100 protein-coding genes and 1 pseudogene (1 of these 101 running past the window's edge) are annotated in these 115,343 nt (G+C 38.6%); 61 read left to right on the forward strand and 40 right to left on the reverse strand.

Annotated elements, in window-relative coordinates; all coding sequences use genetic code 11:
• Window positions 1-183 precede the first annotated feature (183 nt).
• The gene (locus FNN09_RS01800; protein WP_143299763.1) at window positions 184-750 is read left to right on the forward strand and encodes an isochorismatase family protein; all 567 of its coding nucleotides are present in this window, start codon (window positions 184-186) and stop codon (window positions 748-750) included.
• 63 nt (window positions 751-813) lie between these two features.
• A complete protein-coding gene (locus tag FNN09_RS01805; protein ID WP_370511662.1) occupies window positions 814-1,038 on the forward strand; it encodes a VF530 family DNA-binding protein in 225 nt (74 codons plus the stop codon).
• Between the two features lie 36 nt (window positions 1,039-1,074).
• Here the strand turns inward: FNN09_RS01805 and FNN09_RS21545 are convergent, their stop codons facing one another.
• The 3 genes from FNN09_RS21545 to FNN09_RS01815 all read right to left on the reverse strand — a co-directional run bounded on the left by FNN09_RS21545 (window position 1,075) and on the right by FNN09_RS01815 (window position 2,658).
• Window positions 1,075-1,188, reverse strand: coding sequence for a hypothetical protein (locus tag FNN09_RS21545; RefSeq protein ID WP_366520148.1), 114 nt, complete (start codon window positions 1,186-1,188; stop codon window positions 1,075-1,077).
• 427 nt (window positions 1,189-1,615) lie between these two features.
• Window positions 1,616-1,798: an Arc family DNA-binding protein gene (locus FNN09_RS01810; RefSeq protein WP_143299765.1), complete on the reverse strand. Its 183-nt coding sequence runs from the start codon at window positions 1,796-1,798 to the stop codon at window positions 1,616-1,618.
• 5 nt (window positions 1,799-1,803) lie between these two features.
• Entirely contained in the window at window positions 1,804-2,658 is an 855-nt protein-coding gene (locus tag FNN09_RS01815) for an SPFH domain-containing protein (protein WP_143299766.1), read from the reverse strand.
• Between the two features lie 126 nt (window positions 2,659-2,784).
• On the opposite strand from FNN09_RS01815, the gene FNN09_RS01820 reads away from it, so the two are divergent.
• Window positions 2,785-3,438 (forward strand): hypothetical protein, encoded by a 654-nt coding sequence (locus tag FNN09_RS01820; RefSeq protein WP_143299767.1) that lies wholly within the window; start codon window positions 2,785-2,787, stop codon window positions 3,436-3,438.
• On the opposite strand, the gene FNN09_RS01825 is transcribed toward FNN09_RS01820, so the two are convergent.
• The 4 genes from FNN09_RS01825 to FNN09_RS01840 all read right to left on the reverse strand — a co-directional run bounded on the left by FNN09_RS01825 (window position 3,431) and on the right by FNN09_RS01840 (window position 6,823).
• Window positions 3,431-4,240 (reverse strand): metal ABC transporter permease, encoded by an 810-nt coding sequence (locus tag FNN09_RS01825; protein ID WP_143299768.1) that lies wholly within the window; start codon window positions 4,238-4,240, stop codon window positions 3,431-3,433. The genes FNN09_RS01820 and FNN09_RS01825 overlap by 8 nt on opposite strands.
• A complete protein-coding gene (locus FNN09_RS01830; protein WP_143299769.1) occupies window positions 4,233-4,970 on the reverse strand; it encodes a metal ABC transporter ATP-binding protein in 738 nt (245 codons plus the stop codon). Before FNN09_RS01830 ends, FNN09_RS01825 begins: the two co-directional genes overlap by 8 nt.
• Before the next feature lie 11 nt (window positions 4,971-4,981).
• Window positions 4,982-5,857, reverse strand: a complete 876-nt coding sequence (locus FNN09_RS01835; protein WP_143299770.1) for a metal ABC transporter solute-binding protein, Zn/Mn family — start codon at window positions 5,855-5,857, stop codon at window positions 4,982-4,984.
• A gap of 111 nt (window positions 5,858-5,968) precedes the next feature.
• Entirely contained in the window at window positions 5,969-6,823 is an 855-nt protein-coding gene (locus FNN09_RS01840) for a LytTR family DNA-binding domain-containing protein (protein WP_143299771.1), read from the reverse strand.
• Window positions 6,824-7,063: 240 nt separating this feature from the next.
• Between FNN09_RS01840 and FNN09_RS01845 the strand changes: the two genes are divergently transcribed.
• Window positions 7,064-8,197, forward strand: coding sequence for a DUF6051 family protein (locus FNN09_RS01845; RefSeq protein WP_143299772.1), 1,134 nt, complete (start codon window positions 7,064-7,066; stop codon window positions 8,195-8,197).
• An 87-nt stretch (window positions 8,198-8,284) separates the two neighbouring features.
• On the opposite strand, the gene FNN09_RS01850 is transcribed toward FNN09_RS01845, so the two are convergent.
• Window positions 8,285-10,306 (reverse strand): transketolase, encoded by a 2,022-nt coding sequence (locus FNN09_RS01850; protein WP_143299773.1) that lies wholly within the window; start codon window positions 10,304-10,306, stop codon window positions 8,285-8,287.
• A gap of 321 nt (window positions 10,307-10,627) precedes the next feature.
• Here FNN09_RS01850 and FNN09_RS01855 point away from each other — a divergent pair, with 321 nt between their 5' ends.
• Window positions 10,628-11,776, forward strand: coding sequence for a 4-phosphoerythronate dehydrogenase (locus tag FNN09_RS01855; protein ID WP_143299774.1), 1,149 nt, complete (start codon window positions 10,628-10,630; stop codon window positions 11,774-11,776).
• Window positions 11,777-11,801: 25 nt separating this feature from the next.
• Here the strand turns inward: FNN09_RS01855 and FNN09_RS01860 are convergent, their stop codons facing one another.
• The gene (locus tag FNN09_RS01860; RefSeq protein WP_143299775.1) at window positions 11,802-13,148 is read right to left on the reverse strand and encodes a cyclic 2,3-diphosphoglycerate synthase; all 1,347 of its coding nucleotides are present in this window, start codon (window positions 13,146-13,148) and stop codon (window positions 11,802-11,804) included.
• A 164-nt stretch (window positions 13,149-13,312) separates the two neighbouring features.
• Here FNN09_RS01860 and FNN09_RS01865 point away from each other — a divergent pair, with 164 nt between their 5' ends.
• Complete coding sequence (locus FNN09_RS01865; RefSeq protein ID WP_143299776.1) at window positions 13,313-13,900, forward strand: ACP phosphodiesterase; 588 nt, start codon at window positions 13,313-13,315, stop codon at window positions 13,898-13,900.
• Here FNN09_RS01865 and prmC read toward each other — a convergent pair.
• Window positions 13,889-14,743: a peptide chain release factor N(5)-glutamine methyltransferase gene (gene prmC / locus FNN09_RS01870; protein ID WP_143299777.1), complete on the reverse strand. Its 855-nt coding sequence runs from the start codon at window positions 14,741-14,743 to the stop codon at window positions 13,889-13,891. The two genes, FNN09_RS01865 and prmC, sit on opposite strands and share 12 nt — an antisense overlap.
• 36 nt (window positions 14,744-14,779) lie before the next feature.
• Between prmC and ribD the strand changes: the two genes are divergently transcribed.
• Window positions 14,780-15,832, forward strand: a complete 1,053-nt coding sequence (gene ribD / locus FNN09_RS01875; protein WP_143299778.1) for a bifunctional diaminohydroxyphosphoribosylaminopyrimidine deaminase/5-amino-6-(5-phosphoribosylamino)uracil reductase RibD — start codon at window positions 14,780-14,782, stop codon at window positions 15,830-15,832.
• A 30-nt stretch (window positions 15,833-15,862) separates the two neighbouring features.
• Complete coding sequence (cls, locus tag FNN09_RS01880; RefSeq protein ID WP_143299779.1) at window positions 15,863-17,326, forward strand: cardiolipin synthase; 1,464 nt, start codon at window positions 15,863-15,865, stop codon at window positions 17,324-17,326.
• A 112-nt stretch (window positions 17,327-17,438) separates the two neighbouring features.
• Here the strand turns inward: cls and FNN09_RS01885 are convergent, their stop codons facing one another.
• On the reverse strand, window positions 17,439-18,212 hold the full coding sequence (locus FNN09_RS01885; RefSeq protein WP_143299780.1) for an SDR family oxidoreductase: 774 nt from the start codon (window positions 18,210-18,212) through the stop codon (window positions 17,439-17,441).
• A 410-nt stretch (window positions 18,213-18,622) separates the two neighbouring features.
• On the opposite strand from FNN09_RS01885, the gene FNN09_RS01890 reads away from it, so the two are divergent.
• The gene (locus FNN09_RS01890) at window positions 18,623-19,546 is read left to right on the forward strand and encodes an alkaline phosphatase family protein (RefSeq protein WP_143299781.1); all 924 of its coding nucleotides are present in this window, start codon (window positions 18,623-18,625) and stop codon (window positions 19,544-19,546) included.
• Window positions 19,547-19,605: 59 nt separating this feature from the next.
• On the opposite strand, the gene FNN09_RS01895 is transcribed toward FNN09_RS01890, so the two are convergent.
• The 3 genes from FNN09_RS01895 to FNN09_RS01905 are packed head-to-tail and all read right to left on the reverse strand — an operon-like array spanning window position 19,606 to window position 23,021.
• Window positions 19,606-19,947 (reverse strand): TfoX/Sxy family protein, encoded by a 342-nt coding sequence (locus FNN09_RS01895; RefSeq protein WP_143299782.1) that lies wholly within the window; start codon window positions 19,945-19,947, stop codon window positions 19,606-19,608.
• Between the two features lie 52 nt (window positions 19,948-19,999).
• Window positions 20,000-22,273, reverse strand: coding sequence for a patatin-like phospholipase family protein (locus tag FNN09_RS01900; RefSeq protein ID WP_143299783.1), 2,274 nt, complete (start codon window positions 22,271-22,273; stop codon window positions 20,000-20,002).
• 7 nt (window positions 22,274-22,280) lie between these two features.
• Window positions 22,281-23,021: a TylF/MycF/NovP-related O-methyltransferase gene (locus tag FNN09_RS01905; protein ID WP_143299784.1), complete on the reverse strand. Its 741-nt coding sequence runs from the start codon at window positions 23,019-23,021 to the stop codon at window positions 22,281-22,283.
• Window positions 23,022-23,294: 273 nt separating this feature from the next.
• Between FNN09_RS01905 and FNN09_RS01910 the strand changes: the two genes are divergently transcribed.
• Complete coding sequence (locus FNN09_RS01910) at window positions 23,295-24,278, forward strand: isoaspartyl peptidase/L-asparaginase family protein (RefSeq protein ID WP_143299785.1); 984 nt, start codon at window positions 23,295-23,297, stop codon at window positions 24,276-24,278.
• Window positions 24,279-24,347: 69 nt separating this feature from the next.
• Here the strand turns inward: FNN09_RS01910 and lysA are convergent, their stop codons facing one another.
• Window positions 24,348-25,502: a diaminopimelate decarboxylase gene (gene lysA / locus FNN09_RS01915; RefSeq protein WP_143299786.1), complete on the reverse strand. Its 1,155-nt coding sequence runs from the start codon at window positions 25,500-25,502 to the stop codon at window positions 24,348-24,350.
• 8 nt (window positions 25,503-25,510) lie between these two features.
• Window positions 25,511-26,824, reverse strand: a complete 1,314-nt coding sequence (locus tag FNN09_RS01920) for an aspartate kinase (protein WP_143299787.1) — start codon at window positions 26,822-26,824, stop codon at window positions 25,511-25,513.
• A 278-nt stretch (window positions 26,825-27,102) separates the two neighbouring features.
• Between FNN09_RS01920 and yihA the strand changes: the two genes are divergently transcribed.
• The 6 genes from yihA (at window position 27,103) to FNN09_RS01950 (ending at window position 31,149) form a co-directional block, all read left to right on the forward strand.
• Window positions 27,103-27,699: a ribosome biogenesis GTP-binding protein YihA/YsxC gene (gene yihA / locus FNN09_RS01925; protein ID WP_143299788.1), complete on the forward strand. Its 597-nt coding sequence runs from the start codon at window positions 27,103-27,105 to the stop codon at window positions 27,697-27,699.
• A gap of 140 nt (window positions 27,700-27,839) precedes the next feature.
• Entirely contained in the window at window positions 27,840-28,778 is a 939-nt protein-coding gene (locus FNN09_RS01930; protein ID WP_143299789.1) for a ribose-phosphate pyrophosphokinase, read from the forward strand.
• Window positions 28,779-28,871: 93 nt separating this feature from the next.
• Window positions 28,872-29,459, forward strand: a complete 588-nt coding sequence (locus FNN09_RS01935; RefSeq protein WP_143299790.1) for a 50S ribosomal protein L25/general stress protein Ctc — start codon at window positions 28,872-28,874, stop codon at window positions 29,457-29,459.
• A 151-nt stretch (window positions 29,460-29,610) separates the two neighbouring features.
• On the forward strand, window positions 29,611-30,174 hold the full coding sequence (gene pth, locus FNN09_RS01940; RefSeq protein WP_143299791.1) for an aminoacyl-tRNA hydrolase: 564 nt from the start codon (window positions 29,611-29,613) through the stop codon (window positions 30,172-30,174).
• Between the two features lie 32 nt (window positions 30,175-30,206).
• Window positions 30,207-30,596, forward strand: coding sequence for an RNA-binding S4 domain-containing protein (locus tag FNN09_RS01945; protein ID WP_143299792.1), 390 nt, complete (start codon window positions 30,207-30,209; stop codon window positions 30,594-30,596).
• Between the two features lie 10 nt (window positions 30,597-30,606).
• Window positions 30,607-31,149, forward strand: coding sequence for a DUF4924 family protein (locus tag FNN09_RS01950; RefSeq protein WP_143299793.1), 543 nt, complete (start codon window positions 30,607-30,609; stop codon window positions 31,147-31,149).
• On the opposite strand, the gene FNN09_RS21550 is transcribed toward FNN09_RS01950, so the two are convergent.
• The 7 genes from FNN09_RS21550 to FNN09_RS01980 form a co-directional block, all read right to left on the reverse strand.
• Window positions 31,146-31,502, reverse strand: coding sequence for a thiol-disulfide oxidoreductase DCC family protein (locus FNN09_RS21550; RefSeq protein WP_143299794.1), 357 nt, complete (start codon window positions 31,500-31,502; stop codon window positions 31,146-31,148). The genes FNN09_RS01950 and FNN09_RS21550 overlap by 4 nt on opposite strands.
• A gap of 8 nt (window positions 31,503-31,510) precedes the next feature.
• A complete protein-coding gene (locus FNN09_RS21060) occupies window positions 31,511-31,663 on the reverse strand; it encodes a hypothetical protein (RefSeq protein ID WP_185968816.1) in 153 nt (50 codons plus the stop codon).
• Between the two features lie 181 nt (window positions 31,664-31,844).
• Entirely contained in the window at window positions 31,845-33,167 is a 1,323-nt protein-coding gene (locus tag FNN09_RS01960) for an OmpA family protein (RefSeq protein ID WP_143299795.1), read from the reverse strand.
• A gap of 51 nt (window positions 33,168-33,218) precedes the next feature.
• Complete coding sequence (locus tag FNN09_RS01965; RefSeq protein WP_143299796.1) at window positions 33,219-34,538, reverse strand: OmpA family protein; 1,320 nt, start codon at window positions 34,536-34,538, stop codon at window positions 33,219-33,221.
• 180 nt (window positions 34,539-34,718) lie between these two features.
• Complete coding sequence (locus FNN09_RS01970; protein ID WP_143299797.1) at window positions 34,719-36,665, reverse strand: cytochrome c biogenesis protein CcdA; 1,947 nt, start codon at window positions 36,663-36,665, stop codon at window positions 34,719-34,721.
• A gap of 449 nt (window positions 36,666-37,114) precedes the next feature.
• Window positions 37,115-38,665 carry an Rne/Rng family ribonuclease gene (locus FNN09_RS01975; RefSeq protein ID WP_143299798.1) on the reverse strand — a complete coding sequence of 517 codons (1,551 nt, stop codon included), beginning with the start codon at window positions 38,663-38,665 and terminating at the stop codon, window positions 37,115-37,117.
• 222 nt (window positions 38,666-38,887) lie between these two features.
• Entirely contained in the window at window positions 38,888-39,172 is a 285-nt protein-coding gene (locus FNN09_RS01980; RefSeq protein WP_143299799.1) for an HU family DNA-binding protein, read from the reverse strand.
• A 122-nt stretch (window positions 39,173-39,294) separates the two neighbouring features.
• Between FNN09_RS01980 and mutY the strand changes: the two genes are divergently transcribed.
• Genes mutY through FNN09_RS02010 form a run of 6 tightly spaced genes read left to right on the forward strand, consistent with a single transcriptional unit; the run spans window position 39,295 to window position 44,164 of the window.
• A complete protein-coding gene (mutY, locus tag FNN09_RS01985; protein ID WP_143299800.1) occupies window positions 39,295-40,326 on the forward strand; it encodes an A/G-specific adenine glycosylase in 1,032 nt (343 codons plus the stop codon).
• Between the two features lie 58 nt (window positions 40,327-40,384).
• Window positions 40,385-40,861 carry a single-stranded DNA-binding protein gene (locus FNN09_RS01990; protein WP_143299801.1) on the forward strand — a complete coding sequence of 159 codons (477 nt, stop codon included), beginning with the start codon at window positions 40,385-40,387 and terminating at the stop codon, window positions 40,859-40,861.
• Window positions 40,862-40,884: 23 nt separating this feature from the next.
• Complete coding sequence (gldE, locus tag FNN09_RS01995) at window positions 40,885-42,204, forward strand: gliding motility-associated protein GldE (RefSeq protein WP_255433958.1); 1,320 nt, start codon at window positions 40,885-40,887, stop codon at window positions 42,202-42,204.
• A gap of 5 nt (window positions 42,205-42,209) precedes the next feature.
• Window positions 42,210-42,785 (forward strand): gliding motility lipoprotein GldD, encoded by a 576-nt coding sequence (gene gldD / locus FNN09_RS02000; protein ID WP_143299802.1) that lies wholly within the window; start codon window positions 42,210-42,212, stop codon window positions 42,783-42,785.
• Window positions 42,786-42,791: 6 nt separating this feature from the next.
• A complete protein-coding gene (locus FNN09_RS02005; protein WP_143299803.1) occupies window positions 42,792-43,415 on the forward strand; it encodes a 4'-phosphopantetheinyl transferase superfamily protein in 624 nt (207 codons plus the stop codon).
• Window positions 43,416-43,426: 11 nt separating this feature from the next.
• A complete protein-coding gene (locus tag FNN09_RS02010) occupies window positions 43,427-44,164 on the forward strand; it encodes a geranylgeranylglyceryl/heptaprenylglyceryl phosphate synthase (RefSeq protein WP_143299804.1) in 738 nt (245 codons plus the stop codon).
• Here FNN09_RS02010 and FNN09_RS02015 read toward each other — a convergent pair.
• Entirely contained in the window at window positions 44,154-45,761 is a 1,608-nt protein-coding gene (locus FNN09_RS02015; RefSeq protein ID WP_143299805.1) for an alkaline phosphatase family protein, read from the reverse strand. The genes FNN09_RS02010 and FNN09_RS02015 overlap by 11 nt on opposite strands.
• Before the next feature lie 60 nt (window positions 45,762-45,821).
• On the reverse strand, window positions 45,822-46,172 hold the full coding sequence (locus tag FNN09_RS02020) for a DUF190 domain-containing protein (protein WP_143299806.1): 351 nt from the start codon (window positions 46,170-46,172) through the stop codon (window positions 45,822-45,824).
• A 259-nt stretch (window positions 46,173-46,431) separates the two neighbouring features.
• Between FNN09_RS02020 and FNN09_RS02025 the strand changes: the two genes are divergently transcribed.
• Entirely contained in the window at window positions 46,432-48,588 is a 2,157-nt protein-coding gene (locus FNN09_RS02025; RefSeq protein WP_143299807.1) for a translation factor GTPase family protein, read from the forward strand.
• A gap of 57 nt (window positions 48,589-48,645) precedes the next feature.
• On the opposite strand, the gene FNN09_RS02030 is transcribed toward FNN09_RS02025, so the two are convergent.
• Window positions 48,646-49,839: a gliding motility-associated C-terminal domain-containing protein gene (locus FNN09_RS02030; RefSeq protein ID WP_143299808.1), complete on the reverse strand. Its 1,194-nt coding sequence runs from the start codon at window positions 49,837-49,839 to the stop codon at window positions 48,646-48,648.
• Window positions 49,840-50,017: 178 nt separating this feature from the next.
• Here FNN09_RS02030 and FNN09_RS02035 point away from each other — a divergent pair, with 178 nt between their 5' ends.
• From FNN09_RS02035 to FNN09_RS02075, 9 genes are all read left to right on the forward strand, one after another.
• A complete protein-coding gene (locus FNN09_RS02035) occupies window positions 50,018-52,297 on the forward strand; it encodes an ATP-dependent helicase (RefSeq protein ID WP_143299809.1) in 2,280 nt (759 codons plus the stop codon).
• Between the two features lie 129 nt (window positions 52,298-52,426).
• Complete coding sequence (locus tag FNN09_RS02040) at window positions 52,427-53,059, forward strand: DUF4290 domain-containing protein (RefSeq protein ID WP_143299810.1); 633 nt, start codon at window positions 52,427-52,429, stop codon at window positions 53,057-53,059.
• A gap of 27 nt (window positions 53,060-53,086) precedes the next feature.
• Entirely contained in the window at window positions 53,087-54,391 is a 1,305-nt protein-coding gene (gene murA / locus FNN09_RS02045) for a UDP-N-acetylglucosamine 1-carboxyvinyltransferase (protein WP_143299811.1), read from the forward strand.
• A gap of 315 nt (window positions 54,392-54,706) precedes the next feature.
• Window positions 54,707-55,237, forward strand: a complete 531-nt coding sequence (locus FNN09_RS02050) for a TlpA disulfide reductase family protein (protein ID WP_143299812.1) — start codon at window positions 54,707-54,709, stop codon at window positions 55,235-55,237.
• 21 nt (window positions 55,238-55,258) lie between these two features.
• Window positions 55,259-55,786: a peroxiredoxin gene (locus tag FNN09_RS02055; protein ID WP_143299813.1), complete on the forward strand. Its 528-nt coding sequence runs from the start codon at window positions 55,259-55,261 to the stop codon at window positions 55,784-55,786.
• A gap of 207 nt (window positions 55,787-55,993) precedes the next feature.
• Complete coding sequence (locus tag FNN09_RS02060; RefSeq protein WP_221932399.1) at window positions 55,994-56,593, forward strand: nucleotide exchange factor GrpE; 600 nt, start codon at window positions 55,994-55,996, stop codon at window positions 56,591-56,593.
• Between the two features lie 12 nt (window positions 56,594-56,605).
• Window positions 56,606-57,757, forward strand: a complete 1,152-nt coding sequence (gene dnaJ, locus FNN09_RS02065; protein WP_143299814.1) for a molecular chaperone DnaJ — start codon at window positions 56,606-56,608, stop codon at window positions 57,755-57,757.
• Between the two features lie 359 nt (window positions 57,758-58,116).
• Window positions 58,117-59,637, forward strand: a complete 1,521-nt coding sequence (locus FNN09_RS02070) for a hypothetical protein (RefSeq protein ID WP_143299815.1) — start codon at window positions 58,117-58,119, stop codon at window positions 59,635-59,637.
• Between the two features lie 15 nt (window positions 59,638-59,652).
• Window positions 59,653-61,068 (forward strand): DUF5723 family protein, encoded by a 1,416-nt coding sequence (locus tag FNN09_RS02075; protein ID WP_143299816.1) that lies wholly within the window; start codon window positions 59,653-59,655, stop codon window positions 61,066-61,068.
• 55 nt (window positions 61,069-61,123) lie between these two features.
• Here FNN09_RS02075 and FNN09_RS02080 read toward each other — a convergent pair whose 3' ends face one another.
• Window positions 61,124-62,140, reverse strand: coding sequence for an FAD-binding oxidoreductase (locus tag FNN09_RS02080; protein ID WP_143299817.1), 1,017 nt, complete (start codon window positions 62,138-62,140; stop codon window positions 61,124-61,126).
• 419 nt (window positions 62,141-62,559) lie between these two features.
• On the opposite strand from FNN09_RS02080, the gene FNN09_RS02085 reads away from it, so the two are divergent.
• From FNN09_RS02085 to FNN09_RS02105, 6 genes are all read left to right on the forward strand, one after another.
• On the forward strand, window positions 62,560-64,818 hold the full coding sequence (locus FNN09_RS02085; protein ID WP_143299818.1) for a beta-N-acetylhexosaminidase: 2,259 nt from the start codon (window positions 62,560-62,562) through the stop codon (window positions 64,816-64,818).
• Between the two features lie 1,038 nt (window positions 64,819-65,856).
• Entirely contained in the window at window positions 65,857-66,594 is a 738-nt protein-coding gene (locus FNN09_RS02090; RefSeq protein ID WP_143299819.1) for a fibrobacter succinogenes major paralogous domain-containing protein, read from the forward strand.
• A 16-nt stretch (window positions 66,595-66,610) separates the two neighbouring features.
• Window positions 66,611-66,742 carry a hypothetical protein gene (locus FNN09_RS21435; protein WP_255433966.1) on the forward strand — a complete coding sequence of 44 codons (132 nt, stop codon included), beginning with the start codon at window positions 66,611-66,613 and terminating at the stop codon, window positions 66,740-66,742.
• A 35-nt stretch (window positions 66,743-66,777) separates the two neighbouring features.
• Window positions 66,778-67,353: a DUF6252 family protein gene (locus tag FNN09_RS02095; protein ID WP_143299820.1), complete on the forward strand. Its 576-nt coding sequence runs from the start codon at window positions 66,778-66,780 to the stop codon at window positions 67,351-67,353.
• Between the two features lie 236 nt (window positions 67,354-67,589).
• Entirely contained in the window at window positions 67,590-67,745 is a 156-nt protein-coding gene (locus FNN09_RS02100; protein WP_221932400.1) for a hypothetical protein, read from the forward strand.
• Window positions 67,746-67,892: 147 nt separating this feature from the next.
• Entirely contained in the window at window positions 67,893-68,333 is a 441-nt protein-coding gene (locus FNN09_RS02105; RefSeq protein WP_143299821.1) for a hypothetical protein, read from the forward strand.
• A gap of 150 nt (window positions 68,334-68,483) precedes the next feature.
• Here FNN09_RS02105 and ung read toward each other — a convergent pair whose 3' ends face one another.
• From ung to FNN09_RS02155, 10 genes are all read right to left on the reverse strand, one after another.
• On the reverse strand, window positions 68,484-69,176 hold the full coding sequence (gene ung / locus FNN09_RS02110; protein WP_143299822.1) for a uracil-DNA glycosylase: 693 nt from the start codon (window positions 69,174-69,176) through the stop codon (window positions 68,484-68,486).
• Window positions 69,177-69,703: 527 nt separating this feature from the next.
• Window positions 69,704-70,912, reverse strand: coding sequence for a carbohydrate porin (locus tag FNN09_RS02115; protein WP_143299823.1), 1,209 nt, complete (start codon window positions 70,910-70,912; stop codon window positions 69,704-69,706).
• A gap of 76 nt (window positions 70,913-70,988) precedes the next feature.
• Window positions 70,989-72,845, reverse strand: coding sequence for a methyl-accepting chemotaxis protein (locus FNN09_RS02120; RefSeq protein ID WP_143299824.1), 1,857 nt, complete (start codon window positions 72,843-72,845; stop codon window positions 70,989-70,991).
• A gap of 69 nt (window positions 72,846-72,914) precedes the next feature.
• Window positions 72,915-73,448: a chemotaxis protein CheW gene (locus tag FNN09_RS02125; protein WP_185968817.1), complete on the reverse strand. Its 534-nt coding sequence runs from the start codon at window positions 73,446-73,448 to the stop codon at window positions 72,915-72,917.
• 505 nt (window positions 73,449-73,953) lie between these two features.
• Window positions 73,954-75,975 (reverse strand): glycoside hydrolase family 97 protein, encoded by a 2,022-nt coding sequence (locus FNN09_RS02130; protein WP_185968818.1) that lies wholly within the window; start codon window positions 75,973-75,975, stop codon window positions 73,954-73,956.
• 39 nt (window positions 75,976-76,014) lie between these two features.
• Complete coding sequence (locus FNN09_RS02135) at window positions 76,015-76,395, reverse strand: VOC family protein (protein WP_143299827.1); 381 nt, start codon at window positions 76,393-76,395, stop codon at window positions 76,015-76,017.
• 12 nt (window positions 76,396-76,407) lie between these two features.
• Window positions 76,408-79,086, reverse strand: a complete 2,679-nt coding sequence (locus FNN09_RS02140) for a hypothetical protein (protein ID WP_221932401.1) — start codon at window positions 79,084-79,086, stop codon at window positions 76,408-76,410.
• 397 nt (window positions 79,087-79,483) lie between these two features.
• Entirely contained in the window at window positions 79,484-80,674 is a 1,191-nt protein-coding gene (locus FNN09_RS02145; RefSeq protein WP_143299828.1) for a hypothetical protein, read from the reverse strand.
• Window positions 80,675-80,834: 160 nt separating this feature from the next.
• Entirely contained in the window at window positions 80,835-83,621 is a 2,787-nt protein-coding gene (locus FNN09_RS02150; protein WP_143299829.1) for a TonB-dependent receptor domain-containing protein, read from the reverse strand.
• Between the two features lie 521 nt (window positions 83,622-84,142).
• Entirely contained in the window at window positions 84,143-86,425 is a 2,283-nt protein-coding gene (locus FNN09_RS02155) for an inorganic phosphate transporter (protein WP_143299830.1), read from the reverse strand.
• A 270-nt stretch (window positions 86,426-86,695) separates the two neighbouring features.
• Between FNN09_RS02155 and FNN09_RS02160 the strand changes: the two genes are divergently transcribed.
• The 14 genes and pseudogenes from FNN09_RS02160 (at window position 86,696) to FNN09_RS02230 (ending at window position 104,636) form a co-directional block, all read left to right on the forward strand.
• Complete coding sequence (locus tag FNN09_RS02160) at window positions 86,696-87,736, forward strand: cell wall metabolism sensor histidine kinase WalK (protein ID WP_255433969.1); 1,041 nt, start codon at window positions 86,696-86,698, stop codon at window positions 87,734-87,736.
• Between the two features lie 79 nt (window positions 87,737-87,815).
• Window positions 87,816-88,514: a response regulator transcription factor gene (locus FNN09_RS02165; protein WP_143299831.1), complete on the forward strand. Its 699-nt coding sequence runs from the start codon at window positions 87,816-87,818 to the stop codon at window positions 88,512-88,514.
• Window positions 88,515-88,642: 128 nt separating this feature from the next.
• Window positions 88,643-89,068: an SPOR domain-containing protein gene (locus FNN09_RS02170; protein ID WP_185968819.1), complete on the forward strand. Its 426-nt coding sequence runs from the start codon at window positions 88,643-88,645 to the stop codon at window positions 89,066-89,068.
• A gap of 240 nt (window positions 89,069-89,308) precedes the next feature.
• Window positions 89,309-90,651, forward strand: a pseudogene (locus tag FNN09_RS02180) (DUF1800 family protein).
• Between the two features lie 15 nt (window positions 90,652-90,666).
• Complete coding sequence (locus tag FNN09_RS02185) at window positions 90,667-91,842, forward strand: DUF1501 domain-containing protein (RefSeq protein WP_143299835.1); 1,176 nt, start codon at window positions 90,667-90,669, stop codon at window positions 91,840-91,842.
• A gap of 66 nt (window positions 91,843-91,908) precedes the next feature.
• Window positions 91,909-92,907, forward strand: coding sequence for a bifunctional heptose 7-phosphate kinase/heptose 1-phosphate adenyltransferase (locus FNN09_RS02190; protein ID WP_143299836.1), 999 nt, complete (start codon window positions 91,909-91,911; stop codon window positions 92,905-92,907).
• A 135-nt stretch (window positions 92,908-93,042) separates the two neighbouring features.
• Complete coding sequence (locus FNN09_RS02195; RefSeq protein ID WP_143299837.1) at window positions 93,043-93,822, forward strand: ParA family protein; 780 nt, start codon at window positions 93,043-93,045, stop codon at window positions 93,820-93,822.
• Between the two features lie 46 nt (window positions 93,823-93,868).
• Window positions 93,869-94,753: a ParB/RepB/Spo0J family partition protein gene (locus FNN09_RS02200; protein WP_143299838.1), complete on the forward strand. Its 885-nt coding sequence runs from the start codon at window positions 93,869-93,871 to the stop codon at window positions 94,751-94,753.
• A 32-nt stretch (window positions 94,754-94,785) separates the two neighbouring features.
• On the forward strand, window positions 94,786-95,439 hold the full coding sequence (locus tag FNN09_RS02205; protein ID WP_143299839.1) for a DUF5683 domain-containing protein: 654 nt from the start codon (window positions 94,786-94,788) through the stop codon (window positions 95,437-95,439).
• 5 nt (window positions 95,440-95,444) lie between these two features.
• A complete protein-coding gene (locus FNN09_RS02210; protein WP_143299840.1) occupies window positions 95,445-96,983 on the forward strand; it encodes a lytic transglycosylase domain-containing protein in 1,539 nt (512 codons plus the stop codon).
• 108 nt (window positions 96,984-97,091) lie between these two features.
• On the forward strand, window positions 97,092-98,501 hold the full coding sequence (locus tag FNN09_RS02215) for a hypothetical protein (RefSeq protein ID WP_143299841.1): 1,410 nt from the start codon (window positions 97,092-97,094) through the stop codon (window positions 98,499-98,501).
• Window positions 98,486-99,988 (forward strand): MBOAT family protein, encoded by a 1,503-nt coding sequence (locus tag FNN09_RS02220; protein ID WP_143299842.1) that lies wholly within the window; start codon window positions 98,486-98,488, stop codon window positions 99,986-99,988. Before FNN09_RS02215 ends, FNN09_RS02220 begins: the two co-directional genes overlap by 16 nt.
• Before the next feature lie 110 nt (window positions 99,989-100,098).
• Window positions 100,099-103,884 carry a two-component regulator propeller domain-containing protein gene (locus FNN09_RS02225; RefSeq protein ID WP_143299843.1) on the forward strand — a complete coding sequence of 1,262 codons (3,786 nt, stop codon included), beginning with the start codon at window positions 100,099-100,101 and terminating at the stop codon, window positions 103,882-103,884.
• A 47-nt stretch (window positions 103,885-103,931) separates the two neighbouring features.
• On the forward strand, window positions 103,932-104,636 hold the full coding sequence (locus tag FNN09_RS02230) for a zinc metallopeptidase (protein WP_143299844.1): 705 nt from the start codon (window positions 103,932-103,934) through the stop codon (window positions 104,634-104,636).
• 59 nt (window positions 104,637-104,695) lie between these two features.
• On the opposite strand, the gene FNN09_RS02235 is transcribed toward FNN09_RS02230, so the two are convergent.
• Window positions 104,696-105,424: an RDD family protein gene (locus tag FNN09_RS02235; protein ID WP_143299845.1), complete on the reverse strand. Its 729-nt coding sequence runs from the start codon at window positions 105,422-105,424 to the stop codon at window positions 104,696-104,698.
• A 110-nt stretch (window positions 105,425-105,534) separates the two neighbouring features.
• On the opposite strand from FNN09_RS02235, the gene FNN09_RS02240 reads away from it, so the two are divergent.
• From FNN09_RS02240 to FNN09_RS02280, 9 genes are all read left to right on the forward strand, one after another.
• Entirely contained in the window at window positions 105,535-106,500 is a 966-nt protein-coding gene (locus FNN09_RS02240; protein WP_143299846.1) for a stage II sporulation protein M, read from the forward strand.
• Window positions 106,497-107,378, forward strand: a complete 882-nt coding sequence (locus FNN09_RS02245) for a hypothetical protein (RefSeq protein ID WP_143299847.1) — start codon at window positions 106,497-106,499, stop codon at window positions 107,376-107,378. The genes FNN09_RS02240 and FNN09_RS02245 overlap by 4 nt, the downstream gene beginning before the upstream one ends.
• 7 nt (window positions 107,379-107,385) lie before the next feature.
• Entirely contained in the window at window positions 107,386-108,123 is a 738-nt protein-coding gene (locus tag FNN09_RS02250; protein ID WP_143299848.1) for a hypothetical protein, read from the forward strand.
• Complete coding sequence (locus tag FNN09_RS02255) at window positions 108,123-109,337, forward strand: DUF4350 domain-containing protein (RefSeq protein ID WP_143299849.1); 1,215 nt, start codon at window positions 108,123-108,125, stop codon at window positions 109,335-109,337. Before FNN09_RS02250 ends, FNN09_RS02255 begins: the two co-directional genes overlap by 1 nt.
• 10 nt (window positions 109,338-109,347) lie before the next feature.
• On the forward strand, window positions 109,348-110,334 hold the full coding sequence (locus tag FNN09_RS02260; protein WP_143299850.1) for a MoxR family ATPase: 987 nt from the start codon (window positions 109,348-109,350) through the stop codon (window positions 110,332-110,334).
• 10 nt (window positions 110,335-110,344) lie between these two features.
• Window positions 110,345-111,685, forward strand: a complete 1,341-nt coding sequence (locus FNN09_RS02265; RefSeq protein ID WP_221932402.1) for a DUF58 domain-containing protein — start codon at window positions 110,345-110,347, stop codon at window positions 111,683-111,685.
• A gap of 323 nt (window positions 111,686-112,008) precedes the next feature.
• Window positions 112,009-112,692 carry a hypothetical protein gene (locus FNN09_RS02270; RefSeq protein WP_185968820.1) on the forward strand — a complete coding sequence of 228 codons (684 nt, stop codon included), beginning with the start codon at window positions 112,009-112,011 and terminating at the stop codon, window positions 112,690-112,692.
• A gap of 178 nt (window positions 112,693-112,870) precedes the next feature.
• Window positions 112,871-113,740 carry a UDP-2,3-diacylglucosamine diphosphatase gene (locus FNN09_RS02275; protein ID WP_143299852.1) on the forward strand — a complete coding sequence of 290 codons (870 nt, stop codon included), beginning with the start codon at window positions 112,871-112,873 and terminating at the stop codon, window positions 113,738-113,740.
• 3 nt (window positions 113,741-113,743) lie between these two features.
• Window positions 113,744-114,763: a glycosyltransferase family protein gene (locus FNN09_RS02280; RefSeq protein WP_143299853.1), complete on the forward strand. Its 1,020-nt coding sequence runs from the start codon at window positions 113,744-113,746 to the stop codon at window positions 114,761-114,763.
• Here the strand turns inward: FNN09_RS02280 and FNN09_RS02285 are convergent.
• Window positions 114,753-115,244 (reverse strand): dihydrofolate reductase, encoded by a 492-nt coding sequence (locus FNN09_RS02285; RefSeq protein ID WP_143299854.1) that lies wholly within the window; start codon window positions 115,242-115,244, stop codon window positions 114,753-114,755. The two genes, FNN09_RS02280 and FNN09_RS02285, sit on opposite strands and share 11 nt — an antisense overlap.
• Window positions 115,245-115,272: 28 nt before the next feature.
• Window positions 115,273-115,343, reverse strand: partial view of a thymidylate synthase gene (locus tag FNN09_RS02290; RefSeq protein ID WP_143299855.1) — the final stretch only. 724 nt of this gene lie beyond the right edge of the window; 71 of the gene's 795 nt are visible here — the last part of the coding sequence; the start codon falls outside the window, past its right edge; its stop codon occupies window positions 115,273-115,275.

The following is a 115,343-nucleotide window of genomic DNA, read 5'->3' on the forward strand; positions in this document are numbered from 1 at the left end:
GGGGTATTGTCTTGTTTTCCAACCATATCTGCAAGCTTTGTTACTAAAATACACAATTGCTTGCAGAACAAGAAACTTAATGAGATGTATTATCTACTGAATATCAACTCCCTAAGTCACTTTTAAGGTTTGACTATTTAGCTTTATCCTACTCAACATATTTTAAGGATTAATCACACCATTATGGTATATACAAAAGCACTCTTAGTAATTGACATGCAAAAGGGCTCCTTTACACCTGCCACGCCACGCTTTGATACTGTAGGTGTGGTGAGAAGGATCAACGAACTGGCTTCTATCTGTAGGGCACACAATTATCCTGTTATATATATTCAACACGACGGTACTGGAACTGGAGAATTTGAAAAGAATTCAACGGATTGGGAAAACCTGGATGAGCTAATTGTTGAAGCAAAAGATATATTGATTGATAAGTATGCGAATGATGGCTTTTACAACTCAAAACTGCAGGCGAAATTAAATGAATTGGGCGTCAACGAATTGATTATTACTGGTTGTGCCACTGATTTCTGTGTGGAGTCTACTATTCAATCTGCTTTAGTTAAAGCTTATCAGCTTACCGTTGTTGAGAATGGCCATACAACTGGAGAACGTCCGCATTTGACAGCCGCAAAAGTGATTGAACATTACAATTGGGTGTGGAGGAATATGCTACCCACCAATGGCAAAGTTGATGTGAAAAGCTTTGAAGAAATAAAAAATGCTATCAACGCTGGTAGAAGTTTATAACTTTGTGGCAGATAAAAGTAGTAAGCAAGTACTTTCCACTAAAGCAGTATAATGGATAAGCCTATAAATGAACAGCCCAACAACCCCTTGCATGGTGTAAAATTGAAAGATATTGTAGAGGCCTTAGTTGACTATTACGGTTGGGAGCAATTAGGCTATAATATTAATATCAATTGCTTTAACAAGGATCCGTCAGTTAAGTCGAGTCTTAAGTTCTTGAGAAGAACTCCATGGGCCCGAGAGGAAGTTGAGCAGCTATACCTTCGCTTAGGTCTTGGAGAAAAATAATAAGCGAAACGATGCTGTTATTCTTGTGTATTTCTTTTAGGCAAGAATTATCCGAAGCCACGAATCACGTATTAATAAACAAGTTGTAGGCGTCTCATCCACCATTCTATCCATAAACTTAAAATTGGGTTTCAGGTCCAAACCAAAAATATTACGATCTGATTAAGGGGGATTTTTATCAGAGTAGATTTCAGATCGTATTCTTATATCTAGATGGAAAACAGCATGTAGGTTTAATTGATTGCCAGGCAAGAAGTGAAAATAAGCTCGATTTTCACTTCAATGCGTCATTAATAGCCATGAATCTTGCTAAGCTGCGCATTGGTCAAGCATCCCCAAATAACAACTAAAATCATTTGCACTGGCATATGTTAAAACAGTAAACCATAACACATTACTGCTTGATTATTTTTTTAATGAGTTCGGGATTAATGCATACACACGAATAAATAAAAGGCGACTCTCAAAATTAATGAGGTACGGTACAATTGCAGCTTAAAATTTTAACAAAATATTGATTAATCATAGTACATAATAATACAAAAAGAGCAACTCCATCTGGAATTGCTCTTGTTTCTTATTCATCTTTATCTGTGGATGTTTTTTTATTACTCTTTAAGCGTTTGGCATCTTTTAGGCTTTTATGAATCATGTATTCGAGTTGTCCATTGACGCTCCTAAATTCGTCATCAGCCCATTTTTCAATTTGTTTAAATGTTTCTGGGTCAATTCGTAATACAAATGATTTTTTTTTACTCATGCCTACTAAGAATGTAATGAACCTGTGTTGATAACTGGTGTAGCTTCTTTATCGCCGCACAAAACTACCATTAAATTGCTAACCATCGAAGCTTTTTTATCGTCATCAAAGTCAATAATGTTATCCTCCGATAGTTGAGTTAGAGCATCCTCAACCATACCAACAGCGCCTTCAACAATTTTTTTACGAGCTGCCACAATGGCCACAGCTTGCTGTCGTTTTAGCATCGAACTAGCAATTTCAGGAGCATAGGCCAGATAGCCAATGCGTGCTTCGGTTACTTCAATACCTGCTATGGCAAGTCGTTCTGTAATTTCATTCTCTAATGCTTCATTCACTTCGTGCATGCCCGATCGTAATGTCATCTCCGCCTGAGCATCGTCGAAATTGTCGTACGGGTAAGAGCCTGCTAATTTTCGTACTGCAGCATCGGTTTGTACACGCACAAACTCTTCGTAATGATCAACTTCAAATGCTGCTTTGTAAGTGTTATTCACTTTCCAAACCAATATAACATTGATTAAGATAGGGTTACCAATTTTATCGTTCACTTTAACACGATCACTGTCAAAGTTACGGGCACGTAAAGAAATAGCTTGTTTACTGTAAAATGGGTTGGCCCAAAAGAAGCCATTTTCTTTTACCGTGCCTTTATACGCACCAAATAATACAAGCACTTTTGAACTGTTCGGATTGACGATAAAGAAACCTGGTAGAATTGCTAAAATAAAAGGTAGAGCGGCCAATAAAATAAATAAGCCGAAGATCACAATATTTGCAATAGTAGCTGCAAATAACACGAGGAATACGATCAACATGACGTATCCACTTTTGGGGTTGGTAGTTTGTTCTTGTCTCATAATGATATTAAAATAGTATCACAATGATAAATGAATTTGAGATTAAAGGCAAGTATTTTCTTATTTAAATACTTGCTTTCTAATGAATAGTATCTGCAAGTGTTATATTTGTGCTTAATTATTATGATGAAACGCGCTTTAATTTTACTATTTCTCATGTTTACCTTTACTTCTGTATGGAGTAAATGGGTTGAGGGCTATATTCAGACCAAGGATAGTGTGAGAATTGTTGGTGAAATTAAGTTGCCTAAAACCGACTTTTATACAGGAGGATGGTTCATAAAAGGCTTCGATCTGTCTTATTTATACTATGCAGTTAAATTCCGAGGGCCCGACAATAAAAGTCATATTTATTATCCTGATGAACTAAAATCTTTTAGTTTTAAATTTAAGGGTGAGGATCATTTTTTCATTAGTGAAACCCTTCATTATAAAAGTATTATTAAAATAGACCGGCAAAAAGATCGCTTTCTAAATGTTATTTATAGCGGAGCTTTAATGCTTTGTAGAAACGAATTGCAATTAGATGAAGAGCGGATAGAAGCCAAGATTATTGTTTATGAAGATTACTATTTGTACAATTCTCAATTGGGTTTAACCAAGTTAGAAGTCAGTAATAATTATCAAAGTTTGAATGAGATTCTCAAGCAATATGGGATGTCTGAAGTGTATTTAGAAACTATAAGTCATAAAATCTCTCTTCGAAATATAACGGAGGTTCTATTCGACTATGATCAATGGTTAATAAATAACAAGGATAATTTTCAGGTCGTTATTTGATCCATTTAATTATACGAAGAATCAGATAAATGGCTGTTAAGGTAAAAATAATGGTCGCCCCTGATGGTAAGTCAAAGAAATAAGCCATTAACAAGCCGCTAATACTTCCAAGCACACTAATTATAACTGATCCAAACATTACCTTTTTTAGGTCTTTGACAAACAAATTAGCTGCCGAAGCCGGAATTGTAAACAAGGATAAGACGAGAATAATACCCATTACTTTTATCGATAGCACAATGGATATGGCAACGAAAACGGCGATGACGTATTTAATTGCCTGCACCGGTAAACCTGATACTTTTGCAAATTGACTGTCGAAAGCAACTGATAGAATGACTGGGTAAAATATTAAAACCAGCACAATGCTGAGTGTTGCAATGCTGAATAGCCAAATTAAATCTAATACTTGCACCGTTAATACATCGCCAAACAAAAAGCCCATTAGGTTGGGCGTATAACCAGGTGTGATAAAAACAAATAGTATACCAATCGCCATTCCGAGTGACCAAAGAATAGCAATTGAACTATCTTCTCTAATACCTGCTTTTGTACTGCTCCATTCAATGCCAAGTGCTGATAAAAGAGCAAATATGGCTGCACCAAAAAAAGGAGGCCAGCCCATATAATAAGCGATTCCCATTCCGCCAAATGAAGCATGTGTGATGCCTCCACTAATAAAAACACTTCGCTTAGCAACAATATAACTGCCAACAATTCCTGCTATAATTGAGGTGAACAATGAGGCCAGCAAGGCATTTCTAAAAAATGAATAAGTGAATAATTCAAACAATTCATTCATGGTCGTGGTCCTTTAAAACGCGATGAGGTACTTTACCATGACTTACCAATTCAATTGGGCAGTTATAGGATTTAAGCACTTCGTTGGTAATTTTATTACTGTTATGGTAATGCAAGCCGCCGTTAACGCAGGCAATGGTTTTAACCATTGATGATATGGTGCCCACATCGTGCGATACCAATAGAATAGCCATTTGCTTATTCAAATCTTCTAGTAGATGATATAGATTGGCCTCAAAGGTTTTGTCAACGTAAGTATTGGGTTCATCCAAAATTAATAAGTTTGGTTCGCTAATAAGTGCTCTACAAAGAAATACACGTTGCATTTGTCCACCCGAAAGTTCTCCAATGGGTAGGTTATGACGCGTTTCAAAACCAATAAATTCCAATAACTCATCAACACGTTTTAGCTGTGCCTTTGTTGCTTTATGCCACCATTTTGTACTCGATCTTCCCGACAAAATAACATCCTTAATTGTTATCGGAAATTGTTTGTCAATGGTATTGACTTGTGGCAAATAACCAATTCTGAGATCTTGCGATTTTTCTATTTGGCCCGATAAAGGAGTATGCAAGTCCAAAATAAGCTTTAGTAGGGTAGTTTTTCCACCCCCATTTGGTCCTATAATTCCTATAAAGTCATTAGCATTCACTGTTAGGTCAACATTTTTGAGAACAGTTGTATCGTCATAAGCTGCAGAAATGTTTTTTAGTCGGATTAGTGGTTTCATAGCCTTTAGTCTTACTGTGTCTCAAGATAATTGATGAAACGTTCCATTTCATTTTTCCACTGCTCGTCTAAGGGGTTTACCTGAACGGTGGTGGCACCTATTTCTTTGGCAATTACCAGCGCATTTGATTGATCAAATTCTTGTTGAATATAAATGGTTTTAATTTGCTTCTCTCTGGCATTTTCTATGGTTGTTTTTAATCGGCCAGGAGTTGGCGTTTTACCTTCAAATTCAATGGTTATTTGCTCAAAACCATAGGCTTGTGCCAAGTAGGTATATGCCGGATGAAAGATCATAAAGGCCAGATTTGGATTTCGTGAGGCAACGGTTTTTAAACGCTCATCCATTTCGTCTAATTCCGACATTAACAGTTCGTAGTTTGATGCGATTACACCCTTATGCTGAGGAAATAGTTCAACTAAATACTGACGTGTATTTTTTATTATTTGTTGCACTTCTTTAGGCGATGTCCAAATATGAGGATCCACGCCTGCACTGCAGATGTGATCATGATCATGGTGATGATGACTGTGGTCTCCATGAATAGTCGAAATACCATTGGACATGTCAAACCATTTCAAATTTGGGTTGGCCGACTGTATTTTCTCTACCCATACAGATTCAAAACCTAAGTGCCCCATTTTTAGATAGGCTACCGATTTTGATAATTTTTTAATCTGTGTTGCCGATGGAGCATAGGTAGCATGATCAGATCCCTGAGGAATCATAATGTTCACATCAATGGTATCTCCTATTAAGCGTTCAATAAAGTATTTCTGCGGAGCTATGCTGACAGTCAATATCTCTTTGCTTTGATCTGCTTGTTGTAAATTACATCCAACTAAAAGTATGGAAATTAAGAATGTAAATAATAGTTTGTTAATCATGTATAATCGCGCTAGTGTGTTTTGAATAATTTGGACGGTTAACCATACAAAAGTACTTGAACTGGCGAAGAAATGCAACAATGTTGCAATAATAAAAAGATGCGAATATCTTTAATAGCTTTGTCCGAATAATTGGAAGATGGATTCGGTATAAGTTTTTGATACGGGTATTTCTACAAGAGGTTGTGTGTTAAGCTTTATTCTCAAGCCATCTTTTGTTCGTTCAATCATCTTAACTTTTCTAAAATTAACCATGTATGAACGATGACATCGAATAATGTTGAGTGGCTTAAGCGTATCTTCAAGTTTTTTAAGCGTGTTTCGAAGTAGAAATTTCTCCTGTTTCTGCTGGTGTGAATAATAAATAGTTACGTAATTATCGGCGCCTTGCAGGTATAGTAAATCATCCTGTTTAATAGATAAACGCATAGTGCCCTTGTCATCATTAAACATCACCATACCGTTCACTTCTGGCTTAATAGTATCTATGTCACCTTCTTCCAAAGCTTCTAATTTCTCCTTGTTATCCATCCATGCAAAAAACAACCACGATACTGTATAAGGTATTAATAGAACCAGAGCTGTGTTAAGAATTGATACTTTAAAAGCCTCTTCGAAAGTTCTAGGATCATGTAATATTATTAGTTCGTAAAGCGTGTAGAACAACGACATGCAAATAATTTCAATGGCTATTGAAAGAAGATAGCGACCTATTGAAATGTGTTTGCCTCTTTTTGCCCGGTGGTACATTATAATTCGGCTAATTACCACAACCAATACGCCTGTTAGGATAACAAGGCTTGAGTATAAAAAGAGTTCAAGTTTGGAGATTTCAAACCAATTGCTAACATCAAATGGTTGATAAATATTAATGAATACCAAAGCAAAGGTCGCCGTGAAAAGAATTAAGCGAACTATGTTTTTCTTTTTTACCTGATAGGATGGTAATGCTTTGCTAAAATCCATAATGGGCTAAAGATGCAATTTATACTTTAATTTTTGAAGACAATTCTGGTAATTTACGTATTATTTAAAGATTAGTAAGGCTGTTTTTCACCCCACACTATCGAATTTCACCCCAATATTTTGAATTTAAGCCCTGATTGATAGTGGAAATCACATAAAATTGCACATTCCTTTTTTGTTGACTTGGTTTGCATTCGTAAGATGTAAACAGGCAGAACATCCTATCGTATTCGAAACTCCATGAATTATTTTTTTCTATATCAAACTCTGAAAGAACATCTTTTATCGGGAGTAGCCACACTACCTCCTGATAAAGATGCTTTCGGTATATCTATAGAAGAGTTTCATTCCAAATCTTCTGTGGCATCGTTTACAACCGCACCAAGTGCTTTTGATTTGAAAAGTGGCGAGCAGGAGAAAAACAATCACTTTACATATCCAATGTTTAGGCCGCTAAATAACACACCAACTGACGGGTGCATTATTCTTTTGCATGGATTAAATGAACGTAGTTGGGAAAAGTATTTGCCCTGGGCCTATCAGCTAGCTAATAATACCAATAAATCGGTCATCTTATTTCCTATTGCCTATCATATGAATCGCTCACCAAAAGCATGGTGCGATCCGCGTCAGATGACAGCTTTTGTTAAGAATAGAAAGGTACAGCTGCCGCAAGTAAAAGGATTGAGTGTGGCCAATGTGGCATTGAGCGAACGTTTAACAAATCATCCAGAACGTTTTCTTCTTTCTGGCTTCCAGGCTGCCAATGATATATTGGCTTTGGTTAAAGAAATAAAATTGGGCAAACATGCGGGTATTAAAAAAGACGGGCGCATCGATTTTTTCGCGTACTCAATTGGCTCCTTTTTAGCTCAAATTATGTTTTTGGCTCATGGTGAACGAGAACTAGCAAAGAGCAAGCTCTTTATCTTTTGTGGAGGAAGTGCTTTTGCCGATTGGCAAGGCATATCGAAATACATAATGGATAGCCGTGCTTTTGAAACTTTACACAGCTACTATAATAAAGCCAAAGTGGAAGGGAGTGAACAAGTGAATGATTTATTAAGTAATACTCGCTTAGGACAATCCTTTGTAGATATGCTTTCCTTAAGCAATCTTAGGCAAAAAGGAGAACATTATTTTGCCTTTATGAAAGATCGCTTATCGGCGGTTGTACTTAAAAACGATTCGGTGGTAATTGCCGATACGGTAAAAAAAACATTAAAGGGGATGCATTTTGAGGAATGGGATTTAAACTATCCGTATTCTCATATTATGCCATTTCCATTGCTTTCTAATAAATTGGTAAATCAGGTTAATGAGGCTTTTGACAAATTAATGTCAAAGTCGGCTCTGCTTTTTACAACATGTTGAGAATGAATGATTGTTAACCTGAAAAAAAAGGGTGATTGGTTAAACGTAACCATCACCCTTTTTTAGTTTTATAGAGGCTTGACCTTTTTATCCAAGCATCTCAACCACTTGGTTGAAAACATTCTCGCCTGTAAAGCCAAATTCTTTGTCAAGTACAGTATAAGGGGCTGAGTAACCGAAATGGTTAAGTCCCCAAACTTTTCCATTGGCACCAACTAAGCCTTCCAATGTTACTGTTAAACCAGCTGTCATACCAAAACGTGGTGTTTCAACCGGAAGAATAGCATTTTGGTAAGCTGCATCTTGTGTGCGGAATAATCCTTCAGAGATAACGGATACAACATTTACTTTTAAGCCTTTTTGCTCGCGAAGTAATTTAGCACCATCAACCAAAGTAGCAACTTCAGAACCCGACGCTAATAACACTACATCTGGTGTATCGGCATCTTTCTCCACAATGTATGCTCCTTTTTCTGCCTGCAAAGCCATTTCGTATGAACTTCCTGGTAAGTTAGGAATGTTCTGACGAGATAGAATTAATGCAGTAGGTGTTTTTGTGTTCTCCATTGCCATTTTCCAGGCAACAGTTCCTTCGTTAACATCAGCAGGACGAACAACTAACATGCTGTTTTCTCCGTGGTGGTTTTGTAACTTCTCCATCAAACGAATTTGAGCTTCTTGCTCAATTGGCTGGTGGGTTGGGCCATCTTCACCTACACGGAAAGCATCGTGTGTCCAAATGTATTTAACTGGTAATTGCATTAAGGCTGCCATACGAGCCGCTGGCTTCATATAGTCAGAGAACACAAAGAAAGTACCACAAGCAGCAATTACACCACCGTGAAGTGCCATACCGTTAGCGATAGCTCCCATTGTTAACTCAGCAACACCAATCTGTAAGAATGCTCCTGAGAAATCACCTTTTTTAAATACAGTTGTTTTCTTTAAGAAACCATCTGTTTTATCTGAATTGGCCAAGTCAGCCGACATCACAATCATGTTTTCAACCTGCTCGGCAAATACGCCAAGAGCCGTTGCAGAAGCTGCACGTGTAGCGCTACCAGCTTTTTGCTCAATGGCTGAATAATCAACATTTGTTTCGCCAGATTTGAATTGAGCTAATTTAGCAGCTAACTCAGGGTTTGCTTTTGCCCATGCAGCTTCTTCAGCTTTCTTTTCAGCTACAAAAGCAGCTTTTTTAGCATGTGCTTCAGCGTATAGCTCTTCAACACCCTCTAATAATTGGAAAGGGTTAGCAACATCACCACCTAAGTTTTTAATTGTATCATCAATTGATGCACCAGCAGCACTTAATGGCTGTCCGTGGGTTGAAACTTGCTTTTCAAATGAATCGCCATCGCCCTTAACAGCACCTTTACCCATTACTGTTTTACCAATAATTAAGAATGGTTTCTCTGTTTCAGCCTGTGCAGCATCCAAAGCTTTACGAATTTGATCGTGGTCGTTACCATCAATAGTCATGGTAGCCCATCCCCAAGCTTCATATTTTTTAGCTGTATCTTCAATCGTTACATCATCACAAATTGTTGATAACTGAATATCGTTTGAATCGTAGAACATAACAAGGTTACTCATTCCTAAGTGACCAGCTAAACGACCAGCGCCCTGAGAAATTTCTTCTTGAATACCACCATCCGAAATAAATGTGTAGATGTTATGACTCATCCAGTCGCCAAAGCGAGCCGCTAAAAAGCGTTCAGCAATTGCAGCACCTAAAGCCATTACATGACCTTGTCCTAATGGGCCAGATGTATTTTCAACACCTCTTACAAAGTCCACCTCTGGGTGACCTGGTGTTGGGCTACCCCATTGTCTGAAGTTAGCCAATTCGTCCATGCTATATGTACCAGTTAAAGCTAAACCAGAATATAACATAGGAGACATGTGTCCTGGGTCAAGGAAAAAACGGTCGCGGTTAAACCAAGTGCGATCCGATGGGTCGTAGTTCAAATACTCCGAAAACAATACATGCATAAAATCTGCACCACCCATTGCACCACCTGGGTGACCTGATTTTGCTTTTTCAACCATTGCGGCTGATAAAATCCGAATGTTATCGGCTGCGCGCTTTGAAATGTTCTTGTCCATTACGTTTTTTAAAATTAAAAATTTCATACAGTACCTGTGCTGTATGGAACTTGTTAAATAGCTCAGCGAACCGAGCTACTAACAGTTTCTATTGTTGATAATTTACCCTGTAAATAAACAACAGTAGAACAGTCTTCAAACTTGGCGCAAAAATACACTTTTTTCCCTTGTATATTAATTTAAATCAACATGATTTTTGTTGTTTTTAGTTGATTAGCTACTCTTTATAATGTAGCTGGAAGTAATTGGATGTAGCAACGTAGCCAAATAACTACGACATAATGATTACTTTTGAATTATAAATTAATACGATTTGTTGCTATGTTAAAGATTGTTGCTGATGATAAAATCCCTTTTCTAACTGGCGCTTTAGAGCCGAAGGCTGAGGTGAAATATATGGCGGGAGGAGATATTTCCAATGAAGATTTAAAAAATGCTGATGCCTTAATAACAAGGACCCGAACCAAATGCAATGAGGGTTCGTTAAACGGAACTTCGGTAAAAATGATAGCCTCAGCAACAATTGGTTTTGATCATATAGATACCAATTGGTGTGAGCAAAACAATATAAAATGGACCAATGCACCTGGTTGCAATTCAGAATCGGTAAAACAATATTTGGGAGCTGTTTTGGCTTTGCTAGTGAGTGAAAAAAAGTGGGTTCTGAAAGATAGAAGTATTGCTGTTGTTGGTGTAGGAAACGTAGGGAGTAAGGTGAGTGCTATGGCAAAAGCGCTAGGCATGACCGTTTATGAAATTGATCCGCCAAGGGCAAGGCAAGAGAACAATATGCATTTCGTTAATTTAACTGATGTGGTGAATAAAGCCGATGTTATTACTTTTCATACGCCACTAAGCAAAACAGGAGAAGATAAAACCTTGCATTTGTGCGATGATAACTTGCTTAAATGTATGAAATCGGATGCAATAGTGGTTAATTCTTCGCGCGGAGAAGTGATTGATGGGCAGAGTTTGAAAGCGGCTTTAACAGAAAAGCAGATTGGTGGAGCTGTAATCGATGTGTGGGAGAATGAACCTGCCATTGACAAAAACTTAGTTGATTTGGTATGGATTGGAACACCTCATATTGCTGGGTATTCAAAAGACGGAAAGGCTAAAGGCACCCAAATGAGTGTTCAAGCTATTAGTCGTTTTTTTAAATTGGGAATGGATGATTGGGAGGCAAGCGGACTGCCACTTCCTGAGCAGGCACAACTAGAGATTAATTGCGTGGGTTTAACAGAAGACGAAGTTATTGCCCGTGCAATTCTACATACTTACCCATTATTTAACGATGATGCTGATTTGCGTGGTGACTTGGCGAAGTTTGAATACCTACGTGGTGCATACCCTGTGCGCAGAGAGTTTAAAGCTTACCAGATTGTGTTAGAAAATGGCAATGAATCCATGTTAAAAAAACTGATTGATATTGGTTTTGGTAAGGTCATAAAAAAAATGAGCGGCAGATAAAACGATATCCACCGCTCTTTAAATTCTACACTTTACTAAGGTTTAATTGATGTGTTTTTACAAACGTTTCTAATGAATCTTGTAAGGTTGGATCGCCAATCTCTTGTAAGTCGTAGTGTACACGAGTATTGGCTTTGCTGATTTTTACAATTCGGTTTAAATCAATTGGCGTTCCAATGATGATGGAATCACACGGCACATTGTCAATGCTTGCTTGCAAATCTTTTACTTGCTCTTCGCCATAACCCATGGCAGGAAGCAAAGCCCCAATGTTTGGGTAAATTCGGTAGGTATCTGCCAATTTTCCTATCGCATATTCGCGTGGATCAATAATTTCAGCTGCTCCATATTTTTTAGCAGCCACCGTGCCTGCACCCAGTTTCATCTCACCATGCGTGAGGGTGGGGCCATCTTCAATTACCAATACGCGTTTACCTTTTATGGCAGAAATATCTTCAACGCGAATAGGAGAAGCACCATCTATAACGATTGCTTTTGGATTAGTCGCTTCTATGTTTGCTCTTAACTGGTTAATGTCTTCGGGAGCGGCGCTATCCATTTTGTTGATGACCACAATATCGGCCATTCGCAAGTTGACTTCCCCAGGATAATAGCTCAGCTCGTGGTTAACACGATGGGGATCGGCCACGGTTATTAATAGGTCGGGCTGGTAAAATGAAAAATCATTGTTGCCACCGTCCCATAATATCACATCGCAGCCATCTGGATCATTTTCAGCCGCATCTAAAATAGCTTGATAGTCAACGCCAGCATAAATTACATTGCCTCGCACAACATGAGGTTCGTATTCCTCCATTTCTTCAATGGTGCATTCATGAAATGCTAAATCGTCAAGGCTGGCAAAACGTTGAACTTTTTGCTTAAGTAAATCGCCATAGGGCATTGGATGGCGTATGGCAACTACCTTTAAGCCTTGCTCCATTAATATTTCAATTACTTTGCGCGAAGTTTGGCTTTTGCCACAGCCAGTTCTGGTGGCACAAACAGATATGACTGGCTTGTTGCTTTTGATTTGCGTGTCCTTTGGGCCGAGAAGCATAAACGAGGCACCTGCCGCATTAACTCTCGCCGACACATTCATCACTCGATTATAAGGAACATCCGAATACGAAAAGATACAAACATCAACTTCATTCTCTTTAATGAGCCTTTCCAGTTCTTCCTCGGCGTAGATGGGTATGCCTTGTGGGTAAAGCTCGCCAGCTAGTTCGTCAGGGTATTTTCTACCGTCGATATCAGGTATTTGTGCAGCTGTAAATGCAACCACTTGGTAGTCTCTGTTGTTTCTTAAAAAAGTGTTGAAGTTGTGAAAATCTCTTCCGGCAGCGCCGATGATAATGGCTCGTTTCATTTTTTATTGATTTGGTTATTAATTGATTGGGTAGCTAGTTGTAGCTTGACTACTATAAATGTACCGGAAGCAGTATTAAATGGCTAGTGGAGTAAACATGTTAAGAAACAGAATGGTAATGTTGATTTAGTGAGCATGTTCACGTAATTTAATAAGTTTGTCGTATGAATTTTTTGGCTCATCTATATTTATCGGGCGATAATACAGGCATCCAGATTGGTAACTTTATTGGCGACCATGTGAAAGGACGCGACTATGAGAAGTATGCGCCAACAATTCGTCAGGGTATTCTTTTGCATCGAAAAATTGATCATTTTACCGACACACACCCTTTGGTTAAGCAAAGTGCCAGGAAACTGAACGATGGATATGGGCGTTACTCAGGCATTGTGATGGATGTGTTTTACGATCATTTTTTAGGTGTTAATTGGTCGCATTTTAGCGATGTGAGTTTGTCGCAATATGTTTCTGCTGTACATAAAACATTGCTGCGAAACTACTTTAAATTACCTGCTAATGTGAAGCGCTTTCTACCATTCATGGTTAAGAGCCGTCGTTTAGAAACCTATGCAACTAAAGAGGGCATTAAGCGAAGTTTAGAAATTATGGCCAACTATTCGTCATTACCTGCCGAAACAGATTGGGCAATGGAACAGATGGATTTGCATTATCAGGCCTTGAACGATGAGTTTATGGCGTTTTTTCAGGAAGCTCGAATAATGGCCAATGAAGAGTTGCAATTAGCTCTTTAAACGTGCTTTCATCATACGGTCTTTGCCATTAATATCTTTCCTGTATTCAATGTTGTTAAATCCTGCAGTACTTAACATGGCCTCCATGTCCTTTGCCAGGTACTCATTAATTTCGAAATATAAATACCCTTGAGGATTGAGTATTTGCTTTGCCAGTAGGGCAATGCTACGGTAGAAAAGTAATGGGTCGGTATCTTTTACAAACAAAGCGGTGTGTGGCTCATTCTCCAGAACATTGGCCTCCATCATGCTTTTTTCTAACTCACGAACATATGGTGGGTTACTTACAATGCAATCAAACTTTTCGGCGTTGGGTTGATGGTTGAGTACGTCAATTAACTCAAACTGAACTTCTTGTTTTAAGTGTTTAGCATTTTGTTTAGCTACTGCAAGAGCTTCTTCCGATATGTCCCATGCCGTAACCTGTGTGTTGGGCATGTTTGCTTTTAATGCTGTTGCAATGCATCCGCTCCCTGTTCCAATATCAAGTAGGCTGTTTATCGGAAGTTGATCGGTCAATATCCAATTAACCAGCTCTTCGGTTTCGGGTCGTGGAATAAGCACGGCAGGACTTACGCTAAATTGAAGATTGTAAAACTCAGTGTGTCCAATGATATATTGCAGAGGGATGTGTTGCTTTAGCTGCTCTTTATATCCATCAAGTATTTGAAGTTGCTTTTCATCAAGTTGCTCACGATTCATCATCAATAACTCGGTGTTGCTAACCTTCAATACCTCTTGTAGTAAGAGTTTTGCCATTTGCCTGATCTCGTACTCTGGATAATAATCACTAAGCTCTGTTAGTAGCTTAGAAGTGAATTGATGAATCGTAGTGCCGCTCATTTTTTGTATCTTGAACGGCAAAATTACGAAACTCCAATGAATCATTTATCGATTGATGAAAAATACATGCAGCGTTGCCTGCAATTGGCACAATTGGCTGAAGGCAATACTTATCCGAACCCAATGGTTGGCAGTGTTGTGGTGCACAATGGTAGGATTATAGGAGAGGGCTATCATCGAAAATCAGGCGAGCCCCATGCCGAAGTAAATGCGGTACATTCGGTCAAAGATAAAAGTCTATTAAAAGAATCGACCTTATATGTCAACCTTGAGCCATGTGCACATTATGGCAAAACACCGCCTTGTTCCAAATTAATTATTGACCATCATATTCCCAAAGTTGTTATTGGCTGTATCGATTCATTTTCTGAGGTTTCGGGCAAAGGTGTCGCCATGATGGAAGCAGAAGGTATCGAGGTCATAAGCGGAGTGTTGGAAGCCGAGAGTTTGGAGTTGAACCGTCGTTTTTTTACTTATCACAATAAAAAACGTCCATACATTATCTTAAAATGGGCCGAAACGCTTGATGGTTTTATCGATATTGAACGTACACAAGAAAATTACGGGCAACCAACCTGGATAACAAACGAATGGGCCAGACGAGCTGTGCATAAACAACGCAGTACAGAACAAGCAATTTTGGTTGGTACTTATACCGCTATTAAAGATAATCCCTCGCTAACCTTGCGCGATTGGTCGGGCATACAGCCTTTGCGATGTGTTATTGATAAAAAGTGTCAATTGGATGAATCATCGAAACTGCTTGATGGTTCGTGTGCAACGGTTGTTTATAATTGTGAACAATCAAAAATAGATGGACTAACTGAATATGTAAAAGTAAATGAGGAAGAAGTGCAGGATCAGTTATTGACCGACCTTTGGCAACGAGGTGTTCAATCTGTGATTGTAGAGGGAGGCCAGGCTACCTTACAACATTTAATTGCATCTAATTTATGGGATGAGGCACATCAGTATGTTGGCGATGTGGTTTTTAAGGCGGGAATACCAGCTCCAAAGGTCAAAGGAACTTTTATTCGTCAGGAAAGTTTTGGTTCCAGTAAACTATTGGTGCATCGTAATAATTTGTAAATTACCAACTACGAACATTTATTCAACTCTATGGATTTTATTGATTCTATTCCTCCTCTGGTAATTAACATTGTTAAGGTGGCTTATGTATTTGCCATGCTGGCCATTGTGTTTGTGGTAATGCTCGAAAACAGAAGTCCACTTAAAACCATTCCCTGGATGTTGGTACTGCTTTTTGTGCCTGTTTTAGGTGTGGTCTTTTTTGTGTTCTTTGGGCAAAACCTTCGAAAAGAGAAGATTATTAGGCGTAAGGGACTGAAGAATCATGATTTGGTGCGTGAGATTGCACACTCACAAAGTAGCAAATTAGCAGAAGGAAACATGGATGATATGTCCATGGTGGCTAATAATAAAAAGCTCATTCAGTTATTTTTAAATAACTCATCATCCATATTAACTATTGGTAATCAGGTAGATGTTTTAAACAATGGCGAGGCCACTTTTGCTTGTATCCTGGATGCCTTAAAGAATGCCCGTCAAAGCATTCATCTGCAATATTATATTTTTGATGAGGATGAAATTGGCAATCAGATACTGGATATACTAAAGGAAAAGGCAAGTAAAGGTGTTGAGGTTCGCATGATTGTTGATGATGTGGGTAGTTGGGAGTTGAAACGTCCATTCTTTAAGAGTTTACAGCGTTATGGTATTGAGATTTATAGCTTTTTAACTGTTCGTTTTCCTTCTTTAACCTCCAAAGTAAATTATCGAAATCATCGTAAGATAGTGGTAGTAGACGGAGAGATTGGCTTTTTAGGAGGCCTAAATGTGGCTGATCGATACATAAAAGGTAATCCTGTTTATGGTATTTGGCGCGATATGCATTTGCGTATAACGGGAGATGCTGTAAATGCTCTACAATCAGTGTTTTTTATCGATTGGTATTTTGTGAGTCAGAAAGACATTGCAGATCCGAAATACTTTCCACCTAAAAATCCTATTGGCGATAAGGCTGTTCAAATTGTTACCAGTGGTCCGGATTCTGATTGGCCAGGCATTATGATGGGTTACTACCAAGCAATTGCCAATGCGCGAAAATACGTTTACATTACCACGCCATACTTTATGCCAGGTGAAAGCGTTTTGATGGCACTTAAGGCATCGGCCATGAGTGGTGTTGATGTGCGCATACTAATTCCTGAGAAAAGCGATGCTTATTTTACTGCTTTGTGTACCAAATCGTATATAAAGGAGATGCTTATTACTGGCGTTAAATTTTATTTCTATCAACCAGGCTTTTTACATAGTAAAATGATGGTGGTGGATGATGAGTTGTGCACCATTGGTACCACTAATATGGACTTCAGAAGCTTTGAGCAAAACTATGAGGTGAATGCCTTTATTTTTGATGAAGAAAAAAGTATTGAAGTAAAAGGTTATTTCTTAGAAGATCAGAAACAATCGCGTTGCATTAATTTAGATGAATGGAAAAAACGACCGCGTTGGCAGAAAGCTAAAGAGTCGTTCGCTCGTTTATTTAGTCCCTTATTGTAAACAATTGCTTGTTGGCTTTTCGAACAGTACTTTTCTGTCAATCAATAAGTCTCCACATTTCTAAAGAATAAGATGTTTGGTCCTTAAACAGGATGCTTATGACTTTAACTTATTAGAGTGTTGATCTTACTGCTCCACCTTCCAAAGCGTAAACTTGACCGCTTACAAATTCGGCCATGGGCGATAGTAGCCAGGCTGCCAAATTGCCCAAATACTCTGGGTTACCAAATTGTTTAGCAGGTATGTCCTCAATAAAATTAGCTTTGGTGGTTTCAAAATCTATACCTGTCATCTGGCTTTTCTTTTCAATAAGACGGTTGATGGCAGAAGTGTCGTGCGCACCTGGAGCTATCATGTTAAAATTAATATTCTGACCGCTTACTTCTTGAGACGCCGTTTTCATCATGCCTAAAACAGCTAAACGCAGCGATGTGCTCAGTACGAGATTCTCATAGGGCTGCTTAACCGATGAGCTCTCGACATAAACCAAGCGACCATAACCCTGGTTTTTAAAGTGCGGTAAAAGTTTTTGCGTTAGTTCTACTTTCCAACGTAATATGCCCCTGTAGGCATCATCCCAGTCCGATAAACGCGTTTCTTCAAATTGCTTGGCTGGTGGGCCTGACGAATTAATGAGGATGCCATTTATTTGGTGACCGCTAGCGAGGCTAACCAGTTGATTAATCGTATCTGATTGAGTTACGTCTCCTTTAATGCCAGTAAATAACTTTTGGAATTGAAGTTCCATCGCATCCAGCCCTTCTTGCTGGCGTGCAATGCCAATTACTTTAGCGCCTTCAATCATTAATGCAATGGCCGTAGCACGACCAAAACCCGCGGTAGCACCGCATACGATAAAGCTGTGGTTATTTATTTTCAGATCCATGGTTTAGAAGTTTCCTTTATTGACAATTTGAAGTACAAAAGGTTTAAAGGTATGGAGTGATAGATGCTTAAAGTTTTGCAATGGCGCGTTTGTTGGCTTTTTACTTTCAACTTAATGCAGTTAAAGTTGAGATAAAATAGAGCTGGACTGTTTTTATTGAATAGCATTCTATTTTAGTCCTTGTTTGAATTTAGGGTATTAATTACTAGTAAATGTGCTTTACTCTTTTTGTGTAACAGATTTCTTTAATTCGGTCAATTATTTACTTCTTCATCACAAACATGTACCTTATGTAACTCTGCATAATACAACTCTAATTATAGTGTTGATTTTATTGCGGCAGAGAAAGGATTCATTGTCCAAAGGCATGAATAGGGAACAATCATTTTACCTTACTAAGAATAACGTACATGAATCGATTGGTAACTTCTTTGTTTAAGTGTATTGTTTTTATCATTGCGTTTGCGTGTAGCAATGATGATTGTGGTGATGAAATATTTATTGACGTCAATTCAAAAAACAGAAAAGTGTTAATCATTGGTATCGATGGTTTTAGAGCAGATGCGATGCAAGCTGATATTTCACCCTTTTTATTTAAATTATCTCAACGAGATGAAACTTACTTTAATAATGAGCATCTAGTTGAAAGATTAACTTTTAGTGGTCCTAATTGGACAAGTATACTAACTGGGGTACATGTGCAAAAACATCAGGTAAGAACGAATGATTTAAGATATCACAATCTACGAGAGTATCCTCATGTGTTTGACTATATTGAATTGGCCGATAGTGGACTGAATACTATTTCGGTGTCGAGTTGGAAAATAATAAACGAACGAATTGTATTGGGAAATGCCGATTATGCGCACACATTCGTTTATAACGATGAAGAGGTTTATAATATTGCGAAGCAGCTCCTGACGGAGGGTGAGCCAATTGAGCCAAATGTGATGTTTATGTCATTTCATGATCTTGATAGGGCAGGACATAAATATGGGTTTAGTGCTCAATGTACCGAATATACTATAGCATTAGGCCGAATTGACACCTATGTTGAGGATGTTATTTCTATTGTAAATGCAAAACGAGATCTTGGTGAAGACTGGTTGATAATGATTGTTTCTGATCATGGAGGCGCCAATAAAAGTCATACAGGTGGATATAACAACTACCATATTCGACATACGGTTTTTTATGCAAATCATCCAAGCATTTGCTTCAAACAATCGCACGTTAGTTCACAAGTAGATGTAGCGCCGACGGTGTTAAGTTTTTTAGGTATTACCAGCCAAGAGTTTAACTGTAAGACAGATGGAGTATCGTTAACCGAATGAGTGTTGGAGATTAAACTATCAAATAGAGTTCTGAAAATTACATCGCTTAGTTTTATTGTTTATTTTTTTTTGCTTGACTTAGCAAAGGGGTTAAAATCGATGCATCGCTGTACCCACTTGTCTAAATCTTCATCCATGTCTATGCCACGTGGCTCAATCATCACATATCCTTTCATGGGCTTGCCGGTAAAATTCATCACTTTACAGCCTTCCTCCTTTAGTGCCTCTTCGTAGATGCTTGGCGAAATGCGCGCCATCAAGTCATTCTTAATGATACCAATGCACATTTTATTATCTATCATAAACGTAAGCCCTCCCATCATCTTTTTCTCTTGGTATAGAGTGCCTTTAGTGCGCAATGACAACCTGATTCTGTCTGCTAAATGTTCGTCGTAAGCCATTGGATTAATGTTTTTATAATTAAATACAGTGCCTTATTTTAGGGGTAAATTTTTACATAAATGGAAAGCCTACATTTACATATGCCCTTACTTTCCAGTCGTCAAGATTGGTTCCTAGACCAACAGTAATTGGCCCAATTAGGGAGTTGATAGAAAGACCTCCTCCAAAACCAATGATGTATTCATTCGCTCCTAGGTAAAAGTTTTGCCCTTCAAATGTTTTGTTGCCGTAGTTGGGAGAGTAAATACCATTAGCTGCCGCATGAGCATAGATGGTTGGAGTAATGTTAAAATTTATTTTAAAACTACCTAAAGCATAGTTTTCGGCTATTTTTTCCCGGTAATTTAACCCGATAAAGGCAGCGTCTCCCGTACTAATATTGTATGCCGTACCACCAATGTGGTGCATGTCAAAAAATGGGGCATCAGCTGAAAATGCGGCTAAAGAAGCACCTACTTCAATATGCGTATTCTTTGATGCACTAAAGTTCTTTTGATAATGAAGCGATCCTGCTAAGTAATATTGCTCAGGTACGTCGATAAATGGTTCTATAAGTGCTTTGGCATCTGACTCGCCTTCGTAAAATTCGTATGCCTTATAATTGAGCTTTGCTTTAAGGTGTATGTGGTGTCCTTTAGTGGCATAAAAACGTTTGTTAAGTGTGTTCCGATCTGCAATCAATGTACCGTAAACAAATCCATTTCCAAACAATTCAACACCTTGATCAAATACATTTGATAAACCCGAGGCTTGGGTTACTCTAATTTCCTCCCAGGAAACTTTGGCCGCAATCATTGATCTTGTTTTGTAAGAAAGGAAGATGCCACCTCCAGCCATTATTTGACTATAATTAAGTGTTCCTGCTTTTTTTAGGTTGTTTTGGTATATGGGTAAAGGTGTGTACTCAAAGTATCCATCAGCAATAAATCCAGTATTTTGTTTCTCTCCCAAGTAGCTTATCATCTCTCCGTGTGCTCTCGGGTTTTCTGATATGTCGGTAGTTATGGATAGGCGACTATTCTTAAAAATTAAGTTGCGTAGGGTAATATTGGCAATTAGGCCAGCCTTTAACTCATTGTCGTAGTGGATTGAGAATTTGGTTCTGGCAAGTTTTGTTTCTTCGGTATTAAATGTGATGATGTAGTTCGATTCGTCGGGCTCAATATCGTAGGTTACCAAATTGTAAAAGCGGGTGCCAATCAGTCGGCTAATGCCTGTATTAATTCTTTCTTTACTAATCGTATCGCCCTCGTTTATGCCAAGTTTTGATAGAAAATAATTGCGAGAGACATGCTGGCGATTGTTTATGATGATTTTAGATACCACCAAGGTGTTGGCAGTATAATTATTTGTTTTTGGTGTACGTTTTTGTATGCCAAGTGAGTCAGCCAAGTGTCTGAATGCTTCTTCTTGCAGGCGGGCCGCTTCTTCTCCACGCTCAATAATACCTTCTCCATCGGTAAAACTTGCTGATGTGTAAGGATGCAGTTCAGGTGTAATCAGATAATCAGTAGCGTCAATGGACTCATCTAAGACTGTACTGCTGCCAATCATGGCCGAGGTCATCAGTATTTCAGTAATACTTTTTAAATCTTCAATGTCTGGTTTTTCACTGCTGCCAACGTTCACCCCAATAATAATGTCTGCACCCATTTCTCGGCACAAACGAGTTGGGAAGTTATCCAGAACACCACCATCAACCAGATACATACTATCTTTTTCAACTGGTGTAAATACCGATGGTATGGCCATGCTGGCTCTCATGGCTTGGACTAAGTCACCATCTTTATATACATAAGATTCTCCAGTCACTAAATCAACAGCTACACATCGAAAGGGAATGGGCAAATCGTCAAATGTTGCACAGTCGGATACATGCCAAGTGAGGTCAGAAAGCATTCTCGAAATTTGTTGTCCTTGAACCATGCCAGCTGGCAGTTTTATGCCTTTGGGAGTAATGTCGAACTCCAATTGAAAACGATTATAATCTGCTTTTTCTTCAGGTACCACATCGCTAAGTGGTATTTGGTCACTTAAAACTACCGCCCAATCAATTGTTCTAACAATAGAATCCATCTCTGTTGCCGAATAGCCAGCGGCATAAAGTCCACCAATGATACTACCCATGCTTGTTCCAGTAATATAATCAGGTCGAATACCTGCTTCCTCCAGAACTTTGATAGCACCAATATGTGCGAGGCCTTTTGCACCACCACCACTAAGCACAAGTCCTATTTTTGGGCGAGCTGGCTCCTCTTGCGACAGCAACCGTATGCTATTGAGGCAAAATAGAACCAGTAGTATGGAGCCTAGTAGTTTAGTCATGTTAATTTTATTGGGTGTTCTTAATCAGTATCACAGATCCATACATATCTGTAAGTTCAACAAAACATTCAGGTATTCCTTCTTCGAACTCATCTACGGCTTTTTTTACCCCCGACCAATCGTGATTATAATCATGTACGATAATAGCGCCTTTCTGATTTAATTTTGGGTAAAAGTAATTGAGTGCATCTATAGTTGACTGGTAGAGATCTGCATCAATGTGAACTAAAGCATATCCATCCTCATTAAGCCCTTCTGTTGTTTCAGGAAATATGCCCTCCTTGATGATTAGTTTTTCATTGTTACCATTGATGTATTTAAGCACTTCCTCAGGGGATGTGTTGCCAAAATGAACAGTTTGCGGCCTTACAGTTCCGTCACAATCTTCCTTGATTACCTGTTTTGGTAATCCGCTAAAACTATCAAAAAGATAAAAGTTCTTTTGGGGCAGAAAATCATGGATCATTTTGGCCGTTTCGCCTTTGTATACGCCTAGCTCGGCGATAGCTCCTTCAATTTTCTGTTCCTTAATACGTTTTAGTTGCAACCACAAGGCGTAAAACCGCATCTTATCCTTAAACCCTTTCTCTAATTTTAATGTTGATCGATTGTGTTCTTTCTTTTTTTGAGCATCTAACCATGCAAAAGGTTTAAATAATTTGTGCGTATAGAAGCTCCAAAAATAGCTCAGTGCCATTAAGACCACCAGATTAACGAGAATTAAGTTTGCGTATTGAATAAGTGTCATGCGTGTGTTTTTATAAACAAATATAAATCAATTTTAATGGCTATTAATCCCTTTCTACATTAAATAATTGTCGATTTAACAATTGGCAAAGTACCTAAGTTTATAATTATTCATATCTAAGAGTTAAAGTTACGAACTTTAGAATGCCTGTTATGCGATAATTATTGGAGCGTTTATTAATGTATAAAGTGTATGTGTCCATGGTTGAAGTTAGTGCCAAGTTGAGTTATTTAATAAATCATTACTTTTAAGCATCACAAAAACTAATTAACCATGAGATATTTTATTCCTCTATTGATTATTCTTTTGGCCGCATGTCAAAAACCTGAGCCAACTCAAATGGATTGGGCTATAGCATTGCATGGCGGTGCTGGCAATATGGATAGTACTAAGTTCTCAGCAGATGATATTCTGCGATATGAAAAAGCTTTGCAAGATGCTTTGGAAATTGGTAAAGATGCACTAAAAGATAGTGTTACAGCGATTGAAGTGGTTGAACTAGTTGTAAGAGAGTTAGAGGATAATCCATTGTTTAATGCAGGTAAAGGTTCTGTTTTTTCTCATGATGGGCGTAATGAATTGGATGCAGCCATTATGGATGGGCGTAATTTAAATGCAGGCGCAGTTGCAGGTGTGGGAGATATTCGTAATCCAATTAGTGCGGCACGTTTGGTTATGAATGAATCGCCTCATGTATTATTAATCGGAAAGGGAGCTTCTCTTTATGCTTCGCAGAATGGGATTGAGATGGTTGATAGTTCGTATTTCTACACCGAAAAAAGATGGCAATTACTGCAGAGAACATTACAACGAGCAGGAAAGAATGGGACCGTTGGTTGTGTGGCTTTAGATAAAAGTGGTAATCTGGCCGCTGCTACATCTACTGGTGGGATGAACAATAAGCGTTACGGCAGGGTAGGCGATGTGCCAATTATTGGTGCTGGTACCTATGCCAACAATGCTACTTGTGCTGTTTCTGCAACCGGACATGGCGAGTATTACATTCGTTTTACGGTGGCACACGATATTTCTGCATTGGTTGAGTACAAAGGGATCAGTGTAATGGAGGCAGCTAAACAGGTTGTGAATGGTAAGTTATCAAATACCGAGGGCAATGGAGGCGTTATTGCAGTTGATAAGTATGGGCAGGTAGTACTTGAGATGAATTCAACAGGAATGTTTAGGGCTTGGGCTAACTCGGCCGGTAATGAAGAGGTTGCTATCTTTAATCATATCCCAATAGTAGAGTCGAACTAGCAATAAAAAAAGAACCCGTTCACTATGTAATTGAAATGAACGGGTTTATCATTTTATTTTTAAATAGGCTTAAACTTCATCTGAATAATAAGCCAATGGTAATTCCCGTAAATTATAGCGATTAGCCATTATTTCGCCATAGGCACCTGTTGATCGAATGGCAATTAAATCGCCTCTTCCAGTTTGAGGTAAATCAATAGCTTTGCCGAAACAATCACTCGATTCGCATATAGGACCAACAACATCGTATTTCTCTGTTTCTTTGGCAGAAACAAGGTTTTCAATTTTGTGGTAAGCCTGGTAAAGAGCTGGGCGTAATAAATCGCTCATGCCAGCATCAACAATAGCAAACTTTGTATTTACTCCGTTTTTAACATACAATACGCGAGTTAGTAAAGCACCACACTGAGCTACCACAGAGCGGCCAAGCTCAAAATGTACTTCCTGTTCTGGCTGTAACTCCAGAAACTCGTCAAATATTTTAAAAAAGCTTTTAAAATCAGGAATAGATCCTTCATCAGGCTGTTCATAGTCGATGCCTAAACCACCACCTACATTAATTACTTTTGGTAAAATTTGCTGACTAATAAACCACTTCTGTATTTCATTTACACGCAGGCATAGTTCTTTAAACGATAACAAATCTGTTATTTGTGAACCGATGTGGAAGTGTAAGCCTTCTAGCTCTACATTCTTTAGCGTAGCCAATGCTTTAATCACGTTTTCAAGATCCCACTGGTTGATGCCGAATTTGTTTTCTTCCAGTCCTGTGGTTATGTAGTGGTGCGTATTGGCATTAACATTGGGGTTAATGCGTAATGCTACTCGTGCTATTTTGCCTTTCTTTTCAGCCAGTTCATTAATAACTTCCAATTCAGGAATTGACTCTACATTAAAACAAGCTATGTCATTTTCCAGACCTAAATTAATCTCCCAATCAGCTTTACCCACTCCGGCAAAAACTACACCTTGTGCATCGAAACCAGTTTCTAATGCTTTTTTAACTTCGTTGCCACTAACACAGTCAGCGCCAAAACCAGCTTCTTTAATGGTTGATAAAATACGATCGTTAGCATTGGCTTTTACGGCATAATGTACTTTAAAACCATAGTTGCCTGCTTCGTTATTAATGCTATTTAATGTGGCATTCAACAACTCCATATCGTAATAGTAAAATGGGGTTTGATGCTGTTGCAATGCGTCAATAGGAAAAGTAAAATTCATCTTTCTTACTAATTAAATAGTTGATCACTTAATAGATTTAGAGCTTGTTTTTTGTCTTGGGCATTAATCAGCAGCGATAGGTTGTAGTTGCTACCGCCATATGAAATCATTCGGATAGGAATATTCTGCATTGCCTCAAAAATAGTACTTGCATAACCTTTGTTTTCAGCAATTAAATCGCCCACAACGCATACGATAACTTGATCAGTATCTACTTCAACACTTCCGTATTTCTTTAGATCATTTACAATTTCTTCCAAGTGTTGATTTTCATCAATGGTTACAGAAACACCCACTTCTGATGTGGTAATCATATCGATTGGTGTTTTATAGCTTTCAAATATTTCAAACACTTTACGCAAGAAACCATATGCAAGTAACATGCGACCCGATTTTATTTTGATAGCTGTTATGCCATCCTTGGCCGCTACCGCCGCCATGCGATGTTTGCGTTGTTTCGATGATATAAGGGTTCCCTCAGCTTCTGGTGCCATTGTATTAAGAAGCCTAACAGGGATGTTGGCTAGTTTTGCAGGCAATACACTTGTTGGGTGTAGAATTTTTGCCCCAAAATATGCCAGCTCCGCCGCTTCGTCATATGATAATTCAGACAAACTCTTGGTATTCTCAACGTAACGAGGGTCGTTGTTGTGCATCCCATCAATGTCGGTCCAAATCTGAATCTCATCAGCTGCAATAGCGCTACCAATTAAAGATGCAGAGTAATCACTTCCTCCACGTTGCAGGTTGTCTATCTCGCCAAATGCATTCCTACAAATGTATCCTTGAGTTATGTATATATTCTTTTGGCCTTGTTCCTTAATAACATTCGCTATATTCTCTTTAATATAGTCCATGTCAGGTTCATTGTTTTTATCAATACGCATGTAATCTAGCGCCGGTAAAAGCGCAGAATCATGTCCGTTTTCTTGTAAAAAGAAATGAAATAAAGCGGTTGATATTAGCTCACCTTGCGCTAAAATTGATTTCTCTTCAAAAACGGTAAACATATCTACCGTAAACGAGCGGATGAAATCAAAATGGGATTTGATGAGCTCCTTGCCTTTAGTCTTGTACTCTGTTGCAGAATAAAGCAATTCAACTTCTTGCTCATATTTTTTTTCGAGCGTAGAAATTATGGTATTGGCTTCATCGTGTTTCTTTTGGTATAAATTATTTGCAATTTCTACCAAACTGTTGGTTGTGCCCGACATAGCTGATAATACCACAATCTTTTGGCTATTATCGCTAATTATTTCAGCAACTTCTTTCATTCGCTGAGCTGAACCTACTGATGTTCCTCCAAACTTAAGTACCTTCATTTTTATCCTGTAATACGTGTTACAATAACTTAACGATGCAAAATTAAAAGTTTTATAGGCATATGGGCTAACTAATTATAAGAAAAACGGCTGGCGAAATTTTGATTATTAACAAATCACACGTGATTTTCGCAAAAACAACCAAAAATAACAAAAAGTTAAATAATTAACAACAAATTTTATTTTCATTATTTTTGTTAATATTTATGTCTTTTTGGATGAATTGTGAGTTTTAACTTAAAAAAAATGCTTTTACCTTTGTCTAAAATATCATCTCGATGAAAATAATATCAGCAGAGTTTCACAAGAGTAGTGCCAAAGTAAGTCAATGTCCTAAAGAAGATCGACCAGAATATGCATTTATTGGTCGTTCAAATGTTGGAAAGTCGTCGCTAATAAATAAGCTATGCAAGCGTAAAGCCTTAGCTAAAACGTCCTCAACACCTGGTAAAACACAGTTGGTAAATCATTTTAATATCGATAATAGTTGGTATTTAGTGGATTTACCTGGCTTTGGATATGCAAAGGTTTCCAAAACTCTTAGAGCTACATTTGGAGCTTTAATTACCGATTATTTAGCAAATCGGAAAAACTTAATGTGCCTTTTTGTTTTAATCGATTCGCGTATTCCAATGCAGGAAATTGATTTAGCTTTTATGAATTCGATGATCGAAAATGGTGTGCCAATTGCCATTGTGTTTACTAAAACCGATAAATTAAATAAGGAGCAATTTGCCACTAATATGAAAAAGTATGAAGAGGAGCTTCTGGAATTTTGGGAAGAGTTGCCGCCTGTTTTTTATACTTCGTCGAAAAATGGATTAGGCAGTGGAGAGATTCTTTCTTTTATAGATGATCTAAATTCTAAGTTTTAAGATTCAGTATATTAGGTGTTTATGTAGTGATTGAAACAATTATATTTTTTTATGATGTTTGTACATGTTAAGAAAACATGAATTGATTACCTTTGCAGCCACAAAGCAACATTGAAATAATCTGATAAACATCAATTTAAATGCCACCAAAAGCTCCAATTAAGATTTTTGCGGGAACGAGTACGAAATATCTTGCTGAAAAAATTAGTCTTTGCTCAGGCAGAGAACTAGGAAGTGTTAACTGCCTACGCTTCAGTGATGGTGAATTTACAACAGCTTTTGAAGAAACTGTTCGAGGCTCTCACTTATTTTTATGCCAATCTACTTTTCCTCCTTCAGATAACCTGATGGAGTTATTGATGATGATTGATGCAGCTAAACGTGCATCGGCTTATAAGATTGTAGCCGTAATGCCATATTTTGGTTTTGCACGTCAGGATCGTAAAGATCAACCACGCGTTGCCATAGGCGCCAAGTTAGTAGCAGATATGTTACAAGCCGCTGGTGTTGATCGTGTAATTACCATGGATTTACATGCTGATCAGATTCAGGGATTTTTCGATATCCCAGTTGATCACTTATATGCTTCGTCTATTTTTGTGCCTCATATTAAGCACATGAATCTTGACGACCTTATTATTGCATCGCCAGATGTTGGAGGTACTAAGCGTGCCAATACCTATGCTAAGTTCTTAGAAACGCCAATGGTTATCTGTCACAAACATCGTTCAAAAGCCAATGTGGTTGATGAAATGCGTGTAATTGGTGATGTTAAAGGAAAGAACGTTATTATGGTTGATGATATGGTTGATACAGCTGGAACATTAACAAAAGCTGCTGACATGATGTTAGAAGCAGGTGCTAAAAGTGTTCGCGCTTTTACCACTCATGCGGTACTATCAGGACCAGCCTATGAACGTATCGAGAACTCTGGTTTGAGTGAGCTTTATGTAACGGATTCTATTCCATTAAAACAAGAAAGTGATAAGATAAAAGTGCTTTCTGTAGCGCAGCTTTTTGCCGATACAATTGAGAAAGTATATAATTATCAGTCGATAAGTAATCAATTTTTATTATAATATATTATCTTTGCAGCCGCTTTTAAGCAAGCGTGTGATGGGAAATTAAGCCTCACATGGTTATAATTTTGAGTAGCACTTAAAAAAAGAATTATGCAAACTATTGAAATTAAAGGTAATGTTCGCGCCGAGTTAGGTAAAAAATCAACTAAAGCGATACGTGCAGAAGGTAAAGTTCCTTGTGTTATTTATGGTGGAGACAAAGTAATTCACTTTACTGCTCTTGAAGCTGAATTTCGCAAAATTATTTACACTCCAAATGTTTACCTTATTAATGTAAACGTTGACGGAACTGTATATCCTACTGTTCTTCAGGACACACAATTCCACCCTGTAAAGGAGCAAGTATTACATGCTGACTTCCTTGAGGTTCGTGAAGGTAAGCCTGTAACAATCGAAATTCCAGTTAAATTAGACGGATTTGCTGAAGGTGTTAAAGCTGGTGGTAAATTGCAATTGGAAAAACGTAAGTTAAAAGTGAAAGCTTTAGCAGAAAACTTGCCTGATACTTTAGATATCAACATTGATTCAATTGGCTTAGGTCAAACTATTCAGGTTGGTAACTTATCATATGACAATCTAGAGTTGCTTAACGCTAAGAATGCGGTAGTAGTTGCTGTACGTTTGACACGTGCTGCTCGTGCTGCTCAGCAGTCTGGTGGCGAAGCTGCTGCAGAGTAATTATAAAATACTTTCAAAGAAGCCTCCATATATTGCATATGGAGGTTTTTTGTATTTTAGTCATTCATTTGTTTAAAAAAATCGTAGTAGAAATATGTTTCGCTTGTTTAAGTTATTTTCAAGACAAGAAAAAGATAAGACTCTATCAGACATGAAGTATTTGATTGTTGGTTTGGGTAATATTGGTGATGAATATGACCAAACGCGCCATAATGTTGGTTTTGAGGTGTTGGATGCCATTGCAAAAAATAATAAGGTAAAATTTGAAAGCGAACGATATGGTGCTGTAGCTAGATATAAGTTTAAAGCACGAAATGTTTTTTTGCTCAAACCTAACACCTATGTTAATTTAAGTGGTAAGGCACTTAATTATTGGATGCAAAAAGAGAAAATACCTTTGTCGAATGTGTTAGTTGTGGTTGACGATTTGGCTTTGCCATTCGGAACCGTAAGACTGAAAACAAAAGGAGGTGATGCTGGACACAATGGCTTAAAAAGTATTCAGGATACTTTGGGAACGACTGCCTACTCTCGTTTGCGTTTTGGTATTGGAAACGATTTTTCAAAGGGACGACAGGTGGATTATGTTTTGGGAAAATGGACTGATGAAGAATGGTCTGAACTTTTAAATCGAGTTACGGTTGCCGAAGATATAGTTAAGGCATTTGCTACAATTGGAGCTGGACAAACCATGAGCCAGTATAACAATAAATAAAAAACAGTACTTACCAATAAAAGCTGTGATGTATGGGTGCAGGCGTAAGAATTGATAAATATTTATGGGCCGTCCGTTTGTTTAAAACACGGAGTATAGCAGCTGAAGCGTGCAAGAAGGGAAGAGTTACCATTGGAGGTATGTCTGTTAAGTCATCGCGCATTATTAAGGAGGGTGAAGAAATTGATATTCGTATTGCTCCAATAACACGACGCTTTAAGGTGCTTGATGTTGCTGAAAAGCGAATGGGTGCTAAGCTGACCCCTGATTTTGTCAAAGATATTACACCTCCTGATCAATTGGAAATGCTCGAACTAGCCAGGTTAGCAAGTAATGCTAATCGTGATAGAGGGATGGGACGACCAACAAAGAAGGATAGAAGAGATTTAGAGCGACTGCAAGACGGAGATTGGGATATTTAAAAATATTAGTATGATAGTAGCAAATCAAAAGAAGAAAGAGAATATAGCTGAGTATATCTTGTACATGTGGCAGGTTGAAGATTTAATTCGAGCCAATAAGCTTGATATGGAACTAATTGATAAGCATATTATCACTGGCTATAAACAAAACGAAGATGTTACTTTGGAGATACGAGATTGGTGGGCCAACCTTGTTGAAATGATGCGTATCGAGCAAAAAGCTGAAAAGGGTCACTTGCAAATAAACGTGAATACTGTTAACGATGTGAATCGTTTGCATAACGAGCTTTTGAAATCGCCCAATGAAGTAGCATACCAACATTTATATAATGGACTATCTGCTACTATTCAAGAATTTGATAATAAGTCAGGTAATACCTTATCTAACGATATTGAAATTTGCTTAACAGCTATCTATAGTTCATTTCTAATGAAATTGAACAAGCAGAAGGTTTCAGAAGGGACCGAAGATGCGCTTAAAAATTATAGCAAGTTATTGAGTGTGCTGGCGAAAAAATACAAGGAAGAACAGGCTGGAAAGTTAGAGCTTTAGTCAATTCTACAGCTGTTTTTGCCAAACCATTTGTATCGATTGTTCGCAATAAAGTAATAGAGGCGATTAAGCATTTTGCCAGGTAGGCATTGGAGAGCGTAAGCGGGTATTGCAAAAAGCCCGCCGGCGCTTAGTAAAATTTGAATAATAGCCTCGCCTGCATCGTAATATAAATTGTTTTTAATAACAATTACTTCGCTATGTTTATTGCTACTTACGAGTTGAGAAGGTAATAAATGAGTTTTTTGTTCTCCACCTAGATTCCTAAATATCCGAATTAAACCTGAGCAAAAGTTACATTGTCCATCGTAATAAACAATGGGTAGGTCGCTGGTTTTGTCAGAATATTCCATTGATAAAACTATAGATCAATATCGCCAATCTTTAATTGTTCATTTTTGTCAGTTTCAAGCTTGCTGTTTTCTTGATTACTTCCTTTTTGTAGGAATAGATTGGCGTTGGTAACAAAGCCGTTATCTTGAAAAATGGTAAAGATAAAGTCTTTATCACTCATGTTTTTACAGGGTAATTTTTTATTTAAGATCATGTGATTGCTTTTATTAAAAGTATGTGAGCAATTTACGGTTCTCATTAACAACTCCCCTTAAGCCTGCATTATTAATGTGTTAATAAAAAGGGTGGTGGGGCCGGTAACTATTGCTATAAGGTAAACATGATCTTTTATTAAAGGTTCATCATGGATCAAAGATCACAACGTCAGATCTCCTGTTAATGACTTCAATGCCACCGCTTTTTTGCTTGTTTTTAGGAAGAAGTAAGTCGTTCTCTCCTTTTGGAAGGAGCTTAAAACGATTAGCATCTAATCCAAGATCATCCACAAAATACGAAAGTACTTCTTGACATCTTGATTGACTGATTTTCATATTTTCGTCAGGATCATCTCTGCTATCATTATATCCATAAATTTCTACTGTTGATCGATGATTTTTTGTCATGTATAGGGCTACAGTGGCTAGTGTTACCTGATCTTTGGTATCAAGGATGCTTTCAAACGAATCAAAATAAATAGAAACCATGTTATCGCTTCCGTAAATGCGCTTGGCGTTGTGTTTAATGGTTACCGTATCTATTTTAATTGTGCGCTGTGCTTCATACTGTCTCAGCTGTTCCTCAAGTAATGCGACCTCTTCAGCTAAGGGATCTTTCTTTGGTTTATCAAATACGTTAAATCCGTATCCACGATGTGTCCAACGCGAATGTCGCTTGTTTTTCTTACCAATTTTGTATGATATGTTAATGTTTGAATGCCAGTATCGATCGTTGTCAGCTCCAGATAAAATGTTGTCAAGCTTATCCTCAAGAGAAAATCGCATAGAAGTTTCAAAACCAAGGTCGAAACTACGGTTGATGCGGTATTGTACGCCAAATGTTAGTGGTGTTACCAGTTCATTCACACGTGCGATTTCTTTATATGGATCTTCGGGGTCATAACCTAAAACGATGTAGCCGTCAGCTTCGTTTTCTGGAGCAATATCCCTGTAATGTATCACTTCATCCGTTTGTGTAAAATGTACTCGTGTTCGATATGATGTTACTCCCACACCTATTTTCATATAGATGTTCCAGTGATCCCGCATTGGTCCTGGGTAAGTAAACCATTGATTAATATATGTAATGGCGTTAATCGAGTAGTCAAAAATGTTTCCCATGCTATAGTAAGCGTCATTACCCGAACGAAAATCACTTGTTAAAACCTGACCATCTATTGCCCATGCAGGATGTGTCTGTTTCGAAACCTTAAGCATAGGACCAAAATTCCAATGCTGATCGGGAATTACCGCATAGGATGTAAGATCGTTGTGCATGATCAAAGGGCCGTATCCAAATGCCACCGACCATGTGTTGAATTTTTTATCTCTCGAATAGCGCATGTGCTCTTCTAAATTTCTATGGTCGGTAGAAAACTGCGCAAGCAAGGATGTGTTAATGCCAAGCAGAATAATGCTAATTAGAGCCGTATATAAGATTTTATAAATCTGATTGTGATTCGCTTTCATTCGCTTAAAATTTAAAGCCACTATATAAATCAATTTGGCTAAACAGCTTATTTATTCTATTATCACAAATAAATCAACGCGCCTATTCACAAGGTGTAAGCCTCGTGGAGCTAATTTTTGTGTGTCGGATAAAAGTTCGGTTTCTCCTTTGTAATCTACCTCAAATCGATCTCTATCCAGGCTGTACTCTTCAGCCAAAACTTTTATTACGGCATTACACCTACGCTGACTTAATTTCACGTTGTATTCATATGATCCTCTTTCATCACAATACCCAACTATTTTTACCCTTAATGTTGGGTCTTTTGACATAACATAGGCGGCTTTGGCAAGTGTCATGTGTGCATCTTGTGTAATGTCTGATTTGTCGAAGTCGAAAAATACCGACGCCGACATGTTTTTCTTGCGTTCGATTGAATAGGTAACAATAGTACTGGTATCCGATTTTGTTGAATCAACTCGTGCAAGTAACTCAATTTGGCGTTTTAATGAGTCTAATTTGTGCGCCATTGGGTCGTCTTCGCGCTGACGTTTGTAGTTGATGTTGAAATCCTTGTATGTCCATGATGAATGGCGTTTGTTCTTTTTCCCTATTTTATAGGTGACGTTAAGTGATGCTAACATGTAGCCATCGTTGTCGGCACCCGTTAGGTTAACATCCAGATTATCGGCATTCATATGGTGCATCATTATTTCGGTACCAACATCAAAGCTTTTGTTGATTCGATATTTAACACCAATACCAAATGGAATAACAACTTCTGATCGTCGCTTGGTTTCTTCATCTGGAGCACCTTCGCCTCTTCTTTCGTAACCCAAAACAAGGTAGTCGTCAGGTAGCCATCCATGCGGGGTAGGGTAACCTGCTACGGTCTCATATACATCTGATACGATTAATACACGATCGTCTTCCAGTGAGTGTTGACGGCTTCTGAAGTAATTAAGTCCAATGCCTAATTTGGCATATATATTCCAATGATCGCTTATGGGACCAAAAATTGCGAGTTGATTAATATTAAGTGTTCCATTAATTGTAAAGTCGTGCAGATCGCCTTTGAAGTAGCGACCGTTTTTCTCACCATACATGTCAGCCATCATCCATTGGAAGTCGATTCCCCAAGGTCTGTTAAATTGCTTACTAACCATTATGGTTGGAGCAAACTTCCACTTATCGCCCGAGGGCATGGCCGTATAATCGATGACATCTACATAATAAATGATTGGGCCTCCACCAATGGTTACCGACCAATTGTTGTACTTGTTTCCTCTTCGGTATATTTGCTCCTCGGAGAGTTGACCAGCATTGTTTTGGCCTATTGCTGATAGGGTGAGACCTAAAACTATTACCAAGAAAGTAAATGACTTAACCATAAATCCCTTTTTGCTTCAATAAATAACTAAAGCTAAGTTATTTAGGAATTCGTTAAAAGAGTTGTGATTAAGATTTTTACTAATAGAGCAATTTCGTCCATTAACGCCTGATTCTACAAGCTAAAAAAAGCCCTTTCTGTTAAGAAAGAGCTTTAATATGGTCTAAATATTTATTAATACTTATCTGTTCTTATATTTCTCCAAGCCGTCTTGCAGCCAATTCGAATACTTTTTAGTATCCGGATCGTATGCTGTAGGAGAGTTTAAGGTCTTTTCATTTTCGTCAATAATCACGTAGTATGGTTGACCTTGTTGCTGGTAACGAGCCATCTGAAATTCGGCCCATTTCTGTCCAACCGTACGAATCTTTTTACCTGTAATGTCAGAAATATACGCTTCCTCTAGCTTCTTACGATCGTCAACATACAATGAAACCAAAATGTAGTCATTGGCTAACATGCCTTTGATTTTTTCATTCGACCATACCTTATCTTCCATCTTACGACAGTTAGTGCAACCTAAGCCTGTAAAATCAAGCAGAAGAGGTTTGTTGACTTTCTTTGAATATGCCAATGCTAAGTCGTAATCTTTAAAGGCTGGTATACCCTGTGGACCATAATGCATTCCTTCAGGCATGCCACCATGATTATCGGCACTAACTATCCCTTGAACAGGCGTTTGATCTCCTACACCAAATGGAGATTCAGCGTAGTTTTTCGGAGGTGGGAAACCACTAATTAAATTAACTGGTGCTCCCCAAAGACCCGGAATCATATAGATTGTAAAACTTAAGACAAGTAGTCCAAGTAAAAATCTTGATACAGGCGTGTATTCCATTGGAGAATCGTGAGGTAAACGAATTTTGCCAAGTAGGTAAAAACCCATTGCGCCAAAAATAGCTATCCAGATGGCAATAAATACTTCTCTCTCAAGAATGTGCCATCCCATTGTCATATCGGCAATTGAAAGGAATTTGAATGCAAATGCCAATTCTAAAAAGCCTAAGATAACTTTTACCGAATTTAACCAGCCACCTGATTTTGGTAATGAGTTAAGGTAACCAGGGAAAGCTGCAAAAAATGCAAATGGTAAGGCTAATGCAGATGAAAATCCTAACATACCTACTATTGGTCCCATATATCCTCCTGTGGCTGCTTTTACAAGTAATGCACCTACAATTGGTCCTGTACAGCTAAATGAAACCAAGGCCAGTGTAAATGCCATGAAGAAGATACCTAAGAAGCCACCTTTATCTTCATTTTTTGTGGTGAAGTTGACCCATGAACTTGGCATTACAATTTCGAACGCACCAAAGAATGATGCTGCGAAAACAACCAACAATAAGAAGAAGAATATATTAAACCAAACATTTGTTGAGAGTGCATTTAGTGCGCTCGCTCCAAATATTGCCGATACAGCCACTCCAAGAATGACGTAAATAGCTATAATGGATAAACCATATGAAATACCATTTCGAATACCTGCAGCTTTAGTCGCACTTGTTTTGGTAAAAAAGCTAACAGTCATAGGAATCATTGGAAATACGCATGGTGTTAATAGCGCTGCTAAACCACCACCAAATGCTAATAAGAAGATTCCCCAATACGACTCATCCTCTTCTGTTTCATCGGTGCTTTGAGTCTCGGAAACTTCAGTAGTAGCCGGGCTTGATGTATTGACAGTCAATTCAAAGTCAACCATTTCAGGAGGCATGCATGTTTCATCGTTACAAATCATTGATTCGATATAGCCTTTGATCGTTACGCTACCTTCTTGAGTTAGCTGAATAACTTTTTTGAAAGTTGCCTTCTTTTCGAACCATTTAAGTTCAGCACCAAATGTTTCATCAAAATGTGCCGTTGGTTTAGGTTCTTCGATGATACCTTCAATTACGGTAAAGCCTGTAGTCTCTTCAAATTCAATACCAGTCGGTACAGCTGTGTTTTCTGGTAATTCTGATGAGTAAACGTGCCATCCTTCATCAATGTTTGCTTCGCAAATAATTTCAACTTTCCCATCTTCGATGTTTTTAGTTGAAAACTTCCAGGTAATATGTTGCTCCATTTGGGCAAAGCTGCCTGTGAAAACAGCCAACATAAGTACCAACGCTGCTAATGTCCTTTTCATACGTTAAATTTTGTTTCAGTTGCCGTTTGAAATTCGCAAAAAGAATTTGCAATGTTAAGCAAGGTCCTTATGCTTGTTTCATTTGTCTTTGTTTGTTCCTATAATGATGCTTGTGCTTTAGCTAGAATAGCAATGCTTCAGCAAAATATTTTACATTAACAGATATAGTGCCATAATTGATAAAGCATGCTAAATTATCAATTCATATCTACATCTGTATATGTGTACAAAGTTACAATATTTAGTTTGTTCAAGACTTATACTAATCTGTTATAGAAACGTTAATAGGTCTTGAAAAAGCATGATTTTACGCATTCTCCTTTGTGTTTCATGCGTACAATCGTAATTGCGACTGTGTATGAATAAAGACACTTTAACTTTAAAAGAGGGTGACATGTATTGGAAGGGAATTGTATGACTTCTGTCACTACAAACAAAAAAAGGCTGACCTAAGAAAGGTCAACCTCATTTTTATCGTTATCTAATATCTTGAACTCTAGTATTCCTAGTGAGTCGGAAGGTACAACTTTTAAGCCATGCGTAAATTTAAATTTCCATCTTAATACTTGTGAAGGAAATCCTTTTTTAATATACGCATACACCATTGGGTGTACATTCAGGGTCAATTTCTTCATTTTTAGGTCTTGCACAGCTTTTTTAATAGCAGCTTCAATCTTCTCTGGCCAAAATAAGGATGGAACAATTGTGCCTGTTCCATTACAAGTAGGGCATCCTTCGATTGTTTTGATATTCAGTTCAGGTCTTACGCGTTGTCGTGTGATTTGCATTAAACCAAATTTGCTTAATGGCAAAATATTGTGCTTAGTTCGATCAGACGACATGGCCTGTTTCATTCTTTCGAAAACCTTTTGGCGGTTCTCATTATTCTGCATATCAATAAAATCTACTACGATGATTCCTCCCATATCGCGTAATCTCAATTGTCTGGCCATTTCGTCGGCAGCTGCCAGATTAACTTCTAATGCATTGTTTTCTTGATTAGAAGCCGATTTTGAGCGATTACCACTGTTAACATCAATAACATGCAGTGCTTCGGTGTGCTCTATAATTAAATAGGCGCCGCTTTTAAATGAAACGGTTTTGCCAAAGAGCGCTTTTATTTGTCGGTTTACCATAAACTGATCAAATATTCCCGCTGCACCTTTGTAATGTTTTACAATCTTTTGACGGTCTGGGGCAATTAATCCCACATACTCTTTTATCTCTTGACATACTTCCTCATCATTCACATAAATAGAATTGAATGATGGATTGAGAATGTCCCTTAACAAAGCAGAAGTTCGTCCAATTTCTCCCATTACCAATCCAGGAGCTTTCACATCTTTAATTCGTGATGTGTGATCTTCCCAACGTTTAACCAGCATTTTTAATTCTTTATCAAGCTCGGCGGCTTGTTTTCCTTCGGCAACGGTTCTTATTATGACTCCGTAGTTTTTAGGTTTGATGCTTGTTAAAAGGCGTTTAAGTCTACTTTTTTCTTCCGAAGAAGATAATTTTTGACTAACCGACACCTTGTCTGAAAATGGTAATAGAACAATGTTTCTTCCTGCTATTGAAAGTTCAGATGTTAACCGGGGGCCTTTAGTAGAAATTGGTTCCTTTGCAATTTGAACCAATACGTTTTGACCTGCTGTTAAAACTTCCGGAATAGTCCCGTTTTTGTTAATGTCGGGTTCCGATTTTAGCTTGTGCAATGACACAACTCCTTTTTTCGCTTGTGCAATGTTTAAGAATTTATTGAGGGAACGAAATTGTGGTCCAAGATCTAGATAATGTAAAAAGGCATCTTTCTCGTATCCTACATCAATAAAGGCGGCGTTAAGACCGGGCATAATTTTTTTAACTCTGCCCAAATATATATCACCAACCGCAAACTCAACATTACTTGTCTCCTTGCGGAGTTCAACTAAGCGCTTATCTTCCATTAGTGCTAATGAAAGATGATCAGGAGTGACATCTACAAACAGTTCTGCATTCACTTTATGATCGCATTTTTATTTCAAAGATCGTTGTATATAAATACAAACAACAAACAGAAAGTATACACTTTCTGTTTGTTTAAATTCTTAAGACTAAAAGAAAATTATTTCTTTTTCTTATGACGGTTTTTTCTTAATCTCTTCTTACGCTTGTGCGTAGCCATCTTATGTCTTTTTCTCTTTTTTCCACTTGGCATGGCGTAACGTTTTAAATGGTTATAATTACTTTACGTTGTTTTTTACTTTTGTTACGAAGCTCTTAGAAGGCTTGAACGAAGGTATGAAATGAGCTGGGATGATGATTGTCGTGTTCTTAGAGATGTTACGAGCTGTTTTTTCAGCACGCTCCTTAACTACGAAAGAACCAAAACCTCTTAAATACACATTTTTACCCTTAACCAAAGAACCTTTGATAGTATCCATAAAAGCCTCAACAGTCTTCTGAACTGTCACTTTCTCAATTCCAGTATTTTTTGAAATCTCGTTTACGATATCAGCCTTTGTCATTTTTTCTTAAAATTATTTAATTATCAATTATTTACGGTCGTTTTCAGAAATTCAGAATGCAAAGATAAATGAAATCTCATGAAAAAAAAACAAATGCTTTACTTTTGCATAAAATTTTAATAATGACTGATTTCGGTATAAAATTACAGCAGTGGTACCAAGTTAACAAAAGAGCCCTTCCTTGGCGATCGACAAACGACCCTTATAAAATATGGTTATCTGAGATTATTATGCAGCAAACGCAGGTGGTACAAGGAGAGCGTTATTACCTTAGTTTTATCAATAATTTCAAAACGGTATCTGATTTAGCTAAGGCTTCCGAAGATCAAGTTTTGAAACTATGGCAAGGTTTAGGTTATTATAGTCGTGCAAGAAACCTGTACGCTACGGCCAATTTTATTCATGAAGAATTAAATGGTGTATTTCCCGATACATATCATGATCTTCTAAAATTAAAGGGTGTTGGTGTTTATACAGCAAGTGCTATTGCCTCTTTCTGCTATAATTTACCCAATGCAGTGGTAGATGGGAATGTGTACAGGTTTATTTCCAGGTATAAAGGAGTGTATACTCCAATTGATAGTACCGAAGGAAAAAAGGAATTTGCTCTTTTAGCTGATGCTTTGTTAGATAGACATAACCCCGGTTTGCATAATCAGGCCATGATGGAAATTGGAGCTTTGGTTTGTCGGCCTAGCAATCCTGTTTGCGCTGAGTGTCCGTTTATAAATGATTGTTATGCCTATGCTAAAAATGATGTTAGTTCTTTACCGGTGAAAAGTAAGAAAGTAAAGCAGCGATCGCGGTATTTTAACTATTTCCTGTTTGTTAAGGATGAAGAAGTATGGATCGAAAAAAGAACTGAACAAGATATTTGGAAAAACTTGTATCAGTTGCCTTTGTTGGAAACAAAACAGCCCTTGTCGAAGGAAGAAATTAAAAAGTACCAGAAAAATAAGATTGAACTTTTTCAAAGTTGTACTCACGTCTTGTCTCATCAGCTTATAAATGCTCGGTTCTTTATTGGCGGTTCTGGAAGTCATATTTTAAATGGTAATGAACAAAAAGTGAAAATTTCTGATTTAAAAAATTATCCATTCCCGCAATTACTAGTGAATTTTCTTAAAGAAAAAATACCTGATTGGGAGGATTAATCTACTTTTGTGCTTAATTTTATTATTTTTAGAATTCATCAAAATATAAAAACGTACCATGTCTGTTAATAAAGTAATTTTAGTTGGGAATGTTGGAAAAGATCCAGAAGTAAGGCATTTTGAAAATGATAGTGCTGTTGCGAACTTCCCTTTGGCAACCACCGAAAGAGCTTACAAAACACGTAACGGGCAAGAGATACCCGAGCGCACAGAATGGCACAATGTTGTTGTTTGGCGTGGATTAGCGAAGGTGGTTGAGAGCTATGTTAAAAAAGGAACACAACTTTACATAGAAGGTAAAATACGAACACGCTCGTACGACGATAAAGAGGGTAATAAGCGTTATATAACAGAGGTGTATGCTGATAGTTTACAGCTGTTGGGGCGTAAAGGCGATAATCCTGGTGGAGCTGATCAAAACATAGGTGGAGCGTCTAGCCCACAAGCTTCGGTTCAAAATACGGCAAGTTCTAATACCACTGCTCAAGAAGAAACGTTTTTAGGAAATGATGAAACCGACGATCTTCCATTTTAATCATCTATTATAAATCTTCTTTTTTGGAAATTGACAGTATAAGTTTAGTAATCCTAAACATTTTTGAAGGCTTCGATTTTTTACCTCTTACAGGAGGAACGCTAACGGCAATTTTAATTAATTGTTGTTTGCTATTGTTGTCGGCATTGATATCCGGTTCAGAAGTGGCGTATTTTTCTTTGGAACCTAAAGACTTACAGGATCTTAAAGATGATGAGGGGAAGCGAAGTAAGCGTGTGCTAAAACATCTTAAGGATAAAGAGTTGTTGCTAGCTACTATATTGATTAGTAATAACTTTGTTAATGTTGCTATCGTTATTCTTACTTCATTTATAGTTACCGGATTAGTTGATTTTGGAAATAATGAATTGCTGAAATTTGGTATTGAAATTGTTTTTATCACTGGCTTAATACTTTTTTTTGGCGAAATTTTACCAAAGGTTTATGCATCGCAATCGTCACGTAGGTTTGCCGCATTTATGGCATCTCCATTACTGTTTTTAACACGTTTGTTAAAGCCTTTGAGTTTAGTTTTAACCAAATCAACGAGTATTGTTAACAGACGAATTGCTAAAAAAGTAAGCAACTTGTCAATGGATGATATCTCTCATGCTCTTGAATTGGCGGGGAATGATATTTCTGATGAAAAAGATATTTTGGAGGGAATCGTCAAGTTTGGAAACATTGATGTTTCTGAGATAATGACTTCGAGGGTTGATGTTATTGATGTTGAGATCCAAAGTGATTACAATAAAGTATTGCAAGTAATTATTGATTCGGGTTTTTCTCGTATTCCTGTATTTGATGAGACGCCCGATAATGTGAAAGGGATCTTATACGTTAAGGATCTGTTGGCACATTTAAATAAATCTACCGATTTTGAATGGCAGAAATTAATTCGCAAAGCGTATTATGTGCCAGAAACAAAAATGATTAATGACTTGCTGGAGGAGTTTCAGTCGGAGAAAATTCATATGGCAATTGTGGTGGATGAATATGGCGGCACAATGGGCATTGTGACTTTAGAGGATGTGCTCGAAGAAATTGTAGGCGACATTAGTGATGAGCTCGATGAAGAAGAGGAGTTTTTTACACGAATGGTGGATGGCTCAATTGTTTTTGAAGCAAAGATTTTATTGAAAGATTTTCATAAAATAACAGACACCGATGAGCAATTATTTTCAGAAGCTCGTGGGGAAGCTGAAACGCTGGCAGGTCTAATTTTGGAATTGAAAGGAGAGATGCCGCAAAAAAATGAAGTTGTTGTTTTTCGTAACTGTACCTTTACAATTGTAGCTGCCGATAACCGACGAATTAAGAAAGTTAAGTTTGAACAAAAGTAATAGATATGAATAGGGGGAAAGTACTTGCTTTATTAGTTTTGGTGTTGTTTTCTTTTGCATGCAAACAAAAACACACGCCCAAGCCGCGTGGTTATTTTCGAATTGATTTCCCTGAAAAAGAATATGTCAATTTTAAAAGTACATACCCATATACTTTCGAATACGCCACTTATTCTACGGTAGTTCCCGACACTAGTAAAAATGCCGAAAGCTATTGGTTAAACCTGATGTTTCCGCAGTTAAATGGGCAGTTGCACTTGAGTTATAAGGCAATTGATAATAATCTTAATGAGCTGATAGAAGATAGTCGGAAGTTGGCCTACAAGCATACGGTAAAAGCTGACGCCATTAATGAGCGCATGTTTTATAATTCTGACAATCGAGTAACAGGTATTTTGTATGAAATAAAGGGGAATGCCGCCTCACCCTTGCAATTTTTAGCAACAGATAGTCTCAACCATTTTATTCGTGGCTCCTTGTATTTTAATGCAGTTCCCAATCAAGATAGCTTAGCACCCGTTGTAAATTTTGTTTATGATGATGTCGTACATCTGATGGAAACAATTCGTTGGGATAATTAAAACAAGATGCCACTCTACAAGACTATAAAGGTTACGGAGCAACATGTTGTTGCACTCTGGAGGATTGAGGAAAGTGTTGCTTTCTTAATGGATTCATTGCATTTATCTGCAGAGGGCGAGAGTATTTTGGAGAGTTTTAAATTGGATAAACGCAAGAAAGAGTGGTTGGTATCGAGGTTATTGTTAAAGGAGTTGCTAGAAGAATATCCGCACGTGCGTTATGGCCATAATGGCAAACCCGAGCTGTCGAATCGAACAGAATATATTAGCATCAGCCATTGTGATTCCATGGTGGCAGTAAGTGTGTCAAACAAACCAACCGCTTTAGATATTGAAGTTTGCGGATCTCGTGTAGAGCGCGTTGCAAATCGCTTTGTTCATACCGATGAGAATAAATACATCCAAGAAAAATCCTTACGTACTTACTTAACAATTCTGTGGTCTGCCAAAGAAGCCCTTTACAAATATTACAACGTAGCGGGTGTTATCTTTAACGAGCAGTTTAAGATTAGTGCTTTTGATATTCAGAATGATGGCATACTTCAAAGTGAGTTCATCAATGATGGGGTTCATAAGAAGATGAATTTGAACTATGTACTGCTAGAAAATTTTGTTTTGGTGTATTGCTAAATAATGAGTTTATGATTTACGACCAGGTAATAGAACGATATAATAGCCAACAAAAACAACTGGCATTTCTTATTGATCCAGATAAGTTTTCGTGGGAGATGCTGCCCAAGCTTCAGTCTATTATAGAAAAGGCTAAGCCCGACCTTTTGTTTGTTGGAGGTAGCTTGGTAAGTGTAGAAATTGGTGTCTTTGTTAAGAAGTTAAAGCAGTTTATTTCCTTGCCAGTCATATTATATCCAGGCTCTTCGAGTCAAATGTGCGATGATGTCGATGCTGTTCTATTCATTTCTCTCATTTCGGGTCGTAATCCCGAGTTCTTAATCAGTCATCATGTGGCGGTGGCACCACAAATTAAAGCAAAAGGGATAGAGGCGATTTCTACAGGTTATATACTAGTTGATGGAGGTTCTCAAACATCAGTGCAGTATATGAGTCAGACACAGCCTATCCCAGCTGATAAAAAAGATATTGCTGTTGCCACCGCATTAGCCGGACAATATTTAGGTATGAAACTGATTTATCTAGATGCGGGCTCGGGCGCAAAAACTCCCATCTGTAAAGAAATGATTACTGCTGTTAGTAATGCGATTGATGTTCCATTGTTAATTGGAGGAGGTTTAAAAACAACAAACGATGTCAAAGCAGCCTGTGATTCAGGCGCCGACATCGTTGTAGTTGGTAATATTTTCGAAAAAGACTTGTCCTTAATTAATGATTTTTGCGATACAGTGCATCAATTTAATAAGTAAGCCCTTCAAGGGGTAGTCCTTCGCAGCCATTGGGGAAAGGTATTTCTAAAAATGAGCTGATCGTTGGAGCAATGTGTGTCATTGGTACAGAGCGGTATACATTCTTAGGCATAATCTTCCATCCATAAAAAATTACTGGCAAATGGGTGGCATCCCAATTTCTGTTTATTTTCTTTCCATTGTCCAGCTCTTCACTCCATCCTGGTCTTAGTTTTATCACAATATCACCCGAACGACGTGGGTGGTAGTTGAGCTTTAGGCTTCGTAATGAAGAAAAGTCTGACGATGCCACTTTTAACTCTGAGAAAGGCATGGCAAAAGCTACCCCCCGCATGTCACTAATGAAACTTGCTGCTTCTAATTTTATTGCAGTAAGGTCAATTTTATTCTCCTTAATTAATTCATGGTTCAAGTAGATTTGAGCATCATGATAGGCCATTACCCATTTTCCCTGACCATATTTAGCCATTAAAAATAGGTTTAGCAAGGAGGCTGTTTTGTCGCCACTAAAAACACCAGTAGGAATGCCATGCTTAGAATTATCCTCAACGGGCCTAACAGGGTGTGCAATTGAAGTGGTAACAACAAGTGTATTTTCCAGACCAACTTCTCGATCTATGGTTCTGAGTAAGTCAGCAATTTCAGCATCTAACCGAACCATCATGTCTTCCGTTTCAACATCAAAGGCACCGTGTATATCACCATGTACTGCTCTTGCTGTAAATTGGAGTGTAATAACATCAGTCACATCATCTTTGCCATATTGGCCATTTATTATTTGCGACATAGCAAAATCTCGAATGAGTTTATTGCCATACGGAGAATGGAGTACGGGTATATAGGCATTTTTACCATCTTGCTTTTCGAGGGTGTACATAAATTCTTCAGATTTAATGCGTTGCTCGCTAAAGAATTTCATCTGATGGTAATTGTTTAAATCTTTAAATGGACCCCACTTGCGCTTGCTATAGGTGTCCAGAAGTCTTTTTTTATTGAATTTTCGAGCCCACTCTGGCATCTGTTTGATGTTATCGCTTTGAGGTACTATAACAAACTCGCCTGAGTTAGGGTCAACTCGGTAAAGGTAGTCGGGTTTATGACCTCCTGCCCAAACAAGAAAGTTACGGTTAAACCCGATGGCTGTAACTCTTGATGTACCATTGTTCATCCATTTTAATTCATCTGTTACTGTAGATGTTAATAAACGATCTGCGGTGGGGTAGCGTTCACTTTCATTCTGATTGATAAAGATATCGCCATAAGCAGCATTTACTTCTTTTCCCCTTAATCTATCGTACCACCAGTTAGACACGATGCCATGGGTAGTAGGGTAGGCGCCGGTAGCTAAGGTCGCCAGATTGGTTCCGTAATAAGTTGATCCAGCCGGGTAGGAGCCATTTCTGTAAAAAGCACCTCCGTTTATGAGCCTGTTGAATCCATTGTCTGAAAATTGATCTCTAAAGGCTACAATTTGATCAGTGCTAAGTTGATCAATCAGGATAAAAACAACTAATCTTGGTCGTTGAGATGGAGCTTGGCTAATTGAAAGTTGAACAACAAGTAATAAAATGGCTAATGAAAGAATTTTTTTTATCATCGAATATAGGTTTAAACGGGTCAATAACTTGCTTTGTAACAAATATATAAATAGAAGTGTTTATTTGAGTCCACTCTTATATGAAATAACATCAACGTGTTCTGTAAAAATAATACCTCCACTTTGAGCCTTTTCAAGTAATTTAGATGTAATTTCAGCAAAACTTGAAATTCTTTCTGCTCTATCAATTAATTCAATAATGATTGGTACCTCATTGGAAATGGAAAATACTTTACGGTTATTCACTATGCTATCCGCTCCATAGGATAACATTCCTTTGTAAACCGTAACACCTGCCATTTTATACTTTTTCGCAGCAAAAACAATTGCTTCAAACAATGGTCGCTGGTAAACTCTGTCCTCTTCTCCGATAATCACCTTTAGCTTTTGAGCGTCTCCTTCTAATACCATTGTGTGCGGATTAAACATGAAAGGTCAAATTACGGATATTAACTTGCTTAATCAACCTTCTGGAGTTGTATCATTGAATTTTAAAGCCTTAGTAAAAGATGTAAAAGTCTTAATTGTTGCTTGATATACAGGAGTATAAAATGTTGTTAGGGGTATCGAGTTTGACCCTGATTTACTTGTATGTTATCTAAATATTACTAATTTTACAGGTACCCACAAATTTACCTAAAATTTTAACAAACTCTTAAATTTAGCTTTTATGAAAGTATATCAAGCTGATCAAATTAAAAATCTTGCGCTGCTCGGTGGTAGCGGCTCAGGTAAAACCACTCTCGCAGAGGCAATGCTTTTCGAAGGCGGTGTCATTAAACGTCGTGGCGACGTTGAAAGTAATAATACTGTATCTGATTATAACCGAGTCGAGCATGAATATGGCTACTCGGTTTTTTCGTCCGTTTTATTTACCGAATATCAAGGGCGTAAGTTTAATTTTATCGACTGTCCTGGTTCTGATGATTTTATAGGAGGTGCCATAACATCGCTCAATGTAACTGATACGGCTCTTATGTTGTTGAATGCAACTCAAGGCGTTGAGGTTGGAACAGAAAACCTTTTTAGGTATACCGAAGAGTATTCAAAACCAGTTGTATTTGTTGTTAATCAGCTGGATCATGAAAAAGCAAACTACGAACAAACAATTGAAAATGCGACCGATGTATTTGGGAGTAAAGTTGTAATCGTTCAGTACCCTGTCAATGTTGGGCCTGGATTTAATGCAGTGGTTGATGTTTTAAAAATGAAAATGTATCAGTGGGGTGCCGATGGAGGTGAACCACAGATTTTAGATATACCAGCTGACCAGAAAGCTAAAGCTGATGAATTGCATAATACTTTAGTTGAAGCAGCTGCAGAAAATGATGAGCCTTTAATGGAGCTATACTTTGATGAGGGTACGCTTAATGAGGATCAAATGCGTCAAGGGATTCGCAAGGGTTTAATTGCTCGCGATATGTTTCCTGTTTTTTGTGTGTCGGCTAAAATGGATATGGGTGGTCGTCGTCTAATGGAATTTTTAGGTAATGTAGTGCCAAACGTATCTGAAATGCCTACGCCAGTTACAAGTACAGGCGATGAAGTACCTTATGATCCATCAGGACCAACATCCTTATTTGTTTTCAAAACGAGTATAGAGCCTCATTTGGGTGAAGTATCTTACTTTAAAGTGATGTCGGGTAAGGTTGAAGAAGGAATGGATTTAATTAATGCCAACCGTGAAGCCAAAGAACGAATTGCTCAGTTGTACTGTGTTGCGGGTAATACTCGTCATAAAATAGAGCAGCTTGTTGCTGGTGATATTGGGGTGACTGTTAAACTTAAAGAAACACATACCAACCATACCCTAAATGAAAAAGGGACCGACTATTTATTTGATGCCATCAAGTATCCAAATCCTAAATATCGTTCGGCCATATCGCCTATAAATGATGCTGATGATGAGAAATTAGGTGAAGTACTACAGCGCATGCATGAGGAGGATCCTACTTTAAGTGTTGAGTATTCAAAGGAATTAAAGCAGATAATTGTGCATGGGCAAGGGGAGTTTCATTTAAACACGATGAAATGGCGTCTTGAGCATAACGATAAAATTGAAATAGAGTTCCATAATCCACGTATTCCGTACAGAGAGACGATTACAAAAGTAGCCAGGGCCGATTATCGCCATAAGAAGCAATCGGGAGGTTCTGGTCAATTTGGTGAAGTGCACATGATTATTGAACCATTCTACGAGGATATGCCAACGCCTGCGACCATGAAAATTGATGGGCAGGAGATAAAACTGAATGTTAAAAACGAAGAAGTTATAAAATTACCTTGGGGTGGTAAATTGGTATTCAACAGCTGTATTGTTGGTGGTGCCATTGATGCGCGATTCTTGCCTGCCATTATGAAAGGTATTATGGAAAAAATGGAAGAAGGTCCGTTAACAGGGTCTTACGCTCGCGATATTCGTGTGTTTGTTTACGATGGAAAGATGCATGCTGTTGATTCCAACGAAATATCATTTAAGTTGGCAGGTCGTCATGCTTTTAGTGAAGCCTTTAAAAATGCCAAGCCTAAGATTATGGAGCCGGTTTACGATGTAGAGGTAAAAGTGCCTAGTGATCGAATGGGTGATGTAATGAGTGACCTGCAAGGGCGTCGTGCCATGATTGAAGGCATGTCTAGTGAAAAGGGTTTTGAGGTAATAAAAGCCAAGGTGCCTTTAAAAGAGATGAACAAGTATTCTACTTCGCTAAGTAGTATTACGGGTGGGCGAGCTTTCTATTCAATGTCGTTCTCGGCATACGATAAAGTGCCGCCAGAAATTCAGGTTGACTTAATGAAGGCTTTTGAAGAAGAGCAAAAAGATGATTAATTAATAATCAAAAAAAGGAGGGTTTAGCCCTCCTTTTTTATTTGTAAATAATTTCCTCTAATTGACAATTAAATGAACGGCACCTTCTAATTCTTCTTTTTCCCCTTTAAAACCTTCAGCCTCTATTTTGTAGAAGTAAACGCCAGGTTCTGCTTTCTGATTTCCAATGCGGCCATTCCATCCTGTTTCAGGATTACTGCCTTGATATACCTTTCTTCCCCAACGGTTATAAATCATCATGGTAAATTTATTAACTGAGCGGTAGGATACTCTAAACTCATCATTTTGGCCAGGGCTGCTAAATGGTGTAAATGCGTTAGGTACTTTAATAACCATTTCATTAACAGTGAAAACTTCCGGGGCTGTCTCATCTTCGCATTCCGACGTCAGATTTTTAACTTTTAATACCACAGGATAGCCGTCTTCGTTGTATTTCTGAAAGGTAAAGATTGGATCCGGAACAAAATCCTTTCCAGCATCGCCAAAAGTCCATTCCCAATCCGTTACATTTCCCAACGATTCATCTGTGAAACGTACAATCATCGGTGCTGAACCCTCTGTTGCTTCGTTATCTGCTGTTCCTTCGGTTTCAAATGAGAAAGCGGCTTTAACAGCGATAGCCGTGTATGAATAATCTGCCTCAGCAGCAGGAATGCCTGCTGCAAATTTACTTCCGCTTATAACGGTGTATTCTGTGTCTTCTGTTGGGGCATCAATAAAAACCGAAATGTCAGTTAGACCTTCCACATCGCCCTGGGGAGATGAAGTCCATGTATAGCCATAATCCACACTAATTATTTCGTGGGTGTTGCGATGGTTGTAGTAGTTGAGTGCTTTGTTATCGTTCGAGGCTGTTAATCGGATGTTGTTGCACGATTCAAATTCATTATCAATATTATTAACCATCGGGATGGGAACAAAATTCCAACAATAATGAGGTACCCCATCTACATCCACTCTGAAGCCATTTTCTACAAGGTTAGTTAATGTATTTTGAGTAGCTCCAGCAATGGGTTCAAAAGCCATGTTGGCTGATGAGTATTGATACCACTGAAAGTTGATGCCAGTAGGTGCCGTTAGTGTAGCTGTGTTTATGTCTGTGTAAAAAAAGATTGGATCTTCAGTAAATCCGCCTCCGTAAGCTGTTGATTCGGAGTAAAAGGCATTGGACGTTATTTGTCCTTTAGTCAGCGTAGCCGAGAGAATAAAAAGCGATATGAATAATAGGATTCGATTGATCGACCAAAGCATTGCATCAGTTTTTTAGTAATAATTGAACTCGAGACATAAATAAACTATTTATGCTTTTCAAAGCTATAATAAATCTTCAAACGATAAAAAGGATAATATTATTACATTGGTACTCGATGGTTTAAAATGAACTCCTATTTTTGTAGGTCGAAGTTTATCAATATTAAAACAAGGTATAGTGCAGGATTATTTAGAAGGTTTAAATGAGGCGCAGCGTAGTGCAGTTGTTGAAACGGATGGGCCGTCGTTGGTAATTGCGGGAGCGGGCTCGGGTAAAACGCGTGTGTTAACCTATCGTATTGCTCATTTGTTGGCCGAAGGAGTAAAATCGTATCGTGTTTTGGCCTTAACCTTTACCAATAAGGCTGCCAAAGAAATGAAAGAACGAATTGGTTCCGTGGTTGGGCAACATATTGCGGCCAGTTTGTGGATGGGTACTTTTCACTCAATTTTTGCCAGAATACTTCGTCACGAATCAAAACACCTAGGTTATCCTTCATCATTTACCATCTACGATTCACAGGATTCTAAGAATTTGATTAAAAGCATTGTTAAAAAAATGAAGCTGAATGAAAAAGCATACAAGCCTGGTGCTGTGTTGTCTAGGATTTCAGCTGCTAAAAATGACCTGGTAACTCCTGTTGTTTATGCTCGCGATCCGCATCGAACTACACATGATAAAGCATCACAAATGCCTATGATTTACGAGGTGTATGCTCGCTACATGAAAGAGTGTTATAAATCTGGGGTAATGGATTTTGACGATTTACTGCTCAATACCAATATTTTATTTCGCGACTTTCCTGATGTCATGCAAAAATACCAAAGTCAATTTGACTTTATCATGGTGGATGAGTACCAGGATACCAACTACTCGCAGTACCTGATTATAAAAAAACTGGCCGAAAAGCATAAAAACATCTGTGTGGTTGGAGACGATGCACAAAGTATCTATAGTTTCCGAGGTGCCAAAATCGAGAATATTCTTAATTTCAGAAACGATTATCCAGGTTACAAGTTATTTAAGCTTGAGCAGAATTATCGCTCATCGCAAAATATAGTTAATGCAGCTAACAGTATTATAGCCAAAAATAAAGGACAGATTCAGAAAAACGTGTTCTCGGCCAATGATGTTGGTAAGCCTGTACGTGTTTTAAAGGCCTATTCCGATGTAGAGGAAGGCTTTTTAATCACCAATGATATTTTCGAAAAACGGATGAAAGAGCATATGGAGTATAAGGATTTCGCCATCCTTTACCGAACCAATGCTCAGTCAAGGGTTTTTGAGGAGGCCTTACGAAAGAAAAACCTGCCATATAAAATATATGGAGGATTGTCGTTTTATCAACGTAAAGAGATAAAAGACCTCTTGGCCTATTTCAGAATGACCATCAACCCGTCGGATCAGGAGGCACTAAAGCGTGTGATTAACTATCCAGCTCGTGGTATTGGTAAAACTACCATGGATAAAATTATTACTGCTGCCGATTCTGCCGATCAAAGCCTGTGGAATATACTGATTAATCCGAACATTGGGCAAATTGGCATTAACGCGGGTACACAAAAGAAGTTGGCCAATTTTGTGGCTTTAATAGCACAATTTAAAGCTCAGCTCGAGAATTTATCGGCCTACGAGTTAGCTGCCGAAATTGTGTCGGCCAGTGGTATCATGAAAGATCTTCATAATGACAAGTCGATAGAGGGTCAGGGACGAATTGATAACATTGACGAATTGCTAAACGGTATCAAGGAGTTTACTGAATCAAAACAAGAAGAAGGAGAGCCAGCTAATTTGGTTAACTTTTTGGAAGATGTTGCCCTATTAACCGATCAGGATGGCGATAAAGAAGATGATATTAATAAAGTTACATTAATGACAATTCATTCGGCCAAAGGATTGGAATTTAAGAACGTGTATGTCGTTGGTGTTGAGGAAGGGCTTTTCCCAGCCACTCAATCTACCGACAGCGAAAAAAATCTAGAGGAAGAAAGACGTTTGTTTTACGTGGCCGTTACCAGAGCCGAAATTAACGCAACCATTTCGTTTGCCAGATCAAGATATAAGTATGGCGAGTTAACGTATAGCAAGCCAAGTCGTTTTATTGGCGACATCGATCAGGAGTATTTGGATATTAATCCAGAGGACTTTGTGGGTAATGATAGACCACAGCCAAGCTTCCGAAAACCTTTGGGATCGCAGGCAAGCCCAAGTTTAAAGCCTCGCATAAAAATGAATTATACATCCGAAAGTGCTAGTTCGAAACCTAAGATTAATTTTAAAGGTTCAAATACGAACGAACTTCAGGCGGGTATGCGGGTTGAACACGAACGATTTGGACAAGGCGAGGTTGTTAACGTAGAGGGAGTTGCGCCTAATGTGAAGGCCACCGTGCAATTCACTAATGCGGGTCAGAAACAATTATTACTCAAATTTGCCAAACTAAAAATTTTGACTTAGTTTTGTGCTATTCAGTTACTGCACTAATTAACAAGACAGTAACACTACTCCGAAAGGGATTATAAAAGAAAATTCCGTAGAACCACCGTTTGAAGGATAAAAACACAAGTAAGATTTTAATATCTATTAATGGATTACAATTCTAATCGTAAAAATTTGATTCTGCCTGAATATGGCCGTCATATTCAAAAAATGGTTAACCATGCTGTTACCATAGAGGATCGTGAAGAGAGAGCCAAGTGTGCTAAAACAATTATTGGAATCATGGGTAATATGTTTCCTCATTTACGTGATGTAAATGATTTTAAGCACAAACTGTGGGATCATTTAGCCATTATGTCTGATTTTAAACTCGATATTGATTATCCATATGAGCCTTTAGAAAAAGAAGCCTTGGCCGAGCGACCAGATAAGATTCCATATAAGAATAGCCGCATTAGCTATAAGCACTATGGAGAGTTGGTTGAGAAAATGATTGAGCAGGCTATTCTGTTGGAAGATGAAACGGAAAGAAAGCACTTAATCGTGATGATTGCCAACCATATGAAAAAATCATTGTTCATGTGGAATAAAGATTCAGTAACCGATGAGCGTATTTTTGATGATCTTAAACGTTTGTCAAAGGGTAAACTGGTAGCTGAAGAAGGGACGAAATTGACGGAATTTAAAGAGCAGCAGCAGAACAGAAATAACCGCAACAATAAAAAGCGTCCGCAAAATAAGCCACAGCATAAATCACAGAATAGACCACATAAAAAGTAACCACGCCGTTACCTAAACCGTGTTGCCATGAATTGCTTTGAGATCGAAGGAGGACACCGCCTTAAGGGAGAGATTACGCCGCAAGGAGCTAAAAATGAAGCATTACAAGTTATTTGTGCTGTTTTATCTACTGCTCAAAAAGTAACTATTTCTAACATTCCTGACATTGTAGATGTTAACAACCTGATTGATTTATTAGGGGTTATGGGTGTTGTTATTAATCGTATCGATCGAAATACATGCGAATTTACAGCTGCTAATGTAAATCTTGAATTTCTTCAAAGCGATGAATTCAAAAAACGCGCATCGTCTTTACGAGGGTCCATTATGATTATGGGGCCGCTTTTGGCGCGATTTGGTAAAGCTTATTTTCCAAAGCCAGGTGGAGATAAAATTGGGCGTCGTCGATTAGATACTCACTTTATTGGTTTCGAGAAACTAGGAGCACGATTCAATTACAATGCTGAAGATGTATTTTATACAGTAGAAGCATCGGAAATGAAAGGCTGTTATATGTTGCTTGATGAGGCTTCGGTAACAGGAACAGCAAATGTGTTAATGGCAGCCGTTTTAACCCCTGGAACTACCACAATTTATAATGCGGCATGTGAACCTTATTTGCAGCAGTTAAGTCGCATGTTAATATCCATGGGAGCTAAAATTACTGGTGTTGGTTCTAACTTGTTGGTAATTGAGGGTGTTGATGAGCTTGGAGGCTGTGAACACAAAATATTACCAGACATGATTGAGGTTGGTAGTTTTATTGGGATGGCCGCTATGACTAGCTCTGAAATTACCATCAAAAATGTAGGAATTGAACATTTGGGTATCATTCCAATGATGTTTCAGCGTATTGGCATAAAGCTCGAAGTTATTGGCGACGATATCTTTATCCCTGAGCAGGAGTCATATGAAATTGATACTTTTATCGATGGTTCAATAATGACCATTGCAGATGCACCTTGGCCTGGTTTAACGCCAGATTTGCTAAGTGTATTCCTGGTTGTAGCTACCCAAGCCAAAGGGAGTGTGCTTATTCATCAAAAGATGTTTGAGAGCCGCTTGTTCTTTGTTGATAAACTAATTGATATGGGAGCTCGAATAATTCTTTGTGATCCTCATAGAGCAACTGTAATTGGTTTAAACAAAGAAAACTCTTTAAGAGGAGCCAATTTAACATCGCCCGATATACGTGCAGGAGTTGCTTTGCTAATAGCTGCGTTATCTGCAAATGGAAAAAGTACAATTCAAAACATCGAACAAATTGATCGTGGTTATCAAAATATTGATGTTCGACTTCAACAGCTTGGTGCTAAAATAAAACGAGTTTAGGAATTATTAACATTCTATGGTGGATGTAATGAGCTGTTTATGAGCTTATTTAGAATGAATTTACACTAAAAACTCACACCTTCCATTTGTTAAATTGCTGATGTGTAGTGCGTTGCGTTTGTGTAATGACTAATATAACAATTGTATCTACAAATCCTATCGTTATAAAATTGCCTGATGATGCTATGTAATTTACATTTGCATACACAAATCAGACACTTCATCACATAAAACCGCATATTCATCTAAAAAGAAAAAAAACCTCGTTTATTTTTCTGAAACTTTACACCGAAAATTAATTCAATTTAATGTATCATGAAGCAGCTAAAGTTAATATTAGCTACTATAACCGTGGGTTTGTTCTTTTTGTCGTTCATTAACGATAATCAGACAGCTGAAGTTGGTTTAGATGCTGGAAATAAAGCTCCGGTATTTAAAACTGAACTTATCGATGATACGCCTTTTAATTTAGACGATTTAGAGGGAAAAATGGTCCTTTTAAATTTCTGGGCGTCATACGATTCGCAGTCACGCATGAATAATTACTACTTGAATCAACTTCTTACAGAATATGGGAATGAAGGTTTCCATAATGGCGAAGAGTTTGTAGTAGTAAGTATTTCACTTGACCGCTTTAAAGCTCCACTTAAGCTTGCCATAGAGCAAGATGAAACCATGAAATTTTTGCATATCTGCGATTTCAAGGGCGCTAACGGTAGCATTAGCAAGATGTATAACATCAATAATCCTGTCAATATTCTTATTGATGGCGAAGGACGTATAGTTAACAAAGACGTCGAGTATTCAACGATTGAAAGATCGCTAGCCTTCCTGGCAGCTATTTAATTACCCATTATTTTTTTTAGTATGAAAGAACTGTTTAAATACCCATTTGGGGTACTTATTATTTTGTTGCTTTTATCAGCTATGGGTGCCGAGGCACAAAAGAAAGGAACTGATATTGGCGATGTAGCCCCTAATATAAAGTTGCGAAATCCTGATGGCGAAATGATGGAATTAGAATCATTGCGCGGGCAATTGGTGCTCATTGATTTTTGGGCCAGCTGGTGTGGCCCTTGTCGACGTGAGAATCCGATAGTTGTAGATGCCTACAATAGTTTTAAGGATAAGAAATTTAGCAGCGGTAAAGGATTTACTGTTTATAGTGTTTCCTTGGATAAAAAACAAAGTTCGTGGGAGGCAGCCATTAAAGACGATAAGTTAACTTGGCCTTATCATGTTAGTGATTTAGCCGGATGGAATAGTAGAGCCGCCGCTATGTATGGAGTTAATGGTATTCCGATGAACTTTTTAATTGATGAAAATGGAATCATCATTGCTAAAAATTTAAGGGGACATGCTTTAAAATCGACCTTACAGACTTTAGTGAAATAAACTAAAAAACAGATGGCAAAAAGGCACTTTCATATCGCATGTTAGTGCCTTTTGTCATGTTATGGCCTACCAATTAATTATTTGAGGCCTAATTCTGTCAATTTGTCCTTATTAAAATATATTGGCAGAATAATTGTAATTTTGCACGCGGAAATCCAAGGCTAATAAATCTTGGTATAAACTGAGAACAAAATAAAGAAAGATATAATGGATAAGAAGTCATCTAAAAAGGAGCGAGCTAAGGAAAAAGAAATGGATGCACAAGCGGCAGAAGAGCTTATTGAGATGAATGAGGATAGCGAGGCGACTGAAAAGGAAGAAGTGAAAGAGGAGGCAGCAGAAGAAGTGCCAGAACAGTCTGAAGAGGAAAAAGCAAAGGAAAAACTGAATGAAGCCAATGATAAGTATTTGCGCTTAAGTGCTGAATACGACAATTACCGTCGAAGAACCCTTAAAGAGAAGATGGAGTTGACCAAAACAGCTGGCGAGAGTTTACTTTTAGCATTGTTGCCAGTAATTGATGACTTAGATAGAGCGATGGCCCACATGGATGATGCCAAGGATGTAGAAGCTCTGAAAGAAGGCATGAAATTAATCCAAACGAAATTCAACGATTTTCTTGGTCAGCAAGGAATGAAAGAAATTGAGGCCAAGGATAAGGAATTTGATACTGACCAACACGAGGCAATCACAAAAATACCTGCTCCAACAGAGGATATGAAGGGTAAAGTTATTGACTGTATCGAAAAGGGATATACTTTGCACGAGAAGGTGGTGCGTTTTTCAAAAGTTGTTGTAGGCGAGTAAAATAGCTGTATTATGTCGAAAAGAGATTATTATGAAGTGCTGGAGGTATCAAAAGGTGCTTCAAAAGAAGAAATAAAAAAGGCTTATCGTAAAAAAGCGATTAAGTTTCACCCTGATAAGAACCAGGGCGACAAAGCAGCTGAGGAAAAATTTAAAGAGGCAGCAGAAGCTTACGAAGTGCTATCGAGCGAAGAAAAGCGTCAGCGCTATGATCAATATGGTCATGCAGGTGTTGGTGGTGCAGCTGGTGGTGGCTTTGGCGGCGGTGGCATGTCAATGGACGATATCTTTTCACATTTTGGCGACATTTTTGGCGGCGGCTTTGGTGGTTTTGGTGGCTTTGGCGGCGGATCATCACGTGGTGGACGACGCGTAAATAAAGGTTCCAATCTTCGTGTTAAGGTAAAGCTTAACTTGAGTGAGATAGCCAATGGTGCTGAGAAAAAAATTAAAGTTAAGAAACATGTAGAGTGTAAGCACTGTAGTGGTTCGGGAGCTGAAAATGGTTCTTCATACAGCAACTGTTCAACTTGCCATGGTAGTGGGCAGGTAACTCGGATTTCCAACACCATATTGGGTCAGATGCAAACAGCATCAACATGTCCTACTTGTGGAGGAGAAGGTAAAATTATTACCAATAAATGTAAGCCTTGTGCCGGAGAGGGTGTTATGCGCGATGAAGAAGTCATCAGCTTAAATATTCCAGCAGGTGTAGAAGAGGGTATGCAGTTATCTTTAACTGGTAAAGGTAATGCGGCTCGCCGAGGTGGTGTGAATGGCGACTTGCTTGTTTTGATTGAAGAAGAGAAGCATCCTGATCTTGTGCGTGACGGCAACAACCTAATTTATAGTTTAAATGTAAGTATTCCTGATGCTATACTTGGTAAGGCTGTGGAAATACCAACTGTTGATGGTGCTGTTAAAGTTAAAATTGAACCTGGCACACAGCCTGGGAAGATTTTGAGACTGAGAGGTAAAGGTCTTCCAGAGGTGAATAGCTACGGAAAAGGAGATTTACTTGTACACATACAGGTATTTATACCAAAAGAAGTATCCAAAGATGAACGCAAGGTAATTGAGAAGCTTCAGGGAGCTGAAAGCTTTGAGCCGCAAGAAGGACAGTCTGAAGGTTTCTTTAGTCGTATGCGCAGTATGTTTGATTAAAACAAACGAAGATAAAATTAAAAGGGCATCCGTTGTGGTGCCCTTTTTTATTGGTATACCTACCAAATAGAATACGAACTTTTTTTATGAGATTTTCAACTAACGCTTAAGCTGTATGTTTACCCGCTTTTTTAAAAACGCACCGTTCATAAGTTTTGCACTTGCTTATTGAAAAGTGTTTGATAGTCAGTTAATATGTTTTTCCTTCCATCTATAAAGTTTTATTGACTATACTTTTTGTGTGAAATCTGCTATTATGCACCATTAAATAGTAACCTTTTTCTTTAAGATAAGTAACTGTGAACAGTAATACACAATTGATGTTGTATTTGTTTATCTGATAAGAAAAGTACCAATTTATGCAAAGAAATTATTTATTAGTGATGCTTGCCATACTTTTGGCAGGCTGTGTTGGAGATGCTTTTAATACCGAAAAGTTATCGGGAGAAGTAGAATGGGAAACCGGATTGGCCGTGCCACTTATTAAGGCTTCGGTAAGCATGGGAGACGTTTTCTCTGAGAATACCGATTACGTAAAGTATTATATGGATGAAGATGGTAATGAACGCATCATGCTTTATCAAGATCAGGATTCTGTATCACGTATTGGCCTTAATGACTTATTTGTTGTTAATGGCGAAACAACTTCCATTCCAGTGCCTTTTAGTTTATTAAATAACGGTGCCGAACATTCGATTGATGTCAACATCCCTTTTAATGTTCAAAATGGTGTGCTTAGTAGCATTCAGGTCGATTACGAGTTGCGTGTCGAAGGATCTGATATGGCTGCACCATTGAGTCTTCAAATAAGTATGCCAAGTGTTAATGCTGATCAGGGTGGGAAAATAATTGATGTGTTGGTTGATAATAATCAGCCTGTTATTCAATTACACGAAGATGATGTTATTGACTTGGTCGATGGCTCTATACCAGCTGTGTTTACTTTTAAAACCAATGATAATAACCTGTGGTTTGATATGTACCAGGTTGGTAATGTTTCTTTGTCAATGGATCAGATCCATTTTGATTCTGCCAAAGGACGCTTGCAAGAAATTGTTACGCGCTTTGATGAGGGAATTTTGGATTTTGACTTTGATATTTTTGAAGAGTTACCTGAGGGCGTAGAGTTTGTTAAGCCAAATCTTAAATTGTTAATCACTAATTCAACTCCATTTAGAGGATTAATACGTCCTGAGTTTATAGCGCAAGGGGGTGCCGTTGATGGGATGGCATTGAACGTTAGTGAAGACATTATTGTGCAGCAGATGGAAGATGGTAAAGTACTGTATGATACCATTTCATTATCAGATCGCTCTAACCTTAATGAGTTCTTTTCAAATGTGCCAGATCAAATTGCGTATTCAGCCGATTTAGTGCTGAACCCTAATAATGCCGTTACCGAAGAGGTGGAGCTGGACGAGACCAGTAACGTGCATTTTGGTTATATGATTGAAGTGCCTGCTGAGTTCTTGGTCAATGCTGAGTTTGATACCGAAACCGTTGATTTAAATGATAATGATTTTATTCGTGACTTTGAGAATGCACAAATAGATATTAACGGCATAAGTAATTTTCCTTTACAAGCAGAGGCCTTTATCGATTTTTATGAAGAAAGCTCAGACCAGGTAACAGAAACTATACATGCTATTGTATTAAATGCTGCCGAGGTAAATGAAAAAGGTATTGTTGTGAATGAAGTGACACGCACCGAGCGCATTAAACTTACACCTGATCAAATTGAGAAATTAGCGGTTGCTGATCAATTACGTATTCGATTTAAGCTGCAGTCGGCCAATTATGAAAGCGGACAGCCTGTAGTGTTGCTAACCGATAATTCATTGGCAGTAGATTTTTCTATTAAAGGACAGATTAAGAATTAAGCTTGTAGGGAGAGTATGATGATGAAGAATTTTAAAAAACTATATATAAGTGCGCTTTTAATGTTAGTGAGTGTTGCCACTATGGCACAAGATAACTCACTAATGTTTACCAAGGGTATTCCGCAATCGAATCAGTTAAATGTTGCTTTTCGTCCGGTTAAGAAATGGTACCTGTCTATGCCCGCCTTGGGAAGTGTGCAAATGAACGGTGCAAACAGTGGCTTTTCGTGGGACGATGTGATTAGACAGGGAACAGGTATGCGTTCAGATTCCTTGATAGTTGATTTGGATTATGCGGCCAGTCAAATGGAAGAGAACAATTTATTTGCCACAGAGGCCTCATTGCAGGTGCTAGGTTTTGGTTTCGCAGCCAATAAGTGGTTTTTCAGTTTTGATATTAACCACAAGCTAAAGGCAAAAGTGAATTACCCTTTATCGCTGATGAACCTGCGCTACGGAAACTGGAATTTTGAAGATGACAAGCCAATCAACCACTCATTTTCGAATATGTATGTTAATGGTATCGACTATCATGAAGTCGCTATTGGAGCCTCACGCATTATTAATGACAAGCTTACGCTAGGTATGCGCGTGAAATACATATTGGGTGTAGCTAATGTGCAATCGGAATACATGAACCTGGAAATGCAAACTTTGGATAATGGCACCATGCTTATCAATTCAGACATGGCTTTTCGTACTAACATACCTCTGGACATAAGTTACGATGCCGATGGTTTTGTAAGTAGTTTTGATGTGAGTGATGAAGTAGAAGATAACTTAACTTCTACAGATAATGTAGGTTGGGGATTTGATTTTGGAGCTACCTATCAGGTAACTGATAAGTTAATGCTTGGTGCTGCGGTTAACGATCTTGGTTTTATTAAATGGACTGGTGAAACATCACGTTTATATACCAAAGGTTCATTTGAATACAGTGGTGTTGATGTGTCGGACGAATTAACTGGCGATGATGGAGACGGTGAGTACCTTGATCAGATAGCAGATGACTTTGAAGATGCCTTTAAGTTCAATAACGATGTGGAGGATTATAAAACAGGTTTAATGGGCAGCTTTAACGTGTCGGCTGATTACCAGTTAAAACGTTGGTTGAACTTTGGTGTGGTATCGAAAAACTATTGGTTAGACGAGAAGTTAGTGCCACAGGTAACTTTGGCAACAGGTGTACAGGCTGGTAGAATATTATCAACCGCCATTACCTATTCATACATGAAAAATGCTCCGGCTAACCTAGGGGCTGGCTTAGCCCTTAACCTGGGAGCACTACAGTTCTATGCTGTTACCGATAATTTGTCATCCGCCTTAAAGCCTGAAACGGCCAAATATGTGAATGCCCGTTTGGGTATCAACTTTGTGTTTAATGGCAAGCGTGAGAAAAAGCAGGAATTTATCGAGATTACTGAGGAGTAAGTTACTCAGACCATAATATATAAGAAAGGTTACTCATTAGGTGAGTAGCCTTTTTTTATTGCTTCAAAATATTCATTGCCATCTCCTTTGCTAGATAAGGAGCCATTAGGCCACCACGTGAGCCGAGTCCATTAAAAAGGCCAATTTGTGGGTGTTTATCCGATTGTTGTGTAACTGGTCTCCTGTCAGCAAATGTGGGGCGTATGCCAGTAATTTGTTTTTGCACATTAAGGGGCAGGTCGGCTATTCGCTGCCATTTATCCAATAGTTCCTCTTGTTTATTGGCCGATGGAGCCAGATCGTTCCAATGGTGAGCATAAGTAGCGCCTATCTTGAATTGCTGAGGCCCAACCGGCATAACAAACACTCCTTTACTAATAATGCTCTTTAGTTCAAGTCCTGCTATCTTCACATCCAGTAGCTCGCCCTTGGTATTGTTCCATTTATGATGAGAGAAAAAACGGCTTTGAGCATCAGAACTGCCTCTGCAAAAGATTACTCTTTGGGCCTTGATGTTTCTCCATTTAACACCCTCGCTGTGTAGTTCCAGGTCATCATCGTTAAAGTCTGCCTCAATAAGGTTGTCGTTTTTAATAAGGAACTGACGATAAGCATCCAGCATGTGAGCCATGTCTAGGCGTGCACAAGGATGTATAGTGCCATAGCCAAATGGCTGATGAAAACCTTGGGGCAAGTCATGTTGTGCTTTAACTGAGAGGTAATCGCCCAGCTGTTCTTTCTCCTGGCGATGCTGCCAAAATTGCTCATCATCTTTACCATATAATTTATAAACCGGCATGGGGTAGTAAAAACGTGTGTTTAAATGTTGCTCCAACTCCTGATAGAGTGCATGGGCATAGGGCTGAAAAATGTTGGCCTGCCAGGTTTTAGTTACCCGCTTAACAACAATGGGGTTAATTAAACCGGCTGCCGCACGGGAGGCACTTCCGTTTTTGGGTACATCAATCAACTTGTGCGCAATATTGTTTTTCAACAGGTGATACGATAGCATGGTGCCGGCTAAACCCTGACCAATAATTAACACCTCTGTTTTGTCGTCTTTTTGCATCATAGATCATCAGCATTCGTTCTATCAAAAGAAACAAAAGAACGGCCGATTGTTCAAAGTGCGGAATACCTGATGCGATTGTTTGACTTGAAAAGACCAAGTATTGCTCTCAAATGCCAGTGCATAGCTCAGTTTTGGTGTTTTGTTCTTAAGATCTTGATAATGTGCCTCATCATCCCTCTTGCATGTGTGTGTGTAACAATAGTTGACACAATTGTTCAACTATCTGTAACAAGATTTCAACTCGAAATGTGGCAGGCAAGGTACTTTTGCAAGTAGTCATTTTAGGTTTTCTATCTATGCTATTTATTAAATGGAGTGAGTGACTTAATAGAAAGATGCTAAGACAGAAAACTGGCGGTATAAATAAATATTAGTTGTTTATCCCGCAACGACTGATGAATTGAACTAAACAAAAATCTATGCGACTAAATCTATTTATACTTCTCATAATTGCTAGCCTGCTTGGCGCTTGCAATCAAAAGCACGAGTTAGCACCACTTAAGCTTATTCCTTATCCGGCTGAGCTGGAGCAAAGTGCCGATGTTTTAAGCATCCCTGCCAAGGAATTGACGATTTCCCTTAAGGATGAAAGCATTAAGGAAATACTTAGTTCGCAATTGGCCACAGAGCACCAAATTAAGCTGGTTGATGCTGATGAGGCACTTATTCGCTTTGTAAAGCTTAATGATGATGCTTTACCTGCCGAAGCTTACCGTTTAAAGGTGAATGATAAGGGCGTGCTGATTGAAGCCTCAGAAAGAAGCGGTCACTTATATGCTGCACAAACCTTGCGTCAGCTGATTACGCTTAACAAGGGTCGGGTTGAGATTCCGCATGTAAGCATTAGTGATTATCCACGTTTTGCCTGGCGAGGCATGCATTTCGATGTGTCGCGCCACTTCTTTAGTGTTGATGAGGTAAAGCAGTTTTTAGATTACATGTACATGAACAAGCTCAATGTTTTTCATTGGCATTTGGTTGATGATCAGGGCTGGCGTTTAGAGATTAAGAAATACCCGAAACTAACAGAGGTGGGAGCCTGGCGCGAGCATGTTGGTTTTAATGCCAACCAGGCCAAAGGTTTAAACGAAAAATATACCGAAGCATACGGAGGATATTATACACAAGCAGATGTAAAAGAGATAGTGGCTTATGCCTCAGAACGTAATATTACTATTGTGCCTGAGATAGAATTACCGGGGCATTCAGCTGCTGCTCTTGTTGCATATCCCGAGTATTACTGTAATAATGCAGGCGAACTAAAGATATGGGATCAGGCAGGTGTGTCGGCAGGGGTGTACTGCGCTGGCAAGGAGTCTACCTTTCAGTTTTTAGAAGATGTATTGAGCGAAACCATGGAGCTGTTTCCGGGTGAGTTTATTCACATAGGAGGCGATGAAACACCCAAAGATACCTGGCTGGCTTGCCCCGATTGCCGCAAGCGCATGAAGCAGGAAAATGCACATGATGAGCATGAGTTGCAGAGTTATTTTGTGCACCGTATTGAGAAATTTTTGAATAAGCACGATAGGCGCCTGATTGGTTGGGACGAGATACTGGACGGTGGATTGGCACAGAGTGCGGCCGTGATGTCGTGGCGTGGTGTAGCAGGTGGTGTTAAAGCTGCCGAGGCTGGTCACGATGTGGTGATGACACCCATGTTTCCGTATTATTTTAACCATACACAAAACCATTTGCCAACATCCCCAGGGCATCCAGGCATTAGCACCCTGCGCGATGTGTATACCTTTCCATCTATTCCACAGGATATATCGGCCGATAAAAGGCAGCATGTGATTGGTGTGCAGGCTAATTTATGGAGCGAGTACATGCCCTTATTTAAGCACATCGAGCATAATTTATTCCCCCGTGTGTATGCCCTTGCTGAGGTGGCTTGGAGCCCGGCCATACGGGAGTGGGACGATTTTCATCAACGCGTGAAGCTTACACTGCCAATGCTCGAAAAGCATGGTGTTAAAGCAGGTGAAATAAGCTACCATGTACGCATTAATGTCAGTCCTAATTATGAGAATAAAACGGCAGACATAGAATTCGTTACCGAACGCTCTAATCCTGTTTATTACACCATCGATTGCAGCGAGCCCACTACCAACAGCCAAGTGTATAAAGCACCTTTTGTGTTGGAAGCCGATGCACACATTAAAGCCTGTCAGTTTAAAAGGGATGGTAGCACCACTTACATATCAGAAAAACAATTGATTTTTCATAAAGCATTTGGCAAACCCTATGAGCTTAAGTATGCCTATGCACCGCAGTACGATGGTGGTGGACGCTATGGTTTAACCAATGGTTTTTTGGGTGTTGAAGTGGGTGTAGAAGAAAAGCCCATTGATTTGGTGATTGATTTGGGCGAAGTAACGGAGATCAGCCATATTAATTCGCGCTTTAAAAATGCGCCACTATCGTGGGTATTTGGCCCACAAAAGGTAAGCTACCACGTGTCGGCCACGGGTGATGAATATACCAATGTGGCGGTATTTGAGCCTGGCGTTACCGAGAGTGATGTAAATGAAATTGTACAATACCCCATTGATTTTAAACCAACGAAAGTGCGCTATGTGCACATTGTAGCCGAGAGTGTGGGAGTGTGTCCATCATGGCATCCGGCTGCAGGCGGTAAAGCCTGGTTGTTTTCCGATGAGGTAATTGTGAAGTAAAAAATTGAATCGAGAAAAGTGTCCAAAAGTTCAACATCTTGTTCACTGAGCAAAGTCGAGGTGTTTATCATCTCGACTGCGCTCGATGAACGACAGAATGCTAGAGTGTTTTGCGCTTGTGATTCGTAAAAATATTTGGTGTAGTTAGTAGTAATCGCCTCCTGCTTGTATAACGTGCAAGAGGAGGCGTTTTGTTTCTTTTATACCAATGGCCTAATTATTTGGCTATCCGCCCAAACTGTACTTACTTTTTGTTCAAAACTAAACACAGGGGCACGGAGCCGCAGAGCTATTTATTGCTCGCTTTGGGGAAACTGCTTGAAAGACTGATGAATAGATTGTTAGATTCAGAGAATTCGCTTTTAAGCATTCTAACCACCTCCCCACTTCGTGGTACTCCTCCTTGGCAAGGAGGAGAGGGATGAAAAATCTTCCCCTCCTGAATTTTAGGAGGGGTGCCGACAGGCGGGGTGGTGTAATTAGTTTTAAAAGCAATTTCCCTGTTAATAGATTGTGAGATAATGGATGTTAGATTTAGTCCTGCATCCTTGTGTGTGGGGCTTTTATTAGAAGTCCGAAGATCGAAGAAATTGACAGCTTGGTTAGGAAGGCTGATTGCGAGCATGCGATCGTAAGTGAACTTCTTAACAGAATAAAACACTACTGGCAGCCTTACACATAGCACTGGCGGACTTACATATACAACCGACCGCCTTACATACGCCACTGCCATGCTTACATATCGTGCTGACGCATTTACATATTCCATCAAGCACCTATGTATACACAACTGCCGGCCTTACATAGCCCGCTGGCAGAGTTACATATTACGCTGCCGGTCTTACATACGGCGCTGGCGGTGTTGCACATAACACTGGCAGCCTTACATACAGCACTGGCACCATTACATATCAATCTGTCGGTCTTACATATGGCGCTGTCATGCTTACATATGGCATTGAAATAACATCCTGTTACGCAAGCAAAGAATAATCAATTAATCTTATATTTATTAACACTTTTAAAATCGCCAGAAAAATGAAAGAAATGAAAATTAAAGTATTTATTGCCATCCTAAGCGTTTTAATACTGGGAGTAGGATGCAGTAAAAACAATCCACCACCCTACAATGAAATGAATGGGCGCAGCACAGCCATTTTTAACCCGGATAAAAAATACGGAAATGTGAGTGACATTGATGGCAATGTGTACAAAACCATCAAGATTGGTGACCAAACCTGGATGGCTGAAAACCTGCGTGTTACCCGTTTCCGAAATGGTGATGCCATAATCAATATTACCGACAACGACATGTGGAGTATTCAGGAAGTAGCTGCCTATTGCAACTACAATAATACCGAGGACTTGGACACCATAGCTACCTATGGCCGACTCTATAACTGGTATGCAGCAGGCGACAGCCGTAACATTGCACCCAAGGGCTGGCGCGTGGCCACTCCCGAGGACTGGAATATACTGATAGACCACCTCGGGGGCGATGCCCTTGCCGGAGGCAAACTCAAGGAAGCTGGAGATGAACACTGGGAATCACCCAATGAAGCAGATAACAGCAGTGGTTTTACCGGCCAACCGGGTGGGTGGCGACATATTGATAAAGGCATGCAAGCTTTTTCTCGTTATGGTGTCTGGTGGACAAATGGACAAGCTGGACAGGAATCTGCGGCCTATATTCAGCTTTTCACTTGGAGCACTAAAACTTATCCTGGATTCCATTTTATAGTCAACGGATTTTCCATCCGTTGCATTAAAGACTAACTTAAAACCGAACAAAATGAAAAACATTATACAAATTTCAATTATCTTATTACTAATAAGTGCAAGCACAAGTAGTATTGCACAGAGTTTCACTGTAGATGTTCCTTCAACCTATCTACATGGCGACTACACTACCAAAACCATATAAACACAAAAAATTACACCTTTAAAATCGCCAGAAAAATGAACAAACAACTCTTAAATTTTAGCAAACTCACCCTGCCCATTATGCTTATAGGTATAATATTGATGGGAAGTGGATGTGAGGAAGACGACAAAAAACCCGAACTACCACCCATAACACAAAGTGGTGAAAATACCTTTGGCTGCCTTGTTGATGGAGAAGTGTGGCTGCCAAAAAAAGGTATGATTACAACACCTCCTTTTAGCGTGTCCAATTATCAATATGATGACGGACGCTGGCTCATTATAGCCAATAATTTAAAACAAAGTATTTATTTTTATATGTGCCAGGACTCACTACTTAAGGGCTCAACAACATTCCTAATTGAGTCTTTAGATAATTGTTCCACTGCAAGCTTTTATGATGAATCGGAAGAATCTCGTGAAAGCAAGAAATATAGGACAGATGGAGATGCCTTTAACGGACAATTGATTATCACTCGATTTGATTTAGAAGAGCTAATTATCGCCGGCACCTTTTACTTCGACGCTATAAATGACAATGGCAATGTTGTTAAAATACGGGAAGGACGATTTGATTTAAAATTTCCAAATTATAATCCATTTATTGAATAACTCCAAAAAACCTAAACCATGAAATTAAAATATTTTACACTCATTACATTTATTTGCATGTGCTCATTTTTAGATGCACAAACATTTCAAGAAAAAATCAATAGCATATTTGAGCATGTAGATTTAAGCCAGGTACCCTCGCTAGCGCAGATTTGTAATCTGTGCTATTAGGCTTTAATATAAAAGCTAACTATTGCAGTCGGACTTTTGTATACTTAAATTCCAAACCACTACCTATGAGCCGCAAGTATAAGTTCCACAATCCTGAAGGTATTTATTTTATCAGCTTTGCCGTTCAGGGCTGGATTGATGTGTTCACTCGTAATTGTTACAAAGACATACTTATTGAAAGTCTGAAGTATTGTCAAGAAAAGAAAGGTTTTGCTTATTAAGTAAATGGCACGGATTGCAAATCCGCGCTAGCACGGGCCAGCACGGCATCTTAGTAAGCATCATGCAAATAAAGATTGCATCCTGCACGCAACCATCTAATTATTTAACGATCTTATATTTATATGCACTTTTATATCGCCAGAAAAATGAAAAGACAACTTTTAAGTTTTAGTAAACTCACCCTGCTTATTGTGTTGGTATTGATGGGAAGTGGATGTGAGGAAGAAGCTAATATCCCTTTGCTAGGAATATGGAAATGCAAAGGTTTTTACACTTCAAATCCAGAATCATTTAAACAGATAATGCCTGAGGATTGTAAAAGTTGTTACACTCTGGAATTAAAATCAAATGGAACGGTAGCAGGTCAAACATCCACTAATGAAGTCATGGGTTTTTATGAGGTAAACCCCTCGTTAAAGCAAATTAGTTTTACCAATTTTGGAGGTACTGAAATAAATGAACTCTTTGATGGAAGGCAATATGTTGAAGCGATTTTACAGGTTCATTCGTACCAGATCAATGATCTGGGAGAATTACTTCTTTTTTACGCAAATGAGAGCCAGTATTTACTTTTTGTAGCTGATTAATGTAGGTGTCTAGTGGCATTTGATTTATAGGTTGAAATCTTAACTAAATGCTTAATAAAAGCCGCTTTCGAAAGAGAGCGGTTTTTGTGTTTTAAGGATGCGATCTTTATTTGCGGGGTGTAGATAAAGATCCCATCCGTTTACGCCATGTTAAAAAAGCTTGGGACTATCCATTTGTAACTGCCACTCAATTGCTTCTTTTCCTTTAGATGTCAAATATTTATTGGTTTGGCTAAAATGTTGGTTGCCTAAAAAACCACGGTAGGCCGATAAAGGAGAGGGGTGCACCGATGACAGAATGCAGTGCTTTGTTTCATCAATTAGTTTGGCTTTTTTTTGCGCATAAGCCCCCCATAAAAGAAATACCACATGTTCCGATTGCTCGGCAATGGTTTGTATCACATGATCAGTGAATGTTTCCCAGCCCTTTTTTTGATGTGAGCCCGCCTTATGCGCTTCTACAGTTAAGGTAGCGTTGAGTAGTAATACACCTTGCTTAGCCCATTGTTCCAGGTTGCCATGGTCGGGTATAATAAAGCCCACATCCTGGTTTAGCTCTTTGTAAATATTAAGCAGCGATGGCGGTATTTTAATGCCTTTGTTAACCGAAAAACATAAGCCGTGCGCCTGACCAGGACCGTGGTAAGGATCTTGTCCCAATATTACCACTTTGGTTCGTTCAAAAGGGCACAAGTCAAAAGCTTTGAATACCTGTTCCTTGGGTGGATAGATGGTTTTGTGTTGGTAGGCGTCATCAACAAAAGTGCTTAGCTCTTGATAATAGGGTTTGTCAAACTCAGTTTGTAATACTTGTTTCCATCCCGCTTCTATAGTTGCTTCCATGCTTGTATGCTGTGGTTAATGTTGGTGTAAAAATAGTAAATAATATAAAGGCTTGAGCTTGACTTTGACCTTGCATGCTTTCACTGTTGAAGTATAGCTATGGTTGTTTAAAAGTTAAACCACTTCGTGGTTTTCGCCGTAGGTTTCTTGTTCTCCATAGATTTTATCTATGGCTATTCATGTTGTATCACTTCGTGATTTTATTGGCAGTATGAAAGTCTCAGCGTTCTCTTTTTACTCTGCGGTAAAGCAATGGATTGTGAAAAAATCTTGTCGTTATTTGCGGTTTTGGCGCAAGGTTTTTGTGCACTATAAATTCCATCAATGGTTATTCATGTTGGATCACTCCGTGATTTTGTGACGCTATGGGTAGCTCAGCGCTCCCTTTTTACTCTGCGGTTTAGCTAAGTTTGTTAGATTCTTGACGTTATTTGTGGTTTAGGCGCAGGTATCTTGTTCCCGATAGATTCCATCTTTGGCTATTTATGTTGTATCACTTCGTGATAATGTGATTCCTGTGGATTCACTTAAAAAGTGATGTGCGTTCTAACGAGGCCAATCGTTGTATTGTTATTAGCTAATACAGCACCTGGGTTAATGATGTATTGAATTTCAGGTTGAATGGAAATATTGTCGCCAATGGATGCTTTGTAAAAGCATTCGATTACCTGCTCATTTTTATGTTGGTAGGGCAGCTCAGTGCCGATTAAAGAACGGTTGATGCTGAGGGAAGCCATGGCTAAGCCCAAAACATCGTTTGCTCGTTTTGTAAACGGAGCATAATAATTGAGTCCCAGTGCCCAAAAGAATGGATACTCATTTCGATTCTTTGGCGCGATGCCGAATTTAACAAAGCTGCCAAGTTTTTTATCTTTCTTATGACTAGCGCTTAACTGTTGATCAGCAATAAAGTATAGTCCGTAGTTTCCCTTATGTGCCGTGTTGGGGTTAACAATATCATCGAATTGGCTACTGTGGTAGTATCCGCCAAATGTGTAGGTGTTAGAAAAATTTTCGCCCAATGAATAAGTATAATTTCCCTCGGCAATGGCGAAGTAACCTTGGTTGGTGTCAATTGAGAATTTAGTGTTGTATGGTTCGTCGTCTAAGCACAATGGATCGCCCTCGTATACTGCTGTTTTAAACGTAAACACTGGTGTAAACTGGTATTGCAATATGGCTCCCAGGCAGGGTTTTGGAAATGAGGATATCATCACATTCATCGAAACAGTTGGCATTAAGCCAAACGAACTATTGATGTATTCTCCGCCATAGTCGCTGGCTACAAACAACTCGTTAACATCGTGGCTGCCTATGGTTAGGGATAAGGCGCCGATCGATTGCGTGTATAATAGCTGGTATAAGAATGTGTAATTGCCATTGTCAATGTTTGAGAATACTTGCAAGTCGCCTACTAAACTCTCCGAAGCTGTTGCTCCATGGGTGTTTTGTAATTGAAAGAAGAACTCTCCACCTGGCCATAGGTTGGCAGTTTCTGTGTTTAAACTAGCAGCCAAATCGATCATGCCCATGTAGGCAGTTCCAGTACTTAAAGTGCTGTACGGACTATTTACATAATCACTAAGATACGATGCTTCAAAGGATAGAGCATCTGTTGTTTGGGCAACTAAGCCCTGTGTAAAGGTGCTAATGCATACCAGCAAAAGTATTATTGATCTAAATATTTTGATGTCTCTTAAGAAAGAGGGGGAATTGGTTCCGAGATTTTGTGTCATTGTTTTGGTCTTATAAAAAAGACACTCAACAGCGATGTGCTATTGAATGCCTTTCCATTAGGTGGTACCCATTAAATTAATTTCGTCCAAAACCATTTTGTGATAACTTAAAGAACTCAGTGATGTTCTTTAATTCTATGGCCTGATTAGCCATTACCTCTGAACTCTTTGTCATTTCATCGGTTGATTCAACATTTTGCTGAGTGATTACATTCAGTTGCTGTATTGCACCGTTGACCTGATTAGCACCACTACTTTGCTCTTCACTTGAAGTTGTAATTTCATCAACTAAAAGGGAAGTTTCTTTAATATCTGGTACAATAAGGTTTAGCTTATTGGTTGATTCCTCTGTAAGTTTCATGCCTCTATCGGCCAACTCAACAATTTCACTTGCTGCCAACTGACTTCTTTCTGCTAGTTTACGAACCTCAGCTGCAACAACTGCAAATCCTTTTCCTTCGTCGCCTGCACGTGCTGCCTCTACAGCTGCATTAATGGCCAATAAGTCGGTCTTTTCAGCAATTTCAACAACAACATTAATTTTCTTATAGATATCGTTTACAGCTTGCATGCTATTTTCTGATGCACTTGCAACCTCTTCCATGGCAGCCGATGCTTTTAATGACATCTGACGTGTCTTAATAGCGTTATCTGTATTTTGTTGAATGTTAGCAGCCATCTCTTCCATTGAGCTGGATACCTCTTCAGCTGAGGCAGCTTGTTCGCTTGCTCCACCTGCCATTTGGTTGGCTGAACCTTTAACCTGACTACTTACACTTCCAATTGAGTTAGCACCTTCAATAACAGAGTGAACAGTGTCGGTCAATTTGTCCTTCATTTCACTCATTGCTGTGGCTAGCTCTCCTATTTCGTCTTTCTGGTCGATGTCGAGTGTCTTTGTAAGGTCGCCACCAGCAATTGCATTCGCAAAACTAACACCTTTTTGTATTGGTAGTGTTAAACTTCTGGTCATGAAAAATCCAATAATTACACCAAAAATGGCAGACAAAATGGTAAATAACAAAATCATTGAATTGGCTGATGCCATTGTTTTGTCCATTAATTCGGCAGCACCATCGGCAACAACTTCGGATAAGGTAATAACGCTATTTCCTTCTTCCCTTAACTTAACCTGAACATCTTTCTGACTTCTTATGGTATTGGCAAAGGTATCAAATGCACGGTCGTAGTTTTCCAAACCTTCTATGGCTTCTTTTACAGCTGTCACATCTTCCTGGGTATCCATTATTTTTAATGATTCCTCCAGCTGCTTACGACACTCTTCGACCCACACTTGTACAATATCAGCTTTCTGCTGATCAAATTCTCCATTTTCTTCATCTGTTGGATCAGCAATAAATTGCCACGCTAAAACACGAACTTCGTTAAAGGCATCATTGGCCTGCTGTAATTCAGCATAGTCGTCAAAGCTTTCCAACATTGATTCAGTGTTTGTGCTGGCTTTAAACTGAGACTGAACAGTATTTAATACGCGCTCGATATCAGCTGTGCTTTCGTCGGCATATCTATCAATTTCTTCAAGCAAACTTACTTGTTGCTCCTCAAGCTCTACGTAAACTGACACGGCATTACGATAATCCTCAATGTTTGTACGAGTGTCTTTCGAGTCCTTTTTACTTTGCTCAAGTTGCATGCTCTTTTCAGCTAAGACCAAGTATTCTTTACTATCACTTAACTCTTTATTACATTCACTTATGTAATCAGAATCGCCATAAACCATGTATTCATATGCACTTTGCCTGGCTGCTAACATGGCTGTTTGCGAGTCACTAATATCTGATGCTATATCCGCTTCATTATTGATACTTGACAGGCCTGTATAACTAATGATTCCAATTAAGATGGTTAATACTACTATAATAATATAGCTGGAGATTAATCGTGTTCCGATTTTTAAATCTTTAATGTTCATGTTGTTTTTTTTCGATTCTAGGTTATACTTTATTTTCTTCTTTTGTATGATGCTGTAAAAAATGTTGGGCTATACTTCAATAGTTTCTTCAACGATTGCATCCTCAGCCCCCTCTTCGGTCTCCACAGTATCTTCCAGACGAATTATTTCATCGCTCTGTATCGCAGATTCTAAATCTAGTAGCATAATAAACTTGTCCTGTCGGTGTACCACACCTTGTATGTAATCCGAGTTAACGCCTTGACCGACTTCAGGAACGGCTTGAATATCCTTCTCTTGTATTTCTATTACATCAACAACTTTATCGGCCATGGTACCAATAATTTGCTGTACGCCGCCAATGTTTAATTGAAGTACCATAATCACAAATCGTTCATTGCTTGCATAAGCTGGCATATCAAACTTTAGGCGAGTGTTCACAATAGGTATTACATTGCCTCTAAAGTTGACCACCCCTTCAACGCTTTCTGGCGCTTTAGGTAAGTTAGTTAATGTATTCTCTTCCGATGTTTCAATAATCTCTAATACCTTTTCTACCCCCAATGCAAAAAACTCATTGTTGAGTATGAAAGTTAGAAATGAATTGTTAGTCTTCTTTTTCACAGGTGTAACTGTTTTTGGTGTAATTTATTTGTAATGTAGTTTTGTAGGGTGATACGGTTATGGGTTTTATATTGTTTTGGCTAAAAGGGTTGATTTCGATAGTACTTTAAGGGGGGTTTGAACTTCCAGGTTTGCTTATGTGTAGCGGGATATAGCATGTATAAGTACATAAAAGACCTATGAACCTAAAATTTTGTCAAAAGCATATTGCGAGTTAAACCACTTTGTGGTTTAGGTACAGGTATCTTGTTCTCCATAGATTTCATCTATGGCTATTCATGTTGTATCACTCCGTGATTTAGTTGCGGTTAGTGAGTTCTCGGTGTTCTCCTTTTACTCTGCGGTAAAGCAATGGATTGTGAAATATGCCTGTCGTTCTTTGCGGTTTATAAAAAGATAACCCTGAAAGAGTTTAAGGTAAATAAGCCCGGATGCAATCCGGGCTTATAAATCACTTTTGATCATGAACCCTGATGGGATTCAAACATTTATTACGCTTATGTTTTTACTTCGCTTTTATGGCAATGGCCTGACCACCACCTGCTGCCAGTTTCATGTTTAGTCGATCGCCGTGTTTAACAGTTTTTTTGCTTACTGTGTATTGTTCAGGTTCGCTTAACCAATCACAGCCCTTTTTATCGGCATAAATAGTGGCTTCGTATTGTTTGTTTTTATCTAAGAAATCGAGTGATATAGTAAGCTGACGTTCTTTCTCGTTGGTGGCAGCTCCAATCATCCAATCGTTGCCTGTGCGTCGGGCAGTGGTAATGAACTGCCCCACTTCTCCGTTTAATACCTTTGTTTCGTCAAAGTCGATATTGGCATTGGCAATAAATTCAAAGGCTGGATGATTGATGTAATTATCCATCACATCGCTTGCCATTTGCATAGGGCTATATAGTATTACAAAGAGTGCCAGTTGCTTTGCCAAGGTGGTGTGGGTGCGTGTTTGGCTGATGTCATCGGTATTCCATGCCATTCGTTCGCTTTCAAAATTTTTCAATAGCAAATCAAAAGTACCGGGTGTATAATCCACTGGACCACCTAACATGCGTGTAAACGGAATGGTGACTGTGTGTGCTGGTGGGTTGCCATCGCTCCAGGCGTTCCACTCCATGCCTCTCACGCCTTCGCGTGTCATCATATTGGGCCATGTACGGCGCTTGCCAGTGGGTTTAATAGGCTCATGGGCATTAATCATTATGCCATATTGCGCCGCTTTCTCCACTACCCTTTGGTAATGTTCTACCATGTATTGGCCATGATGGTGTTCTCCTCGTGGGTAAATGCCTCCTGCGTAGCCTGTTTTAAGGGCTTTGATGCCCAGATGCTGACACAGGGCGTAGGCCGAATCAATTAAGGCTTCGTAACCAATGGCATCGCCTCCAGTTTCATGATGCATAATTAGTTCAACCCCTTTTTCTTTGGCGTAAGCAGCTACTTTCGTGAGGTCATAATCTGCAGCTGGCGTTACATGGTCAAAGGCATCTTTGGCACCCCAGCGGTGCCACCCGGCATTCCAGCCCTCAACCACCAATCCTTGTATGCTGTTGGTGCTGGCAAAATCAATATGCCGCATGGCGTTTTCGGTTGTGGCTCCATGTCGAGGACCCTCAACCCACGTTTCTGTGCCAATGTGCATACCCCACCAGATGCCCATGTATTTCATTGGTTCAATCCACGATGTATCATCAATTTTACACGGTTCATTAAGGTTAACAATCATGTTTGATTCCACCAATTGAGTTGCCTGATCACTTATGGTAATGGTGCGCCAGGGAGTTGTCATACCGGCCTGTGTTTTTACTTTAGATCCATCGGCCCAGGGCACGAGCTCCGATACGTAGGTGTTGATCTTTTTGCCCTCTTTAAGCTTTAGGGTCATGCCACTGTAATTGCTCAGCGCTGCTTCGTGCAATGCGATGTGAATACCCGAATTGCTACGCAAGGTAACGGGTGTATTTACCCAGTGAGCTTGCGATAAGGGTGTTTCGTGGTAAAGCGATTCGTAACTGTCAAAATCAGCCTCTTGCCACCAGGTAATTGGGTTACCCACCATGGCAAATTCACTTAGCTCATTCATTATTGTGAATTGCTTAAGTTTCTCCTGTTCTGGAAACTCATAACGAAAAGCAACGCCATCATTATAGACTCTGAAAACAATATTCATGCGTATGCCAGTTGGTTCGTGTTCCAACTTCAATGTGTCCTGATTATAATGGTTGATCATTTCTTTGCGGGGTCCCCAAATGGCTGTCCATTCCTCTTTGTTTTCCGTTTTGTCGCGATCTAACAAGATAAAATTATCGATTAGCTTGCCATGTTCTTTCAGATGAAAACCTAAAGAAGAGGGTTGGATAAGTACCTCAGTATCTTTCATAACCTGGTACGATAACTTACCATTTGTAAGTTGAACAACGGCCTGAATTTCACCATCGGGCGATTGAAGTATTTTGTTTTGCTTGCAGCTGGTAAACAAAAACAGGCTAAACAATAGTACTAACCCGCTTAATGGTTTAATTGGCATATGTGTCGTTTTTGTTGATTGCATCAAAGTTTAGTTTACTTATTCAGTTATTTCCAGTTGATTACCATCGGAGTCCAGCACCACACTTTCGTAATAGCCATCACCTGTCATCCGTGGTTCTCCCTCAATGGTGTAGCCATCTGCACGAAGTCGATTGGTTAGCTCATCCACTTTTTGCTTGCTTCCTGTTGTAAAAGCAATGTGTGCAAGGCCTATTGATTTAGTACTTATTAAGTCGGCCAGTTCAGGTGTGTGCATCAGTTCTATGCGAGCTCCTTCCTTGTGAGACATAAAGTAGGAGGTGAATTGTTTTTTCGTATTCTCGTATCTTTCGTTGGCAGTCATTGCAAAATACTTGCTGTAAAAATCTTTGGATACTTCAAGATTACTAACCCAAATGGCAATGTGTTCTATTCGCATATATAGATGGTATTATTTGTTACTAGGGATTAATTTGATTTCGTCAATAAGTGCACGGTTCACTTCTCCATTCATATTATTGTTGTAGTCTTCGAAGCTGAGCTGGATGGTGTTGTTGCCTTTCTTAAGGTTTATAGTGACCAGATTAGTCAGTCCCCAATTTGACCATTCATCTTTTCCGCGTTGAGGCATGACCAGCACACCTACTTTTGAACCATTCACTTTTAAAGTTCGTATGGCACATTTGTTATCCGTATTATTGGGCCCCGAACCATTGCTATATCTAGCCTGAATAAGATATGTTCCTGCCTTATCAACCTTGATGCTGTATTGAATATTGGTATTCTGCTTTTTATCTAAAACCAGGTATCCTTTGCCTGAGTAGCCACTTGTTGTGTTGTCGCTTAGCTTACTCATTAAGGTGGCGTCTACAGTAATGCTTGACGATGGATGTATAGCTTCTATCTGACTGCTAAATGACTCATTAGATGGATTAATGGCTTTTATGCTGTATTCGTGATAAACTGATGATGGCTCGGTAACAAACTCGTTATTGTTAATACTAGCTATCAGCTTTCCATCTTGCAGAACCTGATAGGCTGTAGCTCCTTCAACTTCGTTCCACATGAGTTTGTTGCGATTGCGTTGTAAGCGTGGTGTTACTAATGAGAATTGATTGTCTTGACTATGCTTTACTGCCTGCACTTGCTTGCTTTCTTGAAGTTCAATCACTATCTGGTGGTGTCCTTGGGCATTATGCGGTATGAATGCCTTGCCTTCTTTGTTATTAATGGTGCAACTCTTAATAATTGACCCATGGCCTTTGATTGTGATGTCGAGCGTAGCCTCGCGGTATTTGATGTTACTTATCGCCAATTGCTTACCATAGCTTGATGGTATGTGAGGATGAAAGTGCAGACCATCCAATTCAAAGTTCATGCCTGCAAAAACACGGTAGATAGTACTCATGTAACCGGCCACACTCCATAGCTGTCGGTTTGAATTGACCTCGGTATCACGAAAATCTCCATTATCGGCCACCATGTTTTCTTTGTTGGTTAAAAATAAAGCAGCGGCCCTGTTCATGCCTGCTAGTCCTTGCTCCACTGCCGAGGTGTTACCCGTTTTAGCACAAGCCCAATTCCAGTAGGCTTGTACAAAGGGCCATATGCCATTGTTGTGGTAGGGCGGTATCTCTGGTATTTGCGGATAGATGCATGGAACGCCATAATCAACAACTGGTGTGTTTTCAATTACCCTTTCTGCTTGTTGCTCGTTGGCAATGTTGAACAGCACTGTAAATGCCTCGCCCAATGCTTCGCTGCGAGGGGACAGAATTAGCTTGTTACGTCCATAAAGGTATTGGGCGTAATATCCTTTGTCGTCCATCCATAGTTCATTATTGATGGCTTTTCTTATTTTTTCCGCCTCTTGTTGAAAGTCCTGTCCATCATCGCCAAGTAGTTGTGCCATTTGGCCGAGTAGATGATAGGTTTGAGCATGCACGGCATTGGTACCCAGGCAACGTGATTCGAAAATATCTACGCCATCCATCCAGTCGGGGTAGGTTTGTTTGCGCCAATCTAAAAAGGATGACTCTCCTTTAATCAGGCCTGAGCGGTGATCTTTAAGTGTTTGCATGTCATCAAGCACCGAATTTTTTATAATTGGATAAATGGTTTTTAACCATTGCTCATCGCCTGTTACCTTGTACACTTCCCATGCTGCCAAGGCCCATGTAGTGCGGTCCGATGAAATAGGCCAGGCACCTCCTGTGCCAGTGTCTTGAATAATGCGTTCGTTTTTAACTTTCTGCATGAGACTGGTTTTGGCTACTTCAGGGTTGGTAAAGGCATAAGCCAGCACAATGGAGTAGCTCACATCTCGCGTCCATACCCCAGGCCACTCTTCGCCCGTTCGAAATGTACCATCATCCTCAATATTCATTTCGGTTTCGTCAAGCGCCATGTTATACAAGGCATCAATTAATGGTACATCCGATTGTATTTGAGAGTAATTGCTAATGTCGTTTTCTAATTTCCATTCCTTGGCTGTAAAGTCATCTTCATTGTATGGGTTTAGTTCAAATGATATTTCAAAAATACCATCGTTGTTGTCATCCGTTAGCTGCCTGTCTGTGCGGCCTGGTAAATTATCAAAATCCCAACTTAAGGGTGCCAGGTTACCAGCAATGTAGATGCCTTTAAAATCTTCCTGGTAAATTTTATCGCCCTGGTAGGTTTGATAATAACCTTGCTCTTTAAGTGCTTTTATAATATTTGAGGCATCCACACGAATGCTAATAGGCGTGTTGGGTTCAATGCTTCCAGTTGCTGCTTGTTTTGTTTCACTATTATGCTTCTTCCCGAAAAATAGGGTGGGAACTTCAATGCTTCCTTTGTTGTTAACTTCAAGCAAAAAAGTATGATTCACGCCAATGGGTAGCTCATTGTCCTTGCCGTTAATGGCAAATTTAAACTCTATGAAATTGGGGAATGTGGCATTGGCAGGGCTTTGATAATCAGAGGTTATGTGGGTGGGCGAAAGCACTTGGGCAGTATACTCGCCTTGGCTTACTTTGTCGGTGTAGATGGTATAGTTATCTGCTTGGTAAAGGCTTTTTTGACTGTGCTGTTGACAGGCTGACAGGCTAAGAATTACTATCAGGGTTAATGTGAATTGCTTCATCATGGCATATAAAGTTGAGTGTTTGCACTTGCAAAGTACTTATACACCGATGAAATTGCAAGTGTGATCATCTTGTGTACTCACATAATCAATGAGTTATAATGTGAAATGCCTATTGATGATACACTGCAAACGTTTGAAACGATTTTGGGTGCCACGCCCAGTGCTCTTGGGTGGTCTGCCCAATGTTCTTGGCTGGCTTGCCCAATAGGCTTGGGTATATTGCCCAAGCTGTATGGGTGCCGCGCCCAAGGTGATTGTGCTTATAAGGAATAGTTCTTTGGGCGAGTTTGGTGTTGAGAAAAAAAAGCGACAGAGATGAATCCCTGCCGCTTTTATGGTGTTTGGTTAGATATGCTTGAGTTGCTTGGTGCTACCACTCACCATTTAGCTCATTGTATTAATTAGCAGGAAATGTATAGCCAGTCCAGCTAAATGCACTTGTGTCAGCACCTGTATTAGAGTCTGAAACAGTAACTGTTGCATCTGAAGTAATGGTGCCATCACCAGCTTCGTTTGATGTTTCGCGTGTTACCTCGTTACCTACATATGCAATGCCTTTGTAGGTACACTCAATAACTGTGTCATCGGTTGCTCCGCCTCTTTTATCTACTACATCAACAAAATCTTTAACTTCTCCGTTGATGTTCCATACCAAGCAGTTTGTGATGTATGCTTTAGCGCCACGACGTACCTTAATAGCATCGTGCATAAATGTTTTATCGTCGGCTTTAGGTGCGTTAACCACAATTGATATGTTTTTAAGCGTGAAGTCCGATTGATCAACATGGTCAGGACCTTTACCATCCAGGTTACCATCTGACTCAATGCCACGTGGGTCACCTTCATCGGTTAAGAATGGTGCTTCCCAAATGCCATAAGCATTATCAAGTGTTCCGGTCCATCCTTGGGTAATGTCAAACATGTCATCTTGTGAGTTAACAACAAGTAGGTTTTTAACGTTAACAGAACCGCCAAAAAACTCTACGCCGTCATCTGAACCTTCGGCAATGTATACGTTTTCAATAACTGTTCCGCTACCAACACCATTAAGTGTTAGACCATTGTGTTCTGTATCTGCATCAACTTTAGCTCCAGTGTGAAAAAGTTTGACATACATTAATTTACCCGAATTGTCGGCATTGTTGTCGCCACCATACTTAATGTTACCATCAATTTCGGTTGAGCCCCGGTTAGTACCAGAGGCGCCTGCACCTGATACTTTTGCTTTACCATTAATAATGATACCACCCCAATATCCAGCTTTAGGACTGGCGGCGCCAGACATGAATGTAACGGGCTTATCAGCTGTTCCTTCGGCCATTATTTTACCACCTGTTTCAACTAAAATGTATTTGTCAAAACCAATTTCGGCTTTTATCATTGTTCCGGCTGGTATTACTAATTCGCCTCCATCTTTAATGTTTAATGCACCTGTTAAAGTGTATTCAACGCTTGGGTCGAGTTCTTTTAATCCTGTAATATCTCCTTTTAAAACGTTTTCATCTTGATCGGTCTTTTTGTCATCATCATCGTTGCATGAAGCAAGTAGTGCAGAGAAAATGGCTAAGGCAAAAAATAACTTTTTCATTGTTTAAATTTTAGCTTATTGTTTGTAATCAATTTGTTTCAATTATTATTAATTCTTTATCACAAATGTATGTGATTGATGCATGCTTAAGCTTTACTATGAGTTACCAGATTGTTAGGTAATTGTTAAGCTCTTTTTGTTGTTATAGCCGTTAATTAGCTTAGAAAGTATAGCTGAAGCCAATGCTAATATTCATTCCTTTTTCAAAATCTAAAAGAGTAACTTCCGCTTGGTCTTGCCCATCAATAATTGGCTTTTGTGTTAGCTGATATTTAGGATTAAGCAGGTTTTGAGCTTTAAATTTTATGGTCATGTGTTGGTTGAGTTTGGCGCTCGATACAAAATCCATTGTAGGCACGGCACTTTCCATAATTGGGTTAAAACCATCGCGACCAATGGTAAAAACTTTTTGGCTTGTATAGTTAAAAACCAAGGCGTTTGAAAATGCTTTATTGCCCGTTTTAAGGGTGTGTGTTAGGTCGATATTAGCGATGATGGGTGCTGCCCCTTCTAACTGTGATGTTGAATGTGTAAAGGTGCCTGATATGGCATCTGAATCAGGATTATCAAAATCAATGTTTGAATAGATATAAGAGCCATTGAGTCCAAAACTAAGTTTGTTTATTCCGTTGGCATCAACGCCATAAGGCTGATTGAAGATATTTTTTCTTAGCTCTAGCTCAAGACCAGCGACTGTGGCAAAGTCAGCCACATTTTCGTAGGTTAAAACACCTGCTGAGTTATTGGCATTAATCCGTGAAATGGGTTGATTAATGCGTTTGTAAAATGTATTAACACTTAATAGCTCTCCTGCCGATAAGTAGTTATCCCATTTCAGGTCCAGGTTATAGTTTTCAGATGGCTGCAGGTCTTTGTTTCCCTGGCTTGTGTAACTAAGGTTATTGTATCTAAACGGACTAATCTCTTTGCTTTGTGGTAAAGTGTATGTTTTACTAAGTCCTAAACGCAGCGCATTTTTGTCGTTGAGGTCGTATTTTGTATTGAAACTTGGTAGTATAAAGAATTCGTTGATATTCGATTCTTCAGGTGTGTTGGATTGGTACTTGTTATAGGTTACATCCATGTTAACCTGGTCGAATCTTAAACCGGCATTGAGTATAAAGCGTGGGCTGATTTCAATTGTCGCATCAGCAAAGCCTCCATGTATTTGGCGTGCTACGCTGTAACTTTGATCTGAGTATAATACTCTGAAATCGCCACCATTGCCATCGCCAATATTCATATTTTCCTGATTGAAGAAATCATCCAACACAATGTTAGGAGGGTAAAATTCACCATCACTACTGGCACGCATGTCGTATTCAACCGACTCAAAATCGTGGTTAACAAATCGACCAGTATAACCTATACTCAATAAGGAGTTGCTATCCTCTTCATCACTTAATTTATAATCGGCACTGACTTTTACGTTCATATCTCCTTCGTTTAGGTCGGAGAAGAAACGTTGCTGTTTACCGTTTCCACCTTGCAAACCATAATGACCATCGCTACGTTTCTCAAGGTTATTAATTCTTCTGTCGGGCTCCTTACCTAGCACAAGGTTGTACGAGGCGGCAGCGTTGATATCTAATTTGTCGTTTACAAACCAGTTGCTTGTAATTTGGTTGATGTATAATGCGTTGTCGTTCAGTTGCTGACGTCGCATCATACCTTCTTGTCCTACTCCCGCTTCATAGTCACTATTTGTACCATAAAAGTCGCCAACATATTGGTTGGTGGTGTGCAGGTACATAAAGTTATAGGCTATGGTGCTTTTGTTAGTTGTTGTGTAGTCGGCATTGGCCATTACTAAATGGCTGGTGTTTTGAGTGTACTTATCTCCTACTTGATTCTGATCAATAGTTCCGTCTGTAGTAATTCTTCTAACTGCTGCCTCGGAATAGGCGTAGTCGTTACTATAGCTGCCGACTGCAAATAATGATAGGGTATTTTGCTTATCGCCCAAATAGAATTTTTTACCACCTGATAAACCAAAGTTACCATTGACTTGTGTATTGCGTGATGATGGATCCAGGCTATAGGTGAAGTTGTAATTATCTATTTGGTTAAACTGTGCACCTGGTAATGGTGTTGTGGGGGGTGTTGGTAAGTTGGTCGATTGGGTATAACCGAAAGCATTAACTCCATCGGCCTGTAGAAACTCGCGATTGAATGTTTGTGTATTAACACCCAGGCCCAGGTCAACTGTAAATTCACTGTCTTTATATAATTCTTTGGAGTTGATGTCGATTACAGCACCACCTACATCGCCGTAGTTGGCTGCGTTAAAAACTTTATTCACGCCAACAGATTGAATAATGTCTGTGGAGAAAAAATCCAAAGATATGTTCTTGTATTCAGGATCTTCTGATGGTATTGGCAAACCGTTGTAGGTAGTGGCGTTGTATCTGTCGCCCAGACCACGTACAAATACGTTTTTAACACCTTCTTGCTTTGATATACCCGATACTTTTGAAACAGCTCCTTGTGCATCACTTACTCCTTTGCGCGATAGCTCCTGTGCTCCTACTGCCTGTGTGGCAACAACGGCTTTCTTCTGTTCAAGCATTAGAAGGTTCTCCGACTCGCGGTTGGCCTTCGCTACAACTTTTACCTCGGCCAAATCAAGCAATGATTCTCCCATTAAAAAGTTCAGGCTAGTTTCTTCACCATCTTTTATTACAATGCCTTCTTTAACCTGAGCTTCGTACGAAATGTACTGACAACGAATGGTGTAAACACCTGGCTCCATTGCTGGCATTATATAATTACCAGTAAAGTTGGTGGTTGTACCTGTTGTGGTGCCTTCGATAATAACAGCTGCTCCAATTAGTTCTTCTCCTGTTTTGCTATCTGTTATTTTCCCTTTCAATATCCCTGTTTGTGCAAATCCCTGTGTAAGACTCACAAGACATAGAATAACAATTCCAAAAACTTGTCTTTTCATCCGTTTAATTGTTTATTTTTTGTGGTCGGATGGAACTTTCTGTGATTTAAAATTTTGATACTGTTATGAGTTTATCGCTATTAAAATCGCAGACGTTTCATTTTTCCCTCTCAATAATTCAAATATTTCGTGAGCAAATGTATAGCAAGGTCGGGCGATGGCTGATAAGAGATAATTAATAGAACTTTAAATATATGTTAAGCCAAAGGAGTGTGTAACTTGCAGATGTACAGGGTGTAGTGTTTTCTTTTGGAAAATGAAGGCGCAATTAGAAGAGGTGTAGTTAATACTCCTTTAACAAGGACTTAACATTACGCCTATTTTGTGCTAAATAGAGAAATTATTCCCTAAAGATTGCTGCTAAAAAAGGCTTAAAATCAATACTATTATCAAAACTTAATATTGACAATTAGTGATGCCAGGTAAGAATAAATACAAATGACTCAACAAGCACATAGAAACAACCTCAGGTTAAATGCTTGAAGTTTTAACTCGAAAAGGAACCAGGTGTCAAATGGTGTTTAATTATTCGATCGATAAGAACTTACAAAATCTCGGTGTGCCTTTATTAGATTGATGGAGTATAATAGTACGTTTTTAGTTTCAGCCAATACATCCATAAATAAAATGCTGACACGTGTGCGTCCTTCGCCTTTTTGAATGCGTTTAATCTGATTGCGGCGCAGAGTATCCTGAAAACTCAGTAGAAAGTTCTGCTTACTTACCATCTCATTAACCAATTCAAATTTTTGTTCTTTTTCGATGTGTATAATGTGGTTAAAGTAACCCGATACCTCGTCCAGTAGCTCTTGTAAGTCCTTTCGCTGAGAGTCGGTCATGCCTTTGTGTTGGTTTTCGATGTGCTGGTATAATGGCTGAGCGATATTACTCAGGCATCCCACAAGTTCAGTAAGGTAATCAAAGGCCTGCACAAAATACTGTCCCGAATCAATACCTTCTTCCGTTACTTTGGCATAGGCATAGAAAAACTTTGACTTACTGCTGCGCGTGTATTTATCTAAGAGCTGTGCTTTGTTATACGCCTCGTGTAATTGCCTTATGTCTTCTTCAATAAAGCCTTGCACGCTCAGGTAAAATACCTTGGAAGCCTCTTGTAAATGAAGACGAATTTGCTCGCCACCTGATTCCATCAAATGATCGAGGTTATTATCTTCTTCATCTTGAAAATCCTCTTTCAATAATTGCTTCTCGTTTTGTTTTGATCGATGGTATTTGTGTGTTAAGTAAATGGTAGCACCACTTATGACTGCTAAAATAATGGTAGCAATCCATTCGCCATACCAAATAAGATAGGTAAAAATGAAAGCGCCAATAAAAGCCAGGCAGGCTGTAAAAAACCATCCACCTAAAATAGATAGAACGCCCGATACACGGTAAACAGCACTTTCTCGCCCCCAGGCTTGATCTGCCAGAGAAGTACCCATTGCCACCATAAATACAACAAAGGTTGTTGACAGTGGAAACTGCATATAGGTTCCGAGGGATATAAGAATGCTGGCAACTACCAGGTTGACTGATGCTCGAACAGTATCGAAATAGATGACGCCGTCTTCGGTTCGCGTTTCTGCTGTTTCGGTTTTTTTGTAGCGCGAGTCGAAAAATGACACCACCTTTTTGGGCATCAGGCCTAAAACGATGCCGTGTAAATGTAGAAAGTTACGCACTATGACCCGAGATAAGTGGGAGGGCTCAAATCGCTCGTATCCTGCCGATTGCCTGCCAAGGTATACTTCTGTTTCGGTTACACCGCGTAGCTTTTTTGATTTGAACAGGGTAATGGTCATAATGAGTGCCGATAGGGCAAAAATGACCGTGTAGGTGTAATCATTAAAAATATCTTTGCGCACCACATCATCATTGATAAAAGCCATTGGAAAATCGGCTGGACTGCTGTGTCCTGAGGCAACAAATACTTTAAAGCTTTCAATGGCCGACAAAGGTATCCCAATAAAGTTGACCAGGTCATTGGCCGCAAATGACATGGCCAGGGCAAAGGTGCCAAAAAGCACTACAATACGCGGTATATCAACATTAAACGATAGACTCAAAAACAAAAATAGAAAGGTAGAAAGGGCAAACACCCCAAAAAGGATTTCAGCCTGATAGTTTAAGACTGTTTCGTACCAAGGGTAACTGTCAAACAAGCCATGGTTTCCTAATCCTTTTTTAAAGATCATGAATAAAATGGTGGCAATGGCTAATCCTCCCACCAATGAGAAGAGGTATTTAAACTTTTTATGGTAGTTAAAGCTGAAAATGATTCTTGTGAAAAATTGAACCAAAATACCAACAATAAAAGCCAGGAATATGGATAATAAGATACCTGCTAAAATTACAAATGCCCTATCTGTATTTATTAATTGCTCCACTTCAATGCCATCCATTCGGGCTTCGCGATTCTTTAAAATGGATAAAGCCATGGCTCCTCCCAATAGCTCAAATACCACTGCAATAGTTGTTGAAGTCGGAAAACCAAGGGTGTTAAAACCATCGATTAGCATTATGTCTACCAACATTACGGCCACAAAAACAATAATAAGCTCTGTAAAGGCAAAGCTTGATGGATAAATAACTCCTTTACGAGCTACTTCCATCATATTGGCCGATAACAGTGATCCGATGAGCAAGCCTAATGCTGCCACCCAGTATACTAATTTACGTCGAGCAGCTCGCGAACCAATGGCTGCATTCAAAAAATTAACAGCATCGTTAGAAACGCCTATTACCAGATCTACAACAGCCAATAAGCCTAAAAGAATAACTGCAATCCAAATAAATGTCATAATACACTATTGTTAATTTCCAAAGATAGGCCGATGCGCAATGCATAAACTCAAAGCGAATATTAAGTTTATGTTATCTTCATGGATGAGCGCACTTATGCAAATGTATCTAATATCAGTAATGTAACGAAATAAGTGCTTAACATTGTTTTAACATGCCTATTTGTATAATCAGGTAGTCGATAAGGCAATAATTCGTATAACTTTGTTGGTAAGCGAACGAATAAAAAATTGATTTAAACATCACTTTCATCATCGATATATTATAAAATGGAACAAATAAAGTCTATTGAACCACAGAAAATTGCAGGATACATTGCCTTGGGATTTTTAATTCTGGCTTTTGTGTTTTTTGGTGTGAATTATTTTAGTCATAATCTTTTTTATAGCATGACTATTTCTGTGCCTTTGTTTTTTGCTGTTTCTTTTGCCATGGTGCGGTATTTTATTAATTCTTTTATTCATGCCAGAATCAATCCTTTGTACCAAACGCTTTATGGTCCTAATCATGATAAAGCAGAACTTGATACTTCTTCCGATGATATACTGCAGAATGTGAATCAGGAAATGGTTAGCTGGATGCACGACCGAACGCAAGAGATACAAGAATTAAAGCAAATGGAAAAGTATCGAAAGGAATTTCTTGGCAATGTATCGCATGAGCTTAAAACACCCATTTTTAATATTCAAGGATACATTTTAACTCTTTTAGATGGAGGTATAGATGATCCGAACATTAATATGCGCTACCTCACGCGTACCGAAAAGAGTATTGATCGCATGATATCCATTATTGAAGATTTGGAATCTATTTCCAAGCTAGAGGCTGGCGAACTAGAGTTGTACCCTGAGGTATTTAATTTAAACCAACTGGTAGATGATGTGTTTGAACTACAGGAAATAAGAGCGAGTGAAAAGAAAATTACCTTGCAATATGGCGAGGGTGTAGAGTTAGCATCAGCTGTAAAGGCAGATAAGCAACGCATGTTTCAGGTGCTTAGTAATTTGGTTGTTAATTCCATTAATTACGGTAAAAAAGGTGGTTCAACCGAAGTTAGTTTTTTTGATATGAACAATCGAATATTGGTAGAGGTGAAAGATACTGGAATTGGAATTTCGCAAGAGAATTTACCACGTATTTTTGAAAGGTTTTATAGGGCTGATAAAAGTCGTAGCCGCGAGCAGGGAGGTACAGGTCTTGGTTTAGCTATTGTAAAGCATTTGATTGAAGCTCATGGGCAGCGCATAAATGTTAGAAGCACAGTGGGGCAGGGTACTGTTTTTTCATTCACACTTGAAAAGCCGGCTTAATATTAATTTAACCCAATCATAACCTATACGAAACTATTTGTTAAACTCATTACTTAATTTCGTATTAAAACTTTATATAATGAAAGTAGAGGATTACAAAGTTCTTTTAGTTGATGATGAGCCTGATATACTAGAGTTTGTCAGTTATAACATGCGAAAAGAAGGCTTTCAGGTATTAACGGCGAATAATGGACAAGAGGCTATTGCTATTGCGGAGGCCGAATTACCAGAGTTGATTATTTTGGATGTGATGATGCCAGAAATGGATGGAATTGAAACGTGCGAGGAAATGAAAAAGATTCCTGCTCTAAAGAATTCTATCATTGCGTTTCTAACCGCCAGAGGAGAGGATTATTCTCAAATTGCAGGTTTTGATGCCGGAGCAGATGATTATATAACAAAGCCTATTAAACCTAAGGTGTTGATATCACGCGCCAAAGCTTTGCTGAAAAGATATAGGTCAGGAGATGAAATGCCAGAAACAAATGAAAGCCACATCATTAAAATAGGCGATCTAACCATTGATCGTGAGCGCTATTTGGTAATTAATGCCGGCGAAGAGTTAATTCTGCCTAAAAAGGAATTTGAATTGCTTGTTTTATTAGTTTCTAAGCCCGAGAAAGTTTTTACGCGTGATGAAATATATAATACTGTTTGGGGCGATAACATTATTGTTGGAGATCGAACCATAGATGTTCATATTCGTAAGTTACGCGAGAAAATAGGACAAGATCATATTAAAACCATTAAAGGAGTAGGTTATAAATACGTTGTTTAATACCTGATTTATCAAAACAATATACTTGTTATAAAAATTGGTCTACAATTGCAATTTCCTTACATTTATCCTTGTCTTATAAAAAACAAGGTATTTATTTTGCTGTCTTAATTTGCAAAGCTATGTATATGAGAAATTTATTTACAATTATTGCTGTTGTTGGTCTTTTGGTAACAGTTGGATGTAAAGATAAACCAACCAAGAAACCTCAAAAACCAGTAAAAACAGCTGTTGTTCAGAAGCCTGTTGTTAAAGACACGGTTAAAAAAGTGGTTGAAAAGCCAAAAGTTAAGCCTGCTCCTCCAAAACCTGCCGACAAATACTTTTTAATTGCAGGAAGTTTCGCCAGCATGGATAATGCCAATGTTTTTAAAACAAAGTTGATTGCCGATGGCTATAATGCACAGGTAATCGAACGTCCAGGTGGCCCCAACGGAGAGTTTTATAAGGTAGCTTACAAAGGATTTTATGATAGAAAAGAAGCTTATGCCGAGTTAAGAACTGCTCGAAATAGTGAAGATCATAGTGATGTGTGGTTACTGGTAAAAAAATAAAATAAGGCAGCTCTCGGTAGCTGCACCCCAATAAAAAATACAACCATTTTGCGAATCGTAATACTCATTACGATTCGCAAAATGGTTTTTTTGTACCTGCCAAAATAACTTATGGTTAAGTACATTGTTCGTTCCACTGCCGTGTTTTTGACAAATGATGAATTAAGCTTATATTACCATATCTATGCTATTTGTTTTTATAGCAGTGGTTTAGTGTTGGGTCAATAAAATATTTGCAGCATGAAGTCAGAACATTACTACCACCTTATACGGAGAGCTGGTTTTGGTTCCAAACTAGAATTGGAAGAAGCGCTTAATGATGATCGCGAACAAGTTGTTGCACGCCTTTTCGAAGAAAAGGCAAAGGTGGAACCATTGCTAATCGATTACCCTAAGCTTACTCAAGAGGAAATAAGGAACCTAAATGAAGTACAGAAAAAGGATTTACAGAAGCTAAATCGGAAAAAGATTGCGGAGCATAACATGGCTTGGCTCAATCGAATGGTGTATTCAGATAGTTTTTTGCGCGAACGAATGACCTTTTTTGGTCCACACTTTTTGTTACTTCAGGCAAGAATATTCGCTTTGTTGAATCCTTTAATAATACACTAAGAAACTATGCCTTGGATGATTTCAAGATATTGATAACAGCAGTGTCAAAGGAAGCCAATATGCTTAGTTATCTCGATAATAACAAAAACAAAAAGCAATCGCCCAACGAGAACTTTGCCCGTGAGCTGATGGAACTTTTTACCTTGGGACGCGATGTGCTCTATTCCGAACAAGATATTAAAGAAGCTGCCAGGGCTTTTACAGGCTGGCGATATAACGCCGAGGGTGAGTTTATTAATGTTAAGAGGCAGCACGATGACGGTGAAAAGCTTTTTTTGAATCAAAGGGGGAATTTTGACGGCGATGATATCATTCGCATTCTACTGGAACAAAAGGAATGTGCCTATTATTTGTGCACACGAATTTATAAGCATTTTGTCAATGATGAGGTCGACGAGGGTAATGTTCAATCAATGGTTAAAGAGTTTTATCCTCACTATAATATTGAAGCGCTGATGCGTTTTGTATTTAACGCTAACTGGTTTTACTCCAACAATAATATCAATGCCAAGATTAAGTCTCCCATTGAATTATTGGTTGGTTTAAATCGCCTGATTCCTTATCGTGTTGATAAACCCAAACAACTTATTATGGTGCAGCGAATGCTGGGGCAGGTGCTGCATGAACCGCCCAATGTTGCTGGGTGGCCAGGTGGAAAAGAATGGATCGATAGCAATACGCTTATGACGCGACTACGCTTGCCATCTTTGCTTTTGAACGGGGGCATGATTGAGTCAGACCTACCAATGGAGGCCAACGAAAAAGAACGAAAACGAAAAAAGGCACTATTGAAAGTCAGTGTTGATTGGGATTATTTAAGCGCTGCCCTATCGTTGTTAGATAATTTTATGCTCAATGAAATTGTGATTGGTGAGCAGCCAAAGGCATCGGTCAAAGCAATTGTTGAAGAAGATGACATTCAGAAGTATCTGTTAAAACTCATTTCTATACCTGAATATCAAATGTGTTAATCAAGCCCAACTGCCATGAAAAGAAGAAATTTTATAAAGACAAGTTTTGTTGCTGGATCAACACTGATGATACCTGGTTTTTTACAGGCTCTTAATAAAGAAACTGTAGGGCAGGGGAATAACAAGTTGATTGTGATACAATTGTCAGGGGGTAATGATGGGCTCAACACTTTTGTGCCTTATCGCAATGATTCTTATTACAATTTACGACCCAATATTGGCCTTTCAGCTAAGGAGTTAATTAAATGCGATTCAGAAATGGCTTTTCATCAGTCCTTGGCTCAGCTGGCCAATATGTTTGATAATGGAGAAGTAAATATTATTAACCAAGTTGGCTACCCCAATCAAAATAAATCTCATTTTAGGGCGAGCGATATTTGGTTGTCAGCCAGTGGGGCGAATCAATATTTGCAAAGCGGTTGGTTGGGACGTTACCTTGATGCTGAATGTACTTACCCCCATGCTGCAATTCAGTATGGTGTTCATAAGTCCTTGGCTTTAAAAGGTAAAAAGGGCTTGGGCATGGTTTTAACAAACCCGCAACAGCTTTATAATTTCAGTAACGAGCCATTTTTGAAAGCTTTGGCCAGCTCCCCTGCATCTAATAAGACAGATGTTGGCTTTTTATATAAGACCCTGGTGAATACACAACAATCTGCTGATTATCTATATCATACATCCAGGCAATATAAAAGCATAGTTGATTATCCCAAGTCCAAATTTGGGCAGTCATTAAAAGTAATAGGTAGCTTAATGGCTTCTGGCATTCAAACCAATGTATTTTATAATGAGATAGGTGGTTTTGATACTCACTCTAATCAGCTTAACAGACAGAAACAACTTTTATTGCAGTTAGATGAAGGATTAAAGGCATTAAAGGATGACCTAAAAGCTTCGGGTAACTGGAATAATACGCGAATATTAATCTTTTCAGAATTTGGTCGTCGTATAAAAGAAAACGGAAGCAAGGGAACTGATCATGGCAAAGCGAACAACGTTTGGCTAATAGGTGGCGGATTAAAGAAACCGGGTTTCTACAATTCGCCGAGTAACTTGGATATGCATAGTAATAACGACCTTTTACATACGGTTGATTTTCGATCAATTTACGCCAGTGTTATACATCAATGGTTAAAAGCCGATTACCGATCAATTATTGGACGTGATCATCAGCCAATGGATGTGCTATAAAACTGCAGCGAATAATAACTTTAACATCAATTTCGTTTTATTTATCTTTGGGCCAAAATTAGCGGAATGATTAGAAAGGAGCTTACTCAAATTTTTGATGCATTTGATAAGATGCACATACTGATTATTGGTGATGTAATGGTAGATTCATACCTATGGGGTGATGTCAACCGTATTTCGCCGGAGGCTCCCGTGCCTATTTTGGCAACTACCGAAAGAGAAAATCGACTTGGTGGAGCTGCTAACGTAGCATTAAATATTCAGTCTTTGGGAGCAACACCAATTATGTGTTCCGTTATTGCCAACGATGAGGCTAGCAATATCTTTATGCAGCTTTTAGATAAGCATCAATTACCATCTCAGGGAATTATTTCTTCGGGAAGTAGAAAGACGACTGTAAAAACACGCATCATTAGTCAGAATCAGCATTTGTTACGTATTGATGAGGAAGAGAATACACCTTTGGATACGGTTCTGGAGAAGAAATTACAAGCCCATATCGAGGATTTATTGAATACTTATAAGATTGATGCCATTATTTTCGAAGATTATGACAAAGGTGTACTAACACCATCCACGATAGAAAAAACCATTGCTTCAGCTCAAAATAAGGGAATACCGACTTTGGTTGACCCCAAAAAACGAAACTTTCTGGCATACGGTGGTGTAACATTTTTTAAGCCAAACCTTAAGGAGTTTAATGAGGGTGCTAAAGTGGAATTGAATGGCAGTGACAAGAGTAAGCTGGTGAAGGCAGCACGAACTTTTGTTGAGACGCATAATATCCATCATTTTATGGTGACGATGGCAGAGAAGGGGGTAATGATTCTCAATCAAAAGGGGCATCATTTTATTCCGGCCGAAGTTAGGGATATAGCCGATGTTTCTGGTGCAGGAGATACCGTGATAAGTGTAAGCGCATTGTGTTTAGCGTCTGGCTTAGAAGAAAAATTAGTGGCCGGAATAGCTAATTTGGCTGGGGGCTTAGTGTGTGAGCATCCGGGAGTTGTATCTATTGATAAGCATGAGTTACTTGAGGAGTGTTTTGTGAAACTAAGTAATTAAGCACATTAAAAATGTAACATCAGCTATTTTTGTGCGTAGCTAGCCTATATGTTTGAGAAAGTTTTAACTTTGGCTTTCTGAAAATAATTAACCATTTTGTAGCCCCTTAACTTCAATATTAAAAAACACCATCATATGGCGAAAATCATTGCTTTAGCAAACCAAAAAGGAGGAGTTGGAAAAACAACAACAGCGATCAATCTGGCAGCTAGTTTGGCTGTTTTAGAATATAAAGTATTAATTGTTGATGCTGATCCACAGGCTAATGCTACTTCAGGACTAGGTTTTGATTTGCGAGAGGTTGAGAACAGCATCTATGAGTGTATTATAGACGGGACAGATCCTAAACAAGCTGCACTACAAACGGAAATAGAGCATTTGCATGTTTTACCATCGCATATTGATTTGGTTGGTGCAGAAATAGAAATGCTGAATTTGCCAGATAGAGAAAAGGTATTAAGCAAGGTGTTGGAGCAAGTGCGCGATCAATACGATTTCATCTTAATTGACTGTTCTCCATCCTTAGGCTTGATTACAGTAAATGCATTATCGGCAGCCGATTCTGTTATAATACCAGTTCAGTGTGAGTATTTTGCATTGGAAGGGCTGGGTAAACTTTTGAATACAATTAAAATTATTCAAAGCCGTTTAAACCCTGAGTTGGAAATTGAAGGTTTCTTGTTAACGATGTTTGATTCGCGCTTGAACTTATCAAATCAAGTGGTGGAAGAAGTGCAACGTCATTTCCAAGACATGGTTTTTGAAACACTGGTATCACGAAATATTAAATTAAGTGAGGCGCCAAGTTATGGTAAGGCCGTGGTAATGTATGATGCAACTTCAAAGGGAGCCATTAATTACTTGAATTTGGCTCGTGAATTATTAAAGAAGAATAATTTGTCGGAGAAGAAATAATTATTCTCTGACTTACACATAAAAAGAACAAACGATAAATAATAAGATGGCAAGAAAGAGCGCTTTAGGACGTGGATTGGGAGCATTAATTGAGAATGCAGATGAGGTAACTCAAAGAAGAGAAACCAAGCCAGCAGCATCAATTAACGAAATTGAGATTGATAAAATTGAGGTTAATCCATGGCAGCCACGTACTAAATTTGATGAGGAGCGTTTGCTTGAGCTATCAGAATCAATAAAGCAAATAGGTATTGTTCAACCATTGACTTTACGTCAGATTGGACCTAATAAATACCAGCTTATTGCAGGTGAGCGTCGTTACCGTGCTTCGAAATTAGCCAGTTTGGAAAAAGTGCCAGCTTATGTTCGTACGGCCGACGATGATACCATGTTGGAAATGGCTTTGGTTGAGAATATTCAACGCGAAGACCTGGATCCAATAGAAGTAGCGATTAGTTATCAACGATTAATTGATGAATGTAAGCTAACGCAAGAAAGCATGTCGGAGCGTGTTGGTAAAAAACGATCGACGATAGCTAACTATTTGCGTTTATTAAAATTACCAGCCGAAGTACAGTTAGGACTTGTTGAAAAACACATTAGCATGGGGCATGCCCGAGCCATTGTTAGTGTTGAAGATTCAAATGCTCAACTAATGATTTTTGCCGAAACCATCAAAAATGACCTGTCTGTGCGTAAAGTTGAACAGATGGTGCGTGATTTAAATAATGGTGGTGAGGAGAAAAACCCTGTCAAATCGAAAAAAAATCTACCTAAAGAGTACGAGGCATTGAAGTCTCAGTTGTCTACTTTCTTTAGAACGAATATCCAATTTTCAAGAGCTGATGATGGAAAAGGAAAAATTGTTATTCCATTTGGTTCAGATGAAGATTTGGAAAAAATTATCAGCATTTTGGATAAAGCAAAATAATAGCAGTTTATTTGCTTTAAATACCATGAGATTTGACCGTAACAAATAAATATTACTGGCTATGGTGCTGTGTAGCACTTTTCTTTTTGTCATTGCCTCTTACAGCGCAACGGACTGAGGAGTTTGTGTCGCAAGGTGATACAGCAATATTAAAAGGTGTTGTGGTAGATACTCCTGTTGTTGAGAAAAAGCATTCGCCGCACAAAGCATCTTTCTATGCTGCTATCTTGCCTGGTATGGGGCAGGCCTACAATAAAAAATATTGGAAGATACCCATTTTATATGCTGGTATTGGAGGTGTTGCTTACGGTATTCATTTCAATACCAAGTACTACAATAAGTATAAAGCAGCTTATCGCGATTTTGTAATTCGTGACCCAGGGAATAAAAGTTATCTGGAATTTATACCACCTAACCTAAGCGAAGAGCAAATTTATGGCGAATATGAGCAGTGGTTTGAAGAGGCATTGAATAGTAAGAAACAATACTATCGTCGTTATCGCGATTTAAGCTACATTGGCATGATAGGCCTTTATGTTTTGCAAATTGTTGATGCTTCTGTTGATGCTCATTTTAATAATTTCGATATCAGTGATGATTTGTCGATGCAGGTGCAGCCATCTATGATGCCTCCTGTGCCTGGTGATTTTGCGGGAGTTGGCCTGCAATTAAAATTTAAATTTTAGCGTTTATGCAAAAGGTGAAAGAACTGGCTTTATTGGCCTGTATGATGGTGTTGGGTTTAATTGTAAACGCCCAAAGTGATGTTGATTCTATCCCTCAAATTGATACGCCACCATATTTAGAAGAATGTTTAGATAGCTTGGTTAATCAGTGGTATATCAGCATGGAATCTGATGAAGTCAACTTTAGATCAGACCGCACTAAGCCCGTTGGTAAGTTACCCGATTCGGTTTATATCAAACGCATCGAAGCCATTAGCTCGCCAATGCCTTATACTTATAATTCCATTGTGCGAGGTCATATTGAATTGTATACCATCAGACGACGCGAGTTGGTTCAACGCATGTTAGGCTTATCGGAATATTATTTCCCAATGATTGAGCATGAGTTAGATGCCCGTCAGATGCCATTGGAGTTAAAGTATCTGCCAATCATCGAATCGGCTCTAAATCCAAAAGCTTATTCACGTGCAGGTGCATCGGGTTTGTGGCAGTTTATGTATTATACAGGTAAGCAATATGGCTTAAACATTAACTCGTATGTTGATGAGCGTCGCGATCCATATAAATCAACAGTGGCGGCCATTGATTTTTTAGATGATTTGTATGCCATTTATAAGGATTGGTTTTTGGTAATTGCCGCTTATAATTGTGGTCCTGGAAACGTTAATAAAGCGATTCGCCGATCAGGAGGTCATCGCGATTTTTGGAAAATATATTATCATCTGCCTAGAGAAACCCGTGGTTATGTACCAGCATTTATTGCAGCAACCTATGCGTTTATGTATGCTCATGAGCACGATATTGTTGCCGTACCTCATAGCTTGCCTGTGGTAACCGACACAATTGCCATTCATCAGCCCTTGCATTTTAAGCAGGTGGCTGCCATGTTAGATGTTAATGTTGATTATTTACGAAGCCTCAACCCGCAATATCGAAAAGACCTTATTCCATCGGGCAACGATTTTGCCCTGCGTTTGGCTATTAATGATGCCTCAGATTTTGCGGCTATTGAAGATTCAATTTATGCTTACAAGCGTGACACCTACTTTGTACATGGTAAGTCAACCGTAAAACCTGAGTACACAACTTATACGCCTGATACGCCAAAAAATAAGGCCACTGTTTATTATACCGTAAAGTCGGGTGATGCCATTGGTTTAATTGCCGATTGGTACGATGTAAGAACATCGGATTTGCGCTATTGGAATAATGTCAGTAGAAACATGATACGTGTGGGACAGAAACTTAGGGTTTATGTACCTCGCGATAAAACGGAATATTACGGACGAATTAATGATTTGTCTTACTCAGAAAAACAGAAGTTAAGCAGTAAGAGTGTGACCAGTAATTCGTCAAAGCCGAAAAAGAATGAACCCATTGAAGCAGGGTATGATTATTATACCGTTCGATCGGGTGATAACTTGTGGACGATTGCTAAAAAGTACACTGGAATATCCAATAAGGATATTATGCAATTAAATGGCTTGTCAGAATCGTCCAAACTATGGGTTGGTCAGCGTTTGAAAATCAGACCAAAATCATAGTGGTTTAAAAATATGATAAAACTAAAGGGGTGGATATAACAAACATAATATTCGCCCCTTATTCTTTTGTTAAAAGATAATTGTTATTTTAGAACAAACTGAAAATCAATGAAGCAGCAATTTCGTATTTATATCTATTTTACCTTGATATTTGCGTTGGCTTTTTGTTTAGTACGTTATGTCCAGTTTCCTTTTGATCCTGCAAGCTGGCGTTTAAAGTCCTTTGAAGAAGTTGTTGTGGTTGATGTGGATAGCACAGCCAAATTATCAGAGCTAGATGTTGATTCTGAAGTTGTTCAGCCTGTGCCAATCGAGAAAGATACAGTTATAACCAAGGAATTTTTAAGTTGCCCATCACAATTTCTGAAGCAGCTAAATCGTTTAAATGCGGCGCTTCAACAAACATCTACAAGCAATAAAAATATACGCATACTGCATTATGGCGACTCTCAAATTGAGGGAGATCGTATTACAGCCTATTTGCGTGAGGCTTTTCAAAAACGTTATGGTGGAAGTGGCCCAGGTTTAATTACCGTGTTCGATCCTCAGCGTATTAATCCATCTGTCTGGTTAGATAATAAAGGAGAGTGGAAGATTAGTACAGTGTATAATCGCAAGCATCGCATTGCTGATAAATCGTATGGTTTAATGGGGCAAACGGCTTCCTTAGATGGTTCTTCCTATGGTATTTTTAAGATTAGTGCTTCTCATTGGGCCGAGGAACATGCCTCTCACTATCAAAAGGTCAGGTTATTTATTGCTCCACATACCGACAGTTTAAATATTAAAGGCACGATAAAAGATACAGAAGTAATAAATGATGTTTTGCCACCCTCAAGCGCTCTGACCGAAATCAACTGGGAGTTTGAGCAACTATCGCCCACGATAAAGTTTGAACTTAATAGTTTAGGGAGGGTTCACATTTTAGGCTGTGCCCTGGATAGCATTAATGGCGTATCGGTTGATAATATTGCCTTACGAGGACAAAGTTCTCCTCTACTGCATCGTACCAATGGTGATTTATATAAAGCCATGAGCGAACACATGGATATTGGTATGGTTATTTTTCAGTTTGGTGCTAATATTATTCCAACGGTTGCTCCTAATTATCATTTCTATAAAGTGCAGTTGTCAAAGCAATTCAAATTTTTACAAGAGTATTTGCCCAATGTGCCCGTAGTTGTTGTTGGCATTTCAGATGCAGCACACATTAATGAGGGGCAATTAAGCTCTTATCAACACCTTAGCCGAATACGTGATGCTCAAAAGGCTATAGCTTTAGAGTTCAAATTTGCCTTTTTTGATCTTTATCAGGCTATGGGAGGTGAGGGATCCATCATTAAATGGACGGAGAAAAATCCTCCTTGGGCCTTGACTGATTACTTGCATTTTTCGCGAAGAGGTGGAAAAGAGGTTGCTGCTTATCTTTCTAAAGCATTGTGGCAGCACATTGAACAGCCGCAGTCATCTGATACTTGTTTGTTTACCGAAAGTCACAAGCCATGTCTGATATATTAAAAAGAATAGTTGACCAATCGGATATATTCCTGTTTACCCATGCGGCTTTTTGGGTGTTTTTTGCTTTTGTTTTATTGGTGAGTGTTTTGGTAGCCAATAAAAGAATGCTTAGAATCGCTTTCCTGTTTGTCACAAGTTTGTTTTTTTACTATAAAACAGGGGGATATTTTTTTAGCTTGCTCGTATTCTCAACGCTAGTTGATTATAGCATCGGCTTGTCAATTCATGCCGCTCAAAAACGTTTGTGGCGTAAAGTATTCGTTAGCGTCAGTATTCTACTTAACCTAAGTGTACTGGTTTATTTCAAATACACTTATTTCTTTGGCGATGTCCTAGCCCAAATTAGGCAAATAGATATACCTGTTTATGACTTCCTGGCTGCAGGTGTTAATCAACTTTTTGGTACCTCGTTTAGCATTGATAAGATTGTATTGCCGGTTGGCATTTCCTTCTTTACCTTTCAAACCATTAGTTATAGTATTGATGTTTATAGGGGGGAAGTAAAGCCAGTGAAGAATATTATCGACTTTGGTTTTTATGTCTCGTTTTTTCCTCAATTAATAGCAGGTCCTATTGTAAGGGCCAAGCACTTTATTCCGCAAATATATCGAAAGCTTGTTTTGTCAGAAAAGTGGATTTGGTGGGCGATTTTACTGATATTAGGTGGGCTGTTTAAGAAAATGGTTATTTCAGATTTTGTATCGGTTAACTATGTTGATCGGATTTTTGAACATCCAATAGCCTACTCTGGATTTGAAATATTAATCGCCATTTATGCTTATGCCTTACAAATTTATTGTGATTTTTCTGGTTATACCGATATCGCTTTAGGAGTTGCCTTGCTTTTGGGTTTTCGCTTACCCAAAAACTTTAATCATCCATATCAGGCAAAGTCCTTAAGTGATTTTTGGCGTCGTTGGCATATTAGTTTATCCCTTTGGCTTCGTGATTATCTGTATATTCCATTGGGGGGAAGTCGTAAAGGGTATATTAGAACATCCATTAACTTAATGCTGACGATGTTATTGGGTGGCCTATGGCACGGTGCTGCACTCAAGTTTGTTATTTGGGGTGGTTTACATGGTTTGGGTTTAGGCGTGAATCGCATGTTGACTAAAGTTTTTACCTCGAATAATTGGGTTGTATCCACCTTGGGATGGTTCGTAACATTTAATTTTGTTGTGTTGACATGGATTGTATTTCGAGTTGATTCAATGCAAAATTCACACATTATGGTCGATAGGCTTTTTCGTGCTTTTACTCCTTATGACCTGATGAATGTGATTAGCTCAATGCCCTACTTATTTGTTTTGTTAGTAGTTGGCTATGGTCTTCACTGGATGCCTGATAAACTACGTGCTTACCTTAAAATACGCTTTGTGAAATCTCCAATTGTATTAAAAATAATTGTTAGTGCCATTGTTTTATATGGCATCTATTCCCTGCACGAAAACACCATTTTACCATTTATTTATTTCCGTTTCTAAAGGAACTTATCCTAAGCATAAATGATTAGTGGATAATGAAATGGCAATTGCCAAAAGTCATTTGTTATGCTAATGCTAAAACGGTATATTTATGAGGTAATTTCAAACCCATGAAACAGTCTTTACTATTATCCATACTCATACTATGGCTTTTACCTCACTTTAGTGAAGCACAACATTTTCATTTTAAGCAATATTCTCTGGAAGAGGGTTTGCCACAATCGGAGGTGACTGCGTTGGAGGAGGATCAATTTGGTTACTTATGGCTTAGTACCAATGGAGGAGGTTTGTGTCGTTTTAATGGTAAAACCTTTGAAGTCTTTACCAAGAAAGATGGGCTGTTTGATAATATTATTTTAGGCATACTGCATGATCGCAATTATAACCTGTGGATTGCTAGTCCTAAGGGCATTCAAAAATACGATGGTCGTAATTATCTATCTGTAATTGAATCAGACACTACACTTTTTAGCGATAATGTTGAATTCTGTGAAACCTTGGATGGTACCGTATGGTGTTTGGCAAGAATGATTTCTGGTGGCAGGAGATTATATAAGTTTCAAAATAATAAGGTTGAAAATGTATCTGAACGATTTGCCGATCAGTTAAATAATACGGGGTCTGTTAACAAAATATTGCCCAACAATAAAGATGGCCTACTGATTGCTACGTCTCGACAATTGTTTATTTATAATAATGATCAGCTCAGTGAGTATGTCAATCCTGAAGGGGCACGTGATGACCTCATGCAGTTTCCATTATTTCGAGATCGAAATAATAACCTTTGGTTGAGTTTGTTTGGTCGTAATAACGAGCGTGAGTTGGTAATTCATATCGAAGGTAAAGGCGAAAAAGTTATTACTCTACCCGAAGAACTTAGGGGTGAAACCATTTTTAAAGGTTTTCAGGATCGTGAAGGAACTTATTGGTTTTTGGTCGAAAATGGAGGGGTTTTTCGTTTAAATAAAAAGAGTGGCTGGCAAGTGTTTAATAAACAAAATGGGCTGCCTATTAATGTGGTATTTAATATTCTTCAAGATGCCGAGGGTAACATTTGGTTAGGAACATTGGGTGCAGGATTAGTTAGATATAGTGGTAATTTGTTTCTATCCCTTAATCGCAGTAATGGCCTAAGCGATGATATTATTCGTGCCATATATCAAGACTCAAAGGGTGTTTATTATTTTGCAGATGGAGAGGGCGGTTTTAGTACTTTAAATGGTAGAAATATTACGCGTTATGACAAGGAAGATTTACCCGATTTAGCCGCAGTTAAAGAATTTTATGAGCTGCCTAGTGGTAAAATATTATTAGCAACAATCAATGGTTTATGGGAGTTTGATGGACAAGATGTTTATCCTGTGAACGAACGGTATGGCTGGAAAAAGACCATCCCTCTTAGTGATATTGCTGTGCAAAATGATACTTTGTTCTTTTCAACTTATAAATACGGATTGATAAAGAGCTATAAAGGGAATGCAACCTTTTATAACACCTACAATGCAAACATGCAAGATAATACCATTTTTCACATGCTATTCGATAGTAAAAATCGTTTATGGATGTCGACAGGTAGAGGCATAATCTTATATGACAAAGGTAAGTTTACTCAATTTATTGAAGGGCAGCAAATAGGATCGTCATACATATTGCAAGCAGCTGAGGACAAACTGGGGAATATTTGGTTTGCCACGTTTACAGATGGTCTATTGCGTTACGATGGTAGTAACTGGACAGTATTTGATAGTGATAAAGGTTTGTCAGGCGACAATATTTATTCCATTATCGCCGATAGAAAGGGTGATATATTTGCTGGTGCTCAAAATGGTATAGATAAACTATCAATTTCTTCATCTGGCGAAGTAATAGGAGTTGAGCATTATGACAAACATGATGGTTTTGTGGGAATAGAAAATAATGGTACCGCCAACTTCATGGATAAAGATGATAATCTTTGGTTTGGAACAATTAAAGGAGCCATGCGCTACAACCCAAAGGAAAGGCGGATAAATTTTCTAGCGCCAAATATTTATATCAGGGATATTGAATTGTCATACACGCAACCCGATTGGGAAGCCAAGAAATATAAAAGTGCTTTTGATTCGATAGTTCCTTGGTTTAATATACCCAATCAACTCAGCTTGTCGAGCAACGATAATAACATTTCGTTTAAGTTTGATGCTCTGTGCTATTCTGTACCCGAGAAAATAAAATACCGCTGGCGCTTGGAGCCTTTGGAAACAGAATGGATTGAAGGAGACATTAATACTGTGGCTTATCCCTCATTGCCGTCGGGCGACTATACTTTTAGAGTAAGTGCTGCCAATAATAGTAATATATGGAATGATGAAGGGGCTATTTATAAGTTTAGTATTCATCCAGAATGGTATAGAACAGCTTCTTTCCGAGCATTAATCATCATGTTAATACTTGGCTTATTTGGGGCTTTAATAATATCGTGGCAACAGCGTACCAAAACCTTACGCTTTGAATTAGAAACGCTTATTAATGCTAAAACCAAAGAGATTAGTGATAAAAAGAAGGAGATTGTTAGTCAGAATAAACAGTTGAGCCAGCAAAACATAAAAATTGAGAAGCAAGCTCAATCAATTTCCAATGCTCTTAATGATCTAGAGAAATTAACAGAAATAGGAAAAATATTGACTGCCAATTTGTCAACCGATAACATTTTGAATCTAGTACATCAGGCGGTGAGTAAAATGATGGATACCTATTTGTTTGGCGTTGGTTTGTATAAGCAGGAGACTAACTCTTTAGATTTTGACAACGTTATATTAAATGGCGAGCGCATGCCGTTTATTACCTTTCCACTTGATGATGTAGAGCGTTTATCCATCCATAGTTTAATTAAGGATAAAGAAGTTTTTATTAACGACTTTGATGTTGAGTACAAGAATTACGTTCAGGAAATAAGGCCCGTTCCAGGAGATATTAACAGCCAGTCAATTATTTATATCCCGTTGAAAGTAAATGAGGCGCCTTTTGGTGTTATAACCGTGCAAAGTGCAAGTAAAAAGGCATACAGCTCGTATCATTTATCGTTTCTGCGAAATATTAGTATGTATACTAGCATTGCTTTGGAAAATGCAAAAGCGTTTAATCAACTCGAAGCTCAGCGCCAATCATTAGAAGAAGTCAATAAAAATGCTTTTGAGCAGAACCAATTAATATTGCAGCAACAAGCCGATGTTGATCGTTTAAACGATGAAAATAATCATTTGATTAGCTTATTTACAAAGGAAATTGAACGTCCGATAACATCATCGATACAATTAATCAATAGTATTAAAAATGAGGAGGGTATTGATGAAAATGAAAAGGATGAAGCGCTGCAGTTTGCTTTTGATGCTTTGTGGCAAATTAAAGAAATGGTTAATCAGGTAAGTGAAATCAAACACTTGGAAACGAGTGACTTTAGTGTGGTAAATACACCCTTATCTATTCAGGCCTTAATGAAGGAGGTTGTTACACAATATCAAAATAAACTGGATGAGAATGAAATAGAGGTTAAATGGGAGATGGATGAGGTAATTTTATCTAGCGATTATTCGATCTTAGAAAAAGTAATCTCTAACTTATTTTCCAATGCAATTAAGTTCTCTCCTATTGGTACTTCCATTACACTATCGGCTCGGTCTCATGAAGACAAAATTGTAATAGGTGTGACAGATGAGGGATGTGGTATTAAGCAGGAGGATATACCGTTCTTATTTTCAAAATATAAGAAACTACCTGGTTCAGGTGCTCGAAACAGGGTATCTTCTGGTTTGGGCTTATACATTGTTAAGCGCTATGTTGATAGCATTGGAGGTACAATAGAGTGCGATAGCATATTAGAGCAAGGCACTACTTTTAAAGTATATCTGCCAAAGTAAAAAATGGCAACATTTTTGATGTGTCAGTCATCTAAAATTTAACGACTATGTTTTCATCAAGTTTATTATTTATTTTCATATTCTTTTTGGCTTTGAGCTGGCTTGTTAGTTCACGACTGAAAAGTAAGTTTAAGGCTTACTCACAAATTCCAATTAATTTTGGAATGACAGGTAAGGAAGTCGCCGAAAAGATGTTGTATCAAAATGGTTTAATGAATGTGCAGGTTAATTGTGTAAGTGGGCAATTAAGTGATCATTATAACCCATCCAATAGAAGTATTAATTTAAGCCCCGATGTTTATAACGGGCGCAGTGTTGCCTCTGCAGCTGTTGCTGCTCACGAAACAGGCCACGCTGTACAGCATGCGAAAAGTTATGCTTTCCTTGAGTTTAGATCGGCATTGGTGCCAGTACAAAATATAAGTGCCAAGGTGCTTAATTTTATGTTTATAGCCATGTTTATTGGGGCCTTTGCTTTGCCGGGCATGATTAGCTATAATTTAGCACTGCAAATAATAATTGCCTGTTATGGAGTATTTACTCTGGCCGCTTTTATTACCCTGCCAGTCGAAATTGATGCCAGTAGAAGAGCATTAGCCTGGTTAAATACGGCTGGCATTACTACACAAGAAACACATGGAAAAGCCAAAGATGCACTTAAATGGGCTGCCTATACATATGTGGTGGCTGCCTTATCGGCACTGGCTACCTTACTTTATTATGTGATGCTTTTTGTTGGTAATAGAGATTAAAGAAAAGCGATTGAAATAATACAAGAGCAGAGTTGATTTAATTGACTCTGCTTCTTTTTTTATTGATGGTAGTAGTTGTAATCCTTTAGCACGGTGTTCAAGAATTCTTTTGCAGGTTCTTTGGTTGTGATGTTCATCTTTTTGAGTACTACTTCTTTTGTTTTAATAACTAAGGGATGAGGAGCCCCAATAGAACTGTATTCGTTATTTTTATTCGCGATAATCAAAACCTCCTTAATGGTCTGCATGTCTAAATCAGACAGTTTACTAACCTCTGGATAGATTGGTTGATAGTCGGCTTCTATTTGCACAAAGGCTGTTTGGTTGAGGCTGCCTTTAGGATTAATTTTTAATACGGTTGTTTTGGCTACAATGTCGCCAACGCGTTGACCCTTGCCGCCAATAATAATGGTTAATAAACCTACCAAAACACCTCCAATTGGTAAGCTAAAGTCTACCAAGCGAAATATCCAGCGTAAAAAGCAATCAATAAAGCGTAGTTCGCCTCCATCAATTTTCGAAGCTTTTATCTTTAGCATCATTTTACCAAAGCTCTGGCCATTTAAAAAGGCTTCGCACAACAGATGATAAAAGATAACTGGTAAGAAAAAAAGACTTATCCACCATTCAGGTTCACGGTCAAATACGGCAAAGGCGAAGATTATAATTAGGATGTAGATAAATTGTATAAAACCATCAATAATGTAGGCAAATATGCGATCGCCAACACTGGCTAATTGATAATCAATAGATACATTTTGGGTTGTAGAAATGCTTAAATTCTCCATGTTGGGCTTCAGAATAGATGCGAATCGATAATTAGATAATCAAAAGTAGCAAAATAAGTTTTTTATGTGTAAAAAAATTCATTTATTCGCAAGGCTCAGGCAGCAACCCTATGAAAGAAATCACGTTTATAAATCGAAACCAGGCTCGCTGGGGAGAATTTGAAAAGCAACTAAAAAAGCCGTCAAAGATTAATCCGGATACATTGGCCGATCAGTTTATTCAGTTGACGGACGACTTGGCTTTCGCGCGTACTTTTTATCCACGAACGCACACTCTTGCCTACCTTAATAGCTTATCGCAAAAAGCTCATCAGGAAATTTATCGTAATAAACGCGAAAAGGGTAGCCGAATACCGTCTTTTTTTAAAACCGAACTACCATTAGTTTTACGATCTGCCAGGCCATACTTTATTATATCTTTTTTTGTGTTTATGGCTTCGTGGGCATTGGGAGTTGTATCGTCGCTTACCGATATTGAATTCGTTCGAACGATATTAGGCGATACTTATGTCAATATGACTTTGGATAATATTGAAAAGGGCGACCCAATGGCTGTGTATGGCCAAATGGGCGAAATGCCCATGTCTTTCTATATTATCTTTAATAACGTTACTGTAGCTTGGCAAGTGTTTTTATATGGTTTTTTAACTCCCCTTGGAGCTATTTATCGTTTGTTCTTTAATGGGGTAATGGTAGGTGCTTTTCAGGCTTTTTTCTTTGAGAAGAACTTGTTAGGGGTCTCTACTTATGCCATTATGATACATGGAACCCTCGAGTTGTCGGCCATTGTATTGGCTGGTGGAGCTGGTATAATGCTCGGAAAATTTTTACTCTTTCCTGGCACGTATCCACGCAAGGAATCTTTTATACATGGATCGGTAGTAGGTGTTAAAGTGATGATACCTATAACGATTGTGTTTTTTATTGCAGGCTTGTTAGAGGGATTTGTTACCCGACATTATAATACAATTGATAATTGGCTTAATGTGCTAATCATTGCTGGTTCTATGCTGGTTATTGTTTGGTACTTTTTTATATACCCCAGCATTGTATACTCAAAATTTAAAAATAAATGACTGAACTTAAATTCAATCAGAAGAGAGATTTTAGTAGTGTAATAAACGCTGCATTCGAATTTTATAAACAGGAGGGTGTTTTGTTTGCAAAAACAATGATAAGCTATACCGGTATTCCCATTGTTTTAATGATCTCCATGTTAGTTTACATGGTAATGCAAGCGGTAAACGGACAGTTTGCGAATGTTGTGAATGCACCTGATTTTTCTAGTTTAGCCAATTTGTTTGTGCCTTTATTCTTGTTGATAGTGCTTGGTATAATTGTTCAAATTATGGTGGTTGCAGCTAGCTATGGTTACATAAAAGTCTATCACGAAAAGGGGAAAGGTAATTTTTCAATGTCAGATGTTGGTTCACAGATTACGCGCAACTTCTTTCCAATTATTGGTTATACGTTTGTTATATCCATACTAATTATGGCTGGTTTTGTTTTCTTTTTCTTGCCAGGTATTTATTTTGCTATTATTCTAAGTTTGATTTACCCCATCATGTTTATCGAAGACAAAGGATTGGGTAAGAATTTTAATCGTTGCTTTCAAGTAATAAGAAATAATTGGTGGGCAACATTTGGTGTGCTTCTTGTGGCATCTATTTTAGTAGGTATTGTGGGTAGCATTATCAGTGTGCCATTGCAGTTTTACGTTCAGTTTAAAATACCAATGATAGCTCAATCAGGAGACTGGGGATCCTTAAACTTACCATTTGTTATTATAACCTACTCCTTATTAATTGTATTGTCTATTTACCTGCGATCTTTTGTTTACGTAGTAACGGGGCTGCAATATTTTAGTCTTAACGAAAATGAGGGATCAAGTACGATTATGGATCGCATCAATCAAATAGGAACAGAGAATACATCTGAAACGACTAAGCTTTAAGGAAATAGTGAGTTTTATAAAATATCTGATAAATATACTTGTATTTGCCCTAACACAAACCATGTTGGCAGATGTGCACGAATTAGCGGTTCAGGATTCCGTTGAGGCTTGGGATAATAGTATGGTAGACTATCGATGTCCATCGGCTGATACGATTAGTTACTATAAAGCATTACCCGAATATCAATACAGTGTAAATGCCGATGCACTAACCTGGTGGCAAAAACTATGGGGTTGGTTACTATCCTTTATTAAAATTAGCGATGGCACTTTGAGTTTATTTGGTTGGATCATCTTAATTCTGGGAGTCGCTGCTGTTGTTTTTATCATTGTTAAATTGTTAGGTATTCCTATAAAAGGATTGTTTGTTTTCTCGAAATCAACAAAGGTTACACAACTAAAATTTGGCTTGGATAATGCCAACATTGAAACGGAAGAACTGGAAAAACTGTTAAAAGCCTTTGTTAAAAACATGGCTTATCGTGAGGCAACTCGCACCTTGTTCCTATTGTGTTTAAGAGAGCTGCATCGCAGCGATCATATTCAGTGGAATGTTTATAAAACAGATCGCGACTATTATTACGAAGTAAAAGACCAATCTATACAAAAGCAGTTTAAAAGCATCATTAGGCAATACGAATTTGTATGGTATGGTAAGTTTGATATTGGGGAAGTAGAATACATGCCGATACAACATGACTTTGAGTTTTTTATAAAACGAATTAAACAACAAAGAATAAAGTAATGGGAGGGGTATCATCAAATAGAATACTGATTATAGCCATGTCTTTTATTGTGCTACTTGTTGTTTTTGTATTGGCCAACTCGCCTAAGTCAATCGACTGGTCGCTTAGCTTTTCAAAGCAGGATACAAAACCCTTTGGCTGCCAGTTGCTCTATGAGTTATTGCCAGAGCTTGTTGATGAAACAAAGATCCAAACATCGCATGGTACCTTTAATTCCTTTTTTAGCGATGATACTTTGACATCTGCCAATTTGATTGTTATCAATAATCATTTTGCTCCTGAAGACGAAGATATAGGCCGTTTATTATCCATGTTAGATAACGGCCATCAAGTGTTTTTATCGGCCAGTTCAATTTCTGATACCATCAGAAGTTTATTTTCTATCGATTATAGAGAACAATATGGAGGCGGTAGTTTCTTTCTCGATTCTGTTAGCTTTAATCTGGCCAATCGTAAGCTAAGGACTCATTTGGGTTATTGGTATAAGAAGGGTGTGTCAGATAACTACTTTACCTCTTACGATACATTACGAACATCAGTCCTTGGTATCAATAATAATGGTAAAACCAATTTTGTAAAGATTAAACAAGGGCATGGGAATTTGTTTCTCAACTTAAATCCAACGGCTTTTACCAATTATAATTTATTGGTACACGATAATTACGAATATGCTTTTAAGTGCTTGTCGTACCTGCCCAATCAAGCTACAGTATGGGATGAGCACTATAAATACAAATATTTAACGGGCCAAATTTCAGATGATGGCAGCCGATCTATTCTGAGTTTTATTTTAGACCGTACACCCTTGCGCATAGCTTGGTATGTATTTCTTATAGGCGTGTTTATCTTCTTTGTATTTGAATCGGCACGCCGACAAAGAGTAGTACCCATAGTAAAAGCACCCGTTAATAGTACCGTCAGTTTTATTGAAACAATTGGGCGTTTGTATTTTAGTCGGAAAAACCATTTGGATATTGCTCAAAAACGCTTTCGTTATCTGCAAGAGTTTATCAGAGCTAAATATTACATTAATACTTCCGAAGCTAATGAGGATTTTTACCAGCAGTTATCGGATAAGACAAGTATACCTATTAGAACCGTAAAACAACTGTTTGAATTAGGCAATAACCTGAGTCTGATGAAGAGGATTAGTGAAGAGGATTTGGAGCAGTTCAACAGGCGAATAGAGTATTTTTATGAACAGTGTAAATAAATTTTAAGATATGGACCAACAAACTCAAACACCATTCGAAAACCGTTTACCCTTAGAAGAGCTAAATCATTCTTCGTTTCGTATTCGTAACGAGATTAATAAAATAATTGTTGGGCAGGAAAAAGTGCTCGATCTATTATTAACTGCTGTAATTGCGAATGGTCATGTGCTTATTGAGGGTGTTCCAGGCGTTGCTAAAACAATGATGGCGAAGTTATTGTCCAAATCAATCTCATCGGACTTTTCGCGTATCCAGTTCACGCCCGATTTAATGCCATCTGACGTGTTGGGAACCATGGTTTTTAACACAGGCAAATCGGAGTTTGAGTTTAACAAAGGGCCTATCTTTTCAAATTTAGTATTGATAGATGAGGTCAATAGAGCTCCCGCAAAAACACAGGCTGCCTTATTTGAAGTGATGGAAGAGCGACAGGTAACTATTGATGGCACAACTCGTCCGATGTCGCCGCCATTTTTAGTGATGGCAACTCAAAACCCTGTAGAGCACGAAGGAACGTACCGATTGCCAGAAGCTCAACTTGATCGTTTTCTCTTTAAAATAAAGGTAGATTACCCGAATTTGGAACAGGAAGTAAGCCTGCTTTCAAACGCTCAAAGCCGCGAAGATAAAGATGAGTTAAGCCAGATATCGGCGGTTGTCACAGGGGAAGAAATTGTGAAGTATCAAGAAATGGCTTCCAAAGTTATTGTTGAAGATGATTTGTTGCGTTATATCGCTCAAATTGTTGATAAAACACGTAACCATGCAGCCTTGTTCTTAGGAGGGAGTCCGCGTGCTTCATTGGCCATTTTGAGTGCTGCAAAAGCCTATGCTGCTCTTGAAGGAAGAGACTTCGCCACTCCTGACGATATTAAAACGGTTATTTTACCAGTACTAAATCATCGTGTTATTCTAACTCCAGAAAAAGAGATGGAGGGTGTGAAGCCCGAGGTTGTGATACAACAAATAATTGACTCAGTTGAGGTTCCACGCTAAGCTGTACTGAATGAAAATTAATATTAGAAAGCACGTTTATTTTAGTCCCTTGTTCTATTACGCCATGGGTGCTGTCATCTTTTTTTTGGCATTAGGGCAATTTGGTGCTTTGTTTTGGCAGCTTGGGTTGATGAGCCTTGGCCTTTTCATTTTGCTTTTTGTTGTAGAGTGCTTACTATTATTTGTTAAGCCAAAGGGAACTTTCGTTGCCAAGCGTCGTTTGGATGAACGATTTTCGAATGGAGACGATAATACAGTTCAATTAGAGCTGAGTAATAAATTCCCTTTTCCTGTTAAAATAACCATTATTGATGAGTTGCCACATCAATTTCAAAAGCGTGATTTTGAATTATCAATGCGCTTAAAACCTGGTCAAACCAAAACGATTGACTATTCTTTGCGTCCTGTTACACGTGGCGAATACCGATTTGGTTACCTCAATGTATTTATAAAATCGCCTCTAGGCCTCGTTGAGCGACGTATGCAGTGCGATCAGCATCGCTTGGTTAAGGTGTATCCTGCTTTTAAAGAAATGCGTCAATTTGAGATGATGGCTATTTCAGACCGTTTAACTGAGGTTGGTATTAAAAAGATTCGTCGTATTGGTCATCAAATGGAGTTTGATCAAATACGCGAATACACCAAAGGAGATGACTACCGAACGATTAACTGGAAAGCGACCGCGCGCAAAAGCAGTTTAATGGTTAATCAATACCAGGATGAAAAATCGCAACAAGTTATTTCCATTATCGACCTGGGGCGAACAATGAAAATGCCTTTTGAGGGTATGACTTTATTGGATTATGCCATTAATGCCTCTTTGGTATTATCTAAAATAGCCATGCTTAAACAAGACAAGGCAGGCTTGGTAACATTCAATAATGAAATTCAAACAGTTGTTCCTCCTCAGCGCAATAGCAAGCAGATGCAGGTTATTATGGAGGCATTGTATAAGCAGAATACCTTGTTTCAAGAGCATAGTATGCAGGCCTTGTATACAACGCTTCGCCGAAAGCTTCATCAGCGTAGTTTATTGGTTATTTATACTAACTACGAAAGTTTGAGCGCCGCTAAACGACAGTTGCCTATGTTGCAAAAGCTGTCCAATGAGCACATGGTTGTTGTTGTCTTTTTTGAAAATACCGAGTTAAAGCAACTCACAAGTGCGAAAGCCAATGATATGGAGGGCATCTACATTAAAACCATTGCCGAAAAGTTTGCCTACGATAAGAAGCGAATTGTACTTGAGTTGGAACGTTATGGAATACATTCGGTTATTACGGCACCAGAAAACTTAACGGTTGAAACCATTAATAAATACCTGGAACTAAAAGCCCGCGGATACATTTAAAGGTATTATCCGATTTTAGTTTCTACCTTGTTTATTACTTCCATTTGCTTCAGATCTGAACTGACAATAATCATCTATTCGCTATTTTTAGCTTTCATTTTGACGAACTGACGTTTTTTGAGGGTTATTAATTAAAATGCTTTGAGTTAAGCATGGACTATTCTTACAATTTTGCTAAAAAAAGCCCATAACTTTATACGTGTGAAAAACACATTGTTTGTCCAATTAATGTAGCGTTAATGAAAAGCTAAGTTTTCCTTAACTGCAAAGTCTGAACAGACAATACCTTTGTACCTAATACTAACTTTTGAAGCAGCAGGATGATGAGAGTTATCAATTCAACATTTTACGGTTTATCTGATAAAATAGAGCTTGATGATGTTGTTGACAAGAATTTAATCTCGTTAATGACAAAGTCGCCTATTAATCCAGAGGATTTTTATTTGACTGGTTACGAAACGATAAGCTTCAAGCGAACGCGTGAGTTTGCCCTAGAAACTGTCATCTCCTCGGTAGTACCTTTTGATAAAGATTTATTAATTGTCGCTAACAATAATGATGATCTGCACATTCAGAAGTTATGCAACATGTATGGTGTTAGTAGCACGATTGTAAACTTACCTCAATCAGAAGATGAGTTGGAGGCAATTTTATCTACTTATACACAAACACGTCAATATTCACATATATTGATATCCGATGATGTTAATTCGCAACGATGCCTGGCAACGATAAATGCGATTGCATCAATATTAATTGAATCATCAATTAAGTTAATTGTACAATGTCGTCGTCAACCGATGGATTTGAACATTGTTCGCGAACTTAATATTGCCTACATGGTATGTAATGGAATGCAAGGTTCAATTAGTTCAGTGGTTCTAGCAAGGCGCAGCCAGTTAGTTCAAACGGAGGGTATTTCCCGATCGTATACTCAGGATTTGTATAGTTATTGGCAGAAGATGTTATCTGGTCGTAAAGCTGGTATAAAGCCCATGGCAGTTTAGCAAACATAAAAACATATAAGTGATAAAGCCGTCTGTTTTAGACGGCTTTTTTAATTTATAGTTACCGCTATTTCACTATTGTATTAAGTGCATCATTTAATTAGTAAATACTTCGCACTAGCTTAATCAAGCCCTTATAAGCTTCCCATATTTTTGAACCAATTAATTGTAATTGGTTATGGAAACACATATTCCTAAAGAAAAAAAGAACTTAGAAGCGCTTGTTATCTCAGACACCCATCTGGGTACCTATGGGTGCAAAGCAGAGGCCTTACTTGAATATCTTACATCTGTATCAACACCAATTTTAATATTGAATGGTGATATAATAGATATTTGGCAATTCTCAAAATCGTACTTTCCCAAAAGCCACCTTCAGGTAATTCGTCAGATTATTAAAATGATGGAGAATGGCACTCGAGTGCATTACCTGGCTGGTAATCATGATGAACACTTGCGTCGTTTAATTGGAATGCGTCTGGGGAATTTAGTGATTGAAAACAAGATGATTTTGGAGTTGGATGGGAAAAAGTCGTGGATCTTTCATGGAGATGTTTTTGATGCTTTTATGCATCACTCCAAGTGGTTAGCCAAGTTAGGAGCAATTGGTTATGGCATGCTTACGGTCATCAATAGTTTTATAAACGCTTGTTTATCCTTTTTTAAGATGAAGCGAGTTTCACTATCCAGAGATATCAAAAACTCGGTAAAGAAAGGAGGAAGTGAACTGAGTTCAAAGTTCGAACGTACCGTGGCTGATATGGCTATTATCAAAGGTTACGAATACGCTATTTGTGGTCATATTCACTGGCCAGAAAAGAAAGTAATGGAAAATGAATTAGGACAGGTTTGCTATTTAAATAGCGGTGATTGGGTTGAAAACATGACTGCATTGGAATATTACAATGGAGATTGGCACCTGGTGCATTTTAAACCAAAGCAGGCAGCGGTGAGCACGAATACGGATGAGCTTGTTAATGATGATTATTTGCTGCCAAATCATAAGGTTCTTTTTCAAACCATGTATAACGATATTGTTAACAGCTAAGCCATGAAGATATTGTATGCTGTTCAAGGAACAGGAAATGGGCATATTGCCCGCGCTTTTGATGTTATAGCGCATTTAAAACGCTATGGTAAAGTTGATATTCTAGTAAGTGGTATTCAGAGCGATATTAAGCTTCCGTGGAAAGTTAAATACCGCTTTTATGGTTTAAGTTTTATTTTTGGTAAGAATGGGGGTGTTGATTTTAAAGAGACTCTCATGCGCTGGCGTCCTTACGAATTGCTGAAGGAAGTGATGGCTCTGCCCGTTCGTCAGTACGATTTGGTGATTAGTGACTTTGAACCAGTAACCGCGTGGGCATGTAAACTTCGCAGGGTTAATTGTGTTGGCTTAAGCCATCAGAGTGCAGTGTTACACCCTTTAGCGCCAAAACCTTATCAGCGGAATGTTTTGGGTGAGCTTATTCTTAAATATTACGCTCCCGTTAGTTCATTTAAGGGTTTTCACTTTCAAGCTTTTGGAAACGACATTACAACACCTGTTATCAGAGACGATATTCGATTAGCCGATAAAGGGAATAAAGGTCATTACACCGTTTATTTGCCAGCTTATTCCGATGCGAAAATTATTAAGATCTTGTCTCAGTTTCCGAACATAGAGTGGCATGTTTTTTCTAAGCATACCCAGCAGGTCTATAGGGCAGAGAATATAAAAATAAGACCGGTTAATAAAGAGAAATTTACAAGCAGTATGCTAAATGCCGAAGGTGTATTTTGTAATGCTGGCTTTGAAACGCCGGCCGAAGCTTTGTTTTTAGGTAAGAAACTATGTGTGATTCCTATGAAAGGCCAATACGAGCAGCTGTGTAATGCTGAGTTTTTGAAATCAATGGGTGTAAGCTGTTTGCAAAGTTTGAGTAATGATGTAGACTTGCTTAAGAAATGGACCCAATCCAATGAAAGAGTCCATGTTTATTACCCCAATAATTTAGAGGAAACGATTGAAGCCTTGGTACAGCAACATTACCCTCAGATGAGCGATTTTGGCGTTTTGGCTATTTCTTAATCAGGTTTTTGTAGCTGTATTGTAGTCGCGTTTTTTCATCGATGAATGGTCCCTCTTCATTATTGATGTTCCATTCGTCCCAATTTATTTCTGGAAAGAATACAGTTGCTTCTTCAAAGGTATGTTCTATAATTGTTAGGTAAAGTTCAACTGTTTGCGGTAAAAAAGTGTTGTAAATTTCGCCACCTCCAATAATAAATACTTTTTCATCGTTTTGACAGATGTCAAGTGCAGCTTCCAGTGAATTTACGATATCTGCTCCAGGGGCATCGTATTCTGCTTGCCTAGTAATTACTATGTTTCGCCTGTTGGGCAAGGCGCCTTTGGGTAGTGCTTCAAAAGTTTTACGCCCCATCACTATTGTGTTGCCTGTAGTTAGGTTTTTGAAGCGTTTTAAGTCGGCTGATATGTAGGCCAGTTGGTCGTCGCCTTTACCAATTCCATTGTTAAGGTCAATGGCAACAATCATTGCAAGTTTCATAAGCTGATGTTATTGGTCAATAGATGGTTTAAACAGAGATTGCTCCTTTAATATGAGGATGTGACTCGTAGTTGACCAATTCAAAATCTTCGAACACAA

The sequence above is a fragment of the Carboxylicivirga sp. M1479 genome, assembly GCF_007097485.1.
Lineage (GTDB): Bacteria > Bacteroidota > Bacteroidia > Bacteroidales > Marinilabiliaceae > Carboxylicivirga.

What these genes read in the sequence shown, in the direction of transcription:
- FNN09_RS01800 (WP_143299763.1), top strand. Translation starts at nt 184, where the DNA reads ATGGTATATACAAAAGCACTCTTAGTAATTGACATGCAAAAGGGCTCC.
- FNN09_RS01810 (WP_143299765.1), bottom strand. Translation starts at nt 1,798, where the DNA reads ATGAGTAAAAAAAAATCATTTGTATTACGAATTGACCCAGAAACATTT.
- FNN09_RS01815 (WP_143299766.1), bottom strand. Translation starts at nt 2,658, where the DNA reads ATGAGACAAGAACAAACTACCAACCCCAAAAGTGGATACGTCATGTTG.
- FNN09_RS01820 (WP_143299767.1), top strand. Translation starts at nt 2,785, where the DNA reads ATGAAACGCGCTTTAATTTTACTATTTCTCATGTTTACCTTTACTTCT.
- FNN09_RS01825 (WP_143299768.1), bottom strand. Translation starts at nt 4,240, where the DNA reads ATGAATGAATTGTTTGAATTATTCACTTATTCATTTTTTAGAAATGCC.
- FNN09_RS01830 (WP_143299769.1), bottom strand. Translation starts at nt 4,970, where the DNA reads ATGAAACCACTAATCCGACTAAAAAACATTTCTGCAGCTTATGACGAT.
- FNN09_RS01835 (WP_143299770.1), bottom strand. Translation starts at nt 5,857, where the DNA reads ATGATTAACAAACTATTATTTACATTCTTAATTTCCATACTTTTAGTT.
- FNN09_RS01840 (WP_143299771.1), bottom strand. Translation starts at nt 6,823, where the DNA reads ATGGATTTTAGCAAAGCATTACCATCCTATCAGGTAAAAAAGAAAAAC.
- FNN09_RS01845 (WP_143299772.1), top strand. Translation starts at nt 7,064, where the DNA reads ATGAATTATTTTTTTCTATATCAAACTCTGAAAGAACATCTTTTATCG.
- FNN09_RS01850 (WP_143299773.1), bottom strand. Translation starts at nt 10,306, where the DNA reads ATGGACAAGAACATTTCAAAGCGCGCAGCCGATAACATTCGGATTTTA.
- FNN09_RS01855 (WP_143299774.1), top strand. Translation starts at nt 10,628, where the DNA reads ATGTTAAAGATTGTTGCTGATGATAAAATCCCTTTTCTAACTGGCGCT.
- FNN09_RS01860 (WP_143299775.1), bottom strand. Translation starts at nt 13,148, where the DNA reads ATGAAACGAGCCATTATCATCGGCGCTGCCGGAAGAGATTTTCACAAC.
- FNN09_RS01865 (WP_143299776.1), top strand. Translation starts at nt 13,313, where the DNA reads ATGAATTTTTTGGCTCATCTATATTTATCGGGCGATAATACAGGCATC.
- prmC (WP_143299777.1), bottom strand. Translation starts at nt 14,743, where the DNA reads ATGAGCGGCACTACGATTCATCAATTCACTTCTAAGCTACTAACAGAG.
- ribD (WP_143299778.1), top strand. Translation starts at nt 14,780, where the DNA reads ATGAATCATTTATCGATTGATGAAAAATACATGCAGCGTTGCCTGCAA.
- cls (WP_143299779.1), top strand. Translation starts at nt 15,863, where the DNA reads ATGGATTTTATTGATTCTATTCCTCCTCTGGTAATTAACATTGTTAAG.
- FNN09_RS01885 (WP_143299780.1), bottom strand. Translation starts at nt 18,212, where the DNA reads ATGGATCTGAAAATAAATAACCACAGCTTTATCGTATGCGGTGCTACC.
- FNN09_RS01890 (WP_143299781.1), top strand. Translation starts at nt 18,623, where the DNA reads ATGAATCGATTGGTAACTTCTTTGTTTAAGTGTATTGTTTTTATCATT.
- FNN09_RS01895 (WP_143299782.1), bottom strand. Translation starts at nt 19,947, where the DNA reads ATGGCTTACGACGAACATTTAGCAGACAGAATCAGGTTGTCATTGCGC.
- FNN09_RS01900 (WP_143299783.1), bottom strand. Translation starts at nt 22,273, where the DNA reads ATGACTAAACTACTAGGCTCCATACTACTGGTTCTATTTTGCCTCAAT.
- FNN09_RS01905 (WP_143299784.1), bottom strand. Translation starts at nt 23,021, where the DNA reads ATGACACTTATTCAATACGCAAACTTAATTCTCGTTAATCTGGTGGTC.
- FNN09_RS01910 (WP_143299785.1), top strand. Translation starts at nt 23,295, where the DNA reads ATGAGATATTTTATTCCTCTATTGATTATTCTTTTGGCCGCATGTCAA.
- lysA (WP_143299786.1), bottom strand. Translation starts at nt 25,502, where the DNA reads ATGAATTTTACTTTTCCTATTGACGCATTGCAACAGCATCAAACCCCA.
- FNN09_RS01920 (WP_143299787.1), bottom strand. Translation starts at nt 26,824, where the DNA reads ATGAAGGTACTTAAGTTTGGAGGAACATCAGTAGGTTCAGCTCAGCGA.
- yihA (WP_143299788.1), top strand. Translation starts at nt 27,103, where the DNA reads ATGAAAATAATATCAGCAGAGTTTCACAAGAGTAGTGCCAAAGTAAGT.
- FNN09_RS01930 (WP_143299789.1), top strand. Translation starts at nt 27,840, where the DNA reads ATGCCACCAAAAGCTCCAATTAAGATTTTTGCGGGAACGAGTACGAAA.
- FNN09_RS01935 (WP_143299790.1), top strand. Translation starts at nt 28,872, where the DNA reads ATGCAAACTATTGAAATTAAAGGTAATGTTCGCGCCGAGTTAGGTAAA.
- pth (WP_143299791.1), top strand. Translation starts at nt 29,611, where the DNA reads ATGAAGTATTTGATTGTTGGTTTGGGTAATATTGGTGATGAATATGAC.
- FNN09_RS01945 (WP_143299792.1), top strand. Translation starts at nt 30,207, where the DNA reads ATGGGTGCAGGCGTAAGAATTGATAAATATTTATGGGCCGTCCGTTTG.
- FNN09_RS01950 (WP_143299793.1), top strand. Translation starts at nt 30,607, where the DNA reads ATGATAGTAGCAAATCAAAAGAAGAAAGAGAATATAGCTGAGTATATC.
- FNN09_RS21550 (WP_143299794.1), bottom strand. Translation starts at nt 31,502, where the DNA reads ATGGAATATTCTGACAAAACCAGCGACCTACCCATTGTTTATTACGAT.
- FNN09_RS21060 (WP_185968816.1), bottom strand. Translation starts at nt 31,663, where the DNA reads ATGAGTGATAAAGACTTTATCTTTACCATTTTTCAAGATAACGGCTTT.
- FNN09_RS01960 (WP_143299795.1), bottom strand. Translation starts at nt 33,167, where the DNA reads ATGAAAGCGAATCACAATCAGATTTATAAAATCTTATATACGGCTCTA.
- FNN09_RS01965 (WP_143299796.1), bottom strand. Translation starts at nt 34,538, where the DNA reads ATGGTTAAGTCATTTACTTTCTTGGTAATAGTTTTAGGTCTCACCCTA.
- FNN09_RS01970 (WP_143299797.1), bottom strand. Translation starts at nt 36,665, where the DNA reads ATGAAAAGGACATTAGCAGCGTTGGTACTTATGTTGGCTGTTTTCACA.
- FNN09_RS01980 (WP_143299799.1), bottom strand. Translation starts at nt 39,172, where the DNA reads ATGACAAAGGCTGATATCGTAAACGAGATTTCAAAAAATACTGGAATT.
- mutY (WP_143299800.1), top strand. Translation starts at nt 39,295, where the DNA reads ATGACTGATTTCGGTATAAAATTACAGCAGTGGTACCAAGTTAACAAA.
- FNN09_RS01990 (WP_143299801.1), top strand. Translation starts at nt 40,385, where the DNA reads ATGTCTGTTAATAAAGTAATTTTAGTTGGGAATGTTGGAAAAGATCCA.
- gldD (WP_143299802.1), top strand. Translation starts at nt 42,210, where the DNA reads ATGAATAGGGGGAAAGTACTTGCTTTATTAGTTTTGGTGTTGTTTTCT.
- FNN09_RS02005 (WP_143299803.1), top strand. Translation starts at nt 42,792, where the DNA reads ATGCCACTCTACAAGACTATAAAGGTTACGGAGCAACATGTTGTTGCA.
- FNN09_RS02010 (WP_143299804.1), top strand. Translation starts at nt 43,427, where the DNA reads ATGATTTACGACCAGGTAATAGAACGATATAATAGCCAACAAAAACAA.
- FNN09_RS02015 (WP_143299805.1), bottom strand. Translation starts at nt 45,761, where the DNA reads ATGATAAAAAAAATTCTTTCATTAGCCATTTTATTACTTGTTGTTCAA.
- FNN09_RS02020 (WP_143299806.1), bottom strand. Translation starts at nt 46,172, where the DNA reads ATGGTATTAGAAGGAGACGCTCAAAAGCTAAAGGTGATTATCGGAGAA.
- FNN09_RS02025 (WP_143299807.1), top strand. Translation starts at nt 46,432, where the DNA reads ATGAAAGTATATCAAGCTGATCAAATTAAAAATCTTGCGCTGCTCGGT.
- FNN09_RS02030 (WP_143299808.1), bottom strand. Translation starts at nt 49,839, where the DNA reads ATGCTTTGGTCGATCAATCGAATCCTATTATTCATATCGCTTTTTATT.
- FNN09_RS02040 (WP_143299810.1), top strand. Translation starts at nt 52,427, where the DNA reads ATGGATTACAATTCTAATCGTAAAAATTTGATTCTGCCTGAATATGGC.
- murA (WP_143299811.1), top strand. Translation starts at nt 53,087, where the DNA reads ATGAATTGCTTTGAGATCGAAGGAGGACACCGCCTTAAGGGAGAGATT.
- FNN09_RS02050 (WP_143299812.1), top strand. Translation starts at nt 54,707, where the DNA reads ATGAAGCAGCTAAAGTTAATATTAGCTACTATAACCGTGGGTTTGTTC.
- FNN09_RS02055 (WP_143299813.1), top strand. Translation starts at nt 55,259, where the DNA reads ATGAAAGAACTGTTTAAATACCCATTTGGGGTACTTATTATTTTGTTG.
- FNN09_RS02060 (WP_221932399.1), top strand. Translation starts at nt 55,994, where the DNA reads ATGGATAAGAAGTCATCTAAAAAGGAGCGAGCTAAGGAAAAAGAAATG.
- dnaJ (WP_143299814.1), top strand. Translation starts at nt 56,606, where the DNA reads ATGTCGAAAAGAGATTATTATGAAGTGCTGGAGGTATCAAAAGGTGCT.
- FNN09_RS02070 (WP_143299815.1), top strand. Translation starts at nt 58,117, where the DNA reads ATGCAAAGAAATTATTTATTAGTGATGCTTGCCATACTTTTGGCAGGC.
- FNN09_RS02075 (WP_143299816.1), top strand. Translation starts at nt 59,653, where the DNA reads ATGATGATGAAGAATTTTAAAAAACTATATATAAGTGCGCTTTTAATG.
- FNN09_RS02080 (WP_143299817.1), bottom strand. Translation starts at nt 62,140, where the DNA reads ATGATGCAAAAAGACGACAAAACAGAGGTGTTAATTATTGGTCAGGGT.
- FNN09_RS02085 (WP_143299818.1), top strand. Translation starts at nt 62,560, where the DNA reads ATGCGACTAAATCTATTTATACTTCTCATAATTGCTAGCCTGCTTGGC.
- FNN09_RS02090 (WP_143299819.1), top strand. Translation starts at nt 65,857, where the DNA reads ATGAAAGAAATGAAAATTAAAGTATTTATTGCCATCCTAAGCGTTTTA.
- FNN09_RS21435 (WP_255433966.1), top strand. Translation starts at nt 66,611, where the DNA reads ATGAAAAACATTATACAAATTTCAATTATCTTATTACTAATAAGTGCA.
- FNN09_RS02095 (WP_143299820.1), top strand. Translation starts at nt 66,778, where the DNA reads ATGAACAAACAACTCTTAAATTTTAGCAAACTCACCCTGCCCATTATG.
- FNN09_RS02100 (WP_221932400.1), top strand. Translation starts at nt 67,590, where the DNA reads ATGAGCCGCAAGTATAAGTTCCACAATCCTGAAGGTATTTATTTTATC.
- FNN09_RS02105 (WP_143299821.1), top strand. Translation starts at nt 67,893, where the DNA reads ATGAAAAGACAACTTTTAAGTTTTAGTAAACTCACCCTGCTTATTGTG.
- ung (WP_143299822.1), bottom strand. Translation starts at nt 69,176, where the DNA reads ATGGAAGCAACTATAGAAGCGGGATGGAAACAAGTATTACAAACTGAG.
- FNN09_RS02115 (WP_143299823.1), bottom strand. Translation starts at nt 70,912, where the DNA reads ATGACACAAAATCTCGGAACCAATTCCCCCTCTTTCTTAAGAGACATC.
- FNN09_RS02120 (WP_143299824.1), bottom strand. Translation starts at nt 72,845, where the DNA reads ATGAACATTAAAGATTTAAAAATCGGAACACGATTAATCTCCAGCTAT.
- FNN09_RS02130 (WP_185968818.1), bottom strand. Translation starts at nt 75,975, where the DNA reads ATGCCAATTAAACCATTAAGCGGGTTAGTACTATTGTTTAGCCTGTTT.
- FNN09_RS02135 (WP_143299827.1), bottom strand. Translation starts at nt 76,395, where the DNA reads ATGCGAATAGAACACATTGCCATTTGGGTTAGTAATCTTGAAGTATCC.
- FNN09_RS02140 (WP_221932401.1), bottom strand. Translation starts at nt 79,086, where the DNA reads ATGATGAAGCAATTCACATTAACCCTGATAGTAATTCTTAGCCTGTCA.
- FNN09_RS02145 (WP_143299828.1), bottom strand. Translation starts at nt 80,674, where the DNA reads ATGAAAAAGTTATTTTTTGCCTTAGCCATTTTCTCTGCACTACTTGCT.
- FNN09_RS02150 (WP_143299829.1), bottom strand. Translation starts at nt 83,621, where the DNA reads ATGAAAAGACAAGTTTTTGGAATTGTTATTCTATGTCTTGTGAGTCTT.
- FNN09_RS02155 (WP_143299830.1), bottom strand. Translation starts at nt 86,425, where the DNA reads ATGACATTTATTTGGATTGCAGTTATTCTTTTAGGCTTATTGGCTGTT.
- FNN09_RS02160 (WP_255433969.1), top strand. Translation starts at nt 86,696, where the DNA reads ATGGAACAAATAAAGTCTATTGAACCACAGAAAATTGCAGGATACATT.
- FNN09_RS02165 (WP_143299831.1), top strand. Translation starts at nt 87,816, where the DNA reads ATGAAAGTAGAGGATTACAAAGTTCTTTTAGTTGATGATGAGCCTGAT.
- FNN09_RS02170 (WP_185968819.1), top strand. Translation starts at nt 88,643, where the DNA reads ATGAGAAATTTATTTACAATTATTGCTGTTGTTGGTCTTTTGGTAACA.
- FNN09_RS02185 (WP_143299835.1), top strand. Translation starts at nt 90,667, where the DNA reads ATGAAAAGAAGAAATTTTATAAAGACAAGTTTTGTTGCTGGATCAACA.
- FNN09_RS02190 (WP_143299836.1), top strand. Translation starts at nt 91,909, where the DNA reads ATGATTAGAAAGGAGCTTACTCAAATTTTTGATGCATTTGATAAGATG.
- FNN09_RS02195 (WP_143299837.1), top strand. Translation starts at nt 93,043, where the DNA reads ATGGCGAAAATCATTGCTTTAGCAAACCAAAAAGGAGGAGTTGGAAAA.
- FNN09_RS02200 (WP_143299838.1), top strand. Translation starts at nt 93,869, where the DNA reads ATGGCAAGAAAGAGCGCTTTAGGACGTGGATTGGGAGCATTAATTGAG.
- FNN09_RS02210 (WP_143299840.1), top strand. Translation starts at nt 95,445, where the DNA reads ATGCAAAAGGTGAAAGAACTGGCTTTATTGGCCTGTATGATGGTGTTG.
- FNN09_RS02215 (WP_143299841.1), top strand. Translation starts at nt 97,092, where the DNA reads ATGAAGCAGCAATTTCGTATTTATATCTATTTTACCTTGATATTTGCG.
- FNN09_RS02220 (WP_143299842.1), top strand. Translation starts at nt 98,486, where the DNA reads ATGTCTGATATATTAAAAAGAATAGTTGACCAATCGGATATATTCCTG.
- FNN09_RS02225 (WP_143299843.1), top strand. Translation starts at nt 100,099, where the DNA reads ATGAAACAGTCTTTACTATTATCCATACTCATACTATGGCTTTTACCT.
- FNN09_RS02230 (WP_143299844.1), top strand. Translation starts at nt 103,932, where the DNA reads ATGTTTTCATCAAGTTTATTATTTATTTTCATATTCTTTTTGGCTTTG.
- FNN09_RS02235 (WP_143299845.1), bottom strand. Translation starts at nt 105,424, where the DNA reads ATGGAGAATTTAAGCATTTCTACAACCCAAAATGTATCTATTGATTAT.
- FNN09_RS02240 (WP_143299846.1), top strand. Translation starts at nt 105,535, where the DNA reads ATGAAAGAAATCACGTTTATAAATCGAAACCAGGCTCGCTGGGGAGAA.
- FNN09_RS02245 (WP_143299847.1), top strand. Translation starts at nt 106,497, where the DNA reads ATGACTGAACTTAAATTCAATCAGAAGAGAGATTTTAGTAGTGTAATA.
- FNN09_RS02255 (WP_143299849.1), top strand. Translation starts at nt 108,123, where the DNA reads ATGGGAGGGGTATCATCAAATAGAATACTGATTATAGCCATGTCTTTT.
- FNN09_RS02260 (WP_143299850.1), top strand. Translation starts at nt 109,348, where the DNA reads ATGGACCAACAAACTCAAACACCATTCGAAAACCGTTTACCCTTAGAA.
- FNN09_RS02265 (WP_221932402.1), top strand. Translation starts at nt 110,345, where the DNA reads ATGAAAATTAATATTAGAAAGCACGTTTATTTTAGTCCCTTGTTCTAT.
- FNN09_RS02270 (WP_185968820.1), top strand. Translation starts at nt 112,009, where the DNA reads ATGAGAGTTATCAATTCAACATTTTACGGTTTATCTGATAAAATAGAG.
- FNN09_RS02275 (WP_143299852.1), top strand. Translation starts at nt 112,871, where the DNA reads ATGGAAACACATATTCCTAAAGAAAAAAAGAACTTAGAAGCGCTTGTT.
- FNN09_RS02280 (WP_143299853.1), top strand. Translation starts at nt 113,744, where the DNA reads ATGAAGATATTGTATGCTGTTCAAGGAACAGGAAATGGGCATATTGCC.
- FNN09_RS02285 (WP_143299854.1), bottom strand. Translation starts at nt 115,244, where the DNA reads ATGAAACTTGCAATGATTGTTGCCATTGACCTTAACAATGGAATTGGT.